Annotated in this window: 109 protein-coding genes, 2 tRNA genes, 3 rRNA genes, 5 pseudogenes and 1 riboswitch (2 of these 120 running past the window's edge); of the genes and pseudogenes, 87 read left to right on the top strand and 32 right to left on the bottom strand. The window is 35.0% G+C overall.

Features of this window, described 5'->3' with window-relative positions:
- From EAG08_RS08885 to EAG08_RS08855, 8 genes are all read right to left on the bottom strand, one after another.
- Nucleotides 1-45, bottom strand: the 5' end (the start) of a protein-coding gene (locus EAG08_RS08885) for a hypothetical protein (protein WP_129535118.1). 2,655 nt of this gene lie to the left of the window's left edge; only the first 45 of its 2,700 coding nucleotides appear in the window; its start codon is at nucleotides 43-45; its stop codon lies off the left edge, out of view.
- Nucleotides 46-205: 160 nt separating this feature from the next.
- On the bottom strand, nucleotides 206-493 hold the full coding sequence (locus tag EAG08_RS22920) for a hypothetical protein (RefSeq protein ID WP_317126320.1): 288 nt from the start codon (nucleotides 491-493) through the stop codon (nucleotides 206-208).
- On the bottom strand, nucleotides 481-1,176 hold the full coding sequence (locus tag EAG08_RS08880; RefSeq protein WP_317126319.1) for a hypothetical protein: 696 nt from the start codon (nucleotides 1,174-1,176) through the stop codon (nucleotides 481-483). The genes EAG08_RS22920 and EAG08_RS08880 overlap by 13 nt, the downstream gene beginning before the upstream one ends.
- The gene (locus tag EAG08_RS08875) at nucleotides 1,176-1,589 is read right to left on the bottom strand and encodes a hypothetical protein (protein ID WP_129535117.1); all 414 of its coding nucleotides are present in this window, start codon (nucleotides 1,587-1,589) and stop codon (nucleotides 1,176-1,178) included. Before EAG08_RS08875 ends, EAG08_RS08880 begins: the two co-directional genes overlap by 1 nt.
- A 149-nt stretch (nucleotides 1,590-1,738) precedes the next feature.
- A complete protein-coding gene (locus EAG08_RS08870) occupies nucleotides 1,739-2,539 on the bottom strand; it encodes a hypothetical protein (protein ID WP_129535116.1) in 801 nt (266 codons plus the stop codon).
- 19 nt (nucleotides 2,540-2,558) lie between these two features.
- Nucleotides 2,559-3,290 (bottom strand): MIP/aquaporin family protein, encoded by a 732-nt coding sequence (locus EAG08_RS08865; RefSeq protein WP_129535115.1) that lies wholly within the window; start codon nucleotides 3,288-3,290, stop codon nucleotides 2,559-2,561.
- A gap of 24 nt (nucleotides 3,291-3,314) precedes the next feature.
- A complete protein-coding gene (gene glpK / locus EAG08_RS08860; protein ID WP_129535114.1) occupies nucleotides 3,315-4,811 on the bottom strand; it encodes a glycerol kinase GlpK in 1,497 nt (498 codons plus the stop codon).
- A 19-nt stretch (nucleotides 4,812-4,830) separates the two neighbouring features.
- Nucleotides 4,831-6,420 (bottom strand): glycerol-3-phosphate dehydrogenase/oxidase, encoded by a 1,590-nt coding sequence (locus tag EAG08_RS08855; protein ID WP_129535113.1) that lies wholly within the window; start codon nucleotides 6,418-6,420, stop codon nucleotides 4,831-4,833.
- 115 nt (nucleotides 6,421-6,535) lie between these two features.
- Between EAG08_RS08855 and EAG08_RS08850 the strand changes: the two genes are divergently transcribed.
- The 30 genes and pseudogenes from EAG08_RS08850 to EAG08_RS08705 all read left to right on the top strand — a co-directional run bounded on the left by EAG08_RS08850 (nucleotide 6,536) and on the right by EAG08_RS08705 (nucleotide 22,666).
- Nucleotides 6,536-7,300 (top strand): DeoR/GlpR family DNA-binding transcription regulator, encoded by a 765-nt coding sequence (locus EAG08_RS08850; RefSeq protein WP_164998551.1) that lies wholly within the window; start codon nucleotides 6,536-6,538, stop codon nucleotides 7,298-7,300.
- 252 nt (nucleotides 7,301-7,552) lie between these two features.
- Nucleotides 7,553-8,179, top strand: coding sequence for a 50S ribosomal protein L3 (gene rplC, locus EAG08_RS08845; protein ID WP_129535112.1), 627 nt, complete (start codon nucleotides 7,553-7,555; stop codon nucleotides 8,177-8,179).
- A complete protein-coding gene (gene rplD, locus EAG08_RS08840) occupies nucleotides 8,170-8,799 on the top strand; it encodes a 50S ribosomal protein L4 (RefSeq protein WP_129535111.1) in 630 nt (209 codons plus the stop codon). The genes rplC and rplD overlap by 10 nt, the downstream gene beginning before the upstream one ends.
- Before the next feature lie 3 nt (nucleotides 8,800-8,802).
- A complete protein-coding gene (gene rplW / locus EAG08_RS08835) occupies nucleotides 8,803-9,093 on the top strand; it encodes a 50S ribosomal protein L23 (RefSeq protein WP_129535110.1) in 291 nt (96 codons plus the stop codon).
- 22 nt (nucleotides 9,094-9,115) lie between these two features.
- Complete coding sequence (gene rplB / locus EAG08_RS08830; RefSeq protein ID WP_047442262.1) at nucleotides 9,116-9,937, top strand: 50S ribosomal protein L2; 822 nt, start codon at nucleotides 9,116-9,118, stop codon at nucleotides 9,935-9,937.
- 2 nt (nucleotides 9,938-9,939) lie between these two features.
- The gene (rpsS, locus tag EAG08_RS08825; RefSeq protein ID WP_034702850.1) at nucleotides 9,940-10,218 is read left to right on the top strand and encodes a 30S ribosomal protein S19; all 279 of its coding nucleotides are present in this window, start codon (nucleotides 9,940-9,942) and stop codon (nucleotides 10,216-10,218) included.
- Nucleotides 10,219-10,220: 2 nt separating this feature from the next.
- A complete protein-coding gene (gene rplV, locus EAG08_RS08820; protein WP_047442260.1) occupies nucleotides 10,221-10,619 on the top strand; it encodes a 50S ribosomal protein L22 in 399 nt (132 codons plus the stop codon).
- 8 nt (nucleotides 10,620-10,627) lie between these two features.
- Nucleotides 10,628-11,371 (top strand): 30S ribosomal protein S3, encoded by a 744-nt coding sequence (gene rpsC, locus EAG08_RS08815; RefSeq protein ID WP_129535109.1) that lies wholly within the window; start codon nucleotides 10,628-10,630, stop codon nucleotides 11,369-11,371.
- Nucleotides 11,372-11,449: 78 nt separating this feature from the next.
- Entirely contained in the window at nucleotides 11,450-11,875 is a 426-nt protein-coding gene (rplP, locus tag EAG08_RS08810) for a 50S ribosomal protein L16 (protein WP_047442258.1), read from the top strand.
- 11 nt (nucleotides 11,876-11,886) lie between these two features.
- Nucleotides 11,887-12,071, top strand: a pseudogene (gene rpmC / locus EAG08_RS08805) (50S ribosomal protein L29).
- 11 nt (nucleotides 12,072-12,082) lie between these two features.
- A complete protein-coding gene (gene rpsQ / locus EAG08_RS08800; RefSeq protein ID WP_027383312.1) occupies nucleotides 12,083-12,337 on the top strand; it encodes a 30S ribosomal protein S17 in 255 nt (84 codons plus the stop codon).
- The gene (gene rplN, locus EAG08_RS08795) at nucleotides 12,337-12,705 is read left to right on the top strand and encodes a 50S ribosomal protein L14 (RefSeq protein ID WP_034684837.1); all 369 of its coding nucleotides are present in this window, start codon (nucleotides 12,337-12,339) and stop codon (nucleotides 12,703-12,705) included. The genes rpsQ and rplN overlap by 1 nt, the downstream gene beginning before the upstream one ends.
- 19 nt (nucleotides 12,706-12,724) lie before the next feature.
- Entirely contained in the window at nucleotides 12,725-13,051 is a 327-nt protein-coding gene (rplX, locus tag EAG08_RS08790) for a 50S ribosomal protein L24 (protein ID WP_129535108.1), read from the top strand.
- A 13-nt stretch (nucleotides 13,052-13,064) separates the two neighbouring features.
- The gene (rplE, locus tag EAG08_RS08785) at nucleotides 13,065-13,616 is read left to right on the top strand and encodes a 50S ribosomal protein L5 (RefSeq protein ID WP_129535107.1); all 552 of its coding nucleotides are present in this window, start codon (nucleotides 13,065-13,067) and stop codon (nucleotides 13,614-13,616) included.
- 3 nt (nucleotides 13,617-13,619) lie between these two features.
- Nucleotides 13,620-13,889: a 30S ribosomal protein S14 gene (gene rpsN / locus EAG08_RS08780; RefSeq protein WP_047442254.1), complete on the top strand. Its 270-nt coding sequence runs from the start codon at nucleotides 13,620-13,622 to the stop codon at nucleotides 13,887-13,889.
- A 349-nt stretch (nucleotides 13,890-14,238) separates the two neighbouring features.
- Entirely contained in the window at nucleotides 14,239-14,637 is a 399-nt protein-coding gene (gene rpsH / locus EAG08_RS08775; protein WP_129535106.1) for a 30S ribosomal protein S8, read from the top strand.
- A gap of 17 nt (nucleotides 14,638-14,654) precedes the next feature.
- Entirely contained in the window at nucleotides 14,655-15,200 is a 546-nt protein-coding gene (gene rplF / locus EAG08_RS08770; protein WP_129535105.1) for a 50S ribosomal protein L6, read from the top strand.
- 14 nt (nucleotides 15,201-15,214) lie between these two features.
- Nucleotides 15,215-15,568, top strand: a complete 354-nt coding sequence (gene rplR / locus EAG08_RS08765; protein ID WP_129535104.1) for a 50S ribosomal protein L18 — start codon at nucleotides 15,215-15,217, stop codon at nucleotides 15,566-15,568.
- A 19-nt stretch (nucleotides 15,569-15,587) separates the two neighbouring features.
- A complete protein-coding gene (gene rpsE / locus EAG08_RS08760) occupies nucleotides 15,588-16,109 on the top strand; it encodes a 30S ribosomal protein S5 (protein ID WP_129535103.1) in 522 nt (173 codons plus the stop codon).
- A 10-nt stretch (nucleotides 16,110-16,119) separates the two neighbouring features.
- Nucleotides 16,120-16,296 (top strand): 50S ribosomal protein L30, encoded by a 177-nt coding sequence (rpmD, locus tag EAG08_RS08755; RefSeq protein ID WP_047442249.1) that lies wholly within the window; start codon nucleotides 16,120-16,122, stop codon nucleotides 16,294-16,296.
- A 19-nt stretch (nucleotides 16,297-16,315) separates the two neighbouring features.
- Nucleotides 16,316-16,765 carry a 50S ribosomal protein L15 gene (rplO, locus tag EAG08_RS08750; RefSeq protein WP_129535102.1) on the top strand — a complete coding sequence of 150 codons (450 nt, stop codon included), beginning with the start codon at nucleotides 16,316-16,318 and terminating at the stop codon, nucleotides 16,763-16,765.
- A gap of 8 nt (nucleotides 16,766-16,773) precedes the next feature.
- Complete coding sequence (gene secY / locus EAG08_RS08745) at nucleotides 16,774-18,153, top strand: preprotein translocase subunit SecY (RefSeq protein WP_129535101.1); 1,380 nt, start codon at nucleotides 16,774-16,776, stop codon at nucleotides 18,151-18,153.
- A gap of 3 nt (nucleotides 18,154-18,156) precedes the next feature.
- Nucleotides 18,157-18,372 carry a translation initiation factor IF-1 gene (infA, locus tag EAG08_RS08740; protein ID WP_027387199.1) on the top strand — a complete coding sequence of 72 codons (216 nt, stop codon included), beginning with the start codon at nucleotides 18,157-18,159 and terminating at the stop codon, nucleotides 18,370-18,372.
- 165 nt (nucleotides 18,373-18,537) lie between these two features.
- The gene (gene rpmJ / locus EAG08_RS08735; RefSeq protein WP_007839480.1) at nucleotides 18,538-18,654 is read left to right on the top strand and encodes a 50S ribosomal protein L36; all 117 of its coding nucleotides are present in this window, start codon (nucleotides 18,538-18,540) and stop codon (nucleotides 18,652-18,654) included.
- Between the two features lie 3 nt (nucleotides 18,655-18,657).
- Nucleotides 18,658-19,035, top strand: coding sequence for a 30S ribosomal protein S13 (rpsM, locus tag EAG08_RS08730; RefSeq protein ID WP_047442246.1), 378 nt, complete (start codon nucleotides 18,658-18,660; stop codon nucleotides 19,033-19,035).
- 12 nt (nucleotides 19,036-19,047) lie between these two features.
- Entirely contained in the window at nucleotides 19,048-19,437 is a 390-nt protein-coding gene (gene rpsK / locus EAG08_RS08725; protein ID WP_129535100.1) for a 30S ribosomal protein S11, read from the top strand.
- 19 nt (nucleotides 19,438-19,456) lie between these two features.
- Nucleotides 19,457-20,065 carry a 30S ribosomal protein S4 gene (rpsD, locus tag EAG08_RS08720; protein WP_129535099.1) on the top strand — a complete coding sequence of 203 codons (609 nt, stop codon included), beginning with the start codon at nucleotides 19,457-19,459 and terminating at the stop codon, nucleotides 20,063-20,065.
- Between the two features lie 33 nt (nucleotides 20,066-20,098).
- Complete coding sequence (locus tag EAG08_RS08715; RefSeq protein ID WP_047442244.1) at nucleotides 20,099-21,094, top strand: DNA-directed RNA polymerase subunit alpha; 996 nt, start codon at nucleotides 20,099-20,101, stop codon at nucleotides 21,092-21,094.
- Nucleotides 21,095-21,100: 6 nt separating this feature from the next.
- Nucleotides 21,101-21,622 (top strand): 50S ribosomal protein L17, encoded by a 522-nt coding sequence (gene rplQ, locus EAG08_RS08710; RefSeq protein WP_129535098.1) that lies wholly within the window; start codon nucleotides 21,101-21,103, stop codon nucleotides 21,620-21,622.
- A gap of 141 nt (nucleotides 21,623-21,763) precedes the next feature.
- On the top strand, nucleotides 21,764-22,666 hold the full coding sequence (locus EAG08_RS08705) for an ankyrin repeat domain-containing protein (protein WP_164998550.1): 903 nt from the start codon (nucleotides 21,764-21,766) through the stop codon (nucleotides 22,664-22,666).
- A gap of 57 nt (nucleotides 22,667-22,723) precedes the next feature.
- On the opposite strand, the gene EAG08_RS08700 is transcribed toward EAG08_RS08705, so the two are convergent.
- On the bottom strand, nucleotides 22,724-23,152 hold the full coding sequence (locus EAG08_RS08700) for a hypothetical protein (protein WP_129535096.1): 429 nt from the start codon (nucleotides 23,150-23,152) through the stop codon (nucleotides 22,724-22,726).
- Between the two features lie 178 nt (nucleotides 23,153-23,330).
- Here EAG08_RS08700 and EAG08_RS08695 point away from each other — a divergent pair, with 178 nt between their 5' ends.
- From EAG08_RS08695 to EAG08_RS08630, 15 genes and pseudogenes are all read left to right on the top strand, one after another.
- Nucleotides 23,331-23,963, top strand: coding sequence for a response regulator transcription factor (locus tag EAG08_RS08695; protein WP_129535095.1), 633 nt, complete (start codon nucleotides 23,331-23,333; stop codon nucleotides 23,961-23,963).
- An 18-nt stretch (nucleotides 23,964-23,981) separates the two neighbouring features.
- The gene (locus EAG08_RS08690) at nucleotides 23,982-24,704 is read left to right on the top strand and encodes a hypothetical protein (RefSeq protein ID WP_164998549.1); all 723 of its coding nucleotides are present in this window, start codon (nucleotides 23,982-23,984) and stop codon (nucleotides 24,702-24,704) included.
- 636 nt (nucleotides 24,705-25,340) lie between these two features.
- Complete coding sequence (locus tag EAG08_RS22005) at nucleotides 25,341-25,811, top strand: sensor histidine kinase (protein ID WP_228446836.1); 471 nt, start codon at nucleotides 25,341-25,343, stop codon at nucleotides 25,809-25,811.
- On the top strand, nucleotides 25,808-26,125 hold the full coding sequence (locus EAG08_RS22000; protein ID WP_228446835.1) for a sensor histidine kinase: 318 nt from the start codon (nucleotides 25,808-25,810) through the stop codon (nucleotides 26,123-26,125). Before EAG08_RS22005 ends, EAG08_RS22000 begins: the two co-directional genes overlap by 4 nt.
- Nucleotides 26,126-26,356: 231 nt before the next feature.
- Complete coding sequence (locus EAG08_RS08680; protein WP_129535093.1) at nucleotides 26,357-26,575, top strand: hypothetical protein; 219 nt, start codon at nucleotides 26,357-26,359, stop codon at nucleotides 26,573-26,575.
- Nucleotides 26,576-26,587: 12 nt separating this feature from the next.
- A complete protein-coding gene (locus EAG08_RS08675) occupies nucleotides 26,588-27,724 on the top strand; it encodes a hypothetical protein (RefSeq protein ID WP_129535092.1) in 1,137 nt (378 codons plus the stop codon).
- Between the two features lie 189 nt (nucleotides 27,725-27,913).
- Entirely contained in the window at nucleotides 27,914-29,206 is a 1,293-nt protein-coding gene (gene eno / locus EAG08_RS08670) for a phosphopyruvate hydratase (RefSeq protein WP_129535091.1), read from the top strand.
- 88 nt (nucleotides 29,207-29,294) lie between these two features.
- A pseudogene (locus EAG08_RS08665) lies at nucleotides 29,295-30,580 on the top strand (citrate synthase).
- Between the two features lie 612 nt (nucleotides 30,581-31,192).
- Complete coding sequence (locus EAG08_RS08660) at nucleotides 31,193-32,107, top strand: dimethylarginine dimethylaminohydrolase family protein (RefSeq protein WP_129535089.1); 915 nt, start codon at nucleotides 31,193-31,195, stop codon at nucleotides 32,105-32,107.
- A gap of 16 nt (nucleotides 32,108-32,123) precedes the next feature.
- A complete protein-coding gene (locus EAG08_RS08655; protein WP_129535088.1) occupies nucleotides 32,124-32,618 on the top strand; it encodes a hypothetical protein in 495 nt (164 codons plus the stop codon).
- Between the two features lie 233 nt (nucleotides 32,619-32,851).
- Nucleotides 32,852-33,487: a hypothetical protein gene (locus EAG08_RS08650; protein ID WP_129535087.1), complete on the top strand. Its 636-nt coding sequence runs from the start codon at nucleotides 32,852-32,854 to the stop codon at nucleotides 33,485-33,487.
- Nucleotides 33,488-33,504: 17 nt separating this feature from the next.
- Nucleotides 33,505-34,428: a citrulline utilization hydrolase CtlX gene (ctlX, locus tag EAG08_RS08645; protein WP_129535086.1), complete on the top strand. Its 924-nt coding sequence runs from the start codon at nucleotides 33,505-33,507 to the stop codon at nucleotides 34,426-34,428.
- A 119-nt stretch (nucleotides 34,429-34,547) separates the two neighbouring features.
- The gene (locus EAG08_RS08640; RefSeq protein WP_410493330.1) at nucleotides 34,548-36,305 is read left to right on the top strand and encodes a discoidin domain-containing protein; all 1,758 of its coding nucleotides are present in this window, start codon (nucleotides 34,548-34,550) and stop codon (nucleotides 36,303-36,305) included.
- A gap of 218 nt (nucleotides 36,306-36,523) precedes the next feature.
- A complete protein-coding gene (locus EAG08_RS08635; protein WP_129535085.1) occupies nucleotides 36,524-37,018 on the top strand; it encodes a hypothetical protein in 495 nt (164 codons plus the stop codon).
- Between the two features lie 35 nt (nucleotides 37,019-37,053).
- Entirely contained in the window at nucleotides 37,054-38,361 is a 1,308-nt protein-coding gene (locus tag EAG08_RS08630) for an ATP-dependent nuclease (protein ID WP_164998548.1), read from the top strand.
- 84 nt (nucleotides 38,362-38,445) lie between these two features.
- Here EAG08_RS08630 and EAG08_RS08625 read toward each other — a convergent pair whose 3' ends face one another.
- Nucleotides 38,446-40,728: a TonB-dependent receptor domain-containing protein gene (locus EAG08_RS08625; RefSeq protein WP_129535083.1), complete on the bottom strand. Its 2,283-nt coding sequence runs from the start codon at nucleotides 40,726-40,728 to the stop codon at nucleotides 38,446-38,448.
- 282 nt (nucleotides 40,729-41,010) lie between these two features.
- Between EAG08_RS08625 and EAG08_RS08620 the strand changes: the two genes are divergently transcribed.
- Nucleotides 41,011-42,771 (top strand): hypothetical protein, encoded by a 1,761-nt coding sequence (locus tag EAG08_RS08620; protein ID WP_129535082.1) that lies wholly within the window; start codon nucleotides 41,011-41,013, stop codon nucleotides 42,769-42,771.
- A gap of 47 nt (nucleotides 42,772-42,818) precedes the next feature.
- Here the strand turns inward: EAG08_RS08620 and EAG08_RS08615 are convergent, their stop codons facing one another.
- From EAG08_RS08615 to recJ, 3 genes are all read right to left on the bottom strand, one after another.
- Nucleotides 42,819-43,157 (bottom strand): DUF3817 domain-containing protein, encoded by a 339-nt coding sequence (locus EAG08_RS08615; RefSeq protein WP_129535081.1) that lies wholly within the window; start codon nucleotides 43,155-43,157, stop codon nucleotides 42,819-42,821.
- A gap of 104 nt (nucleotides 43,158-43,261) precedes the next feature.
- A complete protein-coding gene (gene nadD / locus EAG08_RS08610) occupies nucleotides 43,262-43,846 on the bottom strand; it encodes a nicotinate (nicotinamide) nucleotide adenylyltransferase (RefSeq protein WP_129535080.1) in 585 nt (194 codons plus the stop codon).
- A 35-nt stretch (nucleotides 43,847-43,881) separates the two neighbouring features.
- Nucleotides 43,882-45,597: a single-stranded-DNA-specific exonuclease RecJ gene (recJ, locus tag EAG08_RS08605; RefSeq protein ID WP_129535079.1), complete on the bottom strand. Its 1,716-nt coding sequence runs from the start codon at nucleotides 45,595-45,597 to the stop codon at nucleotides 43,882-43,884.
- Nucleotides 45,598-45,814: 217 nt separating this feature from the next.
- On the opposite strand from recJ, the gene EAG08_RS08600 reads away from it, so the two are divergent.
- The 8 genes from EAG08_RS08600 to rrf all read left to right on the top strand — a co-directional run bounded on the left by EAG08_RS08600 (nucleotide 45,815) and on the right by rrf (nucleotide 54,758).
- Nucleotides 45,815-46,525 carry a ferritin-like domain-containing protein gene (locus EAG08_RS08600; protein ID WP_129535078.1) on the top strand — a complete coding sequence of 237 codons (711 nt, stop codon included), beginning with the start codon at nucleotides 45,815-45,817 and terminating at the stop codon, nucleotides 46,523-46,525.
- A 169-nt stretch (nucleotides 46,526-46,694) separates the two neighbouring features.
- Complete coding sequence (locus tag EAG08_RS08595; RefSeq protein WP_317126318.1) at nucleotides 46,695-47,372, top strand: ferritin-like domain-containing protein; 678 nt, start codon at nucleotides 46,695-46,697, stop codon at nucleotides 47,370-47,372.
- Nucleotides 47,373-47,478: 106 nt separating this feature from the next.
- On the top strand, nucleotides 47,479-48,294 hold the full coding sequence (locus EAG08_RS08590) for a M48 family metalloprotease (protein WP_129535077.1): 816 nt from the start codon (nucleotides 47,479-47,481) through the stop codon (nucleotides 48,292-48,294).
- 1,264 nt (nucleotides 48,295-49,558) lie between these two features.
- A 16S ribosomal RNA gene (locus tag EAG08_RS08585) occupies nucleotides 49,559-51,076 on the top strand.
- 233 nt (nucleotides 51,077-51,309) lie between these two features.
- Nucleotides 51,310-51,383 (top strand) — tRNA-Ile (locus EAG08_RS08580).
- Between the two features lie 85 nt (nucleotides 51,384-51,468).
- A tRNA-Ala gene (locus EAG08_RS08575) sits at nucleotides 51,469-51,542 on the top strand.
- A 205-nt stretch (nucleotides 51,543-51,747) separates the two neighbouring features.
- Nucleotides 51,748-54,507 (top strand): 23S ribosomal RNA (locus EAG08_RS08570).
- Between the two features lie 143 nt (nucleotides 54,508-54,650).
- Nucleotides 54,651-54,758, top strand: a 5S ribosomal RNA gene (gene rrf / locus EAG08_RS08565).
- Together the 16S, 23S and 5S rRNA genes with 2 tRNA genes alongside form the textbook arrangement of a ribosomal RNA operon.
- A gap of 949 nt (nucleotides 54,759-55,707) precedes the next feature.
- Here rrf and EAG08_RS08560 read toward each other — a convergent pair.
- Nucleotides 55,708-57,330, bottom strand: coding sequence for an ABC-F family ATP-binding cassette domain-containing protein (locus tag EAG08_RS08560; protein WP_129535076.1), 1,623 nt, complete (start codon nucleotides 57,328-57,330; stop codon nucleotides 55,708-55,710).
- Between the two features lie 115 nt (nucleotides 57,331-57,445).
- Here EAG08_RS08560 and smpB point away from each other — a divergent pair, with 115 nt between their 5' ends.
- From smpB to EAG08_RS08535, 5 genes are all read left to right on the top strand, one after another.
- Nucleotides 57,446-57,904, top strand: a complete 459-nt coding sequence (smpB, locus tag EAG08_RS08555) for an SsrA-binding protein SmpB (RefSeq protein ID WP_129535075.1) — start codon at nucleotides 57,446-57,448, stop codon at nucleotides 57,902-57,904.
- Between the two features lie 77 nt (nucleotides 57,905-57,981).
- Complete coding sequence (locus EAG08_RS08550) at nucleotides 57,982-59,460, top strand: OmpA family protein (protein ID WP_129535074.1); 1,479 nt, start codon at nucleotides 57,982-57,984, stop codon at nucleotides 59,458-59,460.
- A gap of 94 nt (nucleotides 59,461-59,554) precedes the next feature.
- Nucleotides 59,555-60,295: a YebC/PmpR family DNA-binding transcriptional regulator gene (locus tag EAG08_RS08545; RefSeq protein WP_129535073.1), complete on the top strand. Its 741-nt coding sequence runs from the start codon at nucleotides 59,555-59,557 to the stop codon at nucleotides 60,293-60,295.
- A gap of 284 nt (nucleotides 60,296-60,579) precedes the next feature.
- Complete coding sequence (locus tag EAG08_RS08540) at nucleotides 60,580-61,404, top strand: UDP-2,3-diacylglucosamine diphosphatase (RefSeq protein WP_129535072.1); 825 nt, start codon at nucleotides 60,580-60,582, stop codon at nucleotides 61,402-61,404.
- Nucleotides 61,405-61,497: 93 nt separating this feature from the next.
- Nucleotides 61,498-62,469 (top strand): glycosyltransferase family protein, encoded by a 972-nt coding sequence (locus tag EAG08_RS08535; protein ID WP_129535071.1) that lies wholly within the window; start codon nucleotides 61,498-61,500, stop codon nucleotides 62,467-62,469.
- Here EAG08_RS08535 and EAG08_RS08530 read toward each other — a convergent pair.
- A complete protein-coding gene (locus tag EAG08_RS08530; protein WP_129535070.1) occupies nucleotides 62,458-62,748 on the bottom strand; it encodes a GNAT family N-acetyltransferase in 291 nt (96 codons plus the stop codon). The two genes, EAG08_RS08535 and EAG08_RS08530, sit on opposite strands and share 12 nt — an antisense overlap.
- A gap of 148 nt (nucleotides 62,749-62,896) precedes the next feature.
- Nucleotides 62,897-63,639, bottom strand: a pseudogene (locus tag EAG08_RS08525) (RDD family protein).
- Nucleotides 63,640-63,666: 27 nt separating this feature from the next.
- Here EAG08_RS08525 and EAG08_RS08520 point away from each other — a divergent pair.
- The 8 genes and pseudogenes from EAG08_RS08520 to EAG08_RS08485 all read left to right on the top strand — a co-directional run bounded on the left by EAG08_RS08520 (nucleotide 63,667) and on the right by EAG08_RS08485 (nucleotide 71,221).
- Entirely contained in the window at nucleotides 63,667-64,656 is a 990-nt protein-coding gene (locus tag EAG08_RS08520) for a stage II sporulation protein M (RefSeq protein ID WP_129535069.1), read from the top strand.
- The gene (locus EAG08_RS08515) at nucleotides 64,640-65,602 is read left to right on the top strand and encodes a DUF4013 domain-containing protein (protein ID WP_129535068.1); all 963 of its coding nucleotides are present in this window, start codon (nucleotides 64,640-64,642) and stop codon (nucleotides 65,600-65,602) included. Before EAG08_RS08520 ends, EAG08_RS08515 begins: the two co-directional genes overlap by 17 nt.
- Before the next feature lie 16 nt (nucleotides 65,603-65,618).
- On the top strand, nucleotides 65,619-66,404 hold the full coding sequence (locus tag EAG08_RS08510; RefSeq protein WP_228446834.1) for a DUF4129 domain-containing protein: 786 nt from the start codon (nucleotides 65,619-65,621) through the stop codon (nucleotides 66,402-66,404).
- A 12-nt stretch (nucleotides 66,405-66,416) separates the two neighbouring features.
- A complete protein-coding gene (locus EAG08_RS08505) occupies nucleotides 66,417-67,574 on the top strand; it encodes a DUF4350 domain-containing protein (RefSeq protein WP_129535066.1) in 1,158 nt (385 codons plus the stop codon).
- A gap of 74 nt (nucleotides 67,575-67,648) precedes the next feature.
- Entirely contained in the window at nucleotides 67,649-68,677 is a 1,029-nt protein-coding gene (locus EAG08_RS08500) for an AAA family ATPase (RefSeq protein WP_185145190.1), read from the top strand.
- Between the two features lie 56 nt (nucleotides 68,678-68,733).
- Nucleotides 68,734-70,055, top strand: a pseudogene (locus EAG08_RS08495) (DUF58 domain-containing protein).
- Between the two features lie 15 nt (nucleotides 70,056-70,070).
- Nucleotides 70,071-70,793, top strand: coding sequence for a phosphodiester glycosidase family protein (locus tag EAG08_RS08490; protein WP_129535065.1), 723 nt, complete (start codon nucleotides 70,071-70,073; stop codon nucleotides 70,791-70,793).
- An 8-nt stretch (nucleotides 70,794-70,801) separates the two neighbouring features.
- Nucleotides 70,802-71,221: an OsmC family protein gene (locus EAG08_RS08485; protein ID WP_129535064.1), complete on the top strand. Its 420-nt coding sequence runs from the start codon at nucleotides 70,802-70,804 to the stop codon at nucleotides 71,219-71,221.
- 72 nt (nucleotides 71,222-71,293) lie between these two features.
- On the opposite strand, the gene EAG08_RS08480 is transcribed toward EAG08_RS08485, so the two are convergent.
- The 3 genes from EAG08_RS08480 to EAG08_RS08465 form a co-directional block, all read right to left on the bottom strand.
- Nucleotides 71,294-72,982, bottom strand: coding sequence for a T9SS type A sorting domain-containing protein (locus EAG08_RS08480; RefSeq protein WP_129535063.1), 1,689 nt, complete (start codon nucleotides 72,980-72,982; stop codon nucleotides 71,294-71,296).
- Between the two features lie 505 nt (nucleotides 72,983-73,487).
- Nucleotides 73,488-77,261 (bottom strand): T9SS type A sorting domain-containing protein, encoded by a 3,774-nt coding sequence (locus EAG08_RS08470; RefSeq protein WP_129535062.1) that lies wholly within the window; start codon nucleotides 77,259-77,261, stop codon nucleotides 73,488-73,490.
- Nucleotides 77,262-77,498: 237 nt separating this feature from the next.
- Entirely contained in the window at nucleotides 77,499-80,111 is a 2,613-nt protein-coding gene (locus EAG08_RS08465; RefSeq protein ID WP_129535061.1) for an MGH1-like glycoside hydrolase domain-containing protein, read from the bottom strand.
- Between the two features lie 187 nt (nucleotides 80,112-80,298).
- A riboswitch (SAM riboswitch) is annotated at nucleotides 80,299-80,411 on the top strand.
- Nucleotides 80,412-80,472: 61 nt separating this feature from the next.
- On the opposite strand from EAG08_RS08465, the gene EAG08_RS23130 reads away from it, so the two are divergent.
- The 6 genes from EAG08_RS23130 (at nucleotide 80,473) to metF (ending at nucleotide 89,325) form a co-directional block, all read left to right on the top strand.
- Nucleotides 80,473-81,411 (top strand): alpha/beta fold hydrolase, encoded by a 939-nt coding sequence (locus tag EAG08_RS23130; RefSeq protein ID WP_410493329.1) that lies wholly within the window; start codon nucleotides 80,473-80,475, stop codon nucleotides 81,409-81,411.
- A 51-nt stretch (nucleotides 81,412-81,462) separates the two neighbouring features.
- Nucleotides 81,463-83,007 carry an ACT domain-containing protein gene (locus EAG08_RS23125; RefSeq protein ID WP_410493328.1) on the top strand — a complete coding sequence of 515 codons (1,545 nt, stop codon included), beginning with the start codon at nucleotides 81,463-81,465 and terminating at the stop codon, nucleotides 83,005-83,007.
- Between the two features lie 39 nt (nucleotides 83,008-83,046).
- Entirely contained in the window at nucleotides 83,047-84,258 is a 1,212-nt protein-coding gene (locus tag EAG08_RS08455) for an O-succinylhomoserine sulfhydrylase (RefSeq protein ID WP_129535060.1), read from the top strand.
- A gap of 257 nt (nucleotides 84,259-84,515) precedes the next feature.
- The gene (locus EAG08_RS08450) at nucleotides 84,516-85,526 is read left to right on the top strand and encodes a homocysteine S-methyltransferase family protein (protein ID WP_129535059.1); all 1,011 of its coding nucleotides are present in this window, start codon (nucleotides 84,516-84,518) and stop codon (nucleotides 85,524-85,526) included.
- Between the two features lie 94 nt (nucleotides 85,527-85,620).
- On the top strand, nucleotides 85,621-88,287 hold the full coding sequence (gene metH, locus EAG08_RS08445) for a methionine synthase (RefSeq protein ID WP_129535058.1): 2,667 nt from the start codon (nucleotides 85,621-85,623) through the stop codon (nucleotides 88,285-88,287).
- Between the two features lie 81 nt (nucleotides 88,288-88,368).
- On the top strand, nucleotides 88,369-89,325 hold the full coding sequence (metF, locus tag EAG08_RS08440; RefSeq protein WP_129535057.1) for a methylenetetrahydrofolate reductase [NAD(P)H]: 957 nt from the start codon (nucleotides 88,369-88,371) through the stop codon (nucleotides 89,323-89,325).
- Nucleotides 89,326-89,381: 56 nt separating this feature from the next.
- Here metF and EAG08_RS08435 read toward each other — a convergent pair whose 3' ends face one another.
- Complete coding sequence (locus EAG08_RS08435) at nucleotides 89,382-89,867, bottom strand: hypothetical protein (protein WP_129535056.1); 486 nt, start codon at nucleotides 89,865-89,867, stop codon at nucleotides 89,382-89,384.
- An 18-nt stretch (nucleotides 89,868-89,885) separates the two neighbouring features.
- Nucleotides 89,886-91,040: a hypothetical protein gene (locus tag EAG08_RS08430; RefSeq protein ID WP_129535055.1), complete on the bottom strand. Its 1,155-nt coding sequence runs from the start codon at nucleotides 91,038-91,040 to the stop codon at nucleotides 89,886-89,888.
- A 99-nt stretch (nucleotides 91,041-91,139) separates the two neighbouring features.
- Here EAG08_RS08430 and folE point away from each other — a divergent pair, with 99 nt between their 5' ends.
- The 8 genes from folE to EAG08_RS08390 all read left to right on the top strand — a co-directional run bounded on the left by folE (nucleotide 91,140) and on the right by EAG08_RS08390 (nucleotide 100,450).
- Nucleotides 91,140-91,808 (top strand): GTP cyclohydrolase I FolE, encoded by a 669-nt coding sequence (folE, locus tag EAG08_RS08425; protein ID WP_047447041.1) that lies wholly within the window; start codon nucleotides 91,140-91,142, stop codon nucleotides 91,806-91,808.
- A gap of 10 nt (nucleotides 91,809-91,818) precedes the next feature.
- Nucleotides 91,819-92,250 carry a DinB family protein gene (locus EAG08_RS08420; protein ID WP_129535054.1) on the top strand — a complete coding sequence of 144 codons (432 nt, stop codon included), beginning with the start codon at nucleotides 91,819-91,821 and terminating at the stop codon, nucleotides 92,248-92,250.
- A gap of 150 nt (nucleotides 92,251-92,400) precedes the next feature.
- Entirely contained in the window at nucleotides 92,401-93,867 is a 1,467-nt protein-coding gene (gene cysS / locus EAG08_RS08415; protein ID WP_129535053.1) for a cysteine--tRNA ligase, read from the top strand.
- A gap of 205 nt (nucleotides 93,868-94,072) precedes the next feature.
- A complete protein-coding gene (locus EAG08_RS08410; protein ID WP_129535052.1) occupies nucleotides 94,073-95,236 on the top strand; it encodes a T9SS type A sorting domain-containing protein in 1,164 nt (387 codons plus the stop codon).
- 128 nt (nucleotides 95,237-95,364) lie between these two features.
- The gene (locus EAG08_RS08405) at nucleotides 95,365-98,016 is read left to right on the top strand and encodes a 4-alpha-glucanotransferase (RefSeq protein ID WP_129535051.1); all 2,652 of its coding nucleotides are present in this window, start codon (nucleotides 95,365-95,367) and stop codon (nucleotides 98,014-98,016) included.
- A 155-nt stretch (nucleotides 98,017-98,171) separates the two neighbouring features.
- Entirely contained in the window at nucleotides 98,172-99,158 is a 987-nt protein-coding gene (locus EAG08_RS08400) for a hypothetical protein (protein WP_228446833.1), read from the top strand.
- Between the two features lie 183 nt (nucleotides 99,159-99,341).
- The gene (locus tag EAG08_RS08395) at nucleotides 99,342-99,803 is read left to right on the top strand and encodes a hypothetical protein (protein ID WP_185145189.1); all 462 of its coding nucleotides are present in this window, start codon (nucleotides 99,342-99,344) and stop codon (nucleotides 99,801-99,803) included.
- 137 nt (nucleotides 99,804-99,940) lie between these two features.
- Entirely contained in the window at nucleotides 99,941-100,450 is a 510-nt protein-coding gene (locus tag EAG08_RS08390) for a ferritin (RefSeq protein WP_129535049.1), read from the top strand.
- 77 nt (nucleotides 100,451-100,527) lie between these two features.
- On the opposite strand, the gene EAG08_RS08385 is transcribed toward EAG08_RS08390, so the two are convergent.
- Nucleotides 100,528-103,665, bottom strand: a complete 3,138-nt coding sequence (locus EAG08_RS08385) for a UvrD-helicase domain-containing protein (protein WP_129535048.1) — start codon at nucleotides 103,663-103,665, stop codon at nucleotides 100,528-100,530.
- A 182-nt stretch (nucleotides 103,666-103,847) separates the two neighbouring features.
- On the opposite strand from EAG08_RS08385, the gene EAG08_RS21995 reads away from it, so the two are divergent.
- The 5 genes from EAG08_RS21995 (at nucleotide 103,848) to EAG08_RS08370 (ending at nucleotide 106,211) form a co-directional block, all read left to right on the top strand.
- A complete protein-coding gene (locus EAG08_RS21995) occupies nucleotides 103,848-104,261 on the top strand; it encodes a carboxypeptidase-like regulatory domain-containing protein (protein WP_228446831.1) in 414 nt (137 codons plus the stop codon).
- Nucleotides 104,262-104,374: 113 nt separating this feature from the next.
- The gene (locus tag EAG08_RS21990; RefSeq protein WP_228446830.1) at nucleotides 104,375-104,593 is read left to right on the top strand and encodes a hypothetical protein; all 219 of its coding nucleotides are present in this window, start codon (nucleotides 104,375-104,377) and stop codon (nucleotides 104,591-104,593) included.
- Between the two features lie 6 nt (nucleotides 104,594-104,599).
- Entirely contained in the window at nucleotides 104,600-105,406 is an 807-nt protein-coding gene (locus tag EAG08_RS08375; RefSeq protein ID WP_228446829.1) for a carboxypeptidase regulatory-like domain-containing protein, read from the top strand.
- Nucleotides 105,403-105,681, top strand: a complete 279-nt coding sequence (locus EAG08_RS21985) for a hypothetical protein (protein ID WP_228446828.1) — start codon at nucleotides 105,403-105,405, stop codon at nucleotides 105,679-105,681. Before EAG08_RS08375 ends, EAG08_RS21985 begins: the two co-directional genes overlap by 4 nt.
- On the top strand, nucleotides 105,678-106,211 hold the full coding sequence (locus tag EAG08_RS08370; RefSeq protein ID WP_228446827.1) for a hypothetical protein: 534 nt from the start codon (nucleotides 105,678-105,680) through the stop codon (nucleotides 106,209-106,211). The genes EAG08_RS21985 and EAG08_RS08370 overlap by 4 nt, the downstream gene beginning before the upstream one ends.
- Nucleotides 106,212-106,226: 15 nt before the next feature.
- Here EAG08_RS08370 and EAG08_RS08365 read toward each other — a convergent pair whose 3' ends face one another.
- The 5 genes from EAG08_RS08365 to EAG08_RS08345 all read right to left on the bottom strand — a co-directional run bounded on the left by EAG08_RS08365 (nucleotide 106,227) and on the right by EAG08_RS08345 (nucleotide 111,342).
- Complete coding sequence (locus EAG08_RS08365; protein WP_129535047.1) at nucleotides 106,227-106,739, bottom strand: GNAT family N-acetyltransferase; 513 nt, start codon at nucleotides 106,737-106,739, stop codon at nucleotides 106,227-106,229.
- 2 nt (nucleotides 106,740-106,741) lie between these two features.
- Nucleotides 106,742-106,963: a PspC family transcriptional regulator gene (locus tag EAG08_RS08360; protein ID WP_079463842.1), complete on the bottom strand. Its 222-nt coding sequence runs from the start codon at nucleotides 106,961-106,963 to the stop codon at nucleotides 106,742-106,744.
- Nucleotides 106,956-108,230, bottom strand: coding sequence for a DUF2851 family protein (locus EAG08_RS08355; RefSeq protein ID WP_129535046.1), 1,275 nt, complete (start codon nucleotides 108,228-108,230; stop codon nucleotides 106,956-106,958). Before EAG08_RS08355 ends, EAG08_RS08360 begins: the two co-directional genes overlap by 8 nt.
- Nucleotides 108,231-108,408: 178 nt before the next feature.
- Nucleotides 108,409-109,557 carry an N-acetyl-alpha-D-glucosaminyl L-malate synthase BshA gene (gene bshA, locus EAG08_RS08350; RefSeq protein ID WP_129535045.1) on the bottom strand — a complete coding sequence of 383 codons (1,149 nt, stop codon included), beginning with the start codon at nucleotides 109,555-109,557 and terminating at the stop codon, nucleotides 108,409-108,411.
- A 51-nt stretch (nucleotides 109,558-109,608) separates the two neighbouring features.
- Complete coding sequence (locus EAG08_RS08345; protein ID WP_129535044.1) at nucleotides 109,609-111,342, bottom strand: glycoside hydrolase family 3 protein; 1,734 nt, start codon at nucleotides 111,340-111,342, stop codon at nucleotides 109,609-109,611.
- 116 nt (nucleotides 111,343-111,458) lie between these two features.
- Here EAG08_RS08345 and EAG08_RS08340 point away from each other — a divergent pair, with 116 nt between their 5' ends.
- Nucleotides 111,459-111,986 (top strand): hypothetical protein, encoded by a 528-nt coding sequence (locus EAG08_RS08340; RefSeq protein ID WP_129535043.1) that lies wholly within the window; start codon nucleotides 111,459-111,461, stop codon nucleotides 111,984-111,986.
- 79 nt (nucleotides 111,987-112,065) lie between these two features.
- Here EAG08_RS08340 and ribA read toward each other — a convergent pair whose 3' ends face one another.
- The 5 genes and pseudogenes from ribA to EAG08_RS08315 all read right to left on the bottom strand — a co-directional run.
- Nucleotides 112,066-112,659 (bottom strand): GTP cyclohydrolase II, encoded by a 594-nt coding sequence (gene ribA / locus EAG08_RS08335; protein ID WP_129535042.1) that lies wholly within the window; start codon nucleotides 112,657-112,659, stop codon nucleotides 112,066-112,068.
- An 11-nt stretch (nucleotides 112,660-112,670) separates the two neighbouring features.
- Entirely contained in the window at nucleotides 112,671-113,132 is a 462-nt protein-coding gene (locus EAG08_RS08330) for a hypothetical protein (RefSeq protein WP_129535041.1), read from the bottom strand.
- Nucleotides 113,129-113,740 (bottom strand): DUF4254 domain-containing protein, encoded by a 612-nt coding sequence (locus EAG08_RS08325; protein WP_129535040.1) that lies wholly within the window; start codon nucleotides 113,738-113,740, stop codon nucleotides 113,129-113,131. Before EAG08_RS08325 ends, EAG08_RS08330 begins: the two co-directional genes overlap by 4 nt.
- Nucleotides 113,741-113,755: 15 nt before the next feature.
- Nucleotides 113,756-113,971, bottom strand: a complete 216-nt coding sequence (locus EAG08_RS08320) for a twin-arginine translocase TatA/TatE family subunit (protein ID WP_129535039.1) — start codon at nucleotides 113,969-113,971, stop codon at nucleotides 113,756-113,758.
- A 27-nt stretch (nucleotides 113,972-113,998) separates the two neighbouring features.
- Nucleotides 113,999-115,343, bottom strand: a pseudogene (locus EAG08_RS08315) (peptidoglycan DD-metalloendopeptidase family protein) (it continues 208 nt past the right edge of the window).

Raw genomic sequence — 115,343 nt, 5'->3', positions numbered from 1 at the left:
ATAGATAAGCGATGCAACGGCTAATGATAGAATATACTTTTTCATATGTATTTTTGGTGTTTTGTTTAATTTTTTATTTCCCGCAGATCACACAGATTTGCGCATATTTTTTTATTTAGTTTAATTTAATCCGTGAAGATCTGTGAAATCTGTGGGAAGAAATTGTTGCGCTTAATTATTGAGCCAATCTTCCTGCTTCCAGCCATCAGAAAATTCTGCCTTCCACAAATTTACTATCTAATTGGTAATATATAATGTTGTAGCCGTTTAATTTTTTACCTAAAAACTGTGTAACATTATCAAGTTGTTCATCAGAAATTTCTTCCACCTTTATTTTGAAACCTTTGTTCATGAAACTCCCAAAATAGAAACCGTCTTTTGTAATTTCAATTTCATTATCAGATGTTTTTTTGAAGTTGGAGTTTTCAAGATCTTTTTTAGACAACGCATTGATGAGCTTGTGCTTTCCTAAATGATTGGTTACAATTCCCACGAATAAATCGGCAATGCAACTTCAATGTTCTTTAACGGATATTCTTCGAGCTTAGATAAATAGCTTTTCAGAATATTGACATCTAAAATCGAATTCTTATCTGAATTTTCAAGCGGTGAAGAAGTGGAGTAGCACATGAGATATACTTTTTTCACTGGCGGAATTCCCATCAGATTTTTATCTTTCACCTGATGAAGTCTAAGTGTACAGGTAATTTCTTTTCCGGAGATTTTCTTTAATTCATTTAGAAATTTAAAATAATCATCTTTCGTTCCGGCAGTCCAGTCGCAGTCAATTTGAATTTCGTTGCTAGAAGTTAATTTGTATTCTTTCACTTTTTTTTGAATTAATTGATAAACGCTTTCAGTCAGAAATTTGATGTCGGATTCATTAATTTCAAAAAAAGTTCGGTTGGTGATAAAAATTGTCGGGATGATTTCTTTTTCCGTACTAAAGCTTTCGTCTTTGGTAATGACAGCAACCGGTTCAAATTTTCCATTAATCTTATCGACGTCAAAAAATCTTGTATATAAATAAGGTGAAGTAGATTTTACAAGTGCTTTTTTCTCAGTTTGATTTAAAGCAAGATTGGTTTTCCAATAATAGTAAGTGTAGGGATGCGTTTGTTTTTCTTTGCACGAAATCACCAAAAGCAAAGCCAAAAGAAGTTGAATAATCTTCATTACTTATATATAATGCTTTCGCAGTTGCAATTTATTGAAGCAAGTTCAGAAACCGGACAGCAGTCATCTGATTTTTTGATATTTCCTTTTTCATCGGTAAGATAAATCTTCTCTTTATTAAATTTTACATAAAAAGTTTCATTATACGTTTTGAAATGTATTTTCATCACTTTCGGATTATATTTTCCTGCATTGATCTCTTCTTTGGTTTCAGTTTGGTCTGCCTGATTAATCTGCAGAAATCCAAAATGTACATTCCCGTTTTTCTTTACATCAAGATAATAGGCCGGAGTTCCTGAGCCGCTTGCGCCTTGTTCGATATTGAAGCTTCTTTTCCCGGTAAATGGCGCTTTTGATTGAGCAAAAGACAGAATACTGATGAATAGAAGAAGTAAACTATAACCCTTTTTCATATTATAAATTTTCTCAAAATTAAAAATATCTTAGCAATAATTAAACCGTAAAATTACGGTGATTACTTTCATTAAGGCTTCTCTTAATTAATAGAAACAAAAAACCACTCCAATATTGGAATGGTTTGTAAAATACTAACAATTTTAATTTAAAATACCGTTGCGGCAAGTTGTATTCTCGCAAACTTATTCGAAGGGTTCCACATCGCCATCATAGAAACCGGCAGTGTGTAATGTTCCGTAATTTTAAGAGATTTGGTCGCTTTTACGCCAACATTTACAATATCAAAACTATTCGTCCCGTTTCCGTACAGAAAGTTTTTGTCATTTAAGGCAAAACCAGCTCCTACAAAAGCATCAAGGTTAACTTTTTTATCTTTAATCACGGGATAGCTTACCTGAACGTAGGTGGAATATTTATTCTTTTTATAAGTTCCGTCATATTCCAAAACAACTTCTCCTGCATTAGCACCACCGTAAAGCATAATGTCTGCTTCAATATTTAATGGAAATGCTGGTCCGAAAGTATAGTTGGTTCTTAAATCAATAATATGCGCGGTTTTTCTGTTTGAATAATTAAAAATATCATCCGAAGCAACCGCAGTATTAATGTTTCTTGAATTAAACAAATCCCACAAACCAATATATAAACGCCCGTTGGAATACTGAACATAATAATTGATTTCTTTATAGTGCGTTCCATCTTTATCATCAGTCATTGAAGATGCTCCCCAAATTCCGACTTTCCAGTTTTTATCTTTATCTAATGCGTAGGAAACATTTCCCATGATAACGGGTTTATCCGTAATAATCAAACCTCTCCAAAGGTGATTATTCTGAATGTTTGCAGTGAAATCTAATCTGCTGTCTTCCTGATTTTCTTCATTTTGCTGGGCATAAAGATTCCCTGTGCCTAATGCAATCAGGCATATATAAAATAGTTTTTTCATTGTGTAGACTTTTCTGTGATTAACTTAAGGCGAGATGTAGTAAAGCTGCGAGAGTGGTTCCTACAATAGGTCCTGCAATAGGAATCCATGCGTAGCTCCAGTCACTGCTTCCTTTTACCGGAAGGATAGCGTGCATAATTCTTGGTCCTAAATCTCTTGCAGGATTGATGGCATAACCTGTCGTTCCTCCTAAAGATAAGCCAATTGCCCAAACCAATAACGTAACTGGTAAAGCACCAAGTGTTCCTAAACCAATTTTTGCGGTCGGATCGTTATTTAAAGTAACACTCGGATCTGCAAAATGGAAAATCACAAAGACAAGAACGAAAGTTCCGATGATTTCGCTGATTAAATTTGAAATAGGTTTTCTGATTGCTGGACCTGTACTGAAACAAGCCAGTTTTGCACCTTCATCTTCTGTAATAGCAAAGTGATCTTTGTTAAATAACCAAACCAGAAAAGCACCCAGCATTGCCCCAATCATCTCTCCTGCAATATAGGTTGGAACCAAATCCCAAGAGAATTTTCCTGCAATTGCCAACCCTAAAGTTACTGCCGGATTCAGATGTGCTCCGCTGATGGGTCCCGCAACGGTTACGCCAACGAAAACTGCCAAAGCCCAAGCCGTGGTAATCACGATCCATCCGGAATTATTTCCTTTGGTTCCTTTTAAGACAACGTTTGCCACCACGCCGTTTCCTAAAAGTATCATCAGCATAGTGCCGATTATTTCTGCTACAAATGGAGTCATAGTTTTAATTTGTTTTAAATGGGTTTAATCTTCGATCCAGTTTTGAGAACGTTCTACAGCTTTTTTCCATGTTTTAAGCATCTTTTCAACTTTCTCTTCTTCCATTTGAGGTTGGAAATGTTTGTCAACGATCCATTGAGACTGGATTTTATCAATATTTTTCCAGTATCCGACTGCAAGACCTGCAAGATAAGCTGCTCCTAAAGCTGTTGTTTCCAATGTTTTTGGTCTTGTAATTTTAGCACCGAAAATATCTGACTGAATCTGCATTAAAATATCACTTGCAGAAGCTCCGCCGTCAACTCTTAATTCAGGACTCTTTTTCCCTGCATCGGCTTCCATTGATTTTACGATATCGTAAACCTGAAAAGCAATTCCTTCCAAAGTGGCTCTTGCGATATGTGCATTGGTCGTTCCACGGGTTACACCTACAATCGTTCCGCGAGCATACTGATCCCAGTAAGGAGCGCCTAAACCTGTCAAAGCAGGAACGAAATAAACGCCGCCGTTATCTTCAACAGATTGTGCTAACGTATTGACTTCTTCTGCAGAATTGATTAATTTTAAACCATCTCTCAACCATTGAATGGCTGCTCCACCAACGAATACACTTCCTTCCAATGCATAATTTACTTCTCCGTTAATTTTCCATGCAACAGTCGTCAACAAATTGTTTTTGGATGAAACAGCTTCTGTTCCTGTATTCATTAAAAGGAAACAGCCGGTTCCGTACGTATTTTTTACCATTCCGGGAGTTGTACACATTTGCCCGAATAAAGCAGCCTGTTGATCTCCTGCAATTCCTGCAATCGGAATTTTTGTTGAAAATAGAGTAGTGGCAGTTTCTCCATAGATCTCACTGCTTTGTTTTACTTCAGGTAAAATGGCTCTTGGAATATTGAATAATTCTAATAGCTCATTATCCCATTCCAAAGTATGGATGTTTAGAAGCATGGTTCTACTAGCATTCGAAACATCGGTAATGAACATTTTTCCACGTGTTAATTTCCATACAAGGAAAGTATCCACTGTTCCGAAACACAGTTTTCCTGCTTCAGCTTTTTCTCTTGCACCTTCTACAGTGTCTAAAATCCACTTCAGCTTTGTTGCAGAAAAATAAGCGTCTAAAACAAGACCTGTCTTTTCTTTAATCATTTCGGCATGACCCTGTTCTTTTAATTCATCACAATATTTAGACGTTCTTCTGTCTTGCCAGACAATTGCATTGTAGACGGGTTCTCCGGTTTCTCTGTCCCAGACGACGGTAGTTTCACGTTGATTGGTAATCCCGATAGCGGCAACTTCTCTTCCGGAAATTCCTGCTTTGGCAATAACTTCTGCAGCTACGGAAACTTGAGAAGACCAGATTTCGTTGGGGTCATGTTCTACCCAACCCGGAGTAGGGTATATCTGTTCAAAACTTTTCTGAGAAACAAATTCTATTTCTCCGCTGTGATTGAATAAAATGGCTCTTGACGATGTTGTACCTTGGTCTAGAGCGAGAATTAATTGGTCACTCATCTTTGAGATTAAATTAAAGTTAGATGTTTCTTGGCGAATAAGGAGTCAGTAAATATCCTCTCGCCAATTCGATAAACTCGTTTTCCTGTTCGTTTGCCCATTCTGCAGAATGTCCGTTTTCTTTTGCAATAATAAAAGCGATTTTATGTGCACTGTCGATCGCTGCTCTTGCATCCAAAAATAAAAGACGGACTCTTCTTGCCAAAATATCTTCAATAGTCTGCGCCATTTCGTTTCGAATTGCCCAAACTGCTTCTGCTATTGTGAAAGGATGATCAGGATGTATTTTTTCTGAAAATTCAGGATTGTTTTGTTGTAATTTTTTGATTTCAGGAATGTCTGAACCATATACATATAAATGATTGGTTCTGTCAACAGTTTCAGATTTTACATTTCCATGAATCGAAAGATGCTCTGTTTTGGAAGTTGTAATTCCTAAGTTGTGAACTTTTAATGCTTCATCGATCGTGTCTTCTGCCATTTTACGGTACGTTGTCCATTTTCCACCGATAATGGAAATCAATCCGGTGTCGGATGTAACCACTTTATGACTTCGGGAAACTTCTTTTGTGCTTTTGCTTCCGTCTTTTGGAGCGGCAAGGGGTCGAAGTCCAGCGAAAACAGATTTTACATCTTCACGGGTTGGCTTTTTAGATAAATATTGTCTTGCTGTATTTAAAACGAAATTAATTTCTTCTTCCAAAGCTCTCGGTTCGAAACTTTCGTTTTCCAGTAAAGTATCAGTTGTCCCGACTAAAGCTCTGTCGTGCCAAGGAACGACAAACAAGACTCTTCCGTCTGAAGTTTTAGGAATCATAATGGCGTCGTCACTTTTTAAGAAAGATTTATCCAAAACCAAATGAATTCCCTGACTTGGAACTACAAATTTTCCGTGTTTCGGGTTATTCATATTTAAGATATCATTCGTAAAAACTCCGGTTGCATTGATGACCACTTTCGCTTTAATTTCGAATTGCTGTTTCGTGAACTGATCTTCTGCAACTACACCTGTTATTTTATTGGAATCATTTTTAATTAAATTAATAACTTTAACATAATTAACGGCAGTTCCTCCTTTTTCAATAATGGTTTGCGTTAAATTAATCGCCAGTCTTGCATCATCGAACTGTCCGTCCTGATAAACAACTCCGCTTGCCAAACCTTTTTGCTGAATTGTTGGAAGTTTTTCTACGGTTTTTGATTTGCTGATGTATTGTGTTCTTCCTAAACTTAGTTTTCCTGCAAGGAAATCGTAAATCGAAAGTCCTATTTTATAATAAATTCCTCCCCACCAAGTGTAATTTGGAATAATAAAAGACTGGTTTTTAACCACATGAGCTGCATTTTTGGCGAGTAGACCTCTTTCTTTCAAAGCTTCTTTTACTAAACCTATATCTCCCTGTGCTAAATATCTTACTCCTCCGTGTACCAATTTTGTACTTCTGCTGGAAGTCGCCTTTGCGAAATCGTGTGATTCTAACAGTAAGGTTTTAAATCCTCTGCTTGTAGCGTCCAATGCCGAACCTAAACCACTCGCTCCTCCACCGATGATTAGAAAGTCCCACTCTTTTATGGAGGTTAATTTGCTAAGTTCTTCGTTTCGTTTCATAATATTTCGTTATGTTTCGTTTTCAAATGTATAAATTAAAACGAAACTAAAAAGAAAATAAGTGAAATTTTTTTGAATCAAAATAAAATTGGTATTTTTGATGAAATGAAACGAAATGGAAAAGCTGCTGCCAAGACATAATGATATCTTGAAAGAATTGGATGAAAAAGATTATGTGCTTGTTCAGGATTTGTGTGAAAAATTTAATGTTTCGTCAGTTACAATTCGAAAGGATTTGAATTATCTCGAAAGTTTAGGATTGCTTTTCCGAAATCATGGCGGTGCAAGTAGGCATGTAAGATATGCGTATGAAAAGAATGTGGATGAAAAGGAAAACATCAATGTAGAAGCAAAGAAAAATATTGCAAAAACCGCATTGTCCTTGATTCAAGAAAATGACTGTATTATTTTGGCTTCCGGAACGACGATGCATTATCTGGCAAGAATGCTAGTGAATTTCGGTCCGTTAACGGTTTTAACTTCTTCTTTGCGTGTTGCAATTGAATTGTGTAACAATCCTAACATTAATATCATACAATTGGGTGGAGAAGTGAGAAAAAGTTCTACTTCTATTGTAGGTTCTATTTCTGAAGCTATTTTAAAACAATTCTCCTGTAATAAATTATTTCTTGGGGTAGACGGAATCGATATGGATTTCGGAATTAGTACTTCTAATGCTGCAGAAGCTCACCTGAATCAATTAATGATTAATTGTTCTGAAAAGGTTGTCATTCTAGCAGATTCTTCTAAATTGAACGTAAAAGGTTTCGGTAAAATCGCTCCTTTGGATAAGATAGATTATCTGATCACGGACAATGGTATTTTAGAAGAAGACAAAAATAATCTTGAAGAAATTGGAGTGAGTGTAATTATTAAATAAAAAATAAACTCATTTTTAAATTTTCTGTAGTTCAAAAATATTTAGCGAAACATTCAACCAGATTTTTCCAAATTTCCCTAAATCATTAAAAATCAAAATATTTTACTATAAATATTTGTCAAATTAAATTTTATTCATACATTTGCACACTCATTTTCGGGGAGGAGTATGCCCAATTCAAACTTGGTAATTACTTGAGATCTCGCAAAATGAACGTGAATACAAGAAATTTTATAACATATTATATAAATAATGTCAGGTATTATTGGAAAAAAAATTGGGATGACTTCTCTGTTTGACGAAAACGGCAAAAACATGCCGTGTACCGTTATTCAGGCAGGTCCTTGCTCAGTTTTACAGGTCAGAACCATTGAAAAGGACGGATACAAATCTGTTCAGTTAGGTTTCGATGACAAGAGTGAAAAGAACGTTGGTAAAGCGTTAGCTGGCCATTTTAAAAAGGCTGGTTCTGCTCCTAAAGCTAAGTTGGTAGAATTCTACAGAGAATTCGTTGATACTGTAAGCGTAGGAGATGAAGTGAAAGTAGACTTATTCGCTGAAGGTGAATATGTAGACGTTACAGGAACTTCAAAAGGTAAAGGTTTCCAAGGTGTTGTTAAAAGACACGGTTTTGGAGGTGTAATGCAAGCTACTCACGGTCAGCACAACAGATTAAGAGCTCCAGGTTCAATCGGTGCGGGATCGGATCCTTCTAGAGTATTCAAGGGGATGAGAATGGCAGGTAGAATGGGAGGTAAGCAGGTAACTGTACAAAACCTTCAAGTATTAAAAGTGGATCAAGAACAAAATCTTTTAGTAGTAAAAGGTGCTGTTCCGGGAGCTAAAAATTCTTATGTAATTATCAGAAAATGGAACTAGTAGTATTAAATACATCAGGAAAAGAAACCGGAAAAAAAGTAACTCTAGACGAAACAGTATTCGGAATTGAGCCAAATAAGCACGCGGTTTACTTAGAAGTAAAACAATATCTTGCTGCTCAGCGTCAAGGTACTCATAAATCAAAAGAAAGAAGCGAAATCACTGGTTCAACTAAAAAGTTGAAAAAGCAAAAAGGTTCAGGTTCTGCAAGATATGGTGATATCAAATCTCCAGTTTTCAGAGGTGGAGGTAGAATTTTCGGTCCAAAACCGAGAGACTACAGATTCAAATTGAACAAAGCTCTTAAGAGATTAGCTAAAAAATCTGTTCTTTCTCAGAAAATGAGAGATAACAGCATCAAAATTGTTGAAGGATTGAGCATTTCAGCTCCTAAAACTAAAGATTTCATCACTATCTTGAATGCATTGTCATTGAATGATAAGAAGTCTTTATTCATTCTTCCTGATACAAACAAGAATGTATATTTATCTTCAAGAAACTTACCTAAGACTAAGGTTATGAAATTCAACGAAATTTCTTCTTATGACTTAATCAATGCAGGTGAGATCGTTTTCTTAGAAGGTGCAGTTGAAAAATTCCAGGAAAATTTAAAGAAATAAATCATGTCACTAATTATTAAACCAGTTATTTCAGAAAAAGCAAACTATCTTACAGATTTAAGAGGTGCTTATTCTTTCTTAGTACAACCTAAGGCGAATAAAATCCAGATTAAAAATGCAATAGAGCAAGCTTATGGTGTGAAAGTAGCAGACGTTAGAACCATGATTTATGCTCCTAAAGTTTCTTCGAAATACACTAAAAAAGGTCTTCAAGTAGGAAAGACAAACAAATTGAAAAAGGCGATTATCACTCTTGCTGAAGGAGAAGTAATCGACATTTTTGCTGTAAATTAATTATTAATTATAAATAATAGTAATGTCTGTTAGAAAATTAAAACCTATCACCCCAGGACAGAGATTCAGAATTGTAAACAATTTTGAGGAAATTACTACCAACAAACCAGAGAAGTCTCTAACCGTTGGTATTAGTAAGTCAGGTGGACGTAACCAAACTGGTAAAATGACCATGCGTTACACCGGAGGTGGACACAAAAAGAAATACAGAATTATCGACTTCAAAAGAAACAAGCATGATGTTGAAGCAACGGTAAAAACTGTAGAATATGATCCAAACAGAACTGCTTTCATCGCTTTAGTGGAGTATGCAGACGGAGAGAAGAGATATATCATCGCTCCAAACGGGATCAAAGTTGACCAAAAAATCATTTCAGGAGAAAGCGTAGAGCCTAATGTAGGTAACGCAATGAAATTAAAAAGTATTCCTTTGGGAACTGTAATTTCTTGTATCGAAATGAAGCCTGGTCAAGGTGCAATCTTAGCAAGAAGTGCTGGTTCATCAGCTCAATTGACTTCAAGAGACGGGAAATATGCAATCATCAAATTGCCTTCAGGAGAATCTAGAATGATCCTTACTGAGTGTTATGCAATGATTGGATCTGTTTCTAACTCTGATCATCAGTTAACTGTTTCAGGTAAGGCTGGTAGAAGCAGATGGTTAGGTAGAAGACCTAGAACTAGACCGGTAGTAATGAACCCTGTAGATCACCCAATGGGAGGTGGTGAAGGTCGTTCATCTGGAGGTCACCCAAGATCTAGAAACGGTATGCCAGCTAAAGGTTACAAAACCAGAAAGAAAAACAAAGCGTCTAACCGTCATATCATATCTAAACGTAAATAATTATGGCAAGATCACTTAAAAAAGGACCATTCATTCATCATACTTTAGATAAGAAGGTTCAGACAAACATAGAGTCTGGTAAGAAGACAGTTATCAAAACTTGGTCTAGAGCATCAATGATCTCTCCGGACTTCGTAGGACAAACTATTGCAGTACACAACGGGAAATCTTTTATCCCTGTATATGTTACAGAAAACATGGTTGGTCACAAGCTAGGCGAATTTTCTCCAACAAGATCTTTCAGAGGTCATGGTGGTAATAAAAACAAAGGAAGTAGATAATCATGGGATCAAGAAAAAGAGAAAGTGCATTAGCACGTAAATTAACAAATCAAGATGTAGTAAAAGCATTACACAATGATTGCCCGACATCTCCTAGAAAGATGAGATTAGTTGCTGATATTATCAGAGGGGTAGAAGTTGACAAAGCTTTAAGCATCCTAAAATATTCAAAAAAAGGAGCTTCTGAGAAATTAGAAAAAGTATTACTTTCTGCGATGGCCAACTGGCAAACAAAGAATGATGGTGCTGATATTGAAGAAGCTAACCTTATCGTTAAAGAAATTTTTGTAGACAGTGCAAGACAATTGAAGAGACTAAGACCAGCTCCACAAGGTAGAGGGTACAGAATCAGAAAAAGATCAAACCACATTACACTAATCTTAGGTACAAAAGAAAATTAATTCAAGGTATGGGACAGAAGACAAATCCAATTGGTAACAGATTAGGTATCATCAGAGGATGGGATTCTAACTGGTTTGGTGGTAAAAACTACGGTGATAGAATCGCTGAAGATTACAAAATCAGAAGATACCTTGAAGCAAGATTATCTAAAGGTGGAATTTCAAAAATTTATATTGAAAGAACACTTAAATTAGTAACTGTAACAATCACTACTGCTAGACCGGGTTTAATCATCGGTAAAGGAGGTCAGGAAGTTGACAAGTTAAAAGAAGAATTGAAGAAACTTACAAAAAAGGATATTCAAATCAATATTTTCGAAATCAAAAGACCTGAGCTTGATGCAGTATTAGTTGCAGACAGTATCGCTAAGCAGATCGAAAACCGTATCTCATACAGAAGAGCTGTGAAAATGGCAATCGCTTCTACAATGAGAATGGGTGCTGAAGGTATTAAAGTTCAAATCTCTGGTAGATTGAACGGTGCTGAAATGGCAAGATCTGAGTCTTTCAAAGACGGTAGAATTCCATTATCAACTTTCAGAGCAGATATCGATTATCATATCGGTGAAGCATTAACTCAATACGGTAAGTTAGGAGTTAAAGTTTGGATCATGAAAGGAGAAGTTTACGGAAGAAGAGATCTTTCTCCATTAGTAGGACAACAGAAGAAAGGTGGTCCTTCAGGTGGCGGAAACAGAGGAGGTGGAGACAGAGACAACAGAAGACCTTCTAGAGATAAAAAAAATAATTAATAAAATTTTAGAGGATAGTTTTTAAATGACCGTTACTTTTTTAAAATCTAAATTCTAAAATCTAAAATTTAAGAAATTATGTTACAACCAAAAAGAACCAAATTCCGTAGAGTTCACAAGATGAAAATGAAGGGGATTGCTCAAAGAGGTAATCAACTTGCTTACGGAACTTTCGGAATCAAAGCTAATGAAGGTGCTTGGATCACTGCTAGACAGATCGAAGCTGCTCGTATCGCTGCGACAAGATATATGAAAAGAGAAGGTCAACTATGGATCAAAATATTTCCAGATAAGCCTATTACTAAAAAACCAGCCGAAGTAAGGATGGGTAAAGGTAAAGGTGCTGTAGAATATTGGGTAGCTGTAGTAAAACCAGGTAAAATTATGTTCGAAATCGGAGGTGTATCTTACGAAATCGCTAAGGAAGCTTTAAGACTTGCTGCACAGAAATTACCAGTTACGACTAGATTTATAGTTGCAAACGATTTTGTTAAACCTCTTTAATCTCTGAAACAATGAAACAAGCTGAAATTAAAAATCTAAGCGCTGAAGATATTCAAGCAAAATTGGCTGAAGCTAAAGCTCAATTCTCAAAATGAAATTGGCTCACAAAATCAGTCCACTTGAAAATCCAATCCAAATCAGAGATTTGAGAAAGACAATCGCAAGACTAAACACTGAGTTAACTAACAAACAATAATCCTTTTTACAATGGATAGAAATTTAAGAAAAGAAAGAATCGGAGTGGTTTCCAGCAATAAAATGGAAAAAACTATTGTTGTTAGTGAAACTACAAGAGTAAAGCACCCGATGTATGGTAAATTCGTTTTGAAAACGAAAAAATATACTGCACACGACGAGAACAACGAATGCACAGAAGGAGATACTGTATTAATTACAGAAACAAGACCTTTGAGCAAGAGCAAGAGATGGAGATTAGTAAGAATCATTGAAAAAGCTAAGTAATGTTACAAACAGAATCAAGATTAAAAGTTGCTGATAACACAGGTGCTAAAGAAGTACTAGTGATCAGAGTTCTGGGAGGTACCAGAAGAAGATATGCTTCAGTTGGTGATAAAATCGTAGTTACTATTAAAGATTCTACACCATCAGGAAACGCTAAGAAAGGTCAAGTATCAAAGGCGGTAGTAGTAAGAACTAAAAAAGCAGTTAGAAGAAAAGATGGATCTTACATCAAATTCGAAGACAATGCTTGTGTTTTACTAAACGCTGGTGGAGAAATGAGAGGAACACGTGTTTTCGGACCTGTGGCTCGTGAGTTGAGAGACAAAGAATATATGAAAATCATTTCATTAGCTCCTGAAGTACTTTAATATTTAAAATTTTAAAAAAATGTCAAAGTTAAAAATAAAAAGAGGAGATAACGTAATCATTACCACTGGTAAAAAAGATATCAAAGGTAAAACTGGTGAAGTTATTGAAGTGATCAAAAAAGAAGGAAAAGACCCTAGAGTAATCGTTGCAGGACTTAACATCGTTAAAAAACACGTTAAGCCTTCAGCTTCAAATCCTCAAGGAGGAATTACAGAAAAGGAAGCTTCTATTCATATCTCAAACATAGCTTTAGTTAATAAAGACGGAAAAGCTATCAAAGTTGGTTACAAAATCGACGGAGATAAGAAAGTAAGAATCGACAAAAAAACGGGTGAAACTTTATAATTTTAAATAACACATGGAATATATCGCAAGACCCAAAAAAGCATATCATGAAACAATTGTTCCAGCAATGATGGAAGAATTCGGATACAAATCAGTAATGCAGGTACCAAGACTAGAGAAAATTATTTTATCTCAAGGTTTAGGAGACGCTACTGCTGATAAAAAAATCATCGATTATGCTGTTGAAGAACTTACAAATATTACCGGGCAAAAAGCCGTAGGTACTATTTCAAAAAAGGATGAAGCTGCTTTCAAATTAAGAAAAGGTATGCCTGTAGGTGCTAAGGTAACTCTTAGAGCTCAGAAAATGTACGAATTCTTAGACAGATTGACTTCTTCTGCTTTACCACGTATTAGAGATTTTTCTGGTATCAAAGCTGACGGTTTCGATGGTAGAGGTAACTATAACTTAGGTATTACTGAGCAAATTATCTTCCCTGAGATCGTAATCGACAAAGTAAAGAAAATCCAAGGGATGGACATTACTTTCGTTACAACTGCGAAAACAGACAAAGAAGCTAAAGCATTATTAACTCACTTCGGTTTACCTTTCAAAAAGAACTAAGAAATGGCTAAAGAATCAATGAAAGCGCGTGAGCGCAAAAGAGAAGCTACTGTAGCTAAATACGCTGAAAAGAGAAAAGCTCTTAAAGAAGCTGGTGATTACGAAGGACTTCAAAAATTGCCTAAAAATGCTTCTCCTGTTAGATTACACAACAGATGTAAATTGACAGGGAGACCAAGAGGTTACATGAGAACCTTTGGTATTTCTAGAGTAACTTTCAGAGAAATGGCCAATAACGGTCTTATCCCGGGAGTGAAAAAAGCTAGTTGGTAAGCAATAAGAATTTTTACAGCTGACTTCTATATTTTTATAAGTCAGCTGTATTTTAATAAATAGAGTACAAAATTAAGTCGGCCTAGAGGCAGAGAAAAAATAATATTATTAATTTTTTTTGTACTTTTGCACCCGCTCAGGAAAATTATTATTTCTCTGGGAGACTAATCTTCGTTTTGGCTATGTTTATTAGAATAAAATGAAGTTAAAAAAAATCAAAGTGACAATTAAGTTGTTGAGATACTGAAGGTAAAGAGATCAGGTGAAGAAACATTCGGAACCATATAGTCTTTAATCTTCAAGTCTTTTCAATACTGATTGTCATTAACCAATAATTTAAAACAAAGAAATGGTAACAGATCCAATTTCAGATTTCCTAACAAGAGTAAGGAACGCACAAAGCGCAGGCCACAAGGTGGTGGAAATTCCTGCATCGAAAATCAAAAAGGAGCTTACGAAAATCTTATTTGATCAAGGGTATATCTTAAACTACAAGTTTGAAGATAGCGCTGTTCAAGGGACAATCAAAATCGCTCTTAAGTATGACAAGCAAACAAACAAGCCTGCAATCAAATCTATCCAGAGAGCTTCAAGACCAGGTCTAAGACAATACAAAGGTTCTACAGAACTTCCAAGGGTATTGAACGGTTTGGGTGTAGCGATTATCTCAACTTCTAGAGGAGTAATGACAGATAAGAAAGCTAGAGAAGAAAAAGTAGGTGGTGAAGTAATTTGCTATGTTTATTAATTTTTAATTAAAGGAAAATGTCAAGAATTGGTAAAGCAATTATAACAATTCCAGCTGGAGTTACTGTCACTGAAAAAGATGGCGTTGTAACTGTAAAAGGTCCTAAAGGAGAATTAGTTCAGGAACTTACAGAAGGAATTACTTTAGAACAAGAAGATGGAGTGCTTACATTCAGCAGACCATCTGATTCTAAACAACACAGAGCGCTACACGGTTTATACCGAGCGTTAGTAAATAACATGATTATTGGAGCTACTGAAGGTTTCACTAAGAAGTTAGAACTAGTGGGAGTAGGATATAGAGCTTCTCACTCAGGTCAAAAACTTGAGTTAGCTTTAGGTTTCTCTCACGGTATCGTACTAGAACTTCCAAAAGAAGTAGTAATCGATACATTGACTGAAAAAGGTAAAAACCCAATTATTACTTTAACGTCTCATGACAAGCAACTTCTAGGAATGGTTTCTGCAAAGATCCGTTCATTCAGAAAGCCTGAGCCATACAAAGGAAAAGGTGTAAGATTCGTAGGAGAAAATGTTAGACGTAAAGCTGGTAAATCTGCTTAATAAATTTTAAGAAAATGGCACTAAGTAAATTAGAAAAAAGAATAAGAATCAAAAGAAGAGTAAGAGGGAAAATCTCTGGATCTTCTGAATTGCCAAGATTATCTGTATACAAGAGTAATAAGGAAATTTACGCTCAGTTAATAGACGATAAAGATGGTAAAACGTTAGCCTCAGCTTCTTCGAGAGAAAAAGGTGTAGATGCTAATGGTACTAAAAGTGAAATTTCTGCTGCTGTAGGTAAAGCTATCGCTGCTAAAGCTATTGCTGCTGGAATTGAAGCTATTGTATTTGATAGAAACGGTTTCGTATATCACGGTAGAGTTAAGGCTCTAGCTGATGGTGCGAGAGAAGGAGGACTTAAATTCTAATCATTAAATTTCGGAAAATATGTTAGGACTAGATAATATAGAAAGAGTAAAACCGGGAGGATTAGAATTAAAAGATCGTCTCGTATCCGTAAACAGGGTAACAAAAGTAACTAAAGGGGGTAGAGCTTTCGGATTTTCTGCAATTGTTGTTGTAGGAGACGAAGCTGGAACTATCGGTTTTGGTTTAGGAAAATCTAAGGAAGTTGCTTCTGCTATTGCTAAAGCAGTAGAAGATGCTAAGAAAAACTTAGTAAAAGTTCCTGTAATGAACCATACAATTCCTCACCAAAGTTCTGCTAGATATGGTGGTGCTGATATCTTCTTGAGACCAGCTTCTCATGGTACAGGTCTTATTGCCGGTGGTGCGGTAAGAGCGGTATTGGAGTCTGCAGGTATTCACGATATCCTTTCAAAATCTAAAGGATCTTCAAACCCTCACAATGTGGTAAAGGCAACTTTCAAAGCATTGTTAGACATCAGAAGACCAGAAGAAATTGCAAGAATGAGAGGAGTTTCTCTAAGTAAAGTGTTTAACGGTTAATAAATATACAATGGCAACAATTAAAGTAAAACAAGTAAGAAGCGCTATTGGTAGAACAAAAACCCAAAAGAGAACGCTTGAAGCATTAGGATTTAAGAAACTTCACCAAGTTATAGAGCACGAAGCTACTCCTTCAATTTTAGGAATGATAGCTGCAGTTAGTCACTTACTTGAAGTTCAAAAATAATTTTTAAAATAATTTTAAAATGAATTTAAACAACATAAGACCTGCAGCAGGTTCTACTTTTAGTTCAAAGAGAATTGGTAGAGGACAAGGTAGTGGAAAAGGCGGTACAGCTGGGAAAGGTCACAATGGTCAGCAAGCTAGAGCTGGTTATTCTCAAAAAATCGGTTTTGAAGGTGGACAGATGCCTTTGCAAAGAAGACTTCCTAAATTCGGTTTCAGAAACGTAAACAGAAAAGAATACAGAGGTATTAACCTGGATGATATTCAAAACTTAATTGATACTAAATCTATAACAGGAGATATTACTAAAGAAGTTTTGGTACAAAACGGTTTAGCTACCAAAAACGAAATAGTGAAAATTATGGGTAGAGGTGAATTGAAATCTGCGGTTTCAATTTCTGCTGACAAATTCACTAAATCTGCTGAAGAATTGATTTCTAAAGCAGGTGGAAAAGCAATTACCTTATAATATTACTAATGAAAGAATTTATACAAACCCTTAAGAATATTTGGAGCCTTAAAGAACTGAGAGACAAAATTCTCTTTACTTTAGGTATTATCCTTGTGTATAGATTCGCATCTTTCATCTCTCTACCTGCGATTAACCTTGCAGAAGTAGGAGATCTCTTAGAGCATTATAAAAATCAAGGCGGTAACAAGCAAGGAGCAGGTCTCCTTGGCTTGCTTTCGTCGTTTACGGGTGGGGCTTTCAGCCACGCTTCCGTGATGGCGTTAGGTATCATGCCTTATATTTCTGCTTCTATTATTGTTCAGTTGATGGGGATGGCTATCCCTTATCTTCAGAAGCTTCAAAAAGACGGAGAGTCTGGTAGAAATACATTGAATCAAATTACTAGATGGTTAACAATTGGGGTTTGTCTTGTACAGGCGCCTTCTTATTTAACTTCTATTACTCAATTATTCTTACCGTATGCTCAGTTCCAGTCTGCATATTTTGTAGATCCAAACTCTATTATGTTCTGGTTGCCAAGTATTGTTATCTTGGTAGGTGGTTCTGTATTTGCGATGTGGTTAGGTGAAAAAATTACCGATAAAGGTATTGGAAATGGTATTTCTATCCTTATTATGGTAGGTATTTTATCTAGATTACCAGAAGCATTTGTACAGGAAATCGCTGTACAGAACGGAAAAGGAGGTTTAGGATCGATCATGATTTTGGTTGAAGTAATATTCTGGATGTTGGTTGTTCTTTTAGCAGTAGTACTATCTGTTGCTGTCAGAAAAATCCCTATCCAGTATGTAAGCAGAGCTCAGGCAAGAGGAGGTGTTAATAAAAATCTTATGCAGGGAGCAAGACAGTGGATTCCATTGAAAGTTAATGCAGCTGGGGTTATGCCAATCATTTTTGCTCAGGCATTAATGTTTGTACCTGGTTTATTGACAAAATTTGATGAGTCTAATACTTTTCTTGCAGGTTTCAAGAATGTTTTTAGCTGGCAGTACAATGTATTGTTTGCACTATTAATTATTATCTTTTCATTTTTCTATACCGCAATTACAATTCCGGTGAACCAAATGGCTGATGATTTAAAGAGAAACGGAGGTTTGGTACCGAAGGTAAGACCTGGTAAAGAGACAGCTGATTACTTAGATGACATTTTATCAAAAATTACCTTGCCAGGTGCAATATTTTTATCTATCTTTGCAGTCCTTCCAGCAATAGTGCATGGGAGTCTTGTTCAGACAGATGCGTTCGCCCTATTTTTCGGGGGAACTTCGTTGCTAATTATGGTTGGGGTGGTATTAGATACTGTTCAACAGATTAACACATATCTGCTGAATCATCATTATGATGGCTTAATGCAGTCTAAACTATCAAGATCGACTGGATATTAATTTATGGCAAAACAGAAACATATTGAACAGGATGGCGTTATTACGGAAGCACTTTCGAACGCCCAGTTCCGTGTAGAACTAGAAAATGGGCATATGCTTATCGCTCATATTTCTGGTAAAATGAGAATGCATTATATTAAACTTTTACCTGGTGATAAGGTAAAACTTGAAATGTCTCCTTACGATTTATCAAAAGGGAGAATTACATTTAGATATTAAACAAAATGCCAAATGGAATCTTTTGATCTCCATTTGGCTATTGTTAAAAAATAAATACTCAATATTGAAGTCATTTTGATGACTGTATTAGTATAAAATAATAATTATATTTCAAATGAAATCGAAAGATTCCATTTGTCCTTTTTAAAAGATTATATATATCAAATGAAAGTTAGAGCATCAATTAAAAAAAGAAGTGCTGATTGCAAGATCGTTCGCAGAAAAGGCGTTCTATTTGTAATCAACAAGAAGAACCCAAAATTTAAACAAAGACAAGGCTAAATTATGGCGAGAATTTCAGGTATTGATTTACCAAAAAACAAAAGAGGTGTTATCGGTTTAACTTACATCTATGGGGTAGGAAGAAGTACTTCTTCTGAAATCCTTAAAGCTGCCGGTATCAGCGAAGACAAGAAAGTCAACGAATGGAATGACGATGAATTGGCTGCAATCAGAAATTACATCACTGAAAACATTAAAGTAGAAGGTGAGCTTAGATCTGAAGTGCAATTGAACATTAAGCGATTAATGGACATAGGATGCCAACGAGGAATACGTCACAGACTAGGACTACCTTTAAGAGGCCAGAGAACGAAAAACAACTCGAGAACCCGTAAAGGAAAGAGAAAAACAGTTGCTAACAAGAAAAAAGCAAGTAAATAATCGTTAGGAATTATGGCAAAACAAAGTAAAGTAGTTAAAAAAAGAAAAGTAAAAGTTGAGGCTATTGGTGAAGCGCATATTCAAGCTTCTTTCAATAACATCATCATTTCTTTAACAAATAAAAACGGAGAAGTTATCTCTTGGGCATCTGCCGGTAAAATGGGGTTCAGAGGTTCTAAAAAGAACACTCCTTTTGCTGCTCAAATGGCAGCAGAAAATTGCTCAAACGTAGCTCACGAGGCTGGTTTAAGAAGAGTAAAGGTGTATGTGAAAGGTCCTGGTGCAGGTAGAGAATCTGCTATCAGAACAATTCACAATTCAGGTATCGAGGTTAGCGAAATTATTGACGTTACTCCTATGCCACACAATGGATGTAGACCACCAAAAAGAAGAAGAGTTTAATTTTTAGAATTTACCCATTATGGCAAGATATATTGGACCTAAAACAAAGATTGCTAGAAAGTTTGGTGCTGCAATCTACGGAGATGATAAGAACTTCGAGAAAAGAAAAAACCAACCGCCAGGACAACATGGTGTTAACAAAAGAAGAGGAGCAAAGAAATCTGAATACGCTGTCCAGTTGATGGAAAAGCAAAAAGCTAAATATACTTATGGTATTTTAGAAAGACAGTTTGCTAACTTATTCGAAAAAGCGCACAGAAGTAAAGGTGTAACAGGTGAAGTTTTATTACAGCTTTGCGAATCAAGATTGGATAACGTTGTATACAGATTAGGTTTTGCTAAAACCAGAGCTGGTGCAAGACAGTTGACTTCTCACAGACACATCACAGTGAATGGTGAGATCCTTAACATTCCTTCTTATTTGGTAAAAGCTGGTGATGTAATCGCTGTAAGAGAAAAATCTAAGTCTCTAGAGGTTGTTGCAGATGCTTTAGCTTCTAAAGCAAACTATGAGTGGTTACAATTCAACGATGAGAAAAAGCAAGGTACTTTCGTATCTGCTCCTGAGAGAATCCAAATCCCGGAAGACATCAAGGAACAGCTTATCGTCGAACTTTACTCTAAATAATTTTTTAATCAAATTTTTGCTCAACCCAATAATATGGCAATTTTACAATTCATAAAACCCGATAAAGTAATTCTACTTAACTCTGATGAATTTAAAGGTCAATTCGAATTCAGACCTTTAGAACCAGGTTTCGGGCTTACAATCGGTAATGCTTTGAGAAGAGTGTTGCTTTCTTCTCTGGAAGGATACGCTATTTCATCTATCAAAATAGAAGGTGTAGAGCACGAATTTTCAACGATTCCAGGAGTAATTGAAGACGTTACCGAAATTATTCTTAACCTTAAGCAGGTAAGATTAAAAGCTACGGCAGAAAACCAAACTAACGAACAGGTTGTTGCTAAAGTTTCCGGTCAAACTGTAATTACTGCTGGGGATTTAGGTAAATCTATCAACGGTTTTGAGATTCTTAATCCAGAATTGATGATCTGTAACTTAAACTCAGATGTAACTTTCGAAATCACGTTTAATGTAGAAAAAGGAAGAGGGTATGTACCTTCAGACCAAAACAAGTCAAACAATGCTCCTGTAGGAACTATTGCTATTGACTCTATTTTTACGCCGATCAAAAAAGTGCAGTACAGCATTGAAAATTATCGTGTAGAGCAAAAAACAGACTACGAAAAATTAGTATTAGATATTGAAACTGACGGTTCTATAAGCCCTCAGAATGCTTTAACTGAAGCTTCTAAGATATTGATTTATCACTTCATGTTGTTCTCTGATGAGAGAATCACTCTAGAAACTGAAGCTGTAAAGGCATCTATCCAATACGATGAAGAAACTCTTCACACAAGACAACTTCTTAAGTCTAAATTAGCAGATATGGATCTTTCTGTAAGAGCCCTAAACTGTCTGAAAGCGGCTGAAGTTGAAACATTGGGAGAACTAGTTTCTTACAGTAAGTCTGATTTGATGAAATTCAGAAATTTTGGTAAAAAATCTTTGACAGAACTAGAAGAATTAGTGCATTCAAAAGGTCTTAACTTCGGTTTCGACGTTGCAAAATATAAATTAGACGCTGATAATTAAATAATAATGAGACACGGTAAAAAATTCAATCACTTAGGAAGAACAGCTTCTCACAGAAGCGCGTTACTTTCTAATATGGCTTGTTCTCTGATTGAGCATAAAAGAATCAACACTACTGTAGCTAAAGCGAAAGCTTTAAGAGTATACGTTGAGCCTCTATTAACAAAAGCAAAAGAAGATACTACACACAACAGAAGAATTGTTTTTTCATATCTTCAAAGTAAAGAAGCGGTTACTGAATTATTCAGAACTGTAGCTCCGAAAATCGCTGAAAGAAACGGTGGTTATACGAGAATCATCAAGACTGGTTTCAGACCTGGTGATGCTGCAGATACTGCTTTGATCGAGTTAGTTGATTTCAATGAGCTTTATAATCCTAATGCTGAGGAGAAGAAGACGACAAGAAGAAGTAGAAGATCTACTTCTACTGCAAAAGTAGCTGTTGAAGCAACTCCAGCAGTAGAAGAAAAAGTTGAAGAGCCTAAGGCAGAAGCAACTGATTCTACAGAAGAGAAAACAGAAGAATAATAAAGTTCTTTTTTCTTATAAATTAAAACCAAGCTAATAGCTTGGTTTTTTTGTTTATTACTTAAATACTTCTTAAGTGAAATATTGTTCATATTTATAAAAATATTAATACATTTACGACTGTAAAACACACTTATGAGAATGAACACAAATTGCAAGAAAAAAAATGTACTACTTTATGCATTAATATTAAGTTTATATGCATGCCAGTCAATACCTGATTCTAAAAAAACGACTAATTCTAAAATAGCAGAAGATGCAGTATCCAAGACTGAAGAGATTTCTTTTGCACAGGTTAAAATATCTCCACTCAATAGAGAAATGCTGGATGCAGCAGCACAGGGTAATTTAAAAAAACTGGAGGAGGCTATAAATAAAGGAGCAGATATTAATGTACGTGGAAATGGGTATGCAACAGCATTGATGAATGCATCCTTATCAAACCATCCCGAAGTTGTTTCGTTTTTGCTTAAAAAGGGAGCGCTAATAAATGCACAGGATGAAGTAGGTGAAGCAGCTCTAACGCGATCCGTTTCTAGCCAGAATAATGAAATTCTTAATATACTGCTTCATGCAGGTGCAAATATTAATTTAGAAAATAAAAAAGGAATAAGCCTTTTAGAATATGCTATCTCAGATAGAAACTATCCTGTTATTCTTACTCTCTTAGACCATAAAATAGATGTTAAATCAAAAGATGAAAGTACTTACCTATTAAAGCTTGCAGATTGGGGAACAGCGGTTGGCGTTGCTGGTTTAAATGGGAGAGAGATACACCCTTCCGATAAAGAAGAAATTAAGATTATGCAAAAGTTGATTGATATGGGCGTAAATGTTAATCAGCAAAATAAGAAAGGATGGACCGCCTTGATGGTTAGTGTAGAATCAGCACCTCTATCTATTGTTCAGTTTTTACTTGACAAGGGAGCAAACGTTAATTCCAAAGATAATTTGGGATGGACTGCTTTAGATTGGGCCAAAAATGCTGGCCGGGAAGATATTCATCAGTTGCTGCTAAAATATGAAGGAAAAGCTGGAAAATAATATTCATTCAGATATATAAAAAAAACCGTTCAGATTTCTGAGCGGTTTTTTTGTGCCTTATATTTTGGTTTTTACCAATTCAATAATGTTATCACCTTGATGTATAATTAGACTGTCGCCTTTCACCGTAGCTTTCATATCAGCTTTTTCATAAGTTGTTTCATTGGTTTTGGCTTCAGACTTTTCTAGTACAAAAGTCTTGTTGTTATTAGTCACTTTCAAAGTTCTCTTTTCCGGATTATAGTCATAAACAACTTTTACCAAAGTTCCGTCGGTTGCTTTATAAACATAATCTGTTTTGATGCTTTTCTTTCCATTTACATCAACATTGTAAGCAATCGTAGAATCTGCTTTTCCGTCGTCTGCAAGAACCGTTTGTTCAGAATTTTCGGTTTTTACAATTCTTTTATTTCCGCTCTCATTTTTTTTGCAGCCAACTAAAGATACAGCCAAAAAAGATGTCGCGATTAGAATACTTCTTTTCATTCAATATATTTTTGTTATTATTAATTTAAATTAATTCCCCAATTGTGAAATTTTCTTTAAATTTAATAAAAACAAAAAACAAACCAATAACCCTGAACTCAAAATTCTATTATTACACAAACGTGTAATTGTTTCTGCTTTGTTTTCTGTCGAAATTTGTTTTAAAGAAATAACAAACATGAGCATTTCCATAGCCATAGTAGAAGACGAAAAAAACTACAACAATGCGTTGAAGAAAGTGATCGATTACCAGACTGATATGAAGGTGATCGCACAGTTTTTTGACGGAAATGCCGCTCTCAAAAATTTATCTGTTCTTTCTCCAGATGTAGTCATGATGGATATCCAACTTCAGGATATGCTCGGAATTGATATTATAGGAAAGTTAAAAAAAGATATGCCTACATCTCAATTCATCATGTGTACAAGCTTTGAGAATGATGAAATGATTTTTAATTCCCTAAAAGCCGGTGCAATGGGATATCTTATCAAGGGAGAAAGTATGGATAAGATTCTCTCTTCAATAAGAGATGTGTACAACGGCGGTGCCCCGATGAGTTTTTCAATTGCCAGAAGAGTTTTAAATCATTTTGAAAGAAAAACAATTGAAGAGAAAGATTATGAAGAACTCACAAAACGTGAAACCGAAATCGTAGAACTTTTATCTCAAGGTCTTTTATACAAAGAAATTGCAGATAAAATATTTGTTAGCATCGATACCGTAAAAAAACACGTCGGAAACATCTACAGAAAGCTTCACGTAAATAATAAAGTTGAAGCTATAAATAAATTTAACCATTTTAAAAATTAAAACTAAAAACTAGAAATTATGAGCTTAAAGCAAAAAATGACTCCAGCAGAGAAGAAATTACATCTTATCGAACTTATTTTAAAGATAGATTTCGGAAATTGGGATAGAGATAAGTCAAAAAATAGTAGATATGAAAAACTTCTTTCGTTATTAAAAATAGATTTAAATGAGGAGATTGAAAAAAAAGTTGCAGAACAAGAAGTTGCAAAAATGCAGGATTTTGCACTTCTAAACTCTCCCGAGTATTTTCTGATTCATGATATAGGGAATGTTTTTAATGCGAATATATACACTTCAGATTATCTGCATATATATTTTGTGTACAGTGCTGCAGGAGTAAGTTTATTGTTCAGGTTTAACGGCCATCCAGTAAACGACAGTCAAAATATAACTTTTTCTGCCGAAGACACTATATATATGCTGGAAGGAGAATATTTGAAGGAAATTCTTCCTCAAGATGCTAAAACTTGTATAGAGGCTTTTGCGAGGTTGTATAATTCTGGAAATTTTGACCAAAATAAATTTAGCTACACTCAATATATTACTTTTAATAGTGGTAATATTAAAAAACATTATAGCAGCTTTCCCGTTGTTACAAAATTTTTAGCAGCTGCTAAAAATGATCCTGTTGATGGAAAGTTAAGACAAAATATTATTCTGGAGATACCAACCTTACACGTAATTAATGCAGAGACATCACTTTCGGAAGCTTATTTTAACATTGGAAATATGCAACCCTAATGTATGCTGAATTTCAGTTCGCCTATTTATCAGTTCTGTTTCTTGTAACAGCCTTTTCTCTTTCTTTAGTTTTGAAGGGAAAAGTTCAACAAGAATACTTATACATTTATTTAATGGTAAGTTTTTTTCTGGACTTCGTTATGTACTGTTTTCAGTTGTTTTTTAAGAGTACGGCAAACTTTGGCTTTCTTTATAATATTTACATCTTGTTTTGTGGGGTGTTTTTCTTGATATATCTAAATAGAAACCAAACCAAACACTTAAAAACAATAACGACCCTGATTTTTTGTGTTTTTTTTGTAATTTTTTCTTTTTATATTTTTAAAAGTTTTGTAGAAATTAATCAGGTTATAGGTATTGCATTCTCATTTTTATACATCTTCTACAGTCTTATCTGGTTTTATGGCAAGATAATGAAGCCAGATAAAAAAAGTATTTTGGATGATCCGAAATTTTGGATTTCAAGCGGATTGTTGTTTTGGGGCGTTTTTTTTATTCTTAGAATTATTCCAAGATATCTGTTTAATAAAGTTGACGAGCAATTTTTAATTGCCTCACAGTTGTTCTTCTTTATAATAAATATGGTTTTTTATGCAATGTTTTTTGTTTCATTATTAAAGTACAAGAAGGGAATTAATGGATAATATATCTGAGATCAAAATTACTTATATCATGATTACGATTGTGATGATGTTCTTTGTGGTGTTTATTATTTTTGTAGTGATAGTTTACAACAGAAAACAACTTCTTCACATCAAAGAAAAACAACTTCAGCAATCAGAATACCAAAACCAGCTTCTCCAAAAAGAACTCGAGAAACAAAAATCGATAGAAAAAGAAAGACAACGTATTTCTCACGATATGCATGATGATCTTGGAGCGGGGATTTCAGCATTAAAACTTCAGGCAGAATTTTTAATGCAGAAGGCAGAAGATGAAGATTTAATAAGCGACATTAATGAACTTCTAAAAACCTCTGAAGAAATGAATATCTCTATGCGTGAAATGCTTTGGAGTTTAAATTCAGGTAATGATACCGTCGGAAGTTTCGTTGAATATGCTAAAACTTATGCCGAGGGTTTTTTAAAAAAACACCAATTGTATTGACTTTTGATAAAGATCAAATAACTTCTGAAACACCTATCTCAACAGAATTAAGACGTAGTATGTTTCTATGTATCAAAGAAGCTTTAAACAATGCTTATAAATATAGTGGCGCAGATCAACTGAAGCTTTCGTTTATCCAGAAGAATAAATATTTGATTATGGAAATATCAGACAATGGCAGAGGATTTAAATTAGAAAATGCAACAGGAAACGGTCTCCGGAATATGGATCGCAGAATGAAAGAGTCTTGTGGGAAATTTGAAATTTCATCCACAGAAAACGGAACTTCTATTTTCTTCAAGATTAGCTTATAATCTCTTTTGAAAAATATTAAAGCAGCATCATTTTTATGGTGCTGTTTTTTTGTTATGAGAATCACCCGTTTGTGTAATTGATTGGCTGTTTTTTAAATCGGAAATTTGAGATGTAAAACTTTTAAAACTAATAACCATGAAAACATTAAAATTAAACATCGAAGTAAAAAATGGAACGTCAATCTTAGGCATTGTATTTAAACTTTTTAAAAAGGAGATGATAAGCCTTTAGTGGAAGGAACTGAAGAAGGTTCTTTTTCACATGACTTTACAGATTTAAAAGGTGAGTATGATTTGTACATTATTGGTTCCAATCCTTTATCTGAAAACAAAAAGACAGTCATAAAATTAGGAGGAGAAGGGTTTACCTATGATAAAACTTCAGACCCGAACCCGACAACAAGAACAGGTAAGTCATATTTTGTTACATATTCATTTAATACAAATTAAAAACTACAAATCATGAAAAATTTTATACAAAAAATTATCTTGAGTTTGTTTTTTCTAAATGTGATATTATTTTCTGCTCAAAATGGAAAAACAAATCAAGATAGCTTATCATCAGCAAATCTTTACAATTTTTTACAAGAGACAAAATCTGGAAACTGGAAGGATGTTTTTACAGATTTTATGCAAGCTTCATTAAAAGATATTACGGGTGATAAAAAAGCTCTACAGTTCAAAGCAAATTTATTTTCACTAAAGTCAAAAGCAGATAATGATTTGCTAATAGATTACAATTACACGAAAGAAAAGTTTAGCAGAAATTTTCAGATAGAAGTAGGTTTAGATTTAGATAACGACTATAAATTTAAAGGCTTTAATTATGGATTTGATTGGGCAATTGTTAATAAAAGAGACTCAACTGTTGCAAGTTTAGCTAAGACTGAACCCGGTAAGCTTTTTGACTTCATGAGTTCTGACATCGTGGTTGCTTTTCAAAAATATCGTAATGATGCTAAGCCAAGTGAGGAAGAGATTTTACAGTTGAAAGAAAAAATCGACAAAATTTTAGCAGAAAAAAGATATGTTCCAAAAGATAAGCTGCCAAAAGAAATAGCAAATTTAGTGTCAGCAAATTACGATCAGATATCTACAGATTTTGCAAGTTTATTTCAAAAGCAAGTAGATAGCATCAAACGTCAACCTTTGCTGACAATTGGTTTTAAAAGCAATTTTCGAAAAGATTCTAAATTTTTTGACGAGTATAATATCAACATGGTTTACCTACAAGGTATCAAATCTGAAAAAACAAATTTAGAAATAGATTTTAGAAATCATTATAAAGTGACTGATAGTATTTCTATGGCTGTTTATAAGAGAAAAGAATTTGCTTCTCAGTTGGGTTTAAATATTTCTGTTATAGCGAAAAATGAAGTCTCTTTTTTAGAAGTTAAACCAAACTTTGAGTTCAGAAGAATCTTTTCCGGATTGATAAAAGACGAAAAATACAATCAATTTTTTGCCAATGCAGATGTGAGAGTGAGGATTCTAAAGAATTTGTGGCTGCCTCTAATTTTAAAGTATAATGTTGACAACGGGAAACTCTTCGGTTTTCTGAATGTCAGTTTCAATTTTGATGCAGTGAAAAAAGAATAAATGAACAAAATAATAAAAAAACCTTTTTTGAAATAATTCAAAGAAGGTTTTTTTATTATTTTAATTAATGCTTAATAACAATCCCAATATTAACTAAAATTTAACTCAAAAAACATCAATTACCATACTTCGAATAACGAAAAAACTTATTTTTTAATTAAATTTGTCTAAACTATAAATAAACAAAAAATGAGTTACATTTCTTACATAGAAGCGAGACAGATTTTGGATTCAAGAGGTAATCCTACAGTTGAAGTTGATGTATTTACAGAAAGTGGTGCGATGGGTCGTGCTGCAGTGCCTTCTGGAGCATCTACCGGAGAACATGAAGCAGTAGAATTGCGTGATGGCGGTTCTGAATGGATGGGAAAAGGTGTTTCTAAAGCTGTAGAAAATGTAAGAGAAGTAATTGCTCCCGAGTTAGTAGGTCTTCCGGTTTATGATCAGAATCTTTTAGATCAGATCATGATCGACTTAGATGGTACGAAAAACAAAGGGAATATCGGTGCTAATGCAATTCTTGGTGTTTCTTTAGCTGCTGCAAAGGCTGCTGCTGCTGAACTAAAAATGCCGTTATACAAATATATCGGTGGTGTAAATGCTAATACACTTCCTGTTCCGATGATGAACGTAATCAATGGTGGATCTCACTCAGATGCCCCGATTGCTTTTCAGGAATTTATGGTAATGCCGGTAAAAGCAGATTCTTTCTCTCATGCATTGAGAAAAGGAACTGAGATTTTCCACAACTTGAAAGCGATTCTTCATTCAAGAGGTCTTTCTACTGCGGTAGGTGACGAAGGAGGTTTTGCACCAACTTTCAAAGGAACAGAAGATGCTTTAGATACTTTGCTTCAGGCTATTGAAAAAGCTGGTTACAAGCCTGGTGATGATGTGATGATCGCATTAGATTGTGCAGCTTCAGAATTCTATAAAGACGGAGTTTATGATTACAGAAAATTCCAGACTCCTGATGCAGCTCAATTCACAAGCAGCGAGCAGGTTTCTTATTTAGCTGAATTGGCAAACAAATATCCAATCATTTCTATTGAAGACGGTATGCAGGAAAACGACTGGGAAGGTTGGAAAATGTTAACTGATAAAATCGGTGATAGAGTACAATTGGTAGGTGACGATTTATTCGTAACTAATGTTGAAAGATTAAAAAGAGGTGTTGACGAAGGAATTGCTAACTCAATTTTGGTTAAAGTTAACCAAATCGGTTCTCTTTCTGAAACAATGGCAGCAGTTCAAATGGCTCAGCACAACAAATTTACCTCAGTAATGTCTCACAGGTCTGGTGAAACGGAAGATTCTACAATTGCAGATTTGGCAGTTGCTATGAATTGCGGTCAGATCAAAACAGGTTCTGCCTCAAGATCAGACAGAATGGCGAAATACAACCAATTATTAAGAATTGAAGAAGCTTTGGGTGATACAGCTTATTTCCCAGGATTAGATGCTTTTAAAATCAAAAGATAATCAATTGAATTTATAAATAACGGCGAACGAAATTTTTTGTTTGCCGTATTTTATAATAAATAGTATATTTAAAAAAATAAATTAAATAATGTCAGACAACAAAGTTATATTGAATTACGACGGTAATTCGTATGAATATCCAATCGTGGATAGTACAATCGGAGACAGAGGAATAGATATTTCAAAATTAAGAGACCAGACAGGTCTTATTACCCTAGATTTAGGATACAAAAATACAGGTGCAACACTAAGCGAGATTACCTATCTTGATGGTGACCAAGGAGAATTGTTCTACAGAGGTTACCCTATCGAGCAAATCGCTGAAAAATCAAACTTTACTGAGGTAATGTACCTTTTGTTACACGGTGAATTGCCTACAAAAGAACAATTTGAAACTTTCAACGGGAATATCAAAAAATATAACTTCGTAGCAGAGGAGATGAAAAAAATCATCGACGCTTTCCCTCGTTCTGCTCACCCAATGGGAGTTTTATCTTCTCTTACTTCTGCATTAACTGCTTTTAATCCTAAAGCGGTTAACGTACAGTCTAAAGAAGAGATGGATCTTGCTGCAGAATTGCTGATTGCTAAATTTGCTCACCTTGCTGCTTGGACTTACAGAAAAACTTTAGGTTTACCATTAAACCATGGAGATAATAGCCTGAACTATGTAGAAAACTTCTACAAAATGGCTTTCAGATTACCAAATGAAGAGTTTGAAATCAATCCTGTAGTTACTGCTGCTTTAGATAAATTATTGATTCTTCACGCTGACCACGAGCAAAACTGTTCTACATCTACTGTAAGAATGGTAGGTTCTGCTCACACAGGTCTTTTTGCTTCGGTTTCTGCGGGTATTTCTGCACTTTGGGGGCCGCTTCACGGTGGTGCAAACCAAGCAGTTATCGAAATGCTTGAGTTAATCGAAAAAGATGGTGGAGACGTTAACAAGTGGGTGGAGAAAGCTAAAGATAAAAATGACAGCTTCCGTTTGATGGGCTTTGGACACAGAGTGTACAAAAACTTCGATCCAAGAGCGAAAATCATCAAAAAAGCTGCTGACGATTTGTTACTTGCATTGGGAATTGAAGACAAAGCTCTTGATATTGCAATGCAGTTAGAGAAAGTAGCTCTTGAAGACGAATACTTCATCGAAAGAAAATTATATCCAAACGTAGATTTCTATTCAGGAATCATCTACAGAGCGTTAGGAATTCCTACAGAAATGTTTACCGTAATGTTCGCATTAGGAAGACTTCCGGGATGGATCGCTCAATGGAAAGAAATGAGACTAAAAGGAGACCCGATCGGAAGACCAAGACAGGTTTACCAAGGAGCTCAAAAAGAGATTACATCGATATTACCAACAGATAATATTGTTTTCTCAGATAAATTTAAAATCCCAAAGTTTTTTGCTTTGGGATTTTTTGTTCTTTATGTTAAAGCTTTTCACTGTATTGGATTTTAAATTTTTAGCAGTAAATATCCACAATAGAAATTATAATTTTTTTAAAGAAAAGAGCTATCAATCGAATAAAAAGCTACGTAGGAACATCATGTTTGTATCAGAAAAGACATCATTAATCAATCAGCTAATTGATAGTATCCACTTTATAATTTATATCTAAATCAAAAATTATTCAAAAAGATGAACCTAATACGATGTTTTGGTCATTCAAAATTGCTTATTTCTAAAAATTCTTTTTGAATCGACATTCTAAATAACCCAAAATTGTAAACTGTAATTTTCAGTCTAAAGATAATATCATTTGATTTCAAGATCGATCCCTTATTTCTATCTGAAAAAGCGAAATTAAACAGATAGAATTTGAATATTTCTACAACATTTCAAGCCAATATTGTAGGCGTAAATTCCATGCATTTATTCAATATTAAATTTTCGACTTCAACGCCGTTTCATTATATTTGTGGCTCATGCTATGTACAGAACGCTTTATTTAAAGCCAATACATCAGAAGAATTTTTATGAAATTAAATATCAAAAACGAAACTGGGAAACTGAAATCAGTGGTTTTGGGTCAGCCCAATTCAATGGGGGCAGATCCTACTTTAGAAGAAAGTTATGATGCAAAATCATACCATTCTATCCAGCACAATATTTATCCGAAAGAAAAAGATATCATTGATGAAATGGAAGCTTTTGAAAAAGTACTGAAGAAATATGATGTAGAAGTTTTGCGTCCGAGTATTATCAAAGATTACAATCAGGTTTTTGCAAGAGATGTTTCGTTTGTTATTGAAGATAAAATGATAATTTCTAATGTCATTGCCGATCGCGCCGACGAACAAGATGCTTACCGATCAATTTTTGAAAAAGTAAAATGGAGAGATATCATTAATCTTCCCGATACTGCTCATATCGAAGGTGGTGATGTCATCGTGTGGAATGACTTTATTTTCATTGGAACTTGTTTTTCACAAGATTACAGAAATTACAAAACAGCCCGTACCAACGAATACGCTATTGAAATTCTTAAAGAATATTTTCCAAAGAAAAGAATTCTAGATTTTGAACTAAAGAAAAATGACAGAGAACCCTATCAGGGAATTTTGCATTTAGATTGCACTTTCAACCCGATTGGTACTGATAAATGTATTGTTTACAAAAACGGTTTTGTTGACGAAAGTGATTACAACTTAATCATCGATATTTTCGGAGAAGAAAATTGTTTCCATGTCAATGACGAAGAAATGTTTGAAATGTTCCCGAATATTTTCTCAATTTCTCCAGAAGTCGTTGTTTCAGACAGTTCGTTTACAAGAATGAATAATCACCTGAGAAATGAGTGGGGAATGACGGTTGAAGAAATTCCGTACAGAGAAATTTCTAAAATGGGTGGTTTGTTGAGATGTTCTACGATGCCTTTGGTGAGGGAATAAACCAAATTGAAGTTTATTGAAAAAATTAGTTGTATTTTTCCTTCTGCTATCTATATGCAGAGCTTATTCTCAGCAAAAAATCAACTGGGCAGAAGTTTTATATGGAGATATTAAAGGTTTAAGAGAAAATAAAATTAAGACTTTAAAGCTAAAAAAAGACAATAAAGTTCTCCGATCTATTGAAGTAATTTCAGACAAATCGATTCTGGTAAAAGATTCGTTAAATATCCAATACTTTGATTTTGATGACGAAAATAGACTGATTTCTGTAAAGTTGGTCAAAGACATGTGGCAACAACAATTTAATTTAAATTTTAAAAATAATTACGTCAATCAGCTTTCAAAAGCAATTGATAATAATGGAGTTGTCACCTTCAGTAAATTTTCAAAAGTATCTTTTAACAATACTTTGTACGAAGAAAGGGATGTCTACAACTTTGATAGTAAGAAAAAAGATTCAATCTATGTTTTCAGAACAAAATATTTTTTTAATCAAAAAATCCAGATTTAGGTTATGAAGAAACCTATGATAATGGAAAAATTTGGAATAAAAAATATTTCAATCAAACTGAAGTAAAGAAAGAAATATTTGCTGATTATCATACGATAGATTCAATTTTACAGAAAGATTATAAAGTCACGAAATACCATTTTGATAATTACCCTGATCATCAAATCATCAGGATTGAAAAAGATTCTATTCTTACCATTCATAAAAAAAATGGAAAAAAAGTAAGTGAAAAATTGGAATATGCAGGCTCACCTTTTAGAGAAGTTTTTTACGATGGAAATGAGAATATAAAAGAAGAAATTGTTTACAAGAATTATCAAAACGGTTTTAATGAATGGATTCTTTGGGAAGAAATAAAATATGATGGAAAGGGAAAGCGCCTCAGCCGTAAATTTCCTAATAAATCTATATACAAAATTAAAGACGGAATTTTAGTTTATAGACAAAATGTACATAGAATCAAAGGTTGTGGTAATTCTTATACTGTCAAAAACAAAATGTTATCAATGTATTATCTGCAACTCTATTCTTCTTCGATATTATTTAACTTAAAACTGAGTAAGAATTTCGTTGATAATTTTGATACAGCAGCTTTTGAGGAGGATGAAGAATTAGTTTATGCTCATTTAAATTTTACTGACAATTCAAACGTTCCAGCAGATTATTCAGCATCAAAAGATATAAAAGATGAATTGAGAAGAACGTCCAAGAGCCTTAGGAGAAAAGAGTGGTACTTGAAAAAATATTTCGAAGGTTTGGAAGTGGAAGTAGAAACAATGACAGGTAAAAAATACAAAATCAATCTCTCACAAATTCCAGAATTTCTATCTTTCCCGATTCATATATTTTTAACAAAAGAAGATTATTAATAAAAAATCAAGCAAAAATGCAAACAACAGATACAGTATTAATGATAGAGCCGATCGCATTCGGTTATAATGCAGAAACAGCTGAGAACAACTACTTTCAGGTAGAGCAGAAAGGTGCAGACATTCAGTCAAAAGCTTTGGCAGAATTCAAAATTTTTGTTGAAAAACTAAAAAGTAAAGGAATCAATGTCATTACGATAAAAGATACCATCGATCCTCACACGCCAGATTCTATTTTTCCAAACAACTGGGTAAGTTTTCACAATGATGGAAAAGTGGTTTTATATCCGATGTTCGCTACCAACAGAAGGGTTGAACGAAGGGAAGATATCATTGAAAGCATCAAAAACCAAGGTTTTGAAGTTAGTGAAATCGACGATTGGTCTTTACCTGAAATTCAGGGACATTTTTTGGAAGGGACTGGAAGTATGATTTTCGATCACGATAATAAAATAGCTTACGGCTCGGTTTCTTTGAGATTAGATGAGAATTTATTCAGAGAATTTTGTGCTAAATATGATTTCACGCCTGTCGTTTTCCATTCTTTTCAAACGGTGGGAGAAGAAAGACTTCCAATTTATCATACCAATGTGATGATGTGCGTGGCAGATAAGTTTGTCGTGATTTGTCTTGATTGCATCGATAATGAACTGGAAAGAAGTAAAGTCATTGAAACCATTAAAAATTCAGGAAAAGAAATCATAGAAATTTCCGAAGAACAAATGCAGCAGTTTGCCGGAAATATGCTTCAGGTTCAGAATAAAGATGGCGAAAAATTTCTCGTAATGAGTCAGACTGCTTATCAGTCTTTAAATGCTGAGCAAATTTCAAATATTGAAAAGTATTGCGAAATTATTTATTCAGATTTGAATACCATTGAAGTGAACGGAGGAGGAAGCGCTCGTTGTATGTTGGCTGAAGTCTTCTTGCCTAAAAAATAATTCATTTTAATTTAATAAAATACAACTTCTGACTTTTAAATAGAGTCAGAAGTTTTTATTGTTATGCTTTTAGTCAGCCATTAAAAAATAATTAAATTTGTAAAAATATAAGGATGATTATGATTAAAAAAATATACCTGAGTTTAGCGATTCTGTTAAGCTTTTCCATTGACGCTCAGCAAAAAACCTATTGTAACCCGATCAACATCGATTATGGTTACACACCTTTTGAAGTTTTTTCTAAGCAAGGAAAGCACCGCGCTACAGCCGATCCGGTAATTGTAAATTTTCAAAAGAAACTGTTTCTATTTTCCACCAATCAGGAAGGGTATTGGCACAGCGACAATATGCTCGACTGGAAATTTGTCAAAAGAAAATTCCTCAGAGACAATAAATATACCCACGATCTGAATGCTCCTGCAGTCTGGGCAATGAAAGATACCTTATACGTTTACGGCTCAACCTGGGAATCCGATTTCCCGATTTGGAAATCTACCAACCCAACTGTGGACGATTGGAAAATTGCCGTTGATACTTTAAAGGTTGGAGCTTGGGATCCTGCTTTTCATTATGATGAAGATAAAAACAAACTGTATCTGTATTGGGGGTCAAGCAACGAATGGCCACTTTTAGGTACAGAAGTTAAAGTTAAAAACTTACAGTCTGAAGGTTTTGTAAAACCTATTTTAAGACTGAAACCTGAAGATCACGGCTGGGAAAGATTCGGTGAGTACAATGATAATGTTTTCCTGCAGCCTTTTGTGGAAGGAGCTTGGGTAACCAAGTACAAAGACAAATATTATATGCAGTACGGTGCTCCGGCAACAGAATTCAGCGGTTATTCTGACGGAGTGTATGTTTCGAAAAATCCTTTAGAAGGGTATGAATATCAACAGCACAATCCTTTTTCTTACAAGCCGGGAGGTTTTGCAAGGGGAGCGGGGCACGGAGCAACTTTTGAAGATAATTTTAAAAACTGGTGGCACGTTTCAACGATTTTTATTTCCACTAAAAATAATTTTGAAAGACGTTTGGGAATCTGGCCTGCAGGGTTTGATAAAGATGATGTGATGTACACCAACACGGCTTACGGAGATTATCCCACTTTACTTCCGCAGTTTGCACAAGGAAAAGATTTTTCAAAAGGACTTTTCACGAATTGGATGTTGCTAAATTACAACAAACCCGTTCAGGTTTCGTCAACTTTGGGTGGTTATCATTCTAACAATGCGGTGGATGAAGATATCAAAACGTATTGGAGTGCAAAAACCGGAAATTCGGGAGAATGGTTTCAGACAGATTTAGGTGAAATCTCTACTATTAATGCAATTCAGGTCAATTATGCAGATCAGGATGTAGAATTTATGGGAAAAACTGAGGGCAAAATGCATCAGTATAAAATTTATGGTTCAAACGACGGTAAAAAATGGAAAGTTATTGTCGATAAAAGCAAAAACACCAAAGACGTACCTCACGATTATATAGAATTAGAAAAACCTGCGGAAGCAAGATATTTAAAAATGGAAAACCTCAAAATGCCGACAGGAAAGTTTGCATTAAGCGGTTTCAGAGTATTTGGAAAAGGAGCGGGAGCAAAACCCGGAAAAGTGCAGGGGTTTGTTCCGTTAAGAGCTGATGCTAAAAAATATGGCGAAAGAAGAAGTATTTGGATGAAGTGGCAACAAAATTCGGAAGCTGATGGTTATGTTATTTATTGGGGAAAGTCTCCTGACAAATTATATGGAAGCATTATGGTCTACGGTAAAAATGAATATTTCTTCACCGGGGCAGACAGAGTAGATTCTTATTATTTCCAGATTGAAGCCTTTAATGCAATTGGAATTTCTGAAAGAACGGAGGTTTTTAAATCAGAATAAATAAAATTATCTTCTAATCCTCAGAATTGTATTTACTCTGAGGATTTTTTTTAATTAAAAAACTAAATAATGAAATATGACTTAATTTTAAATGAGAATACGGATAGTAAAATCATTGATAGATATTACTTTTTGAAGATGATATAGCTATACGCTTTTTACCTAATATAAATTCAATAAACATTTTTGTAGGAGCTAATAATAGCGGAAAAAGCTGGATGATGAGACATTTAATGCAATTGAAAAATTACAAGAATGTTCACTTTCGTAAAATTAATAATTTAACAATTAACTTCAATAATACCCTTGGTCAAAATATTCTTGCCAATCAAGCCAAAGGCATTAATTTTTATGATGAGAATTTACCAACATTTGAAATAGAAAGATTTAATAATAAAAGCTTCAACGAAATAGCTAAAATAGCTAAACAAAACCATAGTAATTTTAAGCAATTATCGAACATAGGAAGGAATAGACGATCATATTATAATGTTGTTATAGATGATAGTAAAATGATTTATTTAGATACTATAAATAATCAAATTATCGATTTAATAGAAGATAATTTAGAATATGAAAATCCTGATAAAATTTATATTCCCACCTTAAGAACAGCACATTCACTTTATAATTATAAAGAAGAAAAATATTTAAAAATAGAAGATGATATTTTTATAATACACTTCAAAGAAATCATCCCACTGAGAATGTAAAAACATTCACTGGATTACACTTATACAAATCAATCTTGAACGCTAGAAACGCCAGAAAAGAAATTAGAAAAAGATTTGAAGATTTCGAAATATTTGTACAAAACAATTTTTTCAGCGGCAAAAAGATTGATATAGTTGCTGAGTTCAACAAAGACAAAAGTATTAATAATGATAATTCCGAAGAAATTATTAGTATTCATATTGATGGCGAGAATGATACAAGAAAACTATACGAATTAGGAGACGGAATACAAGCTATAATCATTTTGATGTATCAAATATTTATGTCTGAAGAAAATTCAGTAATTTTTATTGATGAACCTGAATTGAATCTTCATCCAGGAATGCAAAGATTATTTTTTGAACAGATTTCATTTAATAAAGATATTACTAATAAGAAACTTACATATTTTATATCAACTCATTCGAATCACTTATTAGATTTGACCTTAGAAAGTGATGATGTTTCTATTTATTCTTTTACTCCAATAGTTGAGAATGGAGATAAAAAGATTATTGTTAAAAATATCAATTTTGGAAATGCAGAATTATTACGAGATTTAGGAGTTAACAATACTTCAGTGTTCTTAGCTAACGCAAGTATTTGGGTTGAAGGAATTTCTGACCGTAATTACATCAAAGCATTTCTGAAAGCGTATTGTGATGCTGGAGAAGGTAGAGTTTATCCTAAAGAGGATATAGATTTTACTTTTTTTGAATATGCGGGTGGAAATATTGAACATTATATTTTAGGTGAAGAACTTAATGATAATGAAGAAGAAAGATTTGTAGAGGAAATAAATGCTTTGGCATTATCAAATAAAATCTTTCTGTTAGCAGATTCAGATATGGCGAAGGAAGGAACAAAAAAACATTTAAGATTAAAATCTTTCGAAGAAAAGTTTTCTCGAGATAAAAATTTTGACGGTTTAATTCTTTGGAATATTAGAGAATCAGAAAATCTTTTACCTAAAGAAGTCTGGAAAAAAATATTAATTGAGTTTTGTAACAAAAATAATATTGATGAATCAACTCAAAATAAAATTGACACATTCTTTATAGAAAGTAACGAGTTAAATCGCACAGAATATGTAGGTAAGTTTTTGAAAAAGATTAAAGAATCTGATATTCCGCTTAATGAAGTTTGTAAGAAACAAGGTAGAGGTACCGGTGAAGAGTGGCAGACATTTAATGATAAAGCAAGGTTGAGCAGAATAATTCTTGAGAAAACTTTAAATAAAGAAATAACTTGGGAGGATTTTAAACAAGTTCCAGAAGTAGTTGTTCTTACAAAGAAAATATATCAGTTTATTTTTAAACAAGAAAAAGACCTTACCTGGTAATCTGAAAATATTTAGATTTAAAAGCGAAACCCATCAAATTCTTGATGGGTTTCTGTACAAAATAAAATATATGAAGATTGAATGTTAACGTGTTCTGCTTTTTATAGCGTCTGATGCGCCTTCGATGTCTCTTACTTTTTTCACTTTCTGGTTTCCGAAATTATACGTGATGCTGAAAGTTCCGCCTCTTCTGAATTGGTCGTTTCTTACATAATTGTAATTTCCGTTGGCCTGATAGTCTTCGATTTCTACGATGTTTGTTCTTAAAACATCATTTAAGTTTAATGCAAACGTCCAGTCGTTCCAGTTTTTCTTGATGCTTAAATCTAAACTCATCAGATTTTTCAACATTCCCAATTCGATTTGCTGCTTGTCTACAAAGAAATAATTTACGCCCAAGAACCATGTTTTCTTTTTGTCTAAACGAATGGTATTGTTGGTCTGGATAAGAATACTCGTCGAACTAATCTTGTTTTCATATGTTGGAAAAACATCACCCGAAGTTGGGTCTACACTTAGGCTTCCATCATTAACGTTTCTCTGAAGGCCAACATTGAAGTTCATCGTCAGATATTGTTTAAAGAATGTTTTCTGAATTCCTACCATGGCAGACATTTCTTGTTTATCACCGAAGTTGGTACGGATATATCTTAATTGTTTGTAAGAGTCCATGATGGGTTGACCGTTTGATCCTAGGACAGGATTTCCATTTTCATCTCTCCTTGGCTTCAAAATATCTCTCTGCAAAGGCACTTGTGTAATCTTGTCTTTGAATAATGAATGGCTCAAGATTAAGAAATACGAACTTTTAAACATATAAGTCAACTCATGACTATAAGTAGAAGAAGCTTTCACAAAAGGGTTATTTTGAGTGTAATTGTCTTCCGTAAGAATGTTTCTTACAGGGTTTAGCTCCCAGAAGCTTGGTCTTCTCATTCTGCTTGAAAATGCATAAGAAATATTATTTTTGTCATTGATAGCGTAATTAAAGCTTAAATACGGAAGTATATTATTGTAATCTCTTTCAATTTTTCTGTATTCAGGAGCTGCATTGTCCGAAGTTCCTAAACTATTGGTAATTTCGTATCGCGTACCAACTTTTCCGGATAATTTATCAGAGAATTTCTTTTCTAAAGTTAAATAGGCACCGTAAATATTTTCGTCATAAATGAAATGGTTAGGTGAAGATTCAGTATCTTTTCCTGTCACAAAAGTATCATTCTGAGTATCATTATCCGTTTTGGTTTTATTAAAATTTCCACCAATAGCAACTGTAAAGTCATTTTTAAATTTCTGAATATAATCTACAGTACCAGAAAAATTATTGATGATTTGTGGGAGATTTTGGTCAATGGTCTGGCTTAGTAATCCATCTGTACCATTTGCATCAGATAAATAAGTCTTATTATTGGTAAACTGAAATCTTCTGTAATTAAGATAAGCTGCATTTGCATTTAATTTACTTCCCAAAGAATCGGTTTTCAATTCATAATTTAAATTGACCGAATTGTTGTATGACCTTGCGTCTTCTTTGTTTCTTGAATTGGTGTAGTTGGTAATGTATGACTGAGAATCTTTATCAAACGAACGAATGGTATTGAATAAATTAACTGTAGAATTATAACTTTTGTTGGCATTAGAATTCCATGATAGAGCTAAATTACTTTTTTCCGTCAGCTGATAATCTATATTCAGATAACCTCCGATGTATTGATTGGGGTCATCAATATTTCCAGTAGATTCATTAGAAGAAGAATCATTTCCGTTTCGTAAAACATATTGTTGAGCGTCAATATTCTCTCCGCCATACAAATTGGCACTAATTCCCAATTTATCTTTTCTGTAGTTAGTAGAGAAGCTTGCAGAACTTCCGTTATATTTATTTTGAGAATTAGACATTCTCATGTTTCCGCTTAAACCGTCACTCATTTTCTTTTTCAGGACGATATTGATAATTCCGTCTGAAGATTCTACCTGAAATTCACTTCCTGGCACTGTAATCACTTCAATTTTCTGAATATTCTCAGCAGGAGTGTTTTTTAGAAATTGAGTAACCGACTCGGCATCCATATTGGTTTTTCTACCGTTGATGTAGATCAGCGCATTATTTTTTCCTGCAATTTTTAAATTTTTATCATCGGTTGTAGAAAGTAGTGGAGTTTGTCTCAAGAGATCAAAAGTTGTGTTTCCTTTGGCAACGGGTGAAGCGGCAACGTCATATACGAAACGGTCACTTTGTTTTTTGAAGACTTGCTTGGTCAAAACAACTTCTTCAATTTTTTTAGTTTTTAGAGAATCTGATTTTTTTTCCTGAGCGAATGTCAATCCGGTGAAAAATATGGCTGCGATGAGGAGTGGCGTTTTCATGAGTTTATCTTTTAATTAGTTTAGAAGCTTGTATCTGTTATTATTTTACATTGCAAAGATATGTAATAAATTTAGTATCATGCAATACAAAGTAGTAAAAATGTTTTGATTTTATTTGTAACTAATTGATTGTTAGTTATTAAAATTTAAATTAAAATTTTGCTTACTTTGAGTTTCTACATAATAAGACAACCGTAACAAGAGTTTTGTTACAACAAAAAATAAAATAATTAGATTCACTTTTTTTGATTAATTTAGATTTCACAAAAAAAATAATAATTTATGACAAAACTTTACTCATTATTAATGATTTTGATGATTCTTGTATCATGTAAGAGCGATTCTTTTATTGATCTCGAAAATCAGCAACAAGGAAATCAGGAAACAAACTTTAACTTTGGAAATTCGGTACAAAGAAATTTCCACGGTTTAGTTTTAGCAACAAATGGAACTCCGGTTTCCGGAGCAACAGTTACTATTGGATCGGCAACCGTACAAACTAATTCTAAAGGACTATTCGTAATTACAAATGCTAATGTGAAAGAAAATTTCGCTTACGTAAAAGTAACAAAAGCAGATTTTGTGAATGGTTCTCGTACCATGGTTCCTACCAACGGAAGCAATAGAATCAACATTATGATGATTCCTGCAACGAATACTTCCACGATTGCATCAGGAGCAACGGCGACAGTTTCTTTACCAAACGGAACAAAAGTGAAATTTGACGGAAGCTTCAAAGATGCAAGTGGTAATGCTTACAGCGGTAATGTAAATGTTGCTATGTTTCACCTAAAATCTTCAGATCAGTATCTAAATGAATTGATGCCTGGATCTCTTCTCGCAAACAGCACCGCTGGAAACGCAAGAGTAATGGAAACTTTCGGGATGCTGCATGTGCAATTGACAGGCGCTTTGGGGCAAAATCTTCAGATTGCGAATGGCCATACTGCTGAAATGACGATGGCAATTGATGCTACCCAAACTTCGACGGCTCCAGCTACCATTCCGTTGTGGGCTTTTAACGAAACTACAGGGATTTGGCAGGAAGAAGGTTCTGCTACAAAGGTTGGAAATACTTATGTTGGTAATGTAAGTCATTTTTCTTGGTGGAATTGCGATGCGCAGTTTCCACAAGCGATTTTGAATGTTCATATTCAAAACTCTACTGCACAACCTTTGAGTAATGTAACGGTAAAATTATTTAGACAAAATCAGAATTCAACTTCTGCAATTACAGATGGAAACGGAAATGCTTCAGGAATTATACCTGCTGGTGAAAATTTAACTCTAAAAATTTATGATGCTTGTAATAATGTTATTATGACCAATAGTATTGGTCCTTTTACAAATAATTCTAACAATACACTTCCTGCAATTACAATTTTGCAAAGTTTGAGTAATACGATAACAATTACAGGTACTCTTAAGGATTGTTCTGGCAATAATGTTACAAACGGAGTTGCCAATTTATCTTATGCTTCAAGTGCAAATTATTTTTCTAGTTTTTCCGCAGTGGTAACTAATGGAAGCTTTTCTTTTAATGTTTTAAGTTGTGCATCAAGTCAGCAATTAACATTTCTAGGTGCAGATTTCGCTAATCTTCAAACAACAGGAAATATTAATTTTACCGCAACTTCGCCTACAACTAATTTGGGTAATCTTACTGTTTGTACTGCTACGACAGAATTTGTTACTAGCCAGACAGATACTCAGGCTATAAGATACTTTATCACTCCAATTTTTGCAAGCAATTATTCGCAATCTCCAATCGGGGGTGGAGGATTAAATGTAAGTTCACAAAATGCGACAGGCAGTTTTTATTTAACCTCCCAAAACATATCATCAGTAGGAACATATATCTCAAACTTTAGTATAGAATCTTCTGGAGGAGCTATTCAGGCGAATGGAAATAATCTTACACTACAAATAAGCAATTTTGGTGCAGTAGGACAATACATTGATTTTACAATAAATGGAACCTATACTAATACTACAGGCTCACATACATTGAGTGTAACAGGACACGTTATTAGAGATAATTAAATATAAAATTTTAATAAAAAAGAGAGGCTTCAAAAGAGTCTCTTTTTTTATTCTCGATCGAAACGTGCCAGCTTTTTGTCAATCCAAATCGTGGCAAAAGGGAAAAATGCGGAAATCAATGCAAAGACGGTGTCTTCATCATCCCAAGTGTATATTTTTCTTGCAGCTGGAAGAAATATAAGATAAAGTGTAAAAAAGAATCCGTGAATACTACCAACTGTACTAATGTAGATAATCGGGAAAATACCTTCCGGATCAACACGGATCCAGATCATAGCGGTAAATAGAAAAAACCATGAAAGAGCCTCGGCCAAACAAATCTGTTTAAACCATTTAATAACTTTTTCCTGAGGATATTTTGAGAATAAATTTTCTAGGAATTCCATGATTCAATATTTAATTTTGACTAACAACTAACAACTAACAACTAACAACTAACAACTAACAACTAACGACTAACAACTAACAACTAACAACTAACAACTAACAACTACTTATAAAAACTACTTCCATCCAGATAGTCAAAAACCTCTGGTGGAAGCATTGGTCTTACATTTTTTCCTTCTTTGATCATTGAGCGAATCTCGGTAGCAGAAAGTTCAATCACTGGAGCTTTGATCATCGAAATATTTTCATGCTGAAGATATTCAGAATCTTTTTTCTCCCCATCAAAAACTCTTGGATAAACGATGATGTGATGATTTTTAATTAAAACATCAGAATTTTTCCACTTATGAAGACTACCGAGGTTATCTTCTCCCATTATTAGGCTGAAAGAACATTCAGGATGTTTTTCTTTAAGATAAGTTAAAGTATCAATCGTGTAACTTGGTGTTGGTAATGAAAATTCAACGTTGGATGCACGCATTTGAGGATAATTTTTCACGGCGAGCTGCACCATATCCAGACGGTTATGATCTTTCAGGAGTGATTTTTTTTCTTTAAAAGGATTTTGCGGGCTTACTACAAACCACAATTCATGCATATCCGAGTTCTCCAGAATATAATTAGCCAAAATTAAATGACCAATATGAATGGGATTGAAAGACCCGAAAAATAAACCGATTTTTTTCAAAGTTGAGGTTGAGTTTAAGGTTGGATTGATTAAGGTTAATCTTCTCTAAATTTCACATCTCTGATATTCAGATAGTGGGTCACATTCCCTTTCCAATGGTTTTCTTCTAAAGTAAAAGCTATATCAAAAGATTTATTTCTAAAATCATCAGCAAATTGTCCAAGCTTAAAGCCGACACATTCAATATTTCTTCCTGTAGATTCTTGTTTGATGTAGAATTTAAGGTGATTATTATCTTTCCCCATCGTTTTCAGATAACCGGCAATCTTTTGATTTCTTAAAACAAGATTCGGTTTCATATTCTGAGGCCCGAAAGGTCCTAGTTTTCGATGGAAGTTAATAAAATCTCTGTTGATTTCGTCTGCATTTACGTCAGCATCTATTGTGATAGAAGGCTCTTTTTGATGATCCTTAATTTTTTCGGCTACTGTTTTTTCAAATTTAATTTTGAAAGCTTCAAACTTATCTTTTTCCATAGAAAGTCCGGCCGCAGCGTGATGTCCTCCAAATTTCAGAAAGTATTCCGAACAAAGATCCAGCGCTTCGTGCACATCAAAATCTGAAACAGATCTTGCCGATGCTACCATTTCTCCATTATTACCGTCAGTAAAAACCAAAGTTGGTTTATAATAGGTTTCAATCAATCTTGAGGCTACAATTCCTATCACACCTTTGTTCCATTCAGGATGATAGACAATCGTTGAATATTTTGTTTCCTGCTGAGATTCGATTACCTGATTGAGTGCAGAAAGGGTAGAGTTCATATCGAGTTCGCGCCTTTCGTCATTCAGATTCATAATGTCGCCTACAATTTGCTGTGCGTGTTTCAGATTATCAGAAACCATTAATTCTACAGCAGCTTTACCGTGAGAAATTCTTCCGGCAGCGTTTATTTTTGGAGCAATTTCAAAAACAATATTTGAAATTTCAAAATGAGAAAGTTTATCTTCAGGAATCAAAAGTCTTAAACCTAAGTTGCGGGTTTTTCTGAGGACTTTTAGTCCCATTTTAGCCAAAACTCTGTTCTCACCAGTCATGGAAACGATATCTGCAGCAATTGAGATAGCCAATAAATCGGTCAGCTCAAACAATTCAGTTTCCGGAATTTTATAGATGGTATTTAATCCCTGACACAGTTTAAAACCAACTCCACATCCTGAAAGTTCCTTAAAAGGGTAACGACAGTCTGATCTTTTCGGATCTAAAACGGCTACGGCATCCGGAATTTCATCTCCGGGTAAATGGTGATCACAAATAATGAAATCAATTTGTTTTCCTTTGGCATAATTAATCATGTCAATCGCCTTGATTCCGCAGTCTAATGCGATAATCAGTGAAAAGCCATTTTCTTTAGCGTAATCAATTCCTTCGGTAGAAATTCCGTATCCTTCAGAATTTCTGTCGGGAATGTAAAAATCTAAATATTTTTTCTGAACTATTTTTCTTAAATAAAGATAAGTAAGCGCCACAGCGGTGGTTCCGTCGACATCGTAATCTCCATAAACCATTATTTTTTCCCCATTTTCTATGGCTGTAGCAACTCGCTCTACGGCTTTTTGCATATCCGCCATCAGGAAAGGGTTGTGGATATCTGTGAAGTTTGGCTTGAAAAATTCGCGTGCTTTTTGGTAATTGTCAATTCCTCTGAGAACCAATAGTTTGGATTCAAAAGTTCCAAAACCAAGCGACGAACTCAATCCATCAACAGTTTCTTCATCAGGTTCGGTTTTATAAATCCATTTTTGACTCATTTCACAAAAATAAGTAAAATTTATTTTAAAATCAATCCAATTATAATCTTCATTATCAATTATAAAGCACTCGATATTTATTTTATTTATAGTGTTTTAGGGGTTTTTAAGGGATTTGTTTAATAAATATTTGTTTTTTTTAAATTTTATGAAAACCAAACGAAAACTATTGTCGTAGATATCATTAAACAGACTAAACCTTTTTAAAAATAGTATTATGAAAAAACCAATTAATGTTTCTAATCAAGGAGCCACCTTGGATACCAGCAGAAGAAACTTTCTAAAACTAAGCGGTATTGGTATTGCCGTTGCCGGGCTTACTTTGGTAGGTTGCGATGATGACGATTTTGTCTACAATGATAACAAAATATTTGATTTGGGAATGGGCGATGTAGGTGTTTTGAACTATGCATATGCTCTTGAACAATTAGAAGCCGATTTCTACACGAAAGTGGTAAATAGTTTCTATGCAGGAATTTCAACTATTGAAAAAGAAGTACTCACAGACCTTTATCACCATGAGGTTATTCACAGAGATTTCTTTAAAGCAGCAATTACAGGTGCAACAACTAACGTTCTTCCAACACTTGAGTTTCAATATCCGAATGTAAATTTCAACGATAGAAGTTCTGTTTTAGCTACTGCAAAAGCTTTAGAAGATACAGGAGTTGCCGCTTACAATGCTGCGGGTAAGTATATTACAAACCCTACTTATCTGGTACTTGCAGGTAAAATTGTTTCTGTAGAAGCAAGACACGCATCGGCAATCAGAGATTTGATTAATCCTTTAACTGCAGCTTTCTCAGGAGATGATGTAGTAAATCCTACTACAGGACTGGATGTAGCAAAAGAACCGAAAGATGTCATTGCGGCAGCTGGAGGCTTCATTAAAACTCCATTTACCTGGAAAGAAAGAGGCATTAATTAATTTACCAATCTCAAAAATCAATTATTATGAACATTTTAAAATTATTAGATAAATTCTCTGACGATTCTTTTTCACAAAACAAACGTCTAGATTAGATAATCTTTCAGATATCACCTCATTTGGTAAAAAAGCGGCTGTTGCTGCGATACCATTAGGATTAGGAAGCTTTATGGCAACTTCTGCCAAAGCTGAAACCACAACAATAGACCCAACGACTATGAAAAGTGCATTAACAGATGCCCTTCAGCTAGCATTGACTTTGGAATATTTAGAAGACGAATATTATAAAATTGGACTTGCTGCCACAAACCTGATTCCTGCTTCTGATAAAGTTGTTTTTCAGCAGATTTCCAAGCATGAAGATGCTCACGTTACTTTTCTTAAAAGTACATTAACATCTTTAGGAGTTGCTCCAGTTGCTAAACCAACTTTTGATTTTACAGTAAATGGTGCTTTTACTCCATTTACCAATTATCAGCAGTTTCTTGTCTTAGCTCAAGCGTTTGAAGATACTGGTGTTAGGGCATATAAAGGACAAGCAGGTAATGTGATGTCAAACAAAGATGTCCTTCAAGCAGCCTTACAGATTCACTCTGTAGAAGCAAGACATGCCTCAATGGTTCGTAGAATGCGTGCCAATAAAGGATGGATCGAGTTAGCGAGTGGCGGAAGTGGAAGTGGAGGTATGCCACCTGCAACTAATCCGGTTTACGCTGGTGAAGATGTAACTATGCAGGCAGGGTTCAATACTGCGACAGCTTTTGGAGCAGCAGCAGGTTCAGCGGCTTACGATGAGGTCTTAACTACTGCTGAAGCAACAGCGATTGCATCTCTTTTTATTGATTAATAGAAACACATATATATAGTTAGTTAAATCCTTTTTCGGTACTTCTCCGAAAGAGGATTTTTTTTCGTTAAAAAGTATTATCTTAGTTGCACTAAACTATATTAAAATGAAAAAAATTATTATCGGTGCAATCGTACTGGGATCAATGTACCATGTGCAAGCTCAGAAAATCAATCTAGGAAAAGCTGCGGGAGTAGTTTCAAAAGGAGCGTCGGCACTTACTTTCAGTAATGAAGATGCAATCAAGCTTTCAAAAGAATCTGTAGATTATATGGATAAGAACAATGCGATTGCAGGTCCTAAAGATCCTTACACAGTGAGACTTAACAAGCTTTTTGCAAAACACAAATCTCAAGACGGACTTAATCTGAACTATAAAGTCTACAAAGTGAAAGACATCAATGCTTTTGCATGTGCAGATGGTAGTGTAAGGGTTTTTTCATCTTTAATGGATATCATGACAGACGATGAATTGCTTGCAGTTATTGGTCACGAGATTGGTCACGTTAAAAATCAAGATACAAAAGATGCTATAAAATCAGCATATTTAAAAGCTGCAGCAATGGATGCCGCGTCATCAGCATCATCCACAGTTGCAACATTGAGCGAAGGTCAGGTTGGGAAAATGGCCAATGCATTTTTAGATGCTTCACACAGCAAAAAACAAGAATCTCAGGCAGATACATATTCTTACGATTTTATGAGAACAAACAACTATAATGTAGTTGGCGCATATACAGCTTTCAAGAAATTGGCATTACTATCCGAAGGTGGATCGGCACAATCAGGATTTCAAAAAATGTTTAATTCGCACCCTGATAGCAACAAAAGAGCAGAAGCTGTCAAAAAGAGAGCCGAAAAAGATGGCTTATGGAAAGATCCCGGAACGGTTTCTTTACCAACAACAAAATTGACGAAGTAATTTTTTCACACATCTATATAATAAGAGTTCGGTTTATCCGGACTCTTTTTTTATCACATATATAATAGCAGAAGTCATTTTTATTGTCCTCAAAGACTTTTCCATCACCATTGCATTTCTCATTAGTAGCTTAATCCCGCTCACCGCTGTATCTTTTTCTCCGGCGCTTTTTTTCAAAGCCATTTCAGAAAAAGGATGCCGCTATTATCGGGACTAGGGTATTGGTCATGTATCAAAATTTGTCAAAGACTAATTATATTTTTAGATTAAGGATGTTTTTATCAAGTAAACTTCATAATCAACATCTCAACAAAACTTCCGATACGATTTTATCAATAAGACCGACAGGTAAAAAATATCCCGAATCACTCATAAGCTCCATTAGGAGCTCTATGTTTATAACATCACGTTCAAACATTAAATCATAAGCTCCGTAGGAGCGTGATGTTTGTAGTATAAAGTATAGCGGATAAAGCAGAACTCCATCGGAGCGTGATGTTTGTAGTGTGATTTACAATAAAGAGCATGAGCTCCGTAGGAGCGCAACATGACATTACAACAATGAAGCCCCATCAAAAACCTTATACTTTAGTAGATATATAAATTCCACAATCCCTCCCTGCTGCTCAACCCAGGTCTTTTCCAAACATTCACGCTGACCTTTCAACCCCCTCTCGAACACTCCGGCACCTCGACGCATCAACTCTCCCCAACACAACCCCCATCCTCCAACCTCTAACCTAATGAAAATTTTTCTCCCACGCTTTCAAGGTTTTACCGTCAAATATGAATTTAATTTGAATTTTATGTTAAATAGATTTGGAAGTGTGGGGGTAAAGTTGGTACTTTTGCCCCACTGAAAACGAGAGTATATCAGTAGCGCAGGAGGGCCTTCGGGCATATAATTTAAGTTACTTTATAGGATGTAAATCAAAAAAAGATTCACTGAAAATTTTTAGCAATAAAAGTTGTGAGAATAAAAAAGATTTGTATCTTTGCAATCCCAATACGGGAAGCGCAGGAGTAGCAGATTGAATGTTTAGGAAAAGGGTTTAGGGTTACTTAAAAAACTTTAAAATTTCTTCAAAAAACATTTGGTCAATTAGAAATAAGTTATTACTTTTGCACACGCAAATACGGCAACGCCCAACGACAGAAAAGGGTAGCTGAGGAAGCGGAAGAGAAGAGATCATTGAAAAATAGATATAACAACCAAGTAAGGAAAAACTAAAGCGTCAAAACTTTGAGTGAGTCAGACAAACATACAATGGAGAGTTTGATCCTGGCTCAGGATGAACGCTAGCGGGAGGCCTAACACATGCAAGCCGAGCGGTAGAGATTCTTCGGAATCTTGAGAGCGGCGCACGGGTGCGGAACACGTGTGCAACCTACCTTTATCAGGGGGATAGCCTTTCGAAAGGAAGATTAATACCCCATAATATATTGAATGGCATCATTTAATATTGAAAACTCCGGTGGATAGAGATGGGCACGCGCAAGATTAGATAGTTGGTGAGGTAACGGCTCACCAAGTCAATGATCTTTAGGGGGCCTGAGAGGGTGATCCCCCACACTGGTACTGAGACACGGACCAGACTCCTACGGGAGGCAGCAGTGAGGAATATTGGACAATGGGTGAGAGCCTGATCCAGCCATCCCGCGTGAAGGACGACGGCCCTATGGGTTGTAAACTTCTTTTGTATAGGGATAAACCTTTCCACGTGTGGAAAGCTGAAGGTACTATACGAATAAGCACCGGCTAACTCCGTGCCAGCAGCCGCGGTAATACGGAGGGTGCAAGCGTTATCCGGATTTATTGGGTTTAAAGGGTCCGTAGGCGGACTCGTAAGTCAGTGGTGAAATCTCATAGCTTAACTATGAAACTGCCATTGATACTGCGGGTCTTGAGTAAGGTAGAGGTAGCTGGAATAAGTAGTGTAGCGGTGAAATGCATAGATATTACTTAGAACACCAATTGCGAAGGCAGGTTACCATGTCTTAACTGACGCTGATGGACGAAAGCGTGGGGAGCGAACAGGATTAGATACCCTGGTAGTCCACGCCGTAAACGATGCTAACTCGTTTTTGGGGCTTTAAGCTTCAGAGACTAAGCGAAAGTGATAAGTTAGCCACCTGGGGAGTACGAACGCAAGTTTGAAACTCAAAGGAATTGACGGGGGCCCGCACAAGCGGTGGATTATGTGGTTTAATTCGATGATACGCGAGGAACCTTACCAAGGCTTAAATGGGAATTGATCGGTTTAGAAATAGACCTTCCTTCGGGCAATTTTCAAGGTGCTGCATGGTTGTCGTCAGCTCGTGCCGTGAGGTGTTAGGTTAAGTCCTGCAACGAGCGCAACCCCTGTCACTAGTTGCTAACATTTAGTTGAGGACTCTAGTGAGACTGCCTACGCAAGTAGAGAGGAAGGTGGGGATGACGTCAAATCATCACGGCCCTTACGCCTTGGGCCACACACGTAATACAATGGCCGGTACAGAGGGCAGCTACACAGCGATGTGATGCAAATCTCGAAAGCCGGTCTCAGTTCGGATTGGAGTCTGCAACTCGACTCTATGAAGCTGGAATCGCTAGTAATCGCGCATCAGCCATGGCGCGGTGAATACGTTCCCGGGCCTTGTACACACCGCCCGTCAAGCCATGGAAGTCTGGGGTACCTGAAGTCGGTGACCGTAACAGGAGCTGCCTAGGGTAAAACAGGTAACTAGGGCTAAGTCGTAACAAGGTAGCCGTACCGGAAGGTGCGGCTGGAACATCTCATTTTAGAGCGTCATTAGACGTTAAACAAATAAAGATACTTAAATGTATCATGTACTTACTTAAAAGAAAACGTTTTAGTTTTTTACTCGGTTGCTTATATTATAAAAATACAAAACCCACTAGAAATTAGTATCAGGGAAAGAGAGATTTTAGTTACAGAAGTTAGAGGTTAGATAATTAGAAGTTAGTTTTAAAGCTAACAACTAAAAACCGACAACCGACAACTAAAAACATGAAGTCTCGTAGCTCAGCTGGTTAGAGCGCTACACTGATAATGTAGAGGTCGGCAGTTCGAGCCTGCCCGAGACTACTAATTGAATTAGAGGTTAGAAGTTAGTAATTAGAAGTTAGTTTTCAACTGACCACTAAAAACCGACAACTGACAACTACTAGAGGGGGAATTAGCTCAGCTGGCTAGAGCGCCTGCCTTGCACGCAGGAGGTCAAGGGTTCGACTCCCTTATTCTCCACAGTTTTGTGCGTTTGATTTAAAAGTACGATGGATAGAGCCAAAACAAATATCCATTTATCAGACAAGCAGAAAGAATTAAGATCATTGACATTAACGGTAAAAATATCACAAAGAGAAAACCGAGCGCAATTAAGCGTTTGAGTTTACAAAAATAGCTTGGTAGCAATACTAAGCAAAAAATACTGAACTAATTAATAATTAGGAAAGAAATCGTTAAGGGCGTATGGCGGATGCCTAGGCTTTCAGAGGCGAAGAAGGACGCGGTAAGCTGCGAAAAGCTGCGGGGATCGGCACACACGAATTGATCCGCAGATGTCCGAATGGGGCAACCCGGCATGTTGAAGACATGTCACCTCGTAAGAGGAGCAAACCAGGAGAACTGAAACATCTAAGTACCCTGAGGAAAAGAAATCGAAGAGATTCCGTAAGTAGTGGCGAGCGAACGCGGATTAGCCCAAAAGTCTTTATATATTTAATAGAATGTTCTGGAAAGAACAGCCATAGAGGGTGATAGCCCCGTACATGAAAGGTATATTTAGATGATAAATGAGTAGGGCGGGACACGTGAAATCCTGTCTGAATATGGGGGGACCATCCTCCAAGGCTAAATACTCCTGAAAGACCGATAGTGAACAAGTACTGTGAAGGAAAGGTGAAAAGCACTTCGAATAGAAGGGTGAAATAGAACCTGAAACCGTACGCCTACAAGCGGTCGGAGCCCACAAGTTGGGTGACGGCGTGCCTTTTGCATAATGAGCCTACGAGTTAATGTTACTAGCGAGGTTAAGGACTTCAGGTCCGGAGCCGGAGCGAAAGCGAGTCTGAATAGGGCGCTTAGTTAGTAGTATTAGACGCGAAACCTTGTGATCTACCCATGGGCAGGTTGAAGCTTTGGTAACACAAAGTGGAGGACCGAACCGGTTGACGTTGAAAAGTCTTCGGATGACCTGTGGGTAGGGGTGAAAGGCCAATCAAACTGGGAGATAGCTCGTACTCCCCGAAATGCATTTAGGTGCAGCGTCGTGTATAAGTTTATTAGAGGTAGAGCTACTGATTGGATGCGGGGGAGTCAAATCCTACCAATTCCTGACAAACTCCGAATGCTAATAAATGTTCCACGGCAGTGAGGGCGCGGGTGCTAAGGTCCGTGTCCGAGAGGGAAAGAACCCAGACCAACAGCTAAGGTCCCCAAATCTCTATTAAGTTGAAGCAACGCGGTTGGACTGCATTGACAGCTAGGATGTTGGCTTGGAAGCAGCCATTCATTTAAAGAGTGCGTAACAGCTCACTAGTCGAGCGGTCCGGCATGGATAATAATCGGGCATAAATAGAGTACCGAAGCTATGGATTTACAACTTAGGGTTGTATCTGGTAGGGGAGCATTCTGTTTGCACAGAAGCTGAGTCGTGAGGCTTGGTGGAGCGGACAGAAAAGAAAATGTAGGCATAAGTAACGATAAAGCGGGCGAGAAACCCGCTCACCGAAAGACTAAGGTTTCCTCAGCCATGCTAATCAGCTGAGGGTTAGTCGGGACCTAACGCGAACCCGAAAGGGGTAGTGGATGGACAATGGGTTAATATTCCCATACTTGCTCACACTAAAAAGGGGACGGAGTGCCGTACTTACTGGAGACTGACGGAATAGTCAAGACCTAGCCTTCGGGCGAAGTTGCTGTAAGGAAAGTGCTTCCAAGAAAAGCCGAAGTGAAGCAACCCGTACCAAAACCGACACAGGTAGTCGAGGAGAGAATCCTAAGGTGCTAGAGTGAATCATGGTTAAGGAACTAGGCAAAATAGTCTCGTAACTTCGGAAGAAGAGACGCCAGCAGCAATGCTGGCCGCAGTGAAGAGGCCCAGGCGACTGTTTATCAAAAACACAGGACTCTGCTAAATCGAAAGATGCTGTATAGGGTCTGACACCTGCCCGGTGCTGGAAGGTTAAGGAAGGGCGTTAGCAGCAATGCGAAGCGTTTGACTGAAGCCCCAGTAAACGGCGGCCGTAACTATAACGGTCCTAAGGTAGCGAAATTCCTTGTCGGGTAAGTTCCGACCTGCACGAATGGTGTAACGATCTGGGCACTGTCTCAACCATGAGCTCTGTGAAATTGTAGTAACGGTGAAGATGCCGTTTACCCGCAATGGGACGAAAAGACCCTGTGAACCTTTACTATAACTTCGTATTGACTTTGAGTAAGTAATGTGTAGGATAGGTGGGAGACTTTGAAGCAGGCACGCTAGTGTTTGTGGAGTCAACGTTGAAATACCACCCTTTACTTACTTGGAGCCTAACTTCTTTTAGAAGGACACTGCGTGGTGGGTAGTTTGACTGGGGTGGTCGCCTCCAAAAGAGTAACGGAGGCTTTCAAAGGTACCCTCAGCACGCTTGGTAACCGTGCGTAGAGTGTAATGGCATAAGGGTGCTTGACTGTGAGACCTACAAGTCGATCAGGTGCGAAAGCAGGACATAGTGATCCGGTGGTTCCGTATGGAAGGGCCATCGCTCATAGGATAAAAGGTACTCCGGGGATAACAGGCTAGTCTCCCCCAAGAGCTCACATCGACGGGGAGGTTCGGCACCTCGATGTCGGCTCGTCACATCCTGGGGCTGGAGAAGGTCCCAAGGGTTGGGCTGTTCGCCCATTAAAGTGGCACGCGAGCTGGGTTCAGAACGTCGTGAGACAGTTCGGTCTCTATCTATTGCGGGCGTTAGATGTTTGAGAGGGCTTGATTCTAGTACGAGAGGACCGAATTGAACAAACCTCTGGTGTATCAGTTGTTCCGCCAGGAGCACCGCTGAGTAGCTACGTTTGGAAGAGATAAGCACTGAAAGCATATAAGTGCGAAACTCGCCTCAAGATGAGACATCTTTTAAGGGTCGTTGGAGATGACGACGTTGATAGGCTACAGGTGTAAAGTTGGTAACAGCATAGCCGAGTAGTACTAATTACCCGTAGATTTATAGCCTAATTGGCAACGCTTAATTGCGCAATCAAGGTTCTCTCTTTGTGAACATTTTTATCGATAAAACAGTTGACAGTAAAGAGTTGACAGTTGATAGTATTATACCATCAACAATCAACCAAAAACTGACAACAATATACAACCTTTAGGGTGGTTTTAGCGGTGGGGCTCACCTGTTCCCATTCCGAACACAGAAGTTAAGCCCACCAGCGCCGATGGTACTGCGAAAGCGGGAGAGTAGGTCGCCGCCAGTTTTTATTTAAAAGTCTCATACATTCAGTTGTATGAGACTTTTTTTTGTCCTAAACCTTAAGTAAACCTTAAAATCTAACTCACTAACCCTTAGAATCTAAGTTTAAACCTAACTAACTAACTAACTAACTAACTAACTAACTAACCCTTAGAAGCCTCAGGCATGGATTTGTAGGAGACTTTTCTTGTTCTAAATTTTAGAAATTAAGTTAAAAATAAAAGAACTTAAGTGTTTACATGATTCGAGATCTAGTTTAGGGTAAAGAAGTTAATGAAAATCAAGATAATTTAATCCAATAATCCATACTGTTGCTCCGTAGGAGCAATATCTGTGTAGAAAAAAGCTGAAGCGGTCACAAGCGCGTTCCGTAGGAACGCTATCTATTCCTCATTTGTAAATGCTGCACAGAATTTACAGGTCGCTCTGGAGGAGTTTCTCCTTCCATGAGCTTTTGTTCATATTCTACTAACAGTCCGCCGCTCTGCGGCTTTTGGAAACAACTACACATCTTGGAAAGTTATATATTGTAATTGTTTTAAGATGATTCATAAGCTTCATTTTAATGATGAATACAAGATGATTTTTATTCATCTTAAAATACCCACACAAATGTAATTTTGCGTAACCATCAACCATCAACCATCAAGTAATAGTTTTGAAAATGGAAAAAGTCATTTTTTTGACATATAATCAAAGAATGCAGTCACCCATAGCCCAGATCGAAACGGCATCCTTTTTTGTTATCCGGTAAAAGCACAGGCACAAAAAAGATATAGTGTAGAGCTGGATCAAGCTCCTGAAAAATAATGTCTTTGTCGTGTTTTCAATATTTTTTTTGATGATTGTAAAACAGTTATATAATTCTTGTAAAAATCATAATTATTAGAATATTTAACAAAAAAATCAGGATAGAAAAATCTACCCTGATTAAATATTTTATGTAATGCTAATTAAGAATACATTTTTTCTCTCAGTTCTTTAATCTTTTTATCTGCAAGATATTCATCGTAAGTTGTTTCTCTGTCAATGATTCCTTTTGGTGTCAATTCAACGATTCTGTTACAAACTGTTTGTAGCATTTCGTGGTCATGAGATGATAATAGAAGATTTCCTTTGAAGTTTGACAATGAGTTGTTCAATGTTGTAATACTTTCAAGGTCTAAGTGGTTGGTAGGCTCATCTAATAACAATACGTTGGCTTTCTGAAGCATCATTCTGCTGAACATGCATCTCATTTTTTCACCTCCGGAAAGTACCTTACAAGACTTTAAAGCTTCATCTCCTGAGAATAGCATTCTTCCTAAAAATCCTCTCATGAATTCTTCGTGACGTTCCTCATCATTTTTGGTGAATTGTCTTAACCAATCCACTAAATTGATATCTTCTTGGAAGAAAGTAGTGTTATCCAAAGGCATGTGAGATTGGTTTGTGGTAACTCCCCATGCTACATTTCCTTTGTCTGCCTGATTATTTCCAGCTAAAATCTCAAAAAATTCTGTAATTGCTAAAGAGTTTTTTGAAATGATGGCAACTTTATCTCCTTTTTTAAGATTTAAATCAATGTTTGAGAACAATAATTCTCCATCTTTTGTCTTTTCTAGACCTTTAACATCTAAAATCTGATCTCCAACTTCTCTTTCCATTTCGAAAATAATTGCCGGATACCTTCTTGAAGATGGTTTAATATCATCGATGTTCAATTTATCGATCATTTTCTTTCTTGCGGTTGCCTGTTTAGCTTTCGCAACGTTTGAACTAAATCTTGCGATGAAATCCTGAAGTTCTTTTTTCTTCTCCTCTGCTTTTTTGTTAGCCTGAGCTCTTTGTCTTGTTGCTAACTGAGAAGCTTGGTACCAGAAAGAGTAATTACCTGTATAAAGGTTTAATTTAGCATAATCTAAATCTCCGATGTGCGTACAAACGGTATCTAAGAAGTGACGGTCGTGAGATACAACGATTACTGTATTTTCATAATCTGCCAAGAAATCTTCTAACCAAGCGATGGTGTCGATATCCAAGTCATTCGTAGGTTCATCCAAAATCAATACATCAGGATTTCCGAAAAGCGCCTGAGCCAAAAGAACTTTTACTTTGTCTTTATTCTCTAATTCACTCATCATCTGCCAATGCATATCGTCTTTGATACCAACATTTGAAAGCATGGTTTGAGCATCAGATTCTGAGTTCCATCCACCCATTTCTTCGTAGACAACACCAAGTTCGCCTGCTTTGATTCCGTCTGCATCAGAGAAGTCTTCTTTGGCATACAAAGCATCCATTTCTTCTTTTATCTCGAATAATTTCTTATTTCCTCTTAAAACAGCTTCAAGAACTGTAAATTGATCATATGCAAAGTGATCCTGTTCCAAAACTGACATTCTTTTCCCTGGTTCCAGAGATATGTGTCCTGTAGTTGGATCTTGCTTTCCTGTAAGTATTTTAAGGAATGTAGACTTTCCTGCTCCATTTGCTCCGATGATCCCATAGCAGTTTCCTTTGGTAAACATAATGTTTACTTCGTCAAAAAGAACTCTTTTCCCAAATTGTAAAGATAAGTTAGATACTGTTAACATATAGTTTGTAAATTTGGCGCAAAATTACGAAAAGAAATCGGGTATTTATAATATTGTAATACTCAAGTTTTTAATGTAAGGTAATTTTGTATATTACATTAATGAAATTTTAGATATGAAGATCGAAAAAACAGTTAATATATTTAACAGAAGAGCACGTTTTGAATACGAATTTATAGAAGAATTGGAGGCCGGAATGGTGCTTACCGGAACCGAAATAAAATCTTTACGCTCTTCTAAAGCATCTATCACAGAAGCTTTCTGTCAGTTTATTGATGGGGAATTGTACATCATTAACATGATGATTGATGAGTATAAATTAGGAACTTTTTACAATCATAAAACAAAAAGGGAACGAAAGTTGCTGTTGCACAAAAGAGAATTGTTAAAACTCGAAAAAAAACTCAAAGATGCAGGTAACACAATTATACCTTTAAAATTATATATCAACGATAAAGGCAAAGCTAAAGTGCTGATAGCGTTGGGAAGAGGGAAGAAGCTTTTTGATAAGAGAGAAGCAATAAAAGATAGAGAAAGTAAACGAACCCTCGATAGAATATTAAAGAAAAGTTAAAAATCATCCTGAAAACTTTGTTTATAAAGAAAAATTATATTTATTTTGCAATATCAATTATTTAATCATTTAATTCTATGAAAAATCTAAAATTAGGAATTTCAGCATTGGCGCTTACTGTTGCCTCTACTGTGTTCGCTCAGACTACCAACAATCCGTGGATGATCGGGGTTGGTGCTCACGCAGAGAACCATAAAGCACAGGCAGGTACATTCAGTAATACTTTTGCTGCAACAAATTTGACGAAGACTATGTTCAATATGAACAACTTCTCAATCACTCCACCATTATCTAAACTTACTGTTGCGAGAAACATCGGTAAAGGTTTGGTAATCGACTGGCAGACTACTGTTGGTAACGTAGAGAACCAAAGATTCAACATGGGTAAAGAATTCATGTTAATGACTGGTCTTGGTTTCCAAGCTAAAGCTGCAGGTCTACTTTGGAATGAAGAGTCTTGGTTTGATCCATATTTAAGAGTAGGTGCTAACTACCTTAGACATGATTATACTTCTCTTACTTTCCCAAGAACTGATGTGAATGGTGTAAGTACTGGAAACGGTGAAAACGGTAACGAAGACGGTAAAGCTAATCACTTTGCAGTTGCTACAGGTGCTGGTGTAAACTTCTGGTTGACTAAGAACTTTGGTCTTGGTGTTCAAGGAGATTATGTTTCAACTCCAGGTGACAAAGCAAATTATGCTAACTTTTGGCAAGCTTCTGCTTCTTTGAACTTTAGATTCGGAAACAGAGATAGAGATAAGGATGGTATCTTAGATAAAGACGATTTATGTCCAGATACACCAGGTTTACCAGAATTCCAAGGATGTCCTGATACTGACGGAGATGGAGTTCCAGATAAAGACGATCAGTGTCCAGATGTTGCTGGTCCAGTTGAAAACAACGGTTGTCCTTGGCCAGATACTGACGGAGATGGTATTATCGACAAAGATGATGCTTGTCCTACAGTTGCAGGTCCTGCAGAAAACAATGGTTGTCCTTGGCCAGATACAGACGGTGACGGTATCTTAGATAAAGATGATGCTTGTCCTACTGTTCCAGGTCTTCCAGAATACAACGGATGTCCTAAACCTAAGACACCAGATGTTATCGTTATCAATAAGGAGTTAAAAGATATCTTGTTTGATTTCAACAAAGCTACAATTAGACCTGAATCTAGTGCGAAATTAAATACTGCTGCTGAAATTATTAAAGATGCAGAGGAAACTAATTTCTTAGTAGTTGGTTCAACTGATGCTAAAGGTTCTGTTGCTTATAACTTGAACTTATCAAGACAAAGAGCTGCTGCTGTTGTTGCTGCTTTAGAAGCTAGAGGTATTAATCCTAACACTCTTAAATCTATCGGTATTGGTTCTCAAGAAGCTACTGTTCCTGCGAAGGCAAGTGATGCTGAAAGAATGGTTGATAGAAAAGTTGTTGTAAGAGCTATCTCAGGATCTGAGTGGGAAACTTACAAAAAGAATGATATGGAAGTAGCTAAACCAGTTGTGAAAAAAGCAACTAAAAAAGCTCCTGCTAAAAAGAAGAAAAAATAATTAATTTTTCTAAATAATAATACCCTCAGATTTTTCTGGGGGTATTTTTTTTGTTGTTGATTTTGAGTAATTTTGTGAAAATTTAAAATATAAAATGGGAAGAGCGTTTGAATATAGAAAAGCTTCGAAAATGGCGCGTTGGGATAAAATGGCCAAAACTTTTTCTAAAATTGGTAAAGATATTGCCTTAGCGGTAAAAGCTGGCGGTCCTGATGCGGAAGCAAATCCGGCATTGAGAAGATGCATCCAGAATGCAAAGGGTGCCAACATGCCTAAAGATAACGTAGAAAGAGCTATCAAGAAAGCAAGTGGTGCTGATGCTGAAAACTATGAAGAAATCAACTATGAAGGTTATGGACAAGGTGGCGTTGCATTTTTTGTTGAATGCACTACGAATAATACCACAAGAACTGTTGCCAATGTAAGAGCGATTTTCAACAAGTTTGATGGTAACTTAGGAAAGAATGGTGAATTGGCTTTTATTTTTGATAGAAAAGGAATTTTCAGTATCGATTTGTCGCAGATTAAAATGGATTGGGACGACTTTGAAATGGAAATGATTGACGGTGGAGCTGAAGATGTAGAAAAAGATGATGAGGAAGTGATGATTACGACAGCATTCGAAGATTTCGGATCATTGTCTCATAAATTAGATGAATTGAAAATTGAAGTGAAAAGTGCAGAACTTCAAAGAATTCCAAACAATATCAAAGAAGTGACAGCAGAACAGTTTAAAGCCAATATGAAAATGCTTGACCGTTTTGAAGAAGATGATGATGTACAAAACGTCTATCACAATATGGAAATTACAGATGAGTTGCTTGGCTCACTATAAAAATAATGTGATTATCTTTCTGCGACTAATAATTTTTGCCACGAATACACGAATTATCAAATCTTGAATCCATTAGAAATTTCTTCAAAGGAAAATAGCAAGATTGCATTTGTATATTCGTGGCTATTTTATGCCTATCAGTAGCTGAGAGTCACAAAAATAATATAGCATTCATATACAATTCATTTTGATGTAGTTTCTTTGCATAAAATCATATTTGAATCGTTATTGATTTAATAGAATCGATAATGAAAATATTTATTTGATTATAAAGCAGTCTGCAAATGAAAAGAAACGTTGAATTGGTTGTCATTTCGGATGTACACTTGGGAACTTACGGATGTAAAGCTAAAGAACTGTTGAGATATCTTAATTCTATTCAACCGAAAACACTAGTTTTAAATGGTGATATCATTGATATCTGGCAGTTCAAAAAGTCTTACTTCCCTAAGCCTCATTTAAAAGTGATAAAAAAAATCATTTCATTTGCCACAAAAACTACGGATGTCTACTACATCACGGGCAATCACGATGAAATGTTCAGAAAATTTACCGATTTTGAATTGGGTAAACTAAAAGTCATCAATAAACTTTGCTTGAACTTAAACGAAAAGAAAACCTGGATTTTCCACGGTGATGTTTTTGATGCATCTGTGCAGCATTCAAAATGGATTGCGAAACTTGGCGGAAAAGGCTATGATCTTTTAATTGTGATTAATAATGTTGTGAATTGGTTTTTAGATAAAATGGGTAAAGAAAAATATTCATTTTCAAAAAAGATCAAAAACAACGTCAAAAAAGCTGTCAAATATATTGGTGATTTTGAATTAACAGCTTCTGAGCTTGCGATTGATAATGGATATGACTTTGTAATATGCGGGCACATTCATCAGCCGCAAATCCGTGAGGTTGTCACTAAAAAAGGTTCATGTACCTATTTAAATTCAGGTGATTGGATTGAGAATCTTTCCGCTTTAGAATACAATGATGGCGAATGGAAAATCTTTCATTATGAAGAGCACCAGCATTTATTGAAAGACGATGAAACCGAAGAAATTCAGGATATGAATAATTCTGATCTTTTGAAAATTGTTACCCAATTTACTTAATTTGAAATCGAGAACAATTCAAATATTCTTGATCTGAAAATATTTTTATTTGAGAATTTCATTTGACCACATGAAAATAGTAAACATTTATAGATGAAAATTTTATACGCTTTTCAAGGAACAGGAAACGGCCATGTTGCGAGAGCTCAGGAGATCATTCCTATTTTAAAAAAATATGCATCTGTAGATACATTGATAAGTGGTCATCAATCACAGTTAAAAACAGATTTTCCTATAGATTTTAAACATCGTGGAGTCTCACTTCTCTATAATAAAACGGGTGGAATTTCATATAAAAAGATTCTTTTTGAAAATAATTTTCTGGAAGCTATCAATACAATCAGACAAATAGAGTTGAGTCAATATGATTTAATTATCAATGACTACGAGCCGCTTACAGGATGGGCTTGCAAACTTCGCAATTTAAAAATGCTTGAATTAAGCCATCAGGCTTCGATGAGTTTTAAGGAGACTCCAAAACCAGACAAGAAAGATTTCTTTGGTGAAATGGTGTTAAAACATTACTGTCCGAGTAAAGATAAAATTGGTTTTCATTTTGACAATTATCACTCACAAATCAAAAAGCCAGTTATTAGGAGAAAAATAAGAAATTTAAATCCAACAAAAAAAGGATTTTATGTGGTTTATCTTCCCAGTTTTTCAGATGAAAATATCACGAAAGTTTTAACCAAAATTCCTGTAGAATGGAAAGTTTTTTCGAAATATACTAAAATTCACAGTAAGACAAATAATGTCGAAATTTATCCGATTGATGAAACTCATTTCTTAGAATGCTTCGAAAGCTGTGACGGAATTCTTTGTAATGCAGGTTTTGAAGGGCCTGCAGAAGCGCTTTTCATGGATAAGAAATTGTTTGTGATCCCCATTCACAATCAATATGAACAGGAATGTAATGCCTGCGCTTTAGACAAAATGAGTATTCCCAACTCTAAAATCCTGAATGTGGAGGAGATTAGAAATTGGGTACATTCTGATATTCATTTTAAGGTAAATTATCCTGACGATATTGAGGACATTATTCTAAATGAAGTATTAACGTTCTAAAAGAATATCTTCCACATCATTCATTCTTTTCATTACGGATCTTGCGTAAGAACAGTGTGGATAAACGTTCCATTTGTTTTCTCTTGAGAATTTGATGGCTTCTTCCACCAAGTATTTTCCCATTCCGCGACCTTCAAATTCGGGGTGAACGAGTACAAATGAAATAATCAGCTTGTTCTCTTCCGGAAAGATCGTGTAGGTCAATCTTCCGACTTCTTTGATCTCGTTGCTGAGGGTAATTACTCCGCCGTTTCCTGATTTATTATTTTCGAATTGCATACGTTTGATTTTGTTTTAAAATTTACAAAAATTGAACCGATTTGCAGGCTACTAATTTTCTTATCACTAATTGATGAATATTCATAACACACATCAAATTAAAAATTCGTTTAAATAAAACAATTAATTCGTGGCGAAAAATTTCAAGCTAATCTTTCCCTGTGTAATAATTGTAATCTTTGATCACAACTCCAATAAACTGTCTTTCGGTCATTTTTGTCGGGTCAACTTCCAATTTTAAAATTCCTTTTATTTTGTCTGAAAGTTTGGTAATGATTTGTCTATCATCAATTTTTAAAGCTTTCAAATAATTGTCTTTAATAATTCTCATATCATTATCGCTCAAACCAATCACTTGTGGAAAAGTAGGAATGTAATCAGTCTGAAGATTTTCTAAAATCGTATGAGAAATATTGATGTTATTTTTTAATGAAATCACAGCGGTTCCCGCAGCAATATCACCAAAACGCTGGTTGTTTTTGGTAACAATCATCGTAATAAAGCCAACAATCAAGACAGAAACGTCAATCACTCGGAAAACCCAGCGAATGAGATAATCTCCAAAGCTTGCCTGATAACCATCGATTTTCACCACGCGAATTTTCATCACTTTTTTACCAAGAGTTTGTCCTTCCATTAAACTTTCTAAAACAACGGGATAGATAACCGTCGGGAAAAGAAGAATGCTGTAAACAGCGCCTTGTGACCAGTAATCAAGATCATTTAGAATGTATCCCAAATCAAAAACGCTGAAAAAAGATACAAAATAGCAATGCCGTAAGCAATCTTAATCACAGAATCGATGAGGAAGGCAAGAAATCTTTCACCAATACTTGAAATGTTAAAGTTAATATTTACATTTTGTGAGGTATTAATCGCAATTTGAGACATATTTTTTATTATTTTAGCCTTACAATTATGAGAGAAGTTTATTTTATTAAACAAAATAAAGAAAAATGGTTGGGAATCGAACAGGTTATTCAAGGGAAAATTAAAAAAAATCCTGACGACCTGTCTTCACTGTATATTAATCTGATTAATGACCTTTCTTTTGCCCAGACGTATTACCCAAAAAGTAATACGACGGTTTACCTTAACCACCTTTCATCTCAGATTTTTCAGAAAATTTATAAGACCAAAAGAGTTGAAGAAAACAGAATGTTGTATTTTTTCAAGACAGAAGTTCCGCTTTTGGTGTTTCAGTACAGGAGATATTTACTGTATGCATTTATATTTTTCATCCTCTTTACTTCGATGGGCGTTTTGTCGGCGATTTATGATAAAGATTTTGCCAATATTATTTTGGGTGAATCTTATGTAAATACTACTATCGAAAATATCAAAGCAGGAAATGCCGTGGGCGTTTATCAAAGCGGTTCTACTTGGGGAACCACAATCGGGATTACTTTAAACAACATTGGCGTTGGTGCCAAAATGTACCTTTACGGAATTTTTGGAGGGATTGGTTCTTTGTATGTTCTTCTTTCCAATTCTGTGATGTTGGGCTCGTTTCAGTATTTTTTCTACGATTATGGAGCTTTAAAAGACAGCGCAAGAGGAATCTGGTTGCACGGAGTTTTTGAAATCTTTGCCATGGTTGTAGAAGCGATGTGCGGATTGATTTTAGGAACATCCATCCTTTTTCCAAAAACGCTATCGAGATTTGAATCTTTGAAAATCGGATTGAAAGATTCGTTTAAAATATTTTTAAGCACCATTCCGTTCACCATCTGTGCTGGAATTATTGAAGGGTATGTTACAAGACACGCTTTAAAAATGCCTGAATTTTTAAATTTAATCATCATCTTCGGATGTTTGACCATCATAGGATTCTACTATTTTGTGTATCCTTTCATCGTTAATAAAAAACTAAATAACGCAATGACAGCCCATGATGCAGTTTTATAAAAATAGAGATTTCGGAACTTTCATCAGCGATAGTTTCGGATTTTTCAGATTATACGGTAAAAATTATTTTAAAAACTATATTCTTCTGAATGGGCTTTTGCTTATTCTCATGGTGGTTGTGGTGATCTTCGGTTACAGAGAACTTTTGATGCAGATTTTCGGGTCGAATATGAACGGAAACAGTTCTTACCTTGAAAATTATTTTGAAGACAATCTTGGGATGTTCATTGCTGTCGGGTTACTCACTTTTATCCTTTTCGTTGTTTTAATGATCGTCAATTATCTCTATCCCGTTTTTTATCTGAGAAGATTGGCCGCTGGAGAAACAAAAATCAGCATGGATGATATCTTGACTGACTTTAAAAACAACAGTAAGAAAATAGGAATTCTCTGTCTTGGGATGATTTTTATCGTGACGCCACCCGCTTTTATTGTGTTGGGAGTTTCGTATGCACTAGTTCTCGTTTTAATTGGAATCCCAATTATGTTATTTGTTTTTCCAACGGTGATGAACATTGTGAATTTTCTAATGTATGATGTGTTCAATAGCCAAAGAGGTTTCTTTGAAAGTTTAAGCTATTCCATCCGCGCCCAGTTTTCTTACGCTAACGGAAGAGAAAAATCTCCGTATTGGAAATATTGGGGTGCCACGCTGGTTCTATTTATCATCATGTATGTAATTACCACCATTTTTACGATGATTCCCATGATTATCTTTTTCGCAACGATGATGACAACGGAACCTGATGGTAATTTCGAACAAAATCCGTTCTCAGGAACAATGGGGATATTGTTTTTTGTGATGTACGGATTTTCATTGTTGGTTTCATTTTTCCTTTCCAATTTAATGTATGTGAATTCCGGCTTGATATATTACGATAGCAGAAGAGATCTTCATCAGCAGGTAGAATTGGCAGAAATAGACACGATAGGCAGCAATGAATAAATTCTTGTTCTTCATAATGTTTCTATTTTCTTTTGGGTTCTCAAATGCCCAAGATCTAGACAGCACGGTTGTTTACGACGATTATTATGAAGAATCCTACGAAGACTCTCTGAGTACGGGGCATTACAAAAATATGTATCCCGCAGATTCTGTTTTGCTTAAAAATCCTGTTTCTGAAAACATAGTTTATTCTAAAAATTTTAAAGAAAACATAAAGTCGAGATACAAAGGTGAAGAGTTTGATTATTCCACTTCCAAACCTCGAGAATCTTTCTGGGAAAAGTTGATGAAGAAAATTCTGAAGATTATACAGAGTATTTTCGGAGAGACAAGTTTAGAAAGTTCGGCGCAGATTACAACCGTTATTATCCGTCTTTTTGCGATTATTTTGGTTGGTTTTCTGCTGTATTTTATCGTTAAATTTATCATCGGTAGAAATGGGAATTTCATTTTTGGAAAGAGAAATAAGAAAGTCATCATCAATGAGGAAGAACTTCATGAAAACATCCATGAAATCAATTTCCCTGAAAGTATTGCCACTTTTGAACGTTCGAAAGATTACCGTTCGGCAGTGCGGTATCAGTTTTTATATCTCCTGAAAAAACTGAGCGACAAAAAGCTCATCCTTTGGAATCCTGAAAAAACAAACAAAGATTACTTGGCAGAATTGAAAGCTCCGAATTTAAAAAACGAATTTTCAAACCTCTCTTATATTTTCGATTATGTTTGGTACGGCGAGTTCAACATCGATGAACAGAGCTATGCGAAATTTAAAGAACAATATCAGTCATTCAAACCTTAATTAAACTTTAATATGAATAAAACTTTCAAAATATATGCTTTAATTTTCATCATTATCATGGTGATTCTGGCATTGTTTGAAGTTAACAAAAAAGAGGTTGTAGATTGGCGCAAGAATTTTGATGTGAATGAAAAATCACCTTTCGGATTATACGTTTTTAATCAGGAAGTAAAAGATTTATTTAAAAATAATCTCAAAAAAATCGATGTCACCGCTTACGACTATTACAATCAGAATAAAAAGAAACCTCATAATATTCTTGTGATTGAAAGCGATATCGACATCCAATCCTGGAAGAAAATTCTTGACGAAGTTTCTAATGGGTCTGATGCAATGCTGATTATGAGCAAAATGCCGAAAGAAATCTCAGACAGTATTGGTTTTTATGATTCTCAGATTTCATTTGAAGACAAAAATGTTCTTAAGCTTACGGATAAAAAGTACCAGAATGATTTTATAAAATTGGATAAATTTCCGTCAGGGAGAGGTTTTTCTTATATCAAGCCAGAAGTTCAGCCTCTAGGAAAAACGGTTGAAGATGAAAATACAGACCAAGTTAATTTCATTAAAACAAAATTCGGTAAAGGAACTATTTATGCGCATTGCGAGCCACTTTTTTTAACCAATTACTATCTTTTACAATCTGGAAATACAAAATATGCTCAGGATGTTTTTTCATATCTTGATGATAAAGAAACATTGTGGTTTGTTGAAGCAAATACGAAAGAGTCCCGATTTTTCATGAGATTTATTTTAGGGAATCCTGCATTGAAATATGCTTGGTGGCTTTTGTTGGGCGGGCTGATCTTGTTTATTTTCTTTAATGCAAAGAGAAAGCAGCGCATCGTTCCGATTTTAGAGCCATTAAAAAATACCTCCGTCGATTTTGTGAAAAGTATTGGAAATCTCTATCTTCAGGAAGGCGATTTCCATAATATGATGGCGAAAAAAGCACAGTATTTTCTCAACAGAGTAAGATTGGATTTATTGATTGATACCCAAAACTTAGACGAAGAATTTGCAAAAAAACTTCAGTTGAAAACTGGTAAAAATAATGAATTGATTAATGAAGCTGTTGTTTTAATAAAGAAAGCCCAAGATCCTTACGCAAGCGTGATGAAGGAAGATCTGGCAAGAATGAATAAGATTTTAGATGATATTTTAAGATAAAGGAAAGCCCCAAAGGGACGATTTAATATAAAATAGGATGTAATTCTATTAATTAAAAACCAAGAAACATAGTTATGGAAAACCAAGAAAACCAGAATACACCACCACCGATTCCGATCATTTTAGAGAAAGAAAATGATTTTCATTCACGAATTGATATGATGGAACTGCGTGAAAGTTTAGAAAAAGTAAAATCTGAAATAGGTAAAGTAATTGTCGGTCAGCACGATATGATTGAGCACCTTTTGGCGGCATTGTTATCAAACGGTCATGTTCTGATTGAAGGTGTTCCGGGAGTTGCAAAAACCATTACGGCAAAACTTTTGGCGAAAACGATTGATGTAGATTTCAGCAGAATACAATTCACGCCGGATTTGATGCCTTCAGACATTTTGGGAACGTCAGTTTTCAGCATGAAGAATTCTGAATTTGAATTTAAAAAAGGCCCAATATTTTCTCACTTTGTTTTGATTGATGAGATTAACCGTTCGCCTGCTAAAACCCAATCTGCCTTGTTTGAGGTGATGGAAGAAAGACAGATCACGATGGACGGTACGCAATACGAAATGGAAGCTCCATTTTTAGTTGTTGCAACCCAAAACCCGATTGAGCATGAAGGAACATACAGACTTCCAGAAGCACAACTTGATCGATTTTTATTTAAAATAAATGTAGGGTATCCGAATCTTGATCAAGAAATTGCAATCATCAAAAACCAGCACGAGAGCAGACAAGAGGACAAAACAGATGTTGTAAAGCCTGTGATTAGTGCGAAACAATTAGGCAATTACCAGAAATTAGTCAAAGAAATCATTGTTGAATCTCAACTGATAGAATACATTGCGAAGATCATTATCAATACAAGAGAAAATCAGTTTTTATACTTAGGTGCGTCGCCGAGAGCGAGTTTAGCATTACTGACGGCTTCAAAGGCATTTGCTGCTTTGAGAGGAAGAGATTTTGTGACTCCTGAAGATATTAAAGAAGCAAGTTATGCAGTTTTGAGACACAGAGTGATTGTGTCGCCTGAAAGAGAAATGGAAGGATTGACGGCTGATGAAATTATCCGACAAATTTTAGAAGGAATAGAAATTCCGAGATAAGAATCAAAAAGAATTTAGATTTTGATCGTCTGAAAACTTTTTAACTGAAATAAAAAATGAAAAACTTATACATCAATAACCGCTTTTTTTTCGCACTCATCGGAGTGGGAGTCCTGTATGTTTTTGCGTTTTTTTTTCCTTTTTTGATGATTGCTGGTCATGTTGTTCTGTTATTAGTTTTTTTAGCGGCAATGGTTGATTATCTGCTTCTGTTCAGAGAAAAAGATGGTGTTTTAGCTCAGAGGATTTTATCTGAAAAACTGTCCAACGGTGATGAAAATCCGGTGAAAATTGATATTAAAAACAATTATAGCTTTAAAATCAGTACAAAAGTTATTGATGAAATACCATTTCAGTTTCAGAAGAGAGATTTTTTAATTGAAAAACAGATTGAGTCAGGGAAAAACACTTTATTTCAATACATTCTTGAACCGAAAGAAAGAGGAGAATACAGTTTTGGAGCTTTAAATATTTTTGCTTCTTCGCCTTTAGGTTTTGTGTCTAAAAGATTTACATTTCAGAGAGATGCGATGTTGCCGGCGTATCCGTCATTTGTTCATCTCAGAAAGTATGAACTCATGGCCTTGCAAAATGAATTTTTGCTTGGCGGTATCAAAAGAATCAGAAAGCTCGGTCATACGATGGAATTTGAGCAAATTAAAGAATACGTTCCCGGTGACGATGTGCGAACCATCAATTGGAAAGCAACTTCCAAAACCAATCGTCTGATGGTGAATCAGTTTCAGGATGAGAAATCACAGCGTATTTTTATGCTGATTGATAAAGGCAGAACAATGAAAATGCCTTTCAAAGGTTTAAGTCTACTTGATTATTCCATTAATGCGAGTATGGCGTTATCGCACATCATTCTTAAAAAAGGCGATCGAGCCGGAATGATGACTTTCTCCAAAAAAACAGAAAATAAAGTGGCTGCCGATAATAAATCTGGCCAGTTGAGAAGAATATCTGAGGCATTATATAATATTAAAACAGATTTTTTGAAAGTGATTTCAACAGATTGTATCAGGATGTAAAATATTCTGTCAACCAGAGAAGTTTGGTTTTATTGTTTACTAATTTTGAAACATTAGACGCTTTAAACCGTCAGATGAAATACCTCCGTGGAATCGCCAAAAATCATTTGCTGGTCGTGGTTTTCTTTAAAAATTCTGAATTACAGACTTTGCTTCACAAAAATCCTGAAAGTATGCAGGAAATTTATGATGAAGTAATTGCTGAAAAATTTGAATTTGAAAAAAAACTCATTATTCAGGAACTAAGAAAGTACGGGATTTACTCTGTTTACACGCTTCCGGAAAATCTGAATGTGGAGGTAATTAATAAATATTTGGAGATAAAAGCGAGAGGGATTTTGTAAATTGTTTAAACTTAAATGTCTAAAGTGAAAATCCCAATAATCATTCTATGTTTTTACCTTGTTTTACCTTGTGATGATAAGTTAAAGAATGAAAATGATTTTGTAATTTTTAAGACAAATCCCAAAGATGAAGATATTTCGTTCTATTGGAAAGACAATGACGGAAAAGTTTTTAAAAGTATCGACAATCTCAAGAAGAACGTAGAACGGGAAGATAAGAATTTGAAGTTTGCAATGAATGGAGGAATGTTCGAAAAAAATAATTTGCCAAAAGGTCTTTACATACAAGATTTTAAAATATTAAACAAAATAGATACATTATCTGGCGAAGGAAACTTTTACCTCAATCCCAATGGAATCTTTTATCTAACAAAAAATAATGATGCTGAATTAATTGAAACAAAAAAATTCAAGCACGATTCAAACATCAAGTATGCAACTCAATCTGGCCCGATGTTGTTAATTAATGATGAAATAAATCCAATTTTTAAGAAAGATTCCAAAAATCTTAATATCAGGAATGGAGTAGGGATTTTAAAAAATGGAAATGTAGTTTTTGTTATGTCGAAGAATGAAGTTAATTTTTATAATTTTGCTTCTATATTTAAGCAATTAGGCTGCAAAAAAGCTTTGTATTTGGATGGTTTTGTTTCAAGAACTTACTACCTTGAAGGAAATTGGATTCAAAAGGATGGTGATTTTGGAGTTATGATTGGAATAACTGAATCAAAAAAATAAATTTAAAAATGAGAATAACACTGAACCGAATAAACGACGATTTTTTATTTGAATGCACCAACTTACAAGGAAATTCAATTTTATTAGATAATACATCACAACCCGGCGCAAAAGGGGTTTCCCCAATGGAAAGCGTATTGATGGCAGTTGCAGGATGTAGCGGAATCGATGTGGTTTCAATTCTGAAAAAGCAAAGGCAGGAAATTACAGGTTTCAAAGCTGAAGTGGAAGGAGAAAGAATTCCTGTAGAAGATGCAAAACCGTTTAAATCAATTATGGTTAAATTCTTTTTAGAAGGAACAATTGATCCTAAAAAAGCTTTAAAGGCATCAGAATTGTCATTCGAAAAATACTGTTCGGTTTCAAAAACTTTAGAGCCCAACGTAGAAATTGGTTATGAAGTTTATGTGAATGGTGAGAAAGTTTAGCAAGCAAAATTTATAAACAAGAAACCGGATAGCTTTATCCGGTTTTTTTTCGTTTTTATGAAGATTGATTTTTTACTTCTTAATAATTTTGGTGCTTTTCAGACTGCCATCTTTCATATTGTAGCTCAAAATGTAAACTCCTGATTTTACACCTTCAAGACGTAAAGTAGAAGTAGGATTTTCAACAGTTTTCACAGTAATACCTGATAAATCTGTAACAGTTAAACGTTTGATGTTTTCTGATTTTTCAATATTTAAAACATCCTGGAAAGGATTAGGATATGCTAGTCTTTCTTTTGCCTTTGGAGCGGTTTCGTTGGTAGCTAAGGCTATTGGTTGTAAAGTAACTGTCACCTTCCATGTATTATTGTCAACTCTGTTAAATGAAGCGTCACAGCCAAGGCTTTGATCTCCCCACATTCTCCATGCATGCATTTGGAAAGATACACTTCCGGTAAGATCGTTTGCTATTGATAAACCTGATCTTTCATAAGAGTAAACACCTTCGTCACCGCCTACTCCTGAAGATACATTTGTTTCAGCAGTGTTATTTGTTGTACATACCAATAAACTTCTTTGTTCCGACATATATGCATTAGCCTGTGCCGTCATGTCATAAGATACTTTTGTTGATGCGATTTTATATCCTGTCGGTATATTGATTGTTAATGTTGCAGGACAGCTTGATGTAGAGCTGTTATCAGGACCAGGATAGTCGGAATATGTTGTATTGATATCTGCTGAAGTATAGGTTGTAGAAACCTGACCTGTAGCAATCTCAATCATCTTCCAGAATCCTTTTACTGATCCACAGTTTGAACGAACCCAAAAGTAATAGCTCTGACCTGTCGGAAGTCCGCTTAATGTTACAGAAGTCGTTCCTGCAGCTACAGATCCTAAAGGAGCCGTTGTTGCTGTTGGCGGAGTAGAGGTTGTGCTATAATAATAATCATAACCGGAAGATGGTGCCATTGCAGGAGCTGTCCAATTAATCGTTGCTCCCTGCATAGCTGAAGTATAAGTAAGGTTGGTTGGTGCAGCACAAGAATTATACACATCCGCAGAGAATGCAAAAATATTCGGTATCCCACCAGTTCCTGTTTTTGTTATCGTGACACTTACAATGTTTTTAGACTGATTAACCGCGTCAATGGATAGAGGAATTTGATATAATCTTGGGTCATCACCATATCCGTCTTCCAGATTATCATTGGTGATATTAACTCTGCCAATTCCTTTAATTGCGTAATTGGAACCATAATACCAATCTGAAATAGCCAAAGACGTAAAAGTCTGATTTGTTCCATCTGAAAAATTGACAACAGCATCCACTGCTGTATCACCACTTCCACCTGTAGCAAGCATATAAAGGCTTAATGCGGGTGTAGGATTAGTAAAAGTCAGAGTGCCTGAATCATTGGTGTTTTGTAGCCTTAAAGAATTATTAGAACTGTAAGGAGCCATGACGTAATTGAGCCCTATAGTGGATCCAACAGCTGAATTGATAATGCCATTAGCTGGTAAACCGTAGCTTAATCCTGGGGCTGCCGCTGTAAGTTTAAAATCTGTAGATATAAAAGCATAGCTTACACCATCTACATCATTATTTGTTGAGGTTGCAGAGGCACCGACACCATTCGCAATAACATCAGCATTAAAACCGCTTTGAATAGTAATTGGCTGATATTCTTGTGCATCAACTTGATTAAAGATTAAGAACGCCGCTGCAATGGCACCCTTAAAAAGTAGCTTTGTTTTCATTATTAATTTATTTGTTATTTGTGATGCTAATGTAGTGAAATTGATGTATTTTATTTATTATAAATACATAAATTTTATCAAATTTATGTATTTTGGCGCTTGTTATTGTTTATGTTATATTTTGCTTAATCTTGTTAAGTTTTTAGTTTTTTTTTCACTTTAAATTTTGTTTTCAATTAATAAATCGAAAAATATTCACAATAAAAAAACCGAAATTTTAGAAATTTCGGTTCGTTTTTTTTCTTTTCAGAGTGATTACGCCAATCTGGGCTTCATTAATTTTGCCACAGTTGCCGTCCATCCTGTTTGATGAGAAGCACCTACTCCACGACCGTTATCTTCGTGAAAATATTCAAAGAAAGTAATGTAATCTTTAAAGTTTGGATCATAATTAAATTTATAATTTCTGCCATTGAAAGCTCTTTGTCTGCTTTCGTCTTTTAAGAATATGGAACAAAGTGTGTTGCTAATTTTAATAATTATTTGGTTAAAAATTAATTTTTGATTATTTTTTTGTGAAAGTTTCTTTTTCTGTATTTATTCTAAAAAGATAAGCTCCTGAGTTGTTATTTTTGATAGTAATTTTGACGCTTTTTGAATTGATTCCCATTTGTTTTTGAATAATTCTTCCCTGCGCATCATAGATTTCGACAGATTTTATTTTGGATTCAGAATCAATGTTTATGTCTCCTTTTGTAGGATTGGGATAAATAGAAACAACTTTGTCTTTAGCTACATCTGTCACAGCCAATGTAGAATTATTTCCAATGTTGGCTATGGCTTCGTTAGTTGCAATCGGATAATTATAATCAAAATAAATATTCGCCTGATTCATGACACTGTCTCCGGAAATAAGATTATTTTTAGATTTAATTTTCGACATGATATTTCCATGAGCGGAAGCCGCAAGATTAATATCCTTCATCATAAACTCTACTTTGTTACCTGTAATTTTTGTGTATGACGAGTGCGAAGTATTTTGTAATTGCAGGGAAGAAATATCAAAATCATCAGAATTGATATTCATTTCCACAACAATATTCGTTGCAGGTGCAGTTCCTGTATTTTCAAAATTTACAATGTAATGAAGATACTTCCCAACCATTGATAGTGGAATAAGATTTCCCTCAAGGCAAGTAATGTCATTGGGATCATAAGAACCCACCACGGTCTGCTGATAAACAAACTGATTATCATCAGGATTAATATCTCCTAAAACAGGATTTATGCCTGCTGTAAAATTTAGAATATCGCCATTATTCACAGGATTAGTTGGATTTGTAGGAGTATTTATGGTAAAAGTAATCTCCGAAGATGTATTCTGATAAGGTTTTAAATTTGTGAAATTAAACGTAACAAGATTTCCTGTAACGGAAGAAGGCAGTACAGAAGAAACAAAGCTCATTTTTGAAGGGTCAAAGCTAAGCGTTGCATTTCCTGAAAGAGTAGTATTTCCTTTATTTCGCCAAATGATTTTATAAACAGCGTCAAAACCAGGTCTTGCATCCGTTACAGGAGCAAAAACCACTTCCAGATCTTTTATACTTCCGTTTTTGGTAACACAAAGATTTTGGGTCAAAGTGTTATTATTGCTATCAACAAAATTTGTTGTGAAGGTAGAAGGTGTCACAGTAAATAATGAAGTATTTTCAGGCTCTGCGGTTATGGTAAAATCTCCTGTCAGAGTATAGAAATCATATTTTCCGTTACTTTTTACAAAAGTTTCTCCTGTTGTGACACCATCATCTATTTTTACTTTCATATGTTCAAAAACTTCATCGTTGATATCGCAACCGTTATTATTTTCATCAAATCTTACGATTCCTGTGATGGTGTTGTAATTCCCGCCAGGATTTAATGAACAATACGTATTTACAGTACAATTATTATAACCATATTGGCTAATCAATGACTTAACCTTGTTCATTTCTGTATCATCACAGCAAATATATTCAAGATTAGGGTTGTTAGAAAGATTTGCAGGGTACGTTCCGAATTCGTTGATGCCATTTTTCAAAAACATTGTGGTAAGTGCATTATTACTACAGTCAAAAAATTCTAATGTTGGAGAATAATAATTAGGATCATAATAATAGGTACTCAAATCCAATGTGGTTAATTGATTATTAGAGCAGTTAAAGCTGAAATCTGAACTTATATTATCCAGATTAACAGAAGTAAGATTATTATATGAAAAATCTATACTATACATATGAATTCCTGCAATATTTAGAGTATGCAGTTGGTTATGGCTACAATTTAAGACCCCAACATTATACGTAGATGTAGGAAGGATTTTCAGCACTTCTGCATCCAAAGAAGTTAGTTGGTTATAGCTACAATCTAAATAACCTAAATTTAAATTATTGGTGAGATTTAATAAAGATATTTGATTGTGAGCACACATTAAAGATTCTAAATCATTTAAATTACTTACTACTAAGTTTACCAATTGATTACTACTACAGTCTAAGTATTTAATAGGTAAGTTTTGTAAATTTAAATTTACAAGTTGGTTATTACTGCAATCTAAATATTTAATAGGCAGGTTCTGTAGAGCTAAATTTACTAAATGATTATTTTTACATTCTAATTTTTCAATTAAAGGCAAATTGTTTAGTACTAGATTTGTTAACTGATTATTATTAAAAATAAGATTCTTTAATTTTGGTAAATTTTGGAAGTCTATTGAGGTCAAATATCCATCACTGTAATCAAAGTTTATTAAATTGAGAAGATCATGAACTACAAGTGTTGCAAGGTTGTTTTTACCACATATAATAGTTTCTAAAGATTGTAAATTCGAAAAATCCAGATTAGTTAGAAAATTATTGCTACAGTCAATCGTTTTTAAATTAGGTAGATTGGGTAAATTCAGTGTTGAAAAACTACATTTCCTTATGTCAAGATCTGTAAAGTTATTACAGCCTGTTAAATTGATATTATTTATAGCGTATCTCCCTTCATAAGAATTTCCATTATGTAAAATAATATTTGATAATGAAGAACAGTTTTGTAAATTAATTGACTGTACTTTATAAGATCCTTTTATATCAAAAGTATTGAGCAGCGGGCAATTGGAAGCATTAATCTGCGTTAATGTCAAAGCTGAAAAAGGGCTATAGTCACAGTGTAAAATTTGTAAACTCTCTAATTTTGGAAGATTACTAACATCAAGTGCTGTTAGTTTTAATTCATAGGTTGTAATTTTTCTTAATTTTGGGCAGTTTTGTACATTAAGTGACGATAGGAGAGTAGATTGTTGCTGCATACAATCAATAGGAAGGAATAATATTGTTTCTAAGTTTTGTAAATTACTTGTACTCAGGTCTATATTACTGCAGTTTGCTGCTCCTGATATGGTTTTTAAATTGATACAATTGGTAACATTCAATGTATTATTAAATGAGTTTGCCTTTAGGTCTACTAGGCTGGTACAATCCTGTACATTCAGATCCGTTATATTTCCACCAATAACTGAAATCAGGTTGGGACAATTATGGGAATCTAGCGTTACATTATATTTATTGAGTGTTAAAGTTTTTAAGCTAGGTAAATTGGAAACGTTAATAGGGTTACTAATGGTGTTTGTAAAATACTCTTTAAGAGTTATTGTTTCTAACGCATTACAGCCTTGAAGCAATAATGTATTTAAGTTGATATTCTCAATGTAAAGAGACTTTAATGAAGCGAAATTATTGAAATTCAGCGTTCCCAAACTAACAGTGGGAGTTCCATAAACATCATGATATCCAATTATTTTAACATCATTTAATAAGGGACAATCAGTAAAAGACAAAATAGGAGAAGCGCCATTATACCCGGCTTTTAATGTTTTTAAAGCTGTACAGTTGGAAACGTTAATGTCATGATTTAAAGTACTACTGAAACTTAGAGAGAGGTCCACATTTTCTAGATTCACCATATTGGATAAATCTACCGCACCGGAATAGTGATTAGAATTTCCAATCTGTAGTGTAAACTTTTTTAAAGCAGAAAAACTCTTAATTCCATCTATCGAATTAATAGTAGTGTAGGAGATATCGCCCCCATAAAATTGTATGTTAAGTTCTTTTACCTGAGCTGTTTCACTTAGTTGTATTTGTCCATCACCGTTTGCGTCGATTTTGAAATAATTCCCACTAAGATTTTTAGCAACTGTATTAGTCGGAGAAGAAGATAATAGCCTAGCTTTAAAATTCGCATCAGGAATGTTTAAAATCTGTGCCTGAATTCCTATTGATAATAGAAGGAAAACAAAAAATAATTTTGTATTCATATTTGTGTATTTATTAATGTGTAAATGTAGAATATTATAAATAATGACGTTTCTATAACAGTCTTATTTATAATATGTTATGTTTGTGTGATTTGTAAAAAAGAATGGTTTTAATAATGAATTTCAAAAACTAAATTCATTATTTTTTCTAAATGGTAAAAATTTATAAGTAAAATAATTATATAATTATTTTTGTTTGAGACATAAAAAAAGCCTCTTTTTTAAAGAGGCTTTAAATTATATCATTCTAGGTTTTATCAACTTTGCAACTGTAGCCGTCCATCCTGTTTGATGTGATGCTCCTACACCGCGACCATTATCTCCGTGGAAATATTCAAAGAATGTAATGTAGTCTTTAAAATTAGGATCATAATTAAATTTATAATTTCCTCCATTGAAAGCTCTTTGTCCGCTTTCATCTTTTAGGAAAATTGAGCAAAGCCTGTTGCTGATATTTGAAGCTACTTCATCAAGATTTTTCTGCTCTCCGCTTCCGGTCGGGAAGTCAACTTTCAGGCTGTTTCCGTAATAAAAATGAAAACGCTGAAGACTTTCTACAATCAAAAAATTAATAGGAAACCAAATAGGACCTCTCCAGTTGCTGTTTCCACCAAACATTCTGCTGTCACTTTCTGCAGGAGTGTAATAAACCACATTCTTATTGCCATGAACAGTAAATACGAAGGGATTTTCTTCATATACTTTGGACATCGCGCGGATTCCGTAAGAACTTAGAAATTCTTTTTCGTCAAGCATTCTTGTCAATACTTTTTTAAGTCTTGTCTTACGAAGGATGCTCATTAAATGTTTTCTGCCGCTGCCTTCTTCGTCCCAATGAGAAACAAGATTGGCGAGTTCTGGCTTATTTTTCAAAACCCAATCCATTCTGGCTTTAAAATTCGGCATTTTATCCAAAAGATGATGGTCAATAATTTCCACCGCAAACAATGGAATCAATCCTACAATACTTCTCAATCTTAGTGTAACACTTTCGCCATTTCCAAGTTGAAGAACATCATAAAAGAAACCATCTTCTTCGTTCCAAAGACCTTCTTTGTCTTCTCCCATATTTTCCATTGCCTCAGCAATGTACAGATAATGTTCAAAGAATTTAATCGCCATATCTTCATAAACCTGATAGTATTGAGCCAATTCCATTGCGATACGCATCATATTCAGCGCGTACATTGCCATCCAGCTCGTTCCGTCGGCCTGCTCAAGATGTTCACCATCTTTCAATTCCATGTTACGGTCAAATGCACCGATGTTATCAAGACCTAAGAATCCACCGCCAAAAATATTCTTTCCGTTTTTATCTTTTCGGTTGACCCACCATGTGAAATTCAGAAGAAGCTTTTGAAAAACTTTTTCTAAAAATAAAAGGTCGGGTTTACCATTTGCTTTTTCATCTATTTTAAATACCCTGAAACAAGACCACGCATGAACGGGCGGATTTACATCACTCAAATTCCATTCGTAAGCGGGCATTTGTCCATTTGGATGCATGTACCATTCTTTAGTCAAAAGAAGAAGTTGGTTTTTAGCAAAATCTCCATCAATGATTGCATAAGGTACACAGTGGAATGCTAAATCCCAAGTCGCATACCAAGGATATTCCCATTTATCGGGCATTGAGATGATGTCTTTATTGTGAAGATGTTCCCACTCGGTATTTCTCACATAATGATTAAAATCTCTCGGAGCTTCGTGATTTGGGTCACCCTTCAGCCACTTTCCTACATTGTAATGGTAAAATTGTTTATTCCAAAGAAGTCCTGCAAAGGCTTGTCGCTGCACATTTCTTTCGTCTTCGTTCGGAACATCCTGCTGAATTTCTTCGTAAAATTCATTTGCTTCCGAAAGTCTTGCATTAAAAATACTTTCAAAATCATAAAATGGATTATCTAAATCATTTGAAGACAACCGGAATTCAAAAACTTCATACTCTCCAGCTTTTATGTTTTCTTCTATAATAAATGATGCTTTGGAGCCCTTCTTTTCAGGATTAATTGTGTTTTTTTGATGAATTACAAAATCGTTGATTCCGTCTTTATAATAGGCATTCTCAACTTCCGGACTTCCGTAAAGTTTTGAATTATTAGTTTCATTATCACAAAATACCCGCTGGGCATTTCTGTTTTTAGAATAAAACTTTTTTAAAGTAATGCTGTCGTGATTGATGTTGATGCATCCTTCATGAGAATCTTCCAGCTGTCCTTGATATTCATTATAACCCCATTTCCAGTTGTTTCTGTACCACGCAGTCGGTAAAACGACAATCGGTGCATCTTGATTACTTCGATTACAAACCGTAACTCGTACCAGAATGTCATCAATATTCCCTTTGCAATATTCAATAAAAATATCAAAGTATTCATCCTTATCGAAGATTCCGGTGTCTATGATTTCATACTCGGGTTCATTCTTGCTTCGTCTTCCGTTTTCAGCGACTAAATCTTCGTAAGGAAATTTATTGATGGGATATTTGTACACCATTTTCATATAGCTATGAGTGGGTGTGTTATCTAAATAGTAGAAAATTTCTTTGATGTCTTCACCATGATTTCCCTGAGGATTGCTCAGTCCGAAAAATCGTTCTTTTATTCTTTCGTCATTCTTATTCCAAAATGAGAGCGCAAAACAAAAAAGCTGTTTGGTATCTGAGATTCCGGCAATACCCTCTTCGCCCCAGCGATAAGCATAACTTTCGGCATTGTTGTGATTGGCAAAGCGCCACGCATCACCGTTTGGGCTGTAGTCTTCGCGTACATTTCCCCACTGTCTGTTGCTTACGTAAGGTCCCCAATTCAACCAGTTTTTATCCTTTAGTCTTTGCTTCTCAACACTCATATAACATCATTTTTCATTGCTAAGGTAGATTTTTTGACAAAAAAAACCAATTTTTTTAAGCTTAATAATTCTTAACATCCTTCTGAAATGCTTTTAATGAAGGGATTTTTAACGATAAATAAAATTTATTTATTTTTTTAAGAGAAATGTATTATCTTTGCACCATTCGTTCATTTACATATTGAAAATGTTATCAAGAAAGGTTGAGGGATAGACCCTGTGAAACCTTAGCAACCCTTTGCGCAAGCGAAGAAGGTGCTACGTTCTACCAAATAAAATTTTATTTTGGACAGATAACTTACTGAAGTTCTTTTCAGCCATTTCTCATGGCATTTTCAAATTTATTTTAAATAATATAAAATTGAAAACAGAACTGCAACATATTAATTTTTTGTATCAAACCAATTCCCAAAAGGAATATCATATCTCATTAAGCTATCAGCTTTTTGGGAAAGACTTGTTTTCTGCACCCATTATTTTGATCAATCATGCTTTAACCGGAAACTCAAATGTATCCGGAGAAAAAGGTTGGTGGAAGCAGTTGATTGGTGAAAATCAGGTTATTGATACAAATAAATATACAGTTCTCTGTTTCAATATCCCCGGAAACGGATATGATGATTTTTTTATTGATGAATATTCAGATTTCACCCCTTCAGACATTGCTAATATATTTCTGCAAGGTCTTGAGACTTTAAATATTAAAAACGTATACGCCATTATCGGAGGTTCGCTCGGAGGTGGAATCGGTTGGGAAATGCTTGCTAAAAAGCCAAATCTGGCAGAAATTTTTATTCCTATTGCCTGCGATTCTAAAACTCATGATTGGTTGCACGCTCAATGTCTGGTTCAGCAATTTTTATTAAACGGAAATGATGAGCCACTTCAGAAAGCCAGAATTCATGCGATGTTGTGTTACAGAACACCTCAATCTTTAAATGAAAGATTTCAAAATAAATTTAATCAGGAAAAACGAAAGTTAGAATCTGAAGACTGGTTGAATTATCACGGTAAATCTCTTGCCGAAAGATTTAGTTTAAAATCTTATCAATTGATGAATCATTTACTCATGAACATTAATGCAAACGATAAAGATTTAGGTAAAATCAAAGCACGAATGCACATGATCTCTGTAGATACCGACTTATTTTTCCCGGCTTCTGAAATCCGAATGTGTTTTAAAAAGCTGAAAACTGAAAAAGAGGATGTCTTCTATCACGAGATCAAATCAATTCATGGGCACGACGCCTTTTTAATGGAATACGAACAATTAAATTATATCATAAAAAATATTTTGTAGAAATGGAACTCTGTGGAATTCCATCACGCAAAAACAAATAAATAAGTAGAGATGAATAAGACTAATGCAAACGAAATAAAATTTTTAAAAAACAGATCAATCATCAAATTTGAAGGAGCAGACTTCTTAGGAGAAATCGGGATTGACGGTAGGGTTTTTAAAGCGCTTACTTTGGCGCGAATCAGTGTAGGAGTAATTTCTCAGCAAGCCGTTGAGAACGGACTTTCGATTCTTGTACACGAAGACGATTCTGAGAAAGCGGTTAATTGTCTGATTGACGAATTTGCTGCTGAAAGAAAATCGGGAAAGGTTTCACAAATTTATAGCATTAACAATGTTTCTGTCATTGGTTTTGTGGCAGATGATCTGAATAAAATACTTTCTGAGCTGGCGAGGAACAATGTTTTCCCGTTGCTTTTAAACCAAAATTCAAGCGAGAAGCGCATCAATATTGTTGTAACTTCTTCACAGGATGAGAAAAGTAAAAATATCATTGAATCGGAAATTTTCAAAAAACCAAAAACGGTTCACTTAGCAATCATTGGTCATGGAAATGTTGGAAAGACTTTAATTGAGCAGGTTTTACATTCTTCAGAAGAAATTAAAAGAAGAAAAAATATACACTTGAAAGTTGTGGCAGTTGCTAACTCCAGAAAAATTGCTTTTAATAAAAAAGGGTTTGATAATACATGGAGCGATGAGGTTTTTGCAGCCGAAAAAACTTCAAATGTTGACGAGTTAATTAATTTCTCAAAAGAAAACCAACTTGAAAATCTTATCGTTGTTGATAATACGGCGAGTGTTGATTTTGTGAAAAACTATCAGGCTTTGGCAGAAAATGGTTTTGATTTGGTTTCGTCAAATAAAATTTTCAACACACTTCCGATTGAAGAATATCGTAAACTAAGATATACGTTGAATAAAAACAATAAAAAATATCTTTACGAAACCAATGTAGGTGCAGGTTTACCTTTGATTGATACAATTAAACTTCTACACCTATCCGGTGAAAATATCACAAGGATTAAAGGCGTTTTCTCGGGAACATTGAGTTACGTGTTCAATAATTTTTCTTTAAGAAACGACAAGTTTTCAACAATCGTAAATGAAGCTTTAGAAAAAGGTTTCACTGAACCAGATCCAAGAGAAGATTTATCAGGAAATGATGTTGCAAGAAAACTATTGATTTTGGCGAGAGAATTAGATTTAATTAATGAATTTACGGACATCAATATTCAGAATTTGGTACCTGAAGCTTTGCTTTCGGTTTCAAAACAGGAATTTCTATCAAGATTAGAAGAGTTGGATGATGAGTACGATCAAATCAAGAACAGTCAGGAGTCGAATCATGTTCTAAGATACGTTGGTGATTTGCATGGAGATTTACAGAAAGAAAAAGGTGAACTAGATGTAAAACTAATTTCTGTGCCGGCAACTTCCGCTTTAGGACAGTTAAAAGGTTCAGATTCAATTTTTGAAATTTACACCGAAAGTTATGGTGAAAATCCGATCGTCATCATGGGAGCCGGGGCGGGAGCAAAAGTTACTGCGAGAGGAGTTTTTGGTGATATTTTACGACTGAGCGAAGCAAAATAAGACCCGAGAGACAAGATTTAAGAACCAAGATATAAAAAAATGAGCCAAGATAAACGAACAACTGAAAACCATCAACCATCAAACAATTTTGAAACTTTAGCCATAAGAACTCAAACCGAGAGATCTCAGTTTGATGAGCATTCTACACCTTTGTATCTTACTTCAAGCTTTGTTTTTGAAGATGCAGAAGATATGAGAGCGAGTTTTGCCGAAGAAAAATCAAAAAATCTGTACAGTCGATTTTCAAATCCTAATGTTACAGAATTTACGGATAAGATCGTGAAGATGGAAGGTGCAGAAGCAGGTTATGCTTTCGCGACAGGAATGGCTGCTATTTATTCAACTTTTGCAACTTTATTGAATGCAGGTGACCATATTGTAAGTTGTCAATCGGTTTTCGGGTCTACGCATACTTTGTTCACCAAATATTTTCCGAAATGGAATATTGAAACTACTTATTTCAAAGCTGAAGATTCTGAAAATGTAGAAAAGTATATCAAACCCAATACAAAAATCCTGTATCTCGAAACGCCGACCAATCCTGCGATAGAAATTTTAGACTTAGAATTTTTCGGTAAAATTGCCAAAAAACACAATCTGATTTTCATTGTAGACAACTGTTTTGCCACACCTTACCTTCAGCAACCAATCAAATATAGAGCAGATATTGTGGTGCATTCTGCGACGAAACTGATTGACGGACAAGGTAGAGTTTTGGGTGGAGTAGCGGTCGGAAAAGAAGATCTGATCAGAGAAATTTATCTTTTCGCAAGAAATACAGGTCCTGCAATGTCACCATTCAACGCTTGGGTTTTATCAAAAAGCTTGGAAACATTGGCCATCCGTGTAGAAAGACATTGCGAAAACGCTTTGAAGGTCGCCGAGTTTTTAGAAAATCATCCGAATGTTGAATTGGTAAAATACCCGTTTTTAAAATCCCATCCGAGCTATGAGATTGCCAAAAAACAAATGAAGCTAGGCGGAAATGTAGTTGCTTTCGAGATCAAAGGAGGCATTGAAGGAGGAAGAAAATTTTTAGATAAAATAAAAATGTGCTCACTGTCTGCGAATTTGGGTGATACCAGAACAATTGTGACGCATCCCGCATCTACAACGCACTCTAAGCTTTCTGATGAGGAGAGAAATGAGGTGGGTATTACTGCAGGATTAGTTCGTTGCTCGGTAGGTCTGGAAAATGTAGATGATATTATTGCAGATCTGAAGCAGGCGTTGGGGGTGATATCATCCTAATTAGCGATGAATGATTTAGGAGCACAAAGAAAGGCTTCATAACAAAGCTCTCACTCGCTGTCCGCTATATCTTTTTTGTTTTGAGAAAACAAAAAAGGATGCCACTTCCATCGGGGCTATGTTGAAGATTTGTTCTCCGATTCACGAATGAAAATGATTTGGAAAACTTAAAATCATTTTCAGACGAAATTCCGAAAGGGATGATTTAATAAAGAATTAGGATGCAATCCTATTAAAAATATGTCATATTAAATAAAATGAAAAACTCAGAACAACTATATAAAGCATTACAGGAACGTATTCTCATTCTCGACGGAGCGATGGGGACTATGCTTCAGCGATATAAATTTCAGGAAGAAGATTATCGTGGCGAGCGTTTTAAAGATTGGGAGCATCCCGTGCAAGGAAATAATGACCTTCTTTCGCTTACACAACCGGAAGCGATTGAAGAAGTTCACAGAAAATATCTCGAAGCAGGAGCTGATATTCTGGAAACCAATACGTTCTCAGGAACAACGATTGCAATGGCGGATTATCATATGGAAGGTTTGGTGTACGAACTTAATTATGAATCAGCGAAAATTGCGAAAAAAGTTTGTGATGAGTTCACCGCTAAAAATCCCGATAAACCGAGATTCGTTGCGGGTTCTATCGGACCAACAAACAGAACGGCAAGTTTAAGTCCGGATGTCAATGATCCTGGATACCGCGCGATTACTTTCGAAGAATTGAGATTGGCTTACAAACAGCAGTCAGAAGCTTTGTTGGATGGCGGTTCAGACATTCTTTTGGTTGAAACAATTTTCGATACGCTGAACGCAAAAGCAGCATTATTTGCGATTGACGAAATTCAGGAAGAAAGAGGAATTGAAATTCCAATCATGGTTTCAGGAACGATTACGGATGCGTCAGGAAGAACCTTGAGCGGACAAACTGCAGAGGCATTTTTAATTTCAGTTTCGCACTTGAATTTACTGAGTGTAGGATTCAACTGTGCTTTAGGAGCGAACCAGTTAACGCCATATTTAGAAACGTTGGCTCATAATTCCGAATTTTGTGTTTCAGCATATCCAAATGCAGGATTACCCAACGCATTTGGTCAATACGACGAATCGCCTGAGCAAATGGCAAGTCAGATCAGAGAATATGTAGAAAAAGGATTGATCAATATCATCGGCGGATGTTGCGGAACGACTCCTGAACACATCAAAGCAATAGCCGATTTGGTTGAAAAATACGAACCGAGAAAATTTAATGTAACAGCATAACAATCTATCAACGTAGTAATTAGTTTCATTATTAAATGATACTAAAACCGTTATTGGTAAATCGTTACATTGGTAAATTGTTACATTTATAAATATGAAATATTTAAAATTATCAGGCCTCGAGCCTTTGATTATAACTCCCGAAAGTAATTTCATCAATGTTGGTGAAAGAACAAATGTTGCCGGATCCAAAAAGTTTTTAAGGTTAATTAAAGAAGAGAAATTTTCTGAAGCTTTAGATATTGCAAGAGATCAGGTGGATGGCGGTGCGCAAATTCTTGATGTGAATTTTGATGACGGTCTGATTGATGGGAAAGCTTCCATGATTAAATTCCTGAATCTCATCGGTTCCGAACCGGATATTTCCAAAATCCCAATCATGGTCGATTCTTCCAAATGGGAAATTCTGGAGGCAGGACTTCAAGTTGTTCAGGGGAAATGCGTGGTGAATTCCATCAGTTTAAAAGAAGGGAAAGAAGAGTTTGTAAAACACGCCAAAGCCATCAAAAGATACGGAGCGGCGGTTATCGTTATGGCTTTTGATGAAGTCGGACAAGCCGATAATTATGAAAGAAGACTAGAAATCACGCAAAGATCTTATGATATTTTGGTCAATGAAGTTAAATTTCCTGCCGAAGATATTATTTTCGATTTAAATATATTCCCCGTTGCGACAGGAATGGACGAACACCGTCGTAACGCAATCGATTTCATTGAAGCAACACGTTGGGTTCGTCAAAATCTTCCGTACGCTTCGGTGAGCGGAGGTGTTTCCAATGTATCCTTCTCTTTCCGCGGAAATGATACGGTACGTGAAGCGATGCACTCGGTTTTTCTTTATCACGCAATTCAGGCGGGGATGAATATTGGTATTGTAAATCCTGCATTGCTGGAGGTTTATGATCAGATTAATAAAGAACTTCTCGAACTGGTAGAAGATGTAATTCTCGATAAAAGAGAAGATGCTACCGAGCGACTTTTAGATTATTCTGAAAGAAATAAATCGATTAAAAAAGAAAAAGTTGAAGAACTCGAATGGCGTACTTATCCTCTGCAGGAGAGAATCACCCATTCTTTGGTGAAGGGAATTGACCGTTTTATAGAAGAAGATGTAGAAGAAGCCAGATTGCAGTCGGCAAGACCTCTTCACGTGATCGAAGTCAATCTGATGACAGGAATGGGGGTAGTTGGAGATTTATTTGGTGCAGGAAAAATGTTTCTTCCGCAAGTGGTAAAATCCGCCCGTGTAATGAAAAGAGCGGTGGCATATCTGCAACCATTTATTGAAGCGGAAAAAGATGTAGCTCAGAAACCCAACGGAAAAATTTTGATGGCAACCGTAAAAGGAGACGTTCACGATATCGGAAAAAATATTGTGAGTGTAGTTTTGGGTTGTAACAATTACGATATTGTCGATTTGGGAGTGATGGTTCCTGCCGAGAAAATTATTCAGGCAGCGATCGATCATAATGTAGATGTCATCGGTTTGAGCGGATTAATTACGCCAAGTTTAGATGAAATGGTGTACATCGCCTCAGAATTGGAAAGACAAAACTTAAATTTTCCATTATTAATAGGTGGTGCAACAACTTCAAAAGCGCATACTGCCGTAAAGATTGATTTAAAATATAAAAATGCAGTTGTTCACGTGAATGATGCTTCCAGAGCGGTGAACGTGGTAAGTTCATTACTGGGAGACCGAAATAAAGAATACGTAGATGATCTGAAAAGTGATTATTCAGATTTCAGAGAAAAATTCCTGAACAGGCAAGTTGATAAAAACTACGTTTCCATCGAAGATGCCCGAAAAGATAAGTTTAAAATTGATTGGGAGAACGAAGAAATTTTTACGCCAAATAATTTAGGAATTCAGGTTTTTGAAAATCAGGATTTGGAAGAGTTGATTCCATTCATCGACTGGTCGCCGTTTTTCAGAAGTTGGGATCTGCATGGGAAATATCCGAATATTTTTGACGATGAAGTTGTAGGTGAACAGGCAAAAGAATTATTTGCAGATGGTCAGAAAATTTTAAAGAAAATTGTTAATGAAAAACTATTGGTTGCCAAAGCGATCTTTGGAATTTTCAAAGCCAATTCAAACGAAACTGATGACATTTTAATTTATGATGAAAATGATCAGGAAAAGGTTAAGTTTTTAACGCTGAGACAGCAGGTTCAGAAATCAAAAGGCAAAGATTATATCGCATTGAGTGATTTTATTGCGCCTCAGAGCTCAGGAAAAACCGACTACATGGGTGCTTTCTGTGTATGCACAGGTTTTGGAACAGATGAATTATCTGATCAGTATGAAAAAGATAACGACGATTACAATGCGATCATGGTCAAAGCAATTGCCGACCGTTTTGCCGAAGCTTACGCAGAATTTTTACATAAAAAAGTACGTACAGAATATTGGGGTTACGCCAATCAGGAAAATTTAAGCAACGAAGATTTAATTGCCGAAAAATACAAAGGAATTCGTCCAGCTCCCGGCTATCCAGCTTGTCCAGACCATTTGGAAAAACACGCAATTTGGGATTTGTTGAAAGTGGAAGAAAACATCGGTGTTTATCTTACTGAAAGTTTGGCAATGTTCCCGACAGCAGCCGTTTCAGGATATTATTTTGGAAGTCCTCACGCCAAGTATTTCGGTTTAGGAAAAATTTCAGAAGATCAATTAAAAGAATATTCTGTAAGAAAGGGAATTTCTTTGAAGGAAGCGAGAAAATGGCTGAACCCGAATTTAGCAGACGGAATTTAGATTTGGTTTATGATTCGGCGGCGGCTTGCCGCCGCCGAATCATAAAAATTATTTAAAAAATTAAAACTTACTATTTATTAAATGAAAATCACAGATCATATAAAAAACGCCAACGGCAAAACCTTATTTTCTTTAGAGGTTGTTCCACCTCAAAAAGGAATCGGGATTGAAGATTTATATACTAACATCGACCCTTTAATGGAATTTAAACCACCATTTATCGACGTAACGACTTCAAGAGAAGAATATATTTACATCGACAAAGGAAATGGTTTAATGGAACGTCGTATTACAAGAATGCGTCCCGGAACTTTGGGGATTTGTGCGGCTATTCAGCATAAATATAATGTTGATACCGTTCCGCACTTACTTTGTGGTGGGTTTACGAAAGAAGAAACAGAATATCTTTTGGTAGACTGTATGTATTTGGGAATCGACAACATTATGGCACTTCGTGGGGATGCGATGAAAGGGCATCAGTATTTTGAAGCGACTCCCGGAGGTCACGCAAGTGCGATGGATTTGGTAAACCAGATCAATAATTTGGGAAGAGGGAAATATCTTCATGACGATCAGGCTTGTGATGATCACAACAAATTCTGCATCGGTGTTGCGGGTTATCCTGAAAAACACATGGAAGCTCCGTCAATGAATTACGATCTGAAATGGCTGAAACAAAAAGTAGATGCAGGTGCAGATTACATCGTAACCCAAATGTTTTTTGATAATAAAAAATATATCGAGTTTGTTACTAAAGCCCGTGAAATGGGAATTACTGTTCCAATTATTCCAGGAATTAAACCGATTGCTACAAAAAAACATTTGAAACTATTGCCTCAGGTTTTCAAAATAGATTTACCCGAAGATTTAATCAATGCTGTAGAAAGTGCAAAAAATAATGAAGCCGTAAAACAAATCGGTGTAGAGTGGGCAATCAGCCAATGCAAAGAATTGCTTGATTTTGGCGTTCCCGTCCTGCATTTTTACTCTATGGGTAAAAGTGATAATATTAAAAAAGTGGCTGGAGAGCTGTTTTAAATAGTTAGTAAAAGTGAAGAGATAGGGCTTTAGAAATTTTTCTAAAGCCCTATTGTTTATATTTCGTTTTGATATTTCAAAAGTTGATCAAAAACACTTTTTGTTGTCGGTTTTGAAGAGTTGGTATTAAAAATAAACATTCCGCTGTCGATGTTGAAAAAGTATTTCTTTGTTTCGTCGCTTACCGAAAACCATTTCAATAGACCATTCACAAGATTGATATCTTCCCATTTAATCGAACAGTCATCTAAATTAAAGGTGTGCGGGTTTTGATTTAAAGTATCTCTGAAAATAATCTTTCGCTCTTCTACATAAATAATTCCGCTTCCCTGAAATGCTTTCAGTTTAAAAAATTGATCCTGAGTATTTCCCATATTGTAACGCACAAAGGCATAATATTCGGGTGTTCCAATTTGTTCCAAAAGAATTTTTTGTTTCTTCTTTCTGCTTTGCGCAGCTAAATAGGCAATCAGAAAAATAATTGCAGGAATAGATAAGATGAAAAAGAGAAATACAATAAAGAAAAATACTAATGAATCCATAATTATGTTTTTTAAAATTTAAACCGTTGGGTGCTTCTCAAACTCTTTGGTTCGATCAAATAAATACCTAAAAGTCGCTAGTTTTCTTGTCACTTCAGTTTCCAGATGTTTTGCCAAACCCAGCATTTTTGGGTTAAAATCACCAATCCATTGCATTTCAAAATCTTCAAATTTCGTTGCCACACGGAAGTGGTTGGCAGCTTCTACAATGAGGTAGCCTTCAACACCTTTGTTTTGCCACTCCGGAAGAACTCCAAAAATCAAACCAACGAACTTAGAATTGTGCTTAAAAGTTTTATAATACAAAAACTTCAGTTTATCCCAAATCCCAAATTTTCCATTTAAATATTTAAACCATTGATTGAGATCAGGAATATTAATCCACATCGCAACCGGATTTCCACTTTCGTAAGCGAACCACGCAATGTGTTCGTTCATCACAGGTTTCATGTTGTTGAAAAGCTTTTTTACGTCATTCAGCGACATTTGCTTTCCGCCGCCGTGGCTTTCCCAGGATTTATTGTAAATGGTATAAAAATCTTCTGCAAACTTATCCATATTCGCTTTTGTAACACGCTTTGACGAAAAATTTTCATTTTTAGAATGCTTGGCGTGCATGATATTGAAAATTCTTGAAGTAGGAGCGTGAGCCTTTCTGCTGAAACATAACTGATTAAAATAAATTTCGAATCCGTAATTCTCAAAAAGTTCTTTATAGTAAGGATAATTGTAATTCATTCCATACAAAGGTTCAGAAAAGCCTTCAATCAGAACTCCCCAGAATTTATCACGTTCTCCAAAATTAATCGAGCCATCCATCGCTTCCATTCCTCTTTCCTGAAGCCAGTTTTTACAGTGGTCAAATATAAAATTGGCAGCTTCCTGATCATTGATACAGTCGAAAAAACCAATGCCACCTGTAGGTTGCTTTTCGATATACTGTTTATTCACAAAAACGGCAACTTTTCCTACAGTCTCACCGTCTTTATTTTTAAATAAAAAACGCTTGCTTTCACCATTTGCAAAGCATTTGTTCACACTGTCGTCAAAAACGCTCTCAATGTCTTTATCTAATGGTCGAATATACGATTTATCGCCTTTGTAAAGTCTGGCAGGAAACTCCAGAAACTCTTTCTTTTGTGCGTTATTCAGTACTTCTTCTGCAATGACCATAATATTTTAGAATAATAGATGTGAAAGGTAATTCAAATTTGAGCTAAATTAAAATATAGAATTAATTTTATCCGTATTTTTGTTGCAAAATAAATAAAAATGGTTGATTTTACCGATAACGATGATGATATTTTCACAGGGAAAGAGCATACGCCGATTCGTGAAGATGCTTTTGAGAAATCGCCACAGGAGAAAATAGAAAAAATTACCCAGCTTTTTGGAGAAATCATGGAAACTCTTGGTCTTGATATGACCGACGATTCTTTGAAGGATTCTCCAAAACGTGTTGCTAAAATGTATGTAAATGAAATTTTTGGAGGACTTCTTCCAGAAAATAAACCTGGAATTTCTACATTTTCAAATAAATACAAATACCGCCAGATGTTGGTAGAAAAAGACATCACGGTTTACTCATTTTGCGAACATCACTTTTTGCCAATCATCGGAAGAGCGCATGTTGCTTATATTTCAAGCGGTGATGTGATCGGACTTTCTAAAATCAACAGAATTGTAGATTATTACGCAAAAAGACCACAGGTTCAGGAAAGGTTGACGATGCAGATTGTTGATGCTTTGAAAGATGCTCTAGGAACTCAGAATGTTGCTTGTATTATTGATGCAAAACATCTTTGCGTGAATTGCAGAGGAATAAAAGACACCGCAAGTTCTACGATTACTGCGGAATTAAGCGGGATTTTCAGAACCAATCCTATTACGAGACAAGAGTTTCTACATTATGTAGGAAGTCATGCTAAACTTGATTATTAGTTTATTGTAAATGGATTATCAGATACTTAAAAATATAATAAACGAAGAACTTCATAGATTTGAAAACATTTCTGAAGAAGAATGGTCGCATAAAATTTCACCTGAAAAATGGTCAAAAAAAGAAATTTTAGGTCATCTTTGTGATAGCGCTTTATCGAATATCAGAAGATTTGTAATCACTCAGTATAAAGAAAAAGACAATATTGTTTATGACCAGAATTTTTGGGTGAAAGCTCAGAATTATCAGAATATTCCGACTTTAGATATTTTCAATTTGTGGAAATTTCTGAATTTTCAAATTGTACATACAGTCGAAAATATTCCTGATGAAGCTTTGCAGAGAACTTGTGACATGACAAAAGTTGAGCCTCAGGTTTTTACCTTAGAATTTATTATCAAAGACTATATTGATCATCTACAACATCATTTAAAAGCTATTTAGTAATGATAAAATTTAAAAAAGTTTCAGATAAGATTTTTGTAATGACAATTATTTGTTGTTGCTGATTTTGCTGTTGAAAGATTCTGATCTTTCAATTAATTTAAAAACTTTAAGACTAGATTAAAAATCATTACATCAAAAACAAAAACGATGCAACTAAAAATATACAATTCGCTTACAGCGGAAAAAGAAATATTCAATCCAATTTTAGAAGGAAATGTAGGAATGTACGTTTGTGGACCGACGGTTTACAGCAATGTGCATTTAGGAAATGTGCGAACTTTCCTTTCTTTTGATTTTATCTACAGAAGCTTAATGCATTTGGGCTACAAAGTACGATATGTAAGAAATATTACTGATGCAGGACATTTAACGGATGATGGTGACGTCAACAACGACCGTTTTGTTAAACAAACTCGTCTGGAGAAATTAGAACCTATGGAAATCGTTCAAAAATACACTGTTGATTTTCATAAAGTTTTGGAGATGTTTAATCTTCTTCCTCCGAATATTGAACCTACAGCAACAGGTCACATTGTAGAACAAATCGAATTGACTCAGAAATTAATCGAAAAAGGTTTTGCTTACGAAAGTAACGGTTCGGTTTATTTTGATGTTTTAGAGTACAATAAAAGAGGGCTGAACTACGGCGAACTGTCAAAGCGTAATATTGAAGAACTTTTTGCAAATACAAGAGATCTTGACGGACAAGGGGAAAAGAAAAACCCACAGGATTTTGCGCTTTGGAAAAAAGCTTCCCCAGCACATATCATGCGTTGGAATTCACCTTGGGGAGAAGGTTTCCCCGGATGGCATCTTGAATGTACAGCAATGAGTACGAAGTATCTTGGTGACAAATTCGACATTCACGGTGGTGGAATGGATTTGAAATTCCCTCACCACGAATGTGAAATAGCACAAGGGAAAGCTTGCAACGATGTAGAACCGGTGAATTACTGGATGCACGCCAATATGCTGACGATGAATTCTCAGCGTATGAGTAAGTCTACAGGGAATTATATTTTACCTAAACAATTGGTTTCAGGAGATAATGATTTCTTCGAAAAACCTTTTCATCCTACAATCGTTCGTTTCTGCTTTCTACAGGCACATTATAGAAGTGTTTTAGATATTTCTAATGACGCAATGATCGCCAGCGAAAAAGGATTTACAAGATTAATGGAGGCAATTAAAATATTAAATTCAATTACTCCAAATGACCAGAAAGAATCTGGTTTTAATCTTAAAGAATGGAAAACCAAGGCTTATGACGCTTTAACAGATGATTTCAATTCACCAGTTTTGATTGCGCATTTATTTGAAGCCGTAAAATTTATTTTTGCTTTAAAAGATGAAAAAGAAACGGTTTCAACTGAAGATTTAGCAGAGTTAAAATCAACTTTAAATGCTTTGATATTTGATGTATTAGGTCTTCAAGCAATTGAGGAAAACAATAATGAAAAGTTAGACCAAACTTTGCAAGTTTTAATCGAACTGAGAAATCAGGCTAGAAAATCTAAAAACTTTGAACTTTCAGACCAAATCAGAGACAAGCTTTTGGCTGAAGGTATTGAGCTGAAAGACGGCAGAGACGGAACTTCTTATGTTTTGAATTAGGAAAAGTTTATCAAATTATATCTCTCGCAGATTTTACAGATTACGCAGATTTTTAAACAAAATTTTCTGCTTGATTTGCAAAATTTGCGAGAGTTTTTTTATGTTTTAAATTGTAGGATAAATTTTGAAAATAATTTTAAAAAGCAATTTAAAAAAATGTTTAACTTAGTAACACTAAAACAATTACAAATAAAATATTTATCATATGAAAAAACATTTATTCCCTATTCTTCTCTTATTACTTGGAAATACAGTTAATGCACAGCAAGATTTTTTTGCGCTGGCAGGTAAAGATTCTCCAAGAATTGAGTTCAGCGATTTCCGCGCAATGAATGGTGACGGAACTTCCGGTCAAAGTATTTTTGGTGTTTCTTCTGAAGCCCATGTAATTTCTCAGGAAAGAAAAGCAGCAGTTACAGAAGATAAAACGTCATACAACCATGCTCAGTCGATGACTTTGGCAGCTTTGGCTTATGATTCTTCTGGTAATAATTTGGTATATATGCCGATGTTTTCCTCTAATGTTTACGTTTTAAATCAAAAAACGAAGGAAATTACATTGGTAGAAAATAAGGCTGCCACAGTAACATCTTGTGATATCAATTCTCACATTACCCGAATGACCACCGGTTATGATGGAAATATTTATGCCATCAACAATGCTGGAACACAGTTTATTCAGATTAGTAAAAAGAACAATCAGTACATTGTAAACGACCTTGGAATTATCAAAGATGATGCTGCAAATGGGAAGAATTCTTTCACAGCTATGGAAACCGGATTTGGCGGAGATATGATTGCTGACGGAGATAATAATTTCTATGTATTCTCAACTGCAGGAAACGTTTTTAAAGTTTCAACTAAAGAATTAAAGGCAAAATTTGTAGGCAAAATATCAGGGCTTCCTGAAACATATTCTGTAAACGGAGCAGCCGTGAATTCTAAAGGTAAAGTGGTGATTGCAAGTGCAAAAGGAGCTGCATTATACGAGCTAAGCCTTGACAATCTTGAAGCAAAACAACTTCCGGGCGAAACTAACCTGCATATTTACGATTTAGCAAGTAAGTATTTTGTCAATGACAGAGCAGCTTCTGCAACTGTTTTTGCTAATTTAGATGTATATCCGACGAAAGTTGACGAGCATTTCATCTACGTTAATGTGAATGACAAATCGGTAAATGGAAACATCAAAGTAAATGTTTTTGATCTGTCAGGAAAAGCTGTTTTGACGCAGAGATTATCTGTAAAAGATGGTCAATTAAACCAGCAGGTTGATCTTAAAAATTTAGTAAGTGGTTCATACCTCGTCAATATTACAAATGAAGCTGGTAAAGCTTTATTGAATAAAAAAATTCTTGTAACAGAATAAATTTTGATTTTTTAAATGATTAGAAGAACCTTTTTTCAGACTTGAAAAAGGTTTTTTTAATGATTATTTGATATTGTAACCATTTGTATTTCAATTTTAAAACTGTATTTTTATAAAAAAATAGATAGATGAAATTATATTTTAACGTTGGCTATCGTGCAAAAGTTGGTGAAAATCTGCAGTTGGTGATTAGCGAAAATGGCAATGCGTCTAAAATTCACGCCATGTTTTATACAGAAGATGGCTTTTGGAAAAGTGAAGTAGATTATTTTTCAAAATCAATTTCTTACCATTATCAGCTTGTTGACGATAAAAATAATGTCGTAAGACAAGAATTTGTTTCGCATGAATTAGGTTTTCCTCATAACTACAAAGAGTTTTTGATTTTTGATCAGTGGAACAACAAAAATTTTCCTGAAAATTATCTCAACAACAAAATATTACATAATAAACTGAATCAGTTTGTTCCGAAAAAGTTATCTGTTCTTAAGAAGCATAGTCATTTATTCAGAATTGAAGCGCCTGTTTATAACCCTAACTGGGAAATTGTTTTGTTTGGAAATGCAGAATCTTTGGGGAATTGGGATTACAACAAAGCCGTTCATCTTTCTCAAACCGATTTTGGTATTTGGGAAACATCTGTAGAGATTTCTGAAAATCATTTAATTCAATATAAATATGCAATTTTTGATAAAGTTGCAGGAAAAGTTTTTGATGTAGAAAGTGGAGAAAACAGGTACACGATTCCTAATCTTCAGAAAGATGTTTTGCAAATTTGTGCAGATCATTATTTTAAATTTAAATCTTATCAAATGTACCACGATGCGGGAGTTGCTATTCCTGTATTCTCTTTGCGAAGTGAAGATGGTTTTGGAGTAGGTGAATTTTCAGATTTAAAAAAACTGGCTGATTGGGCCGATGAAACTTCATTAGGAATTATTCAGATTTTACCAATTAATGATACCACCGCAAACTATTCTTGGACAGATTCTTATCCTTATGCTGCAGTTTCTGTGTATGCTTTACATCCGCAGTATATTTCAATTCAAAATTTAGATTACAAATTACCTAAAGAATTAGTTGAAGAATTTAAAGCTGAAAAAGCGGAATTAAATTCTTTGGAGTTAATTGATTATGAAAAGATGATTTCTTCTAAATGGAAATATCTGAAAGCAGTTTTTAATCTCGAAAAAGAAAAAATTTATAAAGACCGAAACTTTAAAAAGTTCTTGAAAGATAATGAAAGCTGGCTTTTACCTTATTCTGCTTTCTGTGTGTTGAGAGATAAATATAAAACACCGAATTTCAACAATTGGAAAACTCATAAGAAATACATCGCCGGAAAAATAGCTCCTTTTTTCTCTGTTAAAAGTAAAGATTATGACGCTTCAATGTTGCATGCTTGGGTACAGTTTCAACTTCATCAACAACTGAAAGATGCTGTCGACTATATTCATAGTTTAGGAGTTTCTTTAAAGGGAGATTTACCAATAGGTATTTACAGACATTCTGTAGAAGCATGGACTGAGCCAGAATTATTCGGAATGGATTTTCAGGCCGGTGCACCGCCAGATCAGTTTACAGAACTTGGGCAAAACTGGGAATTCCCGACTTATGATTGGGATGCCATGAAAGCTGACGATTTCCAATGGTGGAAAAACAGATTCAAAGCCTTGGAGCAATATTTTGATGCGATGAGAATTGACCATATTCTCGGGTTTTTCAGAATCTGGAGGATGCCGATTTCTGCAACGCAAGGGATTTTAGGGTATTTTTACCCGGCTATTCCTGTTGTCTTGGAAGAATTTAAAGCAAGGCATATTCCTTTTGATTTCGACAGATACTGTAAACCGTTTATCAACGATATGATTCTTTGGAATTATTTCGGAGAGCAAAGTAATAAGGCTTTAGAATTTTTAAATAATAATTTAGACGGAACGTATTCATTCAAAGAAGAATTTGATACTCAAAGAAAGCTTGCAGACTATTTCAAGAAAAAAACTGCGGGTTCTATAGAAGAACAATTGATTGCGCTTTGTGCCAATGTTTTGTTTTTAACTGAGGAAAGAGATGAGCAAACGGTGTATCATCCGAGATTTAATGCATTTAAAACTGAATCGTATAAATATCTTTCAGATTGGGAGAAAAAGGCAATTTATGAATTGTATCAGGATTATTTCTTCAAGAGACAAGATTTTATGTGGAAAGAAAAGGCAATGGAAAAGCTTCCGGTCATTTTAAACTCTACAAAAATGTTGATTTGCGGAGAAGATTTAGGAATGGTTCCGGATTGTGTTCCTGAAGTGATGGATGAATTGGCGATTGTTGCTTTGAAAGTTCAGAGAATGCCATCAGAACAGATTCCTTTTTACAATCCTAAAAATGCAGGTTATCTGAATGTGGTCACAGCTTCATCTCACGACAGCTCAACGTTGCGACAGTGGTGGAAAGAAAATGCTGAATTAACTCAGCGATTTTATAATCAGCAATTGATGCAGTATGGTAAAGCTCCTGAGAATTTAGAACCTCATTTGGCTGAAATCATTATGAAACAACATCTGTACAATGATGCGATGCTTGCAATTTTTCCGATTCAGGAATTCTTTGCAACAGATGAAAAATTGACGAATCCCAATATGGACGATGAGAGAATTAATAATCCTTCAGTATTTCCTCATTATTGGCGATACAGAATGCATTTAAATGTAGAAAATTTAACGGGAAATACATCTTTCAACCATAAAATTTCAGATTGGATCAAAGACAGTGGTCGTGCTTAATGAAAATAATGTTATTGATTATCAGCTGATTAAGATATTTGTGAAAGAAGTTTTACTTTAGGGTTTAACTTCTTTTTTTTCTTTACATCCAAAAGACAAGAATGAGAGTTCTGAACAATTAACCAATTAATGCTTATAGAAATGAAAAAATACTTTTGGGATTTGCTTTGACTTTAGCGACTTTGTCGTTTGCTCAGCAATATCCAAACAACGGATACAATGATGGTTACGGAAATAATGACGGATATTACTCTGATCAGGATGATCAAAACTATTTCCCGGACGATTATTATTACAATTATCCTCAGGATTATTATCCTCAAGATTATTATCAGAGTCAGTACAGCGATTATAGAAACAGTATTGTCAATATTAATTGGAATGTTTTCTTCCAGCAAAATAGATTAAACCGTTGGCAAATTGATCAGATTTTATATTTGAACAACCTGTACTCAAGCTTTTCCGGATGGAATAATTTTTACAGATATAACCCGGACAGATGGTATTATGACAGATTCTATGCCATGGAAAGAATTTTAGGACCAAGAGTGTTTGTAGTTTTCCAAAACAATTATTACCACAGACAAAGTCCGATTGTTTATTTCCAAAACTATAGAAGAACGTATTATTCACCGAGGTTTAGGGTAATGCCAAGATACAGAAATGTAAATATTAATGTTTACAGAGTTGACAGAAATAGTTTCAGAAGAAATGATAATCCTACCTTGAATGTGGTTAGAAACTCAGGATTCAGAGATGGAAATAACAATAATTCCGGTGGATTCAGAAACCAAAATAATGCAGTGAGAGGAAATAATGGAAATAGTGGTGGTTTCAGAAATTCTGATAATGGAGTTCGAGGTAATAACAGCGTAAGAGGTAATAACGGAAATGGTGGAGTGAGAGGAAACGAAAATGCCGGCGGTGGATTTAGAAATAATAATAAATCCGAAGCGAGTACACCGAGAGCTGCTGAACCGAGAAGGTCTGAAAATAATGGTACAAGAGGAAACGGAGGATTCAGATCTCAGCAAAGAATCGAAAGTGCCAGCCCAAGACAAAATAGCACACCAAGACAACAAAATAGTGGAGGTGAAGGAAGGAGTTCAGGTGGATTCAGAAACAGCTTAGTCAGAAATTAGTTTTCATATATTATATTTGAGTGGTGTGGAGATTGGGTTTTATTACCTAATCTCCTTTTATTTAATATAAATTATAAAAATATTAATATTAAAGTTTAACATTTTTTATGAATTACTCATTTAACTTTACTTAAAAATGCATATCAAACAGATATAACGAACCAATTAATTAATTTAAAACAAATGAAAAAATTAGTATTAGCAATAGCGTTTATCGGAATGGGAAGTTTTGCAATGGCTCAACAGGTTCCTCAGGATAAAAAAATAAGCAGAGAGGAAATGAAGCAGAAGATGCAGCAAAAAGAGCAGGAAAGAATGGCTGAAATGCAGAAAGAGCTGAATTTAAATCAAAGTCAAATTGCTCAAATCAAAGGTCTTCATGAAAAAAGAAAAGCTGAAATGAAGAATGACTTCGAAAAAAATAAAGAGCAGAGACAAGCGAGAATGGAACAGATGAAGGCAAAAAGACAGCAGATGGATAATGATATGAAAAAGATTCTTTCGCCGGAACAATATGATAAATGGCAAGCCGGAAAAAAAGCAAAAATGGAAGAAAGAAGAGCGATGATGAAAGAAAAAGGTTTTAAGGGTGATAGAAAAATGAGACATGGTTTGAAACCAGCACCTCAAGCCCAAGTAAACTGATAGTTTATAATTTTGATTTTTTAATGTTAGAGGGTGGAAGCAATTCCATCCTTTTTTGTATTCAATCTAAATCTAAATTTGGCTGAAAACTTTTCAATTCGCCTTATAATGCGTAATTTTGAGTATAAATTTTTATTATGGTAAGCGAAAAAATAGCACAGTTAATAAACGAACAAATAGCTCACGAGCAATATGCTGCTCAATATTATCTTTCAATGTCTGCATGGTTTTCTGCAAAAGATCTTGATGGAATTGCCAATTACTTCAGAGTTCAATGTAAAGAAGAATTGATGCATGCAGATAAAATGTTTGATTTTCTAAACGATGTAGGAGGTCAAATCATCATTGGTGAAATTGCAAAACCACCTTATGAATTTAATGATGCAGTTGATATTTTTGAAAAAGCTCTAGAGCATGAAAAAAAAGTAACAAAGAGTATTTTTAATATCGTAAAAAATGCAAATGATGAGGGAGATTTCGCAACAACTTCTTTCTTACAATGGTTCATCAACGAGCAAGTGGAAGAGGAAGCGAGTGCATCTCAGTATGTAACCAAAATTAAAATGGTTTGTGATAATCCATCAGCTTTATATCTATTTGATCAAGAGCTGTCACAGAGAGTTTTTGTACCAGATACGAAGGCTTAGTTTATTTAGGAATATAAAATAGTATCGGCGGCACCAAAGGTGCCGCCGATACTTTGTAAGGTAATTTGGAAATCAGGTTACAAATAAATCAACTGCGTCTTCAAAACTTTCATTCCCAAACTCTCCAGTACAGCTTTATACGTTTCAATCTGTTTTTCATTCTTTTCAGATTCTTGCCCGGTTTTAAAATCTACAATAATACAACCTTCGTCGCCTTTTAAGATACGGTCTGGACGGTAAATCTTACTGATTCCTCTTTCGGAAATCATGATGTCTTTTTCGTTAATCACTTCCCATTTTTCATCAAAAAATTCAGAATGTTTTGTGATAATTTCTTTTAAAGCGAGGTGAATATCTTCCTTTTCCTCTAAAGTAATCTGACCTTCCAAAGTGTAAGCTTCTAATACTTTTTCGATGTCTTTTTCAGTATTTATTTTAGATAATAATTCGTGGACAAAAATTCCGGTTCGCACTTTTTTATTTCTTTCCTGGTAGGTTTTCGAAGGCGTCGCAATTTTGATAGAAGTGCTTTTTTCGTGCTTGCTACTCAGATTCTCTATGTCTTTGGTTTTGTAAGATGAAGTTTTGTGTTTGGTGTGTTTTACCAGCATTTCAGGTTTTGTTTCATACAAATCAAACTCATCCAAATTTTCAACATTTTTAGATTGAATAAATTCTAAAATCTCGAGGTTATTTGAGGTTTTATTGGCTTTTTGAAGATAAAAGAAAAGTTGTTCCACAGGTCTTGTGGTCGCAACATATTGTAGGCAAAGTCGGTCTACGAAATTTTTGTAGGAATTGATTTGGTTAAATTTTTCAATTTCAGGGTCGTAGGCTTCAAGATTTTTATTAAACTGATTAATGTTCACTGACTTCAGGGCTTCATCGTCGTCGGTATCAAACCAATTATTAAACTGACTGTCAGAGTTTTTGTTTTCCAAAGGAATAAAAACCACCGGAAATTCCAGACCTTTCGCTTTATGAATGGTCATAATCTGAATAGCATCAATATTTTCAGATGCCTGAATGGTGTGTTTTGAGGCTTCTTCGTCCCAGTATTTCAAAAATTCTTTCGTACTTGCACCTGCATTTTGAGTGAAATTGAAAAGCATTTCAAGGAAATTTAAAAGGAAGTCTGTTTCCTTATTTTCAACAGCAAATTCGTTAATGTAGTATTCAACAAAATTGTAGAGATTAAATTTCGGGAAGTTATCCTGTTTCAGTTTTAAAGCATATTTGTTTTGAATAAATTCTAAAATTTCTTCATGAGTATTGATCCCAAGAATTTCTTTAATATCTAAACTGAAATCTGTCATCGTAATTCTGCCCAAACGGTTCAGATAAAACATCAGCATGATCAAATGAGGTTTGTTTTTCGGATTGGTTTCCCATCTCAAAAACTGAATGACCGCCTGCAGAGTATTTGATAATTCTAACGTTAAACCTTTGTCGGAAATAGTTTTGATATTCGTTTCTTCACCTCTATAGTTTACTTTTAAATTACCTAATTTCTGAGAATAACTGAAAATGTCAAAGTTACCACGGCATAAAATCGTGATGTCTGAAAATCTAAATCCGTTGTCAAGACATTCCTGAATATCTTTCTGCATTTTCTCAGAAACATCATTGTAAAAATCTTCTTTTGTAAGGTTTTCAATTAAACTAACTTTTACGCGACCCTCGATTTTAGATTTTGAATTCTGCTCAGCATCAACTCCAAAAATATTTTTATGCTCTTCTTCTAAATCGATTGAGTGAAATTGATAAAGCTCATTATTAAACTGAACGATATTCTTCGCACTTCGCCAATTGTCCTTTAAGACCAATAATTCAGCTTCTTTAGGAGAAATTTCTTTTTTATTGATAATATCAAGCATTAATTTACTTTCTCCCCCTCTGAAACGGTAAATACTCTGTTTCGGGTCGCCAACCAATGTGAATGAAGTATTTTCTGTAGAAACACTGTGATCTCTCAACGGCATGAAATTCTGCCACTGGAGTTCTGATGTATCCTGAAATTCATCAAAGAAATAATGCTGAAACTGCGAACCTACTTTTTCATAAATAAAAGCTGACGGTTCATTCTTTAGATTTTCGTTGATGAGGATGTTAAATTTAGAAAGAAGAACCAAATCATTTTCGTCCTCAATTTTTTTCAATTCATCCTGAATGTCTTTATTAACTTTTAAAGGAAGCAAAGCTGAAAGAATTTTCTCCTTTTTCTGAGTTTCAATAAATAAAAGGATCAACTGCATTCTGTTTTCCAAAAGCTGCTCGAGAATTTCAAAAATCTCGGACTCTTTATGTTTTGATTTTGCTGCCGCTCCTTTTTGAATATTGTTTAAAGCACTTTCTTCATTTGTTGGAAAAGGAAATCCAGGTCTTTTTTTGCTATAGAAATCTATAATTTTAGTGAAAAACCCGCCAATCCCATTTTTGCCTTGAGAAAAATCTTCAACTTCAATATTTTTTGATTTGAAAAGTTCGATAGACTGTGTTGCAATTTCTACTGAACGTTTTTTATTGGTGACAATTTCTTTTCGAAGCGTATTTTTAATGTCTTCGTATTTGCTGTCATCGAAACTCTTATTGTTTTTAAGATGCTCGTAATGAATATCTTTTACAAATTCTTTTGCAGAATCGTAAAGGTTTTTATTTAAATTAATTCGCTCATTATTCTCAAGACTATAATCCACATAATCCATAAAGGAATTTGAAATGCTGTCGTTTTCTCCAATCTGGTCGAGCATTTTGTCAACTGCTTCAATCAGAAATGGTTCTGCGTCAATTTCAAGATTAAAATTTTTAGCTAAGCCTAATTCATAAGAAAAGCTTCGGACCAACCGAGAGTTGAAACGGTCAATAGTCCCGATATTTAATGTTGAATAATTATGAAGAACGTAATCGAGCAATTTTTTTGATCTGAAATGAAGTTCATCAATCGTAATTTTTATGCCTTCACTTTCAAAAGCGGTCTGAATATTTTTTAAATCTGCATTATCAGCATAATTGTCTGCGGTAAAATTTCCCAACCACGACAAAATTCTTTCTTTCATCTCATTCGCTGCTTTGTTGGTGAACGTCAACGCCAAAATATTGCGAATAGAATGCTGCTGATTGGGATATCGCAGACAAATCATCAGAAGCCGCTGCACGAGTGCATAGGTTTTCCCGGAGCCAGCAGAGGCATTGATGACCGTGTAAGAATTGTTCATGTTTTGCAGAGATTGAGTCTGCAATTTAATTAAAATATAAATGAAATTTTAACAATTAAAGATTGGTTTTTAACAGTTTCAAAAAGAAAAATTCAAAAAATAATACTAAAAGCGTTAACGGTGGTTAAACTTCTGAAATTCAACAAAAATTACTTTAGTTTTGCCCTATAAAACAATAATCTGTGAAATTAAAATTACTCTTTATTCTATCCTTATTTTTCTTTGTCAGCATCAATGCTCAGGAATATATTTTTGGGAAGGTAATTTCTGAAGAAAATATAGAAATGCCTGACGTTACGGTTATCAACATAAGAACAGATGAACGCGTGGAAACCAATCGAGACGGACATTTTATGATCTCGGGAAGACAAGGCGATAATCTACGTTTCATCAAAATCGGTTATGACAGAGTCAATGCAAGTGTTACCAAAGAAAATATTGCTTCACCCATCAATATTAAGTTGACAAGATCTGCACAACTGATTGATGAAGTTGAAATTAAAAAAGCTTTGACCGGTGATTTGAAAATCGATACGAAGACGTTAAACCCTCCAAGAAAGGTTGAGAAACTGAAAAAGATCTGGCGATTTACATAAAGCAAAAATCTGACCCGAGAATTCTTGCTGCAAGACCCGGCGAGTTTGTACAGCCGAAAGGACAAGGCTTTGCAATCGGGAAAGTTAAAGATAAATGGGACGATATCGATTTTATGAAGTATTTGGTAAGTGCTTTGGGTTATGAGTATTTCAATGATTTAAAAATAGAAAATTCCCAGGTTCAACATTTCATTAGCTATGTATTGGCTGGCGGTTTTGAACGAAGAAGTATTTTAAAATACGGTTTTGTCAGTGATGCCGATTTGATGAGATTTCAAAGAGCCGTTTTAACGAGGATTTTATCTTATAAAACGCCACTAACACAAAAATAGAAGGTGATGAAATCATATTTTTTTAAAATATTTTTTTTGATTCTTATTTTCTTTGTTCTTAGTAATTTGTTTTCACAACAGAAAATTTCAGGCAAAATAATCAGCGAAAATGATATGGTGATCACTCAAGTTTTGGTGGTCAATATTTCTAATGATAAAAAAACGTATAGTGATGCTGCTGGAAATTTTGAAATTGAAGCTTGTTTAAATGACGAAATCAGATTTTCAAAAGCGGGTTATGAAAGAGCTGCAAAACGTATTTTTGATTATAATTCCTCATTAAATGTTGTTCTAATTAGAATCCCGGAAGAGATAAAAGAAGTTGAAATTTTGAATCTTACAGGAGATTTAAATAAAGATTCGAAAAGGCTTGCGAAAGAAGACAAGGTTGCAAAACTTCAGGAAAATATAGGACTTCCAAAACCTCCTGAAAAGCCAAGAGAAGTTCCTGCAGAATTAAAAAAAGTTCTCATAGCAGCAGCTTTCGGATCTGTAAATGTGCAGGCAGTCTATGATTTAATCAGTGGTAAAGCAAGAAAGCAGAAAAGATGGTACAAATATGAAGATGTACAAGATAAGATCAGCTGGATTCGTAAGAGGATTGATGATGAGTATTTTGTAGATTCTGAGATTCCGGCAGAAAGAATTTCTGAGTTTTTAGAATTTAGTTTTATTATTAAGCCTGACGTAGAATCAGCTGTTAAAAATAAAAACCTGTCAAGAGCAATGTTGGGTATAGAAACGGTGATTCCCATATATGTTGAAAGACTGAAAAACAGTACGACAAATCAATTAAAATCTTCCACCAAGTGAAAACCATTTTTATCAAGAGCATTATCACCGCTTTTTCTCTTACCGTTACTCAAATATTCGGGCAGCAAAAAGTGTCCGGCAAAATTACGGATGATCAGGATGTGAATTTGAATGCTGTTTTAGTTTTAAATGTTACTAAAAATATCCGTTCAACAAGTGATGTTTCAGGAAATTTCACGATTGAAGCTGATGAAAATGATGAAGTACGATTTATAAAAGAAAGTTATTACCGAACGGATAAAATGATCAAAAAGAGAGTTTTAATAATCAAATGAATGTTGTTCTTTTGAGAGCTGAAACTTTAATTCCCGAAGTGAAAATTGAATACAAACCGAGCGGTAATTTGGAAAGAGATAATAAACATATGAGTGATTCGAGGAAAGTAGCGAAGTTGAAATCCTCAATGGAAGAATATATAAAAGCTCCTATGTCGGTTCCAATTCCGAAGAATGAAGTTCCAAAAACATTTCAAGGTCACGATTTTAATGCAGGGCAGGTTAATGTGATTAAAGTGATCGGCGAAGCGGTACGTTTAATCAAAAAAGCATCGGCTCCTAAAATTACTGCACCAACTTTTGGTGAAACGCAGGATTTTTTAAGTAGAGTGAAAAAAGAAATCGACCTAACTTTTCTTACAAAATATGGTATGAATGAAGAAGGAATCGACCATTTTCTCTACTACGCCGAGCGAGTAAATCATCTTTCAAAAAGATTCAGAAAAACCTTCAAACCTTTAGAAATAGAATATGAATTAAAAACTGCATTTGTAGAATATTCTAAGCTGAATAAATTAAGCGGAGAGTAGCAAAGTCAATCGCAATTAATGATAAACAACATCATAAATTTCATCTTTCACTTCATCAAGATTTTCCGGATGATAGTTGGATAATAGCCACAGCTCAAGCGGTTTTTTACCTTCACCATAACTTGGCTGAATGTACATCTCGTCAATCAGATGAAAACCGTTTCTCTGGTAAAAAGAAAACCGTCGTTTAGAATCTTCATTCAAATGTTCAGGTTCAATTTCCAGAACAATTCTCGGATGATTTTTAAATAAATAATCTGTGATATGCGAACCGAGTTTTTGATTTCTGAACTCCACAAAAACCTCAAAATGTTCTACGAACACATGATTCTTCAGTTCCCAAAGTACGAGATAACCAATGTTTTCAGATTCATGTAAAACAGAAATTACTTTCACTTGCGGGTGCTCAAACAAACGCACAAACTTGTACCAATCTCGTCTTTCATCTTCAGGGAAACTAGAAGCATAAGAGTCGTAAATCTGCTTTATGCGGTAATCGTCAGGTGAAGTAATCTGTAAAAATTCCATAATTATAAATCAAAAACACTAGGTCTTCTCGTGATGAAAATATCTTTGATCCAAAGCGTGAAAGCTAATCCGAGGTAGATTAAAAAGAAAAATCCTGCAGTTGCAAAAGTAGAGTAGATAAAGAAAATCCGCAGTTTAGAAACAGGAATTCCCAGCTTGGCGCCCATTCTTGTGAGTACCCCAAACCATTCTCTTTCCATCTTGTGACGCAGGTTATCAAACATGATTGCTTTCTTTTAAAATTTTAAATCCGATGCTGCAATTTAAGCAATTTTTTGGTGTGCAGTAATTTTTGTAATGATAAATCAAACTTTGCGTCTGCAGCGCATTTTTCATCTTTAGCCCTAAATTTTTCCAGCCATCAACAATTGAATTTTTTTCTGCCGAAAGTTCTTTGTAAAACGCCAGAATCTCTTCAGCGATTTCTTCGTTGTGGTATTTGTGATAAGTGTATTTTAAAGGTAAAATGCTGTTGAGAATAATCAACTCAATGAAGTCTTTAGTTAAAACTTTCGGTTGGCTAACAGTTGAAACTTTCCCAAAATTAAAATGATTGTCCCAATAATCAGAAGCCTTTACATCTTTAAATATATGCATCAATTCATCAGTGTTCTTAGCATTGATGATTTTTGAAAATAAATTTTGATGCTGATGATAAAGGTCTGCCAATTGCGATAAACGAAGGGTAGGGAAGTTGGGTGGTCTTAATCTTAAAAATTTGGGACGAATACTCAGGTCAGAAATGTCGAATTTAGCTTTTAGGAAATCAAATTCTCTTTTCCAGATTTTCATTTGTTCATCTTCAGGTTTTTCAAGCCAGCCTGAAATCCCAAAAAGCAAGGCTTCAACCTGATTTTTGTTCTGACGAATTTTATTGAAAACGTTGAAATCTATACTTTCAGCAATTTGTTTAAATAGATGCGCATTTACTTTTAATCCAAAAGAATAAGCGAGGCTGTAAAATAAGACTGCTTCATAGTTGTTTTTATGAATTTCAAGATCTTTTTCAAGTTCGGCAGATTTCTCTTCAAGTTTCTGTAATAAACTTTCTTCATGAAAATGAACCGGAATTTTATCAGGGTTAAATAGATCTTCACAGGCAATAAACTGACTTTCTTTCAACAGTTTCTCATACTTCCCGAAAATACTTTCATCAATATGGTTTCTCAATTCTAATGTAGGGATATTCTTTTTACTGAGTTCATCAATGTCTACGTCATTTTGAAAAACAACATGCAGAATGATATTCTCGTAATTCGGGTCTTTAGAATGCTGGTGGAAAATCCAGTCGGAAGATCGTACGTGTAACTCTATATTTCCTGCTAATATGACGTTGTTGATCTTGATTTTAGCCATCAGAAAATCCGGTCCGGAATCTTTGTTCCACTTCCCAAAATCTACTATTTCAATAGGGTTTCCGTCTAAATCTGTGAAGTTATAATGAGTGAATACTTTGAAATTCCAAAGATATTGTAATAATTTTTCGTTCATCGGTGGTGTTTTGTGTTACCACTAATTTAAGAAAAATTTGAATTTGAAAAGTTGATTAAAATGAAATACGTGAAAATTATTTCTTTTCCGGAAGCATTAGTGAGCGTTTTAGAAAAGTTTAAGTTCAAAAAAAATCAGAGCAATTGCCCTGATTTTTATTTTATATTTTAATGAAGATTTAAACTTTTGCCGTTTCCTTCACAAAATTTGCAATCGTCGTTTTATACATTTCCTCGTAAATAGGAAGGATATTTTTCAGGTCAAATTTAATCGCCTGCTCCTTTGCGTTGATTTTCATTTGAGCTAATAATTCTTCGTTGCTGAGAAGTTTAATCGTGTAATTACTCATGGCTTCTACGTTTCCGATTTCCGCTAAAAATCCTGTCTCGCCCTGAATGTTTACTTCCGGAATTCCACCGGCGTTTGAACTGATAACAGGCGTGTATGCTGCCATCGCTTCCAAAGCTGCCAAACCGAAACTTTCCTGTTCAGAAGGAAGTAAGAATACGTCAGACAGTTGTAAAATTCTGTAAAGATCATTCACTTTGCCTAAAAGACGGATTTTAGAAATCAATTCCGGATTCTCTTCTAAGAAAGAATTCACCTTTTCCATGTCTGGACCTTCACCGATGATGATCAATTTAGATTTAACCTTCTTTTCAACGCTTTTAAATATTTGCAGTACTTCTTCCACACGCTTTACCGGTCTTAAGTTGGAAACGTGAATAAGAATTTTCTCGTCCGGACTCGCAAATTGAGTTCTCTGGCATTCATTCAATTCATCAAACTCAGAATTGTCGATGAAATTGGTGATCACCTGAATTTCTTTTTTAATATTAAAAAACTGCAGGGTATCTTTTTTCAGACTTTCAGAAACGGAAGTAATCGCATCTGACTGGTTGATAGAAAATTCTACCGCATGTTTATAACTTGGGTGTTGTCCAACCAAAGTAATGTCTGTCCCGTGAAGTGTCGTCACCAAAGGAATGTCGTTATTGTCTTCTTTCAGCATTTGCTTTGCCGTAAACGCTGCATAAGCGTAAGGAATAGCATAATGTGCGTGAAGCAAATCTAATTTGTAAAGATTCACCACACGGTAAATCATTGAGCTCAATGCAATATCATAAGGCTGATATTGGAAAAGCGGATAAGTCTGAACATTGACTTTATGAAAGAAAATATTTGGGTTGGTGATATCTAATCTTGCAGGAAGTGCCGAACTGATGAAGTGTACCTCATAGCCTTTGTTGGCAAGAGACATCCCGAGTTCTGTTGCCACGATTCCGCTTCCGCCGTATGTTGGGTAGCAAAGTATGCCTATTTTCATCTGTTTATTTTATTTTTTGGTTGTCAGATGGAACGCTTTAAACGTTTATCTTTAATTATTTTGATGTGGTGAATTCTGTTGATTTGAAAACTGTGGAGCTTCTAAAGTGATACCCATTCCGGCTTTCAGTTGATCATTGACTAAAACCGGAAGTCTTCCTGAGATTTTTGTTTTTCCGTTGATAGCGTTTGCTGTTGCGGTCATCGAATCATCATTGTTTTCGTAAGATACCAAAACAGTAGAAACTTTAGATAAATCTATATCCTTTAAAGCATAAGCACTTCCAAAAACATTGAGAATCACATTTTGATTTTTAGCTAAATCTTCCAAAACCTTTTTAGATTCCGCTGAAATTTTATATGGTTTGTAAGCCGTCGAATTATCTTTATGAAAACCAACAATCACAGTAGAATTTGCAGGAATTGTTTTTATTTCCGAAGCTTTTTTAATGATAACTGTTGAATTTAAATTGAGCTGATCTGCAAAAGTCTGATAAGGTGCTTCTTCCAAAGGAACGTAGTAACAAGTGTTTTTGCAGTTTAGAGAGAGTAATTTTTTTTCGTCTTTTATTAAAGTTAAAGCATTTGCGTAAAGATTCTGAACCAATATTTTGTGAGAATCATTGTTAATGTCTAAGTTGACGTTCTCAGGATTTTTTGGAGTGTATTGATTTAAGCCTAAAAAATATTTAGTCAGTAGAATTTTCTTTACACTTTCTTCCACTCTTGCCTGAGGAATTTCACCATTGTCAATAGCTTTCTGAATGAGTTTTTTACCTTCAGCAACTCCTTGTGAGAAAAGCATGATGTCGTTTCCGGCTTTGAAAGCTAATGCATCTAATTCGCCTGGTTTATATTTGTTGGCAACTGCTCCCATATTTAAAGCATCAGTAATAATTAAACCTTTATATCCGAATTTCTCTTTCAGTAAACCTGTGATGATATTTTTTGAAACCGATGCAGGAATCCCTTTTCCTGATTCTAAGCTTGGAACGTAAAGATGCGCAACCATCACACCGCCAATTCCTTTATCCATCAAAGCTTTAAAAGGTGCTAATTCTATTGAGCTTAATCTTTCTAAATTGTGTGAAACCACCGGAAGATCAAGGTGTGAATCGGTATTCGTATCACCATGCCCCGGAAAATGCTTAATTGCGGCTAAAATATTATTGTCCTGCAAACCATTAGAATAGGAGAGTGCTGATTGGGTAACATTAGAAACTTCTGAACCGAAGCTTCTGTTTCCGATAATCGGATTGTTGGGGTTGGTATTGACATCTACAACCGGAGCGAAATCCCAATTGATACCCATTCTTTTGCAGTCTTCAGCGATTTTTGCTGCCATCTGATAAATCAGATTTTTGTCCTGAATAGCTCCCAAAGTCATCGCCCAAGGAAATTTATGTGCTGTTGCAATTCTCTGGTAGACTCCCCATTCAGCATCCATCCCAATCATCAAAGGGATTTTAGATTTTTGCTGAAATTCATTCACTAAATTGATTTCCCTTGCGGCATCATCCTGCATCAGAATTAATCCTCCAATTTTATCATTGGTGACAATGTTTCTAACCTGATTGATATGGTTTTCATCTTTATTGGTGTACAATGCAACAATAAATAACTGTCCTAGTTTTTCGTCCTGAGAAAGCAAATTGTAGGTTTTATCAACCCATTGTTGGGCTTTCTTTTGATCTGACAGAGATGTGTTTTTCGGCTGATATTGTGCTGAAACTTGTGAATTGATAAACAGTAAAATGAAGAGTAATTGAAAAGCTACTTTGTTCATGATTTTTGAATAAGAACAAAAATACAACTAAAAAAAACAGCAGAAACAAAGTTTTTTCGTTTTTTGGTATATGTTTTGATTCGGAGTAATTAATAATAATATTAAATTTAAAAATAATGAGAAAATTTCTTCCAATTCTTACACTGGCTCTAGCTAGTTTCTTTATATATAGCTGTGATAATAATGATGATGAAGTGATTCAGACTGTAGATAATGATACATATTCTGGGGTATTCGAAATCTCCAGAAGTTTCCAATATAACAGCTCTTCCGATCAGCATTTTATCAATCAGTCAATTAGCCAATATGGAATGTTAGATTCTGATGTTGCATTAGTATATAGATTAAAAGGCTTGTCAGGGAGTAACAAAATTTGGGAACAGATTCCTAAAACCATTTATCTTAATAATGGTGAAGAATTAGATTATGATTTTGACTTTACAAAAAATGATATTCAAATTTACCTAAGTGGTACTTATAACGTTACAACAACACCGGAATTTTATAATAACCAAACATTTAGAATTGTTCTTGTACCAGCAGGATTTCTTAAAAGTTCAAACCCTTCTGTAGATTATAGTGATTATAACGCTGTTGTCAAATACTATAACATTGATGATTCAAAAGTAACAACAATAAAATAGAATCTTTTCAGTTTTTTATAATTAAAAAAGCTCTGGAAGTAATTCCAGAGCTTTGCTTTTTTATCTAAATGAAATTGATTTAATCTTGTTCATCCAAAAGATGCCCGAAGTAGTCTTTCTTTGTCTGTAAATATTCTCTGCTGGAATCGTTCGCTGGAATCTGTAAAGGAATTCTTGAATTGAGATTGATATTACTTTGTTCTACAAACTTTACCTTTTCAGGATTGTTTGTTAAAAGATTGATGTTTTTTACGTCGAGAATATTTAAAATATCAATAGCTACTGAGAAGTTTCTGTCATCAGCCGGCAATCCTAATTTTAAATTTGCTTCAACGGTATCGAAACCTTTTTCCTGAAGCGAATAAGCTTTCAATTTATTGATGATGCCTATGTTTCTTCCTTCCTGACGCAGATAAACAATGATTCCTCCGTTTTCGTGGGTGTATTTCATTGCTGCATCCAATTGCTGTCCGCATTCGCATTTTTGTGAGTGAAAAACTTCACCTGTGATACATTCAGAATGGAAACGTACATTGATAGGTTTTGAAAAATCTGTATGCTCGGCTATAATTGCCATGTGAGGCATCCAATCACTTGATTCTTCCGAAAAAGCTATCATTCGGAAATTCCCGTGATCTGTAGGGACATTAGCTTCCGCCTGAATTTTAATCATTTAATTGTAAGTTATTTTTTACTGTTTATCGAGTCTTCAATAAAAGTAACATTGGTTTTTAATCTTACCAAATATCTGTTGAGAACTGCATCTTCATCTTTTGCAAGATAAAATCTTAGCTTCTGAATTTTTTTATAAGATTTTTCTAAACTTTTAAGGGTTTTATTTTTTCCGGAAGTATTACCTGCGTCAATCGCGTATAAATAATTCTGTAAAGAATATTTTAAAGTATTTATTTCCTCGTTCAATGCTGTATTCTTAAATTTTGGAAAAGTAGCAATCAGATTAGAAATTTCTGCAGCATTTACATTTTCGTTAATGTTGATAGAAAAACTGCTGCTCGCTCCGGCCTCTGCTTCCGCTTTTTTTGCTTCACTGTAAAAACTGGTCGACAACGGAGAAACATTGGGCTTTTCTGTGGCACAGGAAATAATAATTATTAATAGTAATCCGAAAAAATATAGTCGTTTCATTTTTGCTCCTTTTGATAAAGGATTGGGTTAAGACTTTCATCATTGTACATTTTCATTTGTTTGTACACTTTCATCTTAACATCACCGTTCTCAATATCAGTAAGCAATTGACTTATTGAAGTAGTTAAATCTTGTTTCTGGTCCAAAAGCACATCGAGCTTTTCTTGACAATTTGCGCGATGTTCTTCAGAAGCTGATTCTCTATGAGCTTCCAACGACATATGATAAACTTTCAGCGAAAGAATAGATAGTCTGTCAACTGCCCAAGCGGGAGTTTCAGTATTTATCTTCGCATCAGTTTTTGGAGTAATATTTTTGTATTTATCAAGAAACCAACTGTCTATGTACTCAACCAAATCTGTTCTCTTCTGATTAGAAGCGTCGATTGTTCTCTTAAGTTGAAGTGCATGTACGGGATCTATGTTTTCATCTCTGATAATATCTTCCAAATGCCATTGAACGGTATCAATCCAATTTTTAGCATACAAAATTCGTTCCAAACTATCAGTAGGATACGTATTATTAATAGGAGTTTCTATATTATCTAAAACATGGTAGTCTTCAATTGATGTATTGAAGATTTTCCAAGCGGTGTCAGTAAAATTCATTTTAACTGAAAAATATTAGTTGCTGGTATTGTTTGTTGTGTTCGAAGTAGGATTTTCAGTTTTAGTTACTGGTTTTTCGTCTTCTTTCACAGAGTCTTTAAATTCTTTAATACCTGAACCCAAACCTCTCATCATTTCCGGAATTTTTTTTCCTCCGAAAAGAATTAAAAGGATAATTGCTACAATCAGTAGGTGTTGCCAAGATAATGACAGTATTGTTAATGTGTACATGTCTAAAATTTTTACAAAGTTAATATTTTAATTTGAAACCCAACCTAACGGATCTACTGGTGTATCTCCTCTCCAAATCTGGAAATCTAAGGTAAATGATCCATCAAAATCCTGAGCGACAGTGCCTAAAGTAGTTCCTGCAGAAACTTGCTGACCTTTCGAAACTGTATTGCTGCTAAGGTTTGAATAAATAGAGAAATAATCTCCGTGTTTTATCAAAACTGTTTTTGTTCCATCCGCTGCCGGCATTACCTGAGAAACCGTTCCCGGGAAGATTGCTTTTGCGCTAGTTCCTTTTGCTACAGAAATTTTAATTCCGTTATTTTCTTCCACGATATTTTTAAATACCGGGTGAGGTTGTCTGCCGAAACGGTGGGTGATTGTACCGTAGGCAGGCATTGCTAGTCTTCCTTTATTTGCTGCAAAGCTATTTCCCGCTGATGTAGAAACACCATAATTAGTCATCGCTTTGGTTTCGGCAGCTTTTTTATCGTCATCTGTTTTTTTCTCTAATGCAGCTTCGGCAGCTTTTGCAGCGACTAATTTGTTAGCAGCTTCTCTTGATTTTAGAGCGGCATCATCTGAAGCTTTTTTAGCAGCAATTTTTCTTGCTTCATCTTTTGCACTTGCTTCACTTCTTGCAGCTTCTTCATTTCTTTTTCTCTCGTCTTCGGCTCTTTTTGCTGCAAACTCTGCTGCCTTTTTAGCTTCAACTTCGGCTAATTTTCTTTCTCTCTCTAAGGCTTCGGCTCTTGCTTTGTTCTCAGCGTCAATTCTGGCTTTTTCTCTGTCAGAAGCTATTTTTGCTAAACGAATTTTTTCTGCTTCAGCTTTTTTCTAGATTCTTCTTCAGCCTTTGCTCTACGAATTTCTTCAGCAATAATTGATCGTATTTGTCCTTCAAGAGCTTTAGACTGAGTTTGCTTTTGTTTTAATTCGCCAGCAAGTTTGCTTTCATTTTTCTTAAACTCATTTACCAGCTGCTCTTTCTGCTTTCTCTCAACACTGATGGTTGTTAAATCTTTTTGCTGATTAACTAAAAGATTTTCTTTTTCAACTGCAGATCGTCTCTTTTTCTCAACTGATTTTTTCAGCTCAACTGCTGCATTAGTGATTTCTGCAGCTTTTTTGTCTTGATAATCAGAATATTGTTTCAAATATTGTACTCTCCTCATCGCTTCACCAAAACCTTTAGATGAAAGGATGAAAGTTACTTTATTCTGAACGCCTTTATTCTTGTAAGCATTAACCAGAACCTGAGCGTAGTTTTTTCTTAAAACTGCCAATTCGCGATTCTGTCTATTGATCTCAAGTTGGCGAAGATAAATTTCATCTTCTATAAATCTTTTCTCTTTCTGAGTATTGTTAAAAA

Origin of the sequence: Chryseobacterium sp. 3008163, assembly GCF_003669035.1 — a bacterium.
In the GTDB taxonomy this organism is placed as follows: domain Bacteria; phylum Bacteroidota; class Bacteroidia; order Flavobacteriales; family Weeksellaceae; genus Chryseobacterium.
This window is presented reverse-complemented; position numbering and strand designations above follow the sequence as displayed.

Bases quoted from the DNA above. Each gene is read 5' to 3' on its own strand.
- EAG08_RS08880 (WP_317126319.1), bottom strand. From the start codon at position 1,176: ATGAAGATTATTCAACTTCTTTTGGCTTTGCTTTTGGTGATTTCGTGC.
- EAG08_RS08875 (WP_129535117.1), bottom strand. From the start codon at position 1,589: ATGAAAAAGGGTTATAGTTTACTTCTTCTATTCATCAGTATTCTGTCT.
- EAG08_RS08870 (WP_129535116.1), bottom strand. From the start codon at position 2,539: ATGAAAAAACTATTTTATATATGCCTGATTGCATTAGGCACAGGGAAT.
- EAG08_RS08865 (WP_129535115.1), bottom strand. From the start codon at position 3,290: ATGACTCCATTTGTAGCAGAAATAATCGGCACTATGCTGATGATACTT.
- glpK (WP_129535114.1), bottom strand. From the start codon at position 4,811: ATGAGTGACCAATTAATTCTCGCTCTAGACCAAGGTACAACATCGTCA.
- EAG08_RS08855 (WP_129535113.1), bottom strand. From the start codon at position 6,420: ATGAAACGAAACGAAGAACTTAGCAAATTAACCTCCATAAAAGAGTGG.
- EAG08_RS08850 (WP_164998551.1), top strand. From the start codon at position 6,536: ATGGAAAAGCTGCTGCCAAGACATAATGATATCTTGAAAGAATTGGAT.
- rplC (WP_129535112.1), top strand. From the start codon at position 7,553: ATGTCAGGTATTATTGGAAAAAAAATTGGGATGACTTCTCTGTTTGAC.
- rplD (WP_129535111.1), top strand. From the start codon at position 8,170: ATGGAACTAGTAGTATTAAATACATCAGGAAAAGAAACCGGAAAAAAA.
- rplW (WP_129535110.1), top strand. From the start codon at position 8,803: ATGTCACTAATTATTAAACCAGTTATTTCAGAAAAAGCAAACTATCTT.
- rplB (WP_047442262.1), top strand. From the start codon at position 9,116: ATGTCTGTTAGAAAATTAAAACCTATCACCCCAGGACAGAGATTCAGA.
- rpsS (WP_034702850.1), top strand. From the start codon at position 9,940: ATGGCAAGATCACTTAAAAAAGGACCATTCATTCATCATACTTTAGAT.
- rplV (WP_047442260.1), top strand. From the start codon at position 10,221: ATGGGATCAAGAAAAAGAGAAAGTGCATTAGCACGTAAATTAACAAAT.
- rpsC (WP_129535109.1), top strand. From the start codon at position 10,628: ATGGGACAGAAGACAAATCCAATTGGTAACAGATTAGGTATCATCAGA.
- rplP (WP_047442258.1), top strand. From the start codon at position 11,450: ATGTTACAACCAAAAAGAACCAAATTCCGTAGAGTTCACAAGATGAAA.
- rpsQ (WP_027383312.1), top strand. From the start codon at position 12,083: ATGGATAGAAATTTAAGAAAAGAAAGAATCGGAGTGGTTTCCAGCAAT.
- rplN (WP_034684837.1), top strand. From the start codon at position 12,337: ATGTTACAAACAGAATCAAGATTAAAAGTTGCTGATAACACAGGTGCT.
- rplX (WP_129535108.1), top strand. From the start codon at position 12,725: ATGTCAAAGTTAAAAATAAAAAGAGGAGATAACGTAATCATTACCACT.
- rplE (WP_129535107.1), top strand. From the start codon at position 13,065: ATGGAATATATCGCAAGACCCAAAAAAGCATATCATGAAACAATTGTT.
- rpsN (WP_047442254.1), top strand. From the start codon at position 13,620: ATGGCTAAAGAATCAATGAAAGCGCGTGAGCGCAAAAGAGAAGCTACT.
- rpsH (WP_129535106.1), top strand. From the start codon at position 14,239: ATGGTAACAGATCCAATTTCAGATTTCCTAACAAGAGTAAGGAACGCA.
- rplF (WP_129535105.1), top strand. From the start codon at position 14,655: ATGTCAAGAATTGGTAAAGCAATTATAACAATTCCAGCTGGAGTTACT.
- rplR (WP_129535104.1), top strand. From the start codon at position 15,215: ATGGCACTAAGTAAATTAGAAAAAAGAATAAGAATCAAAAGAAGAGTA.
- rpsE (WP_129535103.1), top strand. From the start codon at position 15,588: ATGTTAGGACTAGATAATATAGAAAGAGTAAAACCGGGAGGATTAGAA.
- rpmD (WP_047442249.1), top strand. From the start codon at position 16,120: ATGGCAACAATTAAAGTAAAACAAGTAAGAAGCGCTATTGGTAGAACA.
- rplO (WP_129535102.1), top strand. From the start codon at position 16,316: ATGAATTTAAACAACATAAGACCTGCAGCAGGTTCTACTTTTAGTTCA.
- secY (WP_129535101.1), top strand. From the start codon at position 16,774: ATGAAAGAATTTATACAAACCCTTAAGAATATTTGGAGCCTTAAAGAA.
- infA (WP_027387199.1), top strand. From the start codon at position 18,157: ATGGCAAAACAGAAACATATTGAACAGGATGGCGTTATTACGGAAGCA.
- rpmJ (WP_007839480.1), top strand. From the start codon at position 18,538: ATGAAAGTTAGAGCATCAATTAAAAAAAGAAGTGCTGATTGCAAGATC.
- rpsM (WP_047442246.1), top strand. From the start codon at position 18,658: ATGGCGAGAATTTCAGGTATTGATTTACCAAAAAACAAAAGAGGTGTT.
- rpsK (WP_129535100.1), top strand. From the start codon at position 19,048: ATGGCAAAACAAAGTAAAGTAGTTAAAAAAAGAAAAGTAAAAGTTGAG.
- rpsD (WP_129535099.1), top strand. From the start codon at position 19,457: ATGGCAAGATATATTGGACCTAAAACAAAGATTGCTAGAAAGTTTGGT.
- EAG08_RS08715 (WP_047442244.1), top strand. From the start codon at position 20,099: ATGGCAATTTTACAATTCATAAAACCCGATAAAGTAATTCTACTTAAC.
- rplQ (WP_129535098.1), top strand. From the start codon at position 21,101: ATGAGACACGGTAAAAAATTCAATCACTTAGGAAGAACAGCTTCTCAC.
- EAG08_RS08705 (WP_164998550.1), top strand. From the start codon at position 21,764: ATGAACACAAATTGCAAGAAAAAAAATGTACTACTTTATGCATTAATA.
- EAG08_RS08700 (WP_129535096.1), bottom strand. From the start codon at position 23,152: ATGAAAAGAAGTATTCTAATCGCGACATCTTTTTTGGCTGTATCTTTA.
- EAG08_RS08695 (WP_129535095.1), top strand. From the start codon at position 23,331: ATGAGCATTTCCATAGCCATAGTAGAAGACGAAAAAAACTACAACAAT.
- EAG08_RS08690 (WP_164998549.1), top strand. From the start codon at position 23,982: ATGAGCTTAAAGCAAAAAATGACTCCAGCAGAGAAGAAATTACATCTT.
- EAG08_RS22005 (WP_228446836.1), top strand. From the start codon at position 25,341: ATGGATAATATATCTGAGATCAAAATTACTTATATCATGATTACGATT.
- EAG08_RS08675 (WP_129535092.1), top strand. From the start codon at position 26,588: ATGAAAAATTTTATACAAAAAATTATCTTGAGTTTGTTTTTTCTAAAT.
- eno (WP_129535091.1), top strand. From the start codon at position 27,914: ATGAGTTACATTTCTTACATAGAAGCGAGACAGATTTTGGATTCAAGA.
- EAG08_RS08660 (WP_129535089.1), top strand. From the start codon at position 31,193: ATGAAATTAAATATCAAAAACGAAACTGGGAAACTGAAATCAGTGGTT.
- ctlX (WP_129535086.1), top strand. From the start codon at position 33,505: ATGCAAACAACAGATACAGTATTAATGATAGAGCCGATCGCATTCGGT.
- EAG08_RS08640 (WP_410493330.1), top strand. From the start codon at position 34,548: ATGATTAAAAAAATATACCTGAGTTTAGCGATTCTGTTAAGCTTTTCC.
- EAG08_RS08635 (WP_129535085.1), top strand. From the start codon at position 36,524: ATGATGAGACATTTAATGCAATTGAAAAATTACAAGAATGTTCACTTT.
- EAG08_RS08625 (WP_129535083.1), bottom strand. From the start codon at position 40,728: ATGAAAACGCCACTCCTCATCGCAGCCATATTTTTCACCGGATTGACA.
- EAG08_RS08620 (WP_129535082.1), top strand. From the start codon at position 41,011: ATGACAAAACTTTACTCATTATTAATGATTTTGATGATTCTTGTATCA.
- EAG08_RS08615 (WP_129535081.1), bottom strand. From the start codon at position 43,157: ATGGAATTCCTAGAAAATTTATTCTCAAAATATCCTCAGGAAAAAGTT.
- recJ (WP_129535079.1), bottom strand. From the start codon at position 45,597: ATGAGTCAAAAATGGATTTATAAAACCGAACCTGATGAAGAAACTGTT.
- EAG08_RS08600 (WP_129535078.1), top strand. From the start codon at position 45,815: ATGAAAAAACCAATTAATGTTTCTAATCAAGGAGCCACCTTGGATACC.
- EAG08_RS08595 (WP_317126318.1), top strand. From the start codon at position 46,695: ATGGCAACTTCTGCCAAAGCTGAAACCACAACAATAGACCCAACGACT.
- EAG08_RS08590 (WP_129535077.1), top strand. From the start codon at position 47,479: ATGAAAAAAATTATTATCGGTGCAATCGTACTGGGATCAATGTACCAT.
- EAG08_RS08560 (WP_129535076.1), bottom strand. From the start codon at position 57,330: ATGTTAACAGTATCTAACTTATCTTTACAATTTGGGAAAAGAGTTCTT.
- smpB (WP_129535075.1), top strand. From the start codon at position 57,446: ATGAAGATCGAAAAAACAGTTAATATATTTAACAGAAGAGCACGTTTT.
- EAG08_RS08550 (WP_129535074.1), top strand. From the start codon at position 57,982: ATGAAAAATCTAAAATTAGGAATTTCAGCATTGGCGCTTACTGTTGCC.
- EAG08_RS08545 (WP_129535073.1), top strand. From the start codon at position 59,555: ATGGGAAGAGCGTTTGAATATAGAAAAGCTTCGAAAATGGCGCGTTGG.
- EAG08_RS08540 (WP_129535072.1), top strand. From the start codon at position 60,580: ATGAAAAGAAACGTTGAATTGGTTGTCATTTCGGATGTACACTTGGGA.
- EAG08_RS08535 (WP_129535071.1), top strand. From the start codon at position 61,498: ATGAAAATTTTATACGCTTTTCAAGGAACAGGAAACGGCCATGTTGCG.
- EAG08_RS08530 (WP_129535070.1), bottom strand. From the start codon at position 62,748: ATGCAATTCGAAAATAATAAATCAGGAAACGGCGGAGTAATTACCCTC.
- EAG08_RS08520 (WP_129535069.1), top strand. From the start codon at position 63,667: ATGAGAGAAGTTTATTTTATTAAACAAAATAAAGAAAAATGGTTGGGA.
- EAG08_RS08515 (WP_129535068.1), top strand. From the start codon at position 64,640: ATGATGCAGTTTTATAAAAATAGAGATTTCGGAACTTTCATCAGCGAT.
- EAG08_RS08510 (WP_228446834.1), top strand. From the start codon at position 65,619: ATGTTTCTATTTTCTTTTGGGTTCTCAAATGCCCAAGATCTAGACAGC.
- EAG08_RS08505 (WP_129535066.1), top strand. From the start codon at position 66,417: ATGAATAAAACTTTCAAAATATATGCTTTAATTTTCATCATTATCATG.
- EAG08_RS08500 (WP_185145190.1), top strand. From the start codon at position 67,649: ATGGAAAACCAAGAAAACCAGAATACACCACCACCGATTCCGATCATT.
- EAG08_RS08490 (WP_129535065.1), top strand. From the start codon at position 70,071: ATGTCTAAAGTGAAAATCCCAATAATCATTCTATGTTTTTACCTTGTT.
- EAG08_RS08485 (WP_129535064.1), top strand. From the start codon at position 70,802: ATGAGAATAACACTGAACCGAATAAACGACGATTTTTTATTTGAATGC.
- EAG08_RS08480 (WP_129535063.1), bottom strand. From the start codon at position 72,982: ATGAAAACAAAGCTACTTTTTAAGGGTGCCATTGCAGCGGCGTTCTTA.
- EAG08_RS08470 (WP_129535062.1), bottom strand. From the start codon at position 77,261: ATGAATACAAAATTATTTTTTGTTTTCCTTCTATTATCAATAGGAATT.
- EAG08_RS08465 (WP_129535061.1), bottom strand. From the start codon at position 80,111: ATGAGTGTTGAGAAGCAAAGACTAAAGGATAAAAACTGGTTGAATTGG.
- EAG08_RS23125 (WP_410493328.1), top strand. From the start codon at position 81,463: ATGAATAAGACTAATGCAAACGAAATAAAATTTTTAAAAAACAGATCA.
- EAG08_RS08455 (WP_129535060.1), top strand. From the start codon at position 83,047: ATGAGCCAAGATAAACGAACAACTGAAAACCATCAACCATCAAACAAT.
- EAG08_RS08450 (WP_129535059.1), top strand. From the start codon at position 84,516: ATGAAAAACTCAGAACAACTATATAAAGCATTACAGGAACGTATTCTC.
- metH (WP_129535058.1), top strand. From the start codon at position 85,621: ATGAAATATTTAAAATTATCAGGCCTCGAGCCTTTGATTATAACTCCC.
- metF (WP_129535057.1), top strand. From the start codon at position 88,369: ATGAAAATCACAGATCATATAAAAAACGCCAACGGCAAAACCTTATTT.
- EAG08_RS08435 (WP_129535056.1), bottom strand. From the start codon at position 89,867: ATGGATTCATTAGTATTTTTCTTTATTGTATTTCTCTTTTTCATCTTA.
- EAG08_RS08430 (WP_129535055.1), bottom strand. From the start codon at position 91,040: ATGGTCATTGCAGAAGAAGTACTGAATAACGCACAAAAGAAAGAGTTT.
- folE (WP_047447041.1), top strand. From the start codon at position 91,140: ATGGTTGATTTTACCGATAACGATGATGATATTTTCACAGGGAAAGAG.
- EAG08_RS08420 (WP_129535054.1), top strand. From the start codon at position 91,819: ATGGATTATCAGATACTTAAAAATATAATAAACGAAGAACTTCATAGA.
- cysS (WP_129535053.1), top strand. From the start codon at position 92,401: ATGCAACTAAAAATATACAATTCGCTTACAGCGGAAAAAGAAATATTC.
- EAG08_RS08410 (WP_129535052.1), top strand. From the start codon at position 94,073: ATGAAAAAACATTTATTCCCTATTCTTCTCTTATTACTTGGAAATACA.
- EAG08_RS08405 (WP_129535051.1), top strand. From the start codon at position 95,365: ATGAAATTATATTTTAACGTTGGCTATCGTGCAAAAGTTGGTGAAAAT.
- EAG08_RS08395 (WP_185145189.1), top strand. From the start codon at position 99,342: ATGAAAAAATTAGTATTAGCAATAGCGTTTATCGGAATGGGAAGTTTT.
- EAG08_RS08390 (WP_129535049.1), top strand. From the start codon at position 99,941: ATGGTAAGCGAAAAAATAGCACAGTTAATAAACGAACAAATAGCTCAC.
- EAG08_RS08385 (WP_129535048.1), bottom strand. From the start codon at position 103,665: ATGAACAATTCTTACACGGTCATCAATGCCTCTGCTGGCTCCGGGAAA.
- EAG08_RS21990 (WP_228446830.1), top strand. From the start codon at position 104,375: ATGAAGTATTTGGTAAGTGCTTTGGGTTATGAGTATTTCAATGATTTA.
- EAG08_RS08375 (WP_228446829.1), top strand. From the start codon at position 104,600: ATGAAATCATATTTTTTTAAAATATTTTTTTTGATTCTTATTTTCTTT.
- EAG08_RS08370 (WP_228446827.1), top strand. From the start codon at position 105,678: ATGAATGTTGTTCTTTTGAGAGCTGAAACTTTAATTCCCGAAGTGAAA.
- EAG08_RS08365 (WP_129535047.1), bottom strand. From the start codon at position 106,739: ATGGAATTTTTACAGATTACTTCACCTGACGATTACCGCATAAAGCAG.
- EAG08_RS08360 (WP_079463842.1), bottom strand. From the start codon at position 106,963: ATGTTTGATAACCTGCGTCACAAGATGGAAAGAGAATGGTTTGGGGTA.
- EAG08_RS08355 (WP_129535046.1), bottom strand. From the start codon at position 108,230: ATGAACGAAAAATTATTACAATATCTTTGGAATTTCAAAGTATTCACT.
- bshA (WP_129535045.1), bottom strand. From the start codon at position 109,557: ATGAAAATAGGCATACTTTGCTACCCAACATACGGCGGAAGCGGAATC.
- EAG08_RS08345 (WP_129535044.1), bottom strand. From the start codon at position 111,342: ATGAACAAAGTAGCTTTTCAATTACTCTTCATTTTACTGTTTATCAAT.
- EAG08_RS08340 (WP_129535043.1), top strand. From the start codon at position 111,459: ATGAGAAAATTTCTTCCAATTCTTACACTGGCTCTAGCTAGTTTCTTT.
- ribA (WP_129535042.1), bottom strand. From the start codon at position 112,659: ATGATTAAAATTCAGGCGGAAGCTAATGTCCCTACAGATCACGGGAAT.
- EAG08_RS08330 (WP_129535041.1), bottom strand. From the start codon at position 113,132: ATGAAACGACTATATTTTTTCGGATTACTATTAATAATTATTATTTCC.
- EAG08_RS08325 (WP_129535040.1), bottom strand. From the start codon at position 113,740: ATGAATTTTACTGACACCGCTTGGAAAATCTTCAATACATCAATTGAA.
- EAG08_RS08320 (WP_129535039.1), bottom strand. From the start codon at position 113,971: ATGTACACATTAACAATACTGTCATTATCTTGGCAACACCTACTGATT.